This window comes from Shewanella sp. 125m-7 (assembly GCF_052977045.1).
In genome coordinates, this window is sequence record NZ_JBRILQ010000003.1 from 115,343 (window position 1) to 197,727 (window position 82,385).

Genomic DNA, 82,385 nt, shown 5'->3' on the forward strand with positions numbered 1-82,385 from the left:
CGTAACGGCTTACTGCGATGTACAACATGGTGCATACAGATGCAAAGGCAAACAGCTGAATGAAAGAACCAAAAGTATTGGTTAATGCTGCAAAAGCCGACTTACCAGCAGCTTGTACCTGATCTGGATTAAAGATCAGCATCATGACTACGGCAAACACAACAGCCAAACTCACTGAAATCAGTAGTTTGTCGCTTTGAACTCTATCATTTAGAACGGGGGATTGCTGGGTAACAGTTTCGTCTGTTACCGGTGCCGCTGTTATATCCGTCACGACTACATCCTTACAAAGGTGGTAGTGCGATTTACGTCTTAGCGCAAACCACACAGGGGAAATTTTATTCGGGCGGATTTTGAGCGAAGAAGGCGCTGAGTGACAACAATAAAAGCTTATTCAGTCATTACCAAATGTAATACTTAGAGGTTGATCACCTTGTGGCTTTTACTACTGTGATTGCTGAATCATTAACTTAAATGTGGTTATTCTTAATGCCATGTTGATGCTGTGTGGGCGCTGTTGCTAACTTGTTTTGCTTGCTGGTGACTTGTGTGGGGCACATTAGCTATTTGAAGGGAAAAGCCTGAGCAGTGGGTAGTGATTGACTCCCAATACCCATGCACGAGCAGGGGCAATAAGCGCTGTTATTAGCAAATGAGATACCTCCTAAAGTGGATGCTGCATCACATTTCATATAAACCAACCCTATTTGAGAGCTCAATATGGTTATTTGTGGATTGAAAAATACTAAAAAACAATTAAATTGTAGGATTGTCTGACAATCTGCAGCTAATAAGAATGAAAAAAGCCATTCAGCTCGACCCTAGCGACAACGTAGCCACGCTACTTGTTGATGCCGTTAAAGGCGATGAGATAGAAATTATCTCAACTAATAACCAAGTCATTGATGTGGTGACCTGCCTACAAGCCATTACTTTTGGTAATAAGGTAGCATTAACCGATATCGCCGAGCAGCAGCTTATTACTAAAGCTAGCTACCCAGTAGGCGTTGCCATTATGACTATCCCGCGTGGTGAATTAGCCCATGTGCAAAATGTGCGTAGTCAACGACTCGATATTCCTGACAACATCATTGAAGAAATTATTAAACAGATGGGGATTGAGCAAGCATGATGAACACATTTATGGGTTTTGGCCGCAGCGATGGCAGCGTGGGTATTCGTAATCATGTACTGATTATGGCAGTTGATGAATGTTGTGACGGCATCGCGCGCGCGATTGCTGACAGTATTGATAACGGCATTGTGGTCACCAATTACAACACCTGTATGTATGGTGGTAACGAAGAGATGATCAATACCATGATACATACGGGCAATAACCCGAATGTGGCTGGTGTTCTGGTACTCGCGATGGGTTGTGGCAGTATCGATCCTGAAATCGTTGCCGCGCCTATTCGCGCTAGCGGCCGCCCTGCGTTTTCATTAGTGTGCATCAAGCAACAAGGTACACGATCAACCATTACTCAAGGTAAAGCCTTAGCGCAAGAGTTACAGCAAGCGGCTAATGCAACGCCGCGAGTCGAAACGCCGGTTTCTAAGCTAGTGATTGGGGTTAAATGTGGTGGTTCAGATACCAGTTCTGGTATCGCGTCTAACCCAAGTGTTGGCCGCGCGGTTGACACCTTAGTCGATATGGGCGCGACCGCGATTGCCGGTGAGCTTATTGAACTCGTTGGCTGTGAAACCATTTTACGTCAGCGCGCAGTGAGTGTTGAGGTAGCTGACAAACTAGAACGTTTAATCCATGAAGAAGAAGCCCGTTGGCACGTAGACGGCGCAGAAGTGGAAACCATGAGCATTGGTAACAGTGTTGGCGGCCTAACGACACTAGAAGAAAAGTCCTTTGGTGCACTGAGCAAAACCGGTACTCGTCCAATTCAAGACGTACTGCAGATAAATCATCTAGTTCATGAAAAGCCAACTACGCCAGGTTTCTATCTGTCAGAAGCGACTCATTTGTGTGGCAGCGCAGGTATGCATTTTGCGGCACTGGGTGCCCATCTGATTTTATGGACAACCGGCGGCGCAGGTTTTAACAATCCTATCGTGCCAGTGATCCGTGTGAGCGGTAACCAATATTTACTAAATGAAGATATAGATATTGACGCATCTGGTATCATGCGCGCCGAAGAAGCCGTAGAAAGTGTTGCTGAGCGCATCGTGGCCAAAGTCGGCTGTGTTGCCCAAGGTCAGCAGACCAATATTGAAGAGATTGGTTATAGCTATTGCAGCTTGTATCAAAAAGACCAACGCTTAGAAACAGTATTACGTTTTAAGCCAAGCTGCTAAACAGCAGTTTCTTATTACTAGCTGCTAAGCCTTTTCTAAGTACTAGCTGTTAACCATACAATGCCCTTATCCAACAAGGTTGTGCTAAGGGTATTACTATCGCAGGATGTTATGAATACAACTCAAGTTAGTTCAGCAAGTGCCCGCTTACCGCAGTTATCTTGGTTTATGGCATTCAAAGCGGTGGCAGATAAACAAAGCTTTACCGAGGCAAGCCGTGAGCTGTGCTTAACGCAGTCAGCCATTAGCCAACAAGTGGCCAAGCTTGAAGCCGTGCTGCGCACCAAGTTATTTTATCGTGGTGGCAGGCAGATCCAATTAACTGAAGATGGCCAGCGCTTACTGTTGCAAATCACTCAGCCCATCCAAGAGTTAATGGGCGTGGTTGACGGCTTTCATAATAATGCCGAGCATTACACGCTACATATTGAGATGGAGCCGGTGTTTAGTCGCCAGGTTGTCAGCAAATTATTACCTAAGTTTTTAGCTCAGTACCCTACGTTATTGGTCGGCCAGATGCTGACGACTAATCACTTTGACTTTCTACCGCAAACAGAGCTGGCAATAAAGTGGGGCGACGGTGACTGGGAAGGCTTTGACTCGCAGTTTTTATGCAGCCTAGATTATGTGCCTGTTTGCTCACCAGAGTACCTTAAGCGCAATCCTTTGACTGTGCCGGCAGATTTGGCCAATGCCAGCATTATTCACGACCGCGACAACTTCGATTGGAAGTATTGGCTTAATTATTATCCTGTGGCAAAGCTAGAGTTGCAAAAGTGCCATTATGCTAGTGAGAGCCAAGTGGTAATGTCGCTAGCGATGAGTGGCTTAGGCATTGCCGTTTGTGCCTATCAGCAGATCCAAGAACAGCTGGCCGATGGCAGTTTAGTGATGCCGTTTCCAGAGTTAAAGGTACGCCATCAGCGGGCTTATTATATTTTAACCCGTAAGAATAAGTCGTTATCGCCACAAGCTCAGAGTTTTATGCAGTTTGTCCGAGAAGCCGTGTTGAACTAACAGTATCTTGTGTTTGGGCCGCAGCGGGTTATAGTCAGTGGCCTATTTTTTTTCATTACTATCAAAAGCATTAACTATTTGAGCCAGCAGTAAGCGCTATGAAAATCATTAAAGAAAGTTTGGAGTCTCAAGCCACCCGTTATTTGCGCACGCATATATTGGAAGGCCATATCAAGTTAGGCGAAAAGCTGGTGGAAAGCGCATTAGCCAAGCAGCTAGAGTTATCGCGTAGCACAGTGCGGATGGCGCTGAACTCGTTAGTCAATGAAGGCTTAGTCATTCAAAAGCCTTACTCAGGCTGGCAAGTGGTTGAGATTAACCAGCAAGACTTGTGGGAGTTATACCATTTACGGGTTGCGTTAGAAGGCGAGGCCGCGGCCATGGCTGCTAAGTGGGCCAGCAGTGAGGACAAAACGCGCTTAGCGGATTTTTTCCAAGAGTACCAATTGCTGTGCTTACAACACAGTACTGATACCCGCCGCATCAGCGAAATGGACTGGCAACTGCACCAGCTGATCATTGAGATCTGCGGCAGTGAGCGCATGCTCAATCAATACAAGCAGATTTTATATCCACTGCAGGCGTATATTGCCATCACCCACCAAGATTATGACTTGTCCGATAGCGCCTCAAGCCATCAAGCATTGGTACAAGCCATCTGCGCAGGCGACGCCGAAACCGCAGCCGAGCAAGCCAGAGCCAATATTACGCCGATGCCCCGTGCTGGTGATGTGCCCGAAAAAAATTAGTCGGATAAGTTACTGTCATTACTTGTTTAGTGGACAAGGTATAGAGTGGCAATACTTATTAGCTTAGGATAATGGTATAAGAGTTTAAAAAGGCGTAGAAGGCTTAGCATGAAACCGGGTAGAAACGATCCTTGCCCCTGCGGTAGCGGGAAAAAATACAAGCGTTGCTGTATGGACAGTGTTTCAAAACGGCATGCAGAAGTGTTTGATGACATTGCACAAACCGCAGCAATGAACCCGAACCTTACCCTTGATGAACTCAACTTAGTTACGCAGCAGCGCATGCATGAGCGTAATAATCGCTCCGAAACTGATTTTTGTGGCCTTACACCTAACCAAATGTCTAACTGGTTATATGCCCCTTTTAATGAGTTAACTGGGGTAACATTCAGTACACCAGATAACATATTAAGCAGCCCGGTAATACGCTATTTGGAATTGATTCTAGATGAAGCCATACAGAATAACGGTTCATTTAAAGCGACCAGTAAGGGCAACCTACCAACAAAGATAGTCAAGCAAGCCAGTGAGTTGTTGCCTGAGTTTGCAGTCTCTCAACATCAAAAATATACCAGTATCAGTGAATTTGCTGGTAGCAATGAAGACAAATTTAACACCTTGCACTACGCCCGAATTTTGGCGGAAATAGCGGGTATTATTTATCTTCGAAGTGGTCGCTTCCATGTAAAGAAGTCAGCGCAGAAGTTGTATCAATCTCATGGGATTAACGTCTTTTTCTTACCTATGCTCGAAGCCGCAATCTCCAAATATAATTGGGGCTACCTAGATAGTTGGGAGCTAGATATAGATCTACGAACTTTCTGGTTGTTTATGCTTTGGCGTCTGCAAAAGCATGGCAGCATTGACCAGCTGATTGAGGAGGTAGAAACTGCATTTCCAGATATCCTGCTTCAGTTACAATCGGAAGAGCATTTCTCGCCAATAAAGTTACTTAGCATGTTGATTGAATCACGCTTTATTAATCGATTTTTACAATTTTGGGGATTTGTGACGTTTGAGCCTAAGCTAGTTTCTATCAGCGAGTTAACGTCTAGGAAAGTTGATATTCAACCGCTGCTGATACAAACCTTTAAATTCAGTATTAACAACCCATAAAGGTTTATAAGCTTTGGTAAACATCATCATCTACCAACCTTATGTTATGCCTGCGGCATAGATAGGGTCCTAAAAATTAGCTTTGAATCGATTGATGATTTAAGTAGGAAACGCAATAAGTGAAACTAAGGTTTCACTTATTGCGCTTTTATGGTGCTTTAGTTTCACATCTATGTGTTGTTAGAATCCCTTCGATGGAATCAGACTTTAAATACGGCTCTTTACTTTAGCTTTGATGTGAAACTATAATTTCACTAATTAAGGTTAAGTGAAAGGGTATTTTCATTTTGAATAATATAAATGCTCCAGTTAAACGTGGGGCGGTCATCTTCCCCAAAAATCAGAAAATCCTAAATGCACTGGGTGAGAATATCACGCTGGCTATGAAGCGCCGCGGAATAACTCAAGACATGATGCATAAGAGAACAGGGTTATCTAAGCCTACTCTGAGAAGGATAGTGAAAGGTGACTCATCTGTGTCTATTGGCCACTACGTAAATGTTTTGGCTGTTTTAGGCTTGCTGGGTGACCTTGCTAAAGTGGCGCTTGATGATGAACTTGGCAGAAAGCTTCAAGATATAGAGCTATTGAAGAAGAACCGTTAAAGGGGCCACAATTGGAAATCTACGTTTATGCTGATTGGACTGACTTAGGAAAACCTGTGTTAGTCGGTAAGTTGAGATCATCAGAAATCAGAGCTAAAGAGCACTTTAGTTTTAATTACGATGAAGATTGGTTAGCTTCTAAGTACGTAAGACAAATAGATCCAGCTCTACAGTTATATGTCGGTGATCAGCATGCCGAAGATGATAGAAATTTCAAAGTCTTCCTTGATTCATGCCCAGATCGCTGGGGAAGGTTATTGATGCAGCGTAGAGAAGCTGTGATTGCTCGCCAAGAAAAACGTCGAGTACGTAGATTATTTGAAACTGATTATCTACTCGGTGTACATGACTCCTTTCGTATGGGCGCTCTACGTTTTAGTATTTCTGAAGAGGGGCCTTTTCTTGATAATAATGAGGATTTGGCAGCTCCAGCGATAACGTCACTAGCTGAGTTGCAGCAAGCAACACTAGGTATTGAGGATAAACCCGACTTTGATAACCCTGACTACCTAAAATGGTTAAATATGCTTATCTCTCCTCTCCTGGATCTTCACTAGGAGGTGCTCGCCCTAAAGCATCAGTAAGAGAGATAGATAAAACGTTGTGGTTAGCAAAATTCCCCAGCCGTTATGATGATTATGATATTGGACTATGGGAATTTATTGTTTACCAGATGGCGCTTGAAGCTGGTATCAATATGGCTGAATCAAAGGTTGAACTCATAGGGGAACAACATATATTTCTGACTAAAAGGTTTGATCGTGATGAGGCAGGGGGAAGACTCCACTTCACTTCGGCTATGACGCAATTGGAGTATTTTGATGGCCATGATGATGGCGCAAGTTATCTAGAGTTAGCAGAGTTTTTAATTCAGAATGGCTCAAACACACAAGAAGACTTAGAGCAGCTTTGGACACGTATATTGTTCAATGTAATGGTATCCAACAGTGACGACCATTTAAGGAATCACGGCTTTATTCTTGATGTAACAGGATGGCGTCTATCACCTGCGTATGACATCAACCCTACGCCCAATGCTACCGGGTTGCATCTGAATATTGATGATATGAGTAACGCTCTAGATATTGAACTTGTATTTGAAGTGACAGAATACTTTCATGTCTTTAGCTAAGAAAGCTAAAGACATTTATGAAAGAATGATTGCAGTGGTATCAGGATGGGAAGAGTTAGCAAAAAAAGCAGGCATCTCCAAAGGGGAAAGGGACTTACTAAGGGATTGCTTTTTTGCAGCGTAAAAACAAAACAGGCCCATATGACGTTTATGTCATATGGGCCTGTTTGCTAACTAGTCGATGAGAATCCGTTGATTAAACAAAACTCATAAACAAGCCTGCAATGGTTGCTGCCATCAGGTTAGAAAGTACGCCTGCAAGCAGTGCTTTTAAGCCTAAAGAAGCAATCTCAGAGCGGCGCTCTGGCACTAGGCCGCCAATACCGGCAATGGCAATCGCCACTGTACCTAGGTTAGCAAAGCCACATAGTGCAAACGATAGAATCACTTGCGTGCGTTCAGACATAGGCATACCCGTTGCTTCAACAATCGCATCACCGCTTAGGTATGGGGCTAAGTTGATATAAGCAAAGAACTCATTGATCACAATCTTCTGGCCGATGAACGAGCCCGCTAATAGCGCTTCATCCCACGCCACACCCATCAACCAAGCAACAGGGGCAAACAAGTAGCCTAAAATCAGCTGCAAGCTTAGGCCGTCAAAACCAAACCAATTGCCAATGCCACCTAGCATGCCATTCATTAGCGCCACTAAGCTGACAAAAGCAAACAGCATCGCGCCCACAGCCATGGCTAACGACAGGCCATTCATGGTGCCAGTGGTAGCTGCATCAATAATGTTGGCTGGTGGATTTTCTTCAACAATGGTTAGGTCTTGATCGTTTACTTTCTCGGTTTGCGGGATCAATAACTTAGCAAACAGTAAGCCACCCGGCGCCGCCATAAAAGAGGCCGCGAGCAGGTATTCCATCTTAATTCCAAGCTGGGCATAACCGGCTAGCATGGTGCCAGCAATCGAGGCTAAACCACCACACATAACCGCAAACAGCTCGGCACGGCTCATCTTAGGAATGTAAGGCTTAATTAGCAGTGGCGCTTCAGTGACACCTAAGAAGATGTTAGCGCTGGCAGACATAGATTCCGCTTTGCTGGTATTAAGGATTTTTTGCAGTGCACCGCCGACGATTCTAACCACCCATTGCATGATGCCTAGGTAATACAACACCGCCGAAATTGCCGAGAAAAACACGATAATCGGTAAGACTTTAAAGGCGATAACAAAACCACCCGGGCCAAACAGTTCATACATTTTATCGCTTACAAGGCCGCCAAACATAAACGACATGCCTTCGTTGCTGTAACCAATCACGGTCGAAACCGCTTCTGCCATATTAAAAATAACGGCTTGGCCGAAGGATGAATAGATGACAAACGCACCCATAATTAACTGCAGTAAAAATGCCAAACCAACCGTGCGGTAGTTAATGGCTTTACGGTTTTCAGACGCAAGAAAAGCCACTGAAAGTAGGGCAATGATGCCAACAATACTGATTAAAATTTGCATTATTTTATCTATTACTATCTAAGTTGAAGTAAAGGGGAGGCTAATGTTCTCCCCAATGTTTAAAGCAATCTTTAAAGCAATGAAGCGTTAAATTACCGTTTTAAAAGCGAGCGAAAGCGGGCGGGAATAGCATTGTTATTCCCGTCACTCATCTTGCTGATTAGATGCTTTTTTTAAAACTGGCTTTAAAAGGTCTTGATTAATGCTTTGATGACATCAAGCACATACACCTGACAATCAATCGCCGTTTGCGGCTCAAAGTCTTGCTTATGTTGGTCGGTATTAGACAGCACGCGAATACTCACAAAAGGTAGCTTGTAAGCTTCGGCAACTTGCGCAGCCGCTGAGGTTTCCATCTCTTCAACTGAGGTGCCCATGGTCTCGTGGAACCAGTTAATACGGTCAACTTCACGGTTCCATTCGTCACAGCTACCAATTCTACCCAGTACCACTTTGCCTTGGGTGTAGCTGCTTGCTTGCGAAAGGGCTATTTCAACTAGGGCTGGGTCGGCTTTAAAGTGATTGTGCTCAACCACCACGCCGTTTTCACGCAGATACATTGGCATATCGAAGTTCTGCCAAGTGGTTGGGTGTATGCCTTGGCCTTTTTCAACGAACTCAATTTTATAAGCGCCCATATTAAAGCTGGTTTCACCAATCACGATGTCAGAGCGGAACAGCTTTGGATCGTGGCCACCAGAGGTGCCCTGATTGATGATAACTTTTGGCTGGTAGTGCGCAATGCCCAGTGTTGTAGATGCGGCGGCGTTAGCCAAACCAATCTCGGTACGAGATACCACAACTGGGTAGCCATCTAATAGACCTTCCCAGAAAGTCCACGCACCATATGTCTTTTGTTTTACATCGTTTAGAGCGGCAACAAGCGTCTCGACTTCAACGTCCATTGCGCCTTGAACTAAGATAGGATTTAGCATTTTTGAGGGTAACTTTTCATTGTGTGGCTGTTCAGAGTTTACGTGTTCAGAGTTTAACTTTTCAGCTAATAGCTGCTCGCAAGTTGGCATGACAAATAACTTCAAATGGAAAGTGCGCGGATGGTAGCAATGGGATTTAGCCTAAACAACGAAATGAAAAGTAAAATACTTGTTGCCGTTTCGGTGGCCTAAAAACCATACAATTATTGGCTGAGGTAGCTAATTTTTAAGTATTGTTATTACTTGTTTTGTAAGGATATTTCAGGTGGCGCTTGTTTATTGAACGTTAGAGGTGGCTCAATGACTTTAAATTAGAAAACAGTATTTAAAAAAACAGGCTAGTTAGCAAGGAAGAGTTAGGGCGTTGGAGCGGAATTGCAGTTGGATTAGGAACTGGGCTAAGACCAGAAAGTGAGAAAGGATAGGACTTGTTCTGGTTTGAAATTTAGTCAAAATCGAAATCAGAAAGAGGAAAAATTGTGATTATGTAATTGAACTAGTGGTGTCACGCACTAGTTCAATGATTAGCCATTATTGGTTGTCCTGTTTGTCTTTTGACATTTAGCGCTAAATGTTATTGATTTAGCTCATAAAAGTATTCTATTGCCCCTTTTCTATAGTACCCGTCTTCTTCGGACACTAAAGTGAAGCCATATTTATCCAACAACGTTTTTAGAGGTAGGTGCCTTTCTTCTGATACTGAGATACCAATTTTTTTGCCTTGAAGATTTTTTATCGCTTCAGTTAGTAGCAAACTTCCTGCACCTTGTTGACGAAACTCTTCTCTTACATAAAGAGTGCAAATTTTATGCTCTACGTTGGTTTTCTTTAGGAGCGCAACGCCTGCAATTTGAGAGTCGGACATGGCCGCAATAACGATTCGATCGCCAGTTTTAAATTTTCCTCTAAAGCGAAAATTAAACCAAGCATCGAAATCTGGATACAAACTCGATACAGGTTCTAAGATCTTTCGGATGGCCAGAAAGTCTGGTTTTTCCTGAATCTGTATCGTGATGGAGTTAGATTGCACATTGTAATTAACCATCACATTCTCCTTGGTTAGGCAAAAACACTATAGTATCTTTAGCATATTTCCCGTAAATGGGGAAATATTGCTGTGGGTAACAGTGGCCTTTATTAGTAGTTTTAGGTGAACCACGTGATATTTCGTTAGTCTCAGTCTTAATTAATTCTGACCAAATTTTATTTGCAATTATGCCAGATAATACCCCTAAAGTAACCAGAAAAAAGACCATTGCTAAGACTTTCATATCTGTTACGGTTGTTGAGGAAAACTTAGAAAATGCTGAGAAATGATCTATTGCTTTTTCATCCTTTTTATTACCGACCCAGTGATATATGAGCATGTGTTGTTTAGCTGTATTATTTTTTTGATCAAGATACTTATCCCAAATTTCAGATTCAAGCACTCGGCACCTTTTGAACTCAGAATGAGCGGCTTTATATTCAGCGGAAGCTTCTCGAACTAGAAAAAAATGAACCTTGCTTAAACAGCTGTTTCTTTGCATCTGCTCTCTAATTTTTAAAGGGAGTATCCTTGCTTCATTCACCCTGAAATCAATGATTTGCGTTTCTTCAAACTGACTAGTTATAGATGATGCTTTAGGTTTAAATATAGTCGACAAACTATTTTGCCTATGACTAAGTTTTATCCTAAATCTGAAATAGCTTACAGAGGGATTACTTATCTTTGGTTTGCTACGTCTTTTCCCTGTGCTTTTTCGGCGCTGGGTATGCTTTTGGGTAAAAAGTTCAACTGGAAAGGTTAATATGGTTCCTGGTTGCTTAGTATCATTGAATGAACGTATCTCAACTCCAGGTATTCCATCGTCACTACTTTCTTCAATATGAGTGTAAAAATCAAAGTTTTTTCCATCCGGCAGCGTAATGTTTAAAACCCCAGAGCTATCTTCACTTCGTGTTGATAAGATATGGCTATTAAAGATAGCAGCTAACAGAGTTTTATCATCGCACACTAGCGCACCTAAACTAGGATCAAACTCCATTTCATTTGTTTTAAAAGGTAGGAATATTTTTAATGCTTTTACGCTGTTTGTCAGAAGGCTATTGTGACTAGATATATGAATACCGACATCTAAATAGTTTGTATTTATTGACTTTAAAGACCAGTAATTGAAATGGAGTTCAGTGTCTACATCTTGCAGGTCGGTATCATTGTGTCCATTCTTTGTTTCAAACCAAAATGCTAAACTACTGGCCATCCAAATGGTCCCTATATTTAATTTATGATAAGTATTATTTTAAGCATTAAACCTAGTTTTACAAAGCAAATTTTGTTAGGAAACAAAACGATAGAGTTAAGGAAGCAAATTGGGGTAGAATTCGTAAATGGTAGTGAACTTTATTTATATTCATCATCACCTACGCAAGCTATTGTAGGGAAAGCAGTTATTTCTACAATACGCTGTTTAAATATCGATGAAATTATTGCTAATTATCTGACACGAACCTGTGTAAGTGAAGAATATATAAGGAAGTATTATTTTAACAGGACTAAAGGTTATGCTTTGTCTATTGATAAAGTTATACCATTTTTCTCTCCAGTTTCTCTTTCTGAGTTAAGACTTTGTGGGTTTCATCCACCTCAATCCTTCTGTTATGCTCGTGGAGAAGTTCTAGATATGTTAAGGGCGGTGAAGTGATTATTGGAGTTTTTGGTTTATCCGGTGTCGGAAAAACAACTATTTGTTTAGAGGTTCAAAACCGCTCCGTCAATGTGAAACGAATTAGTGCTTCTGAGCTTATTCGTTTTTACGGACGTTCGATTGATTATGAAATGCTTAATGCATCTAATGTTGATGCAAATCAGCAGGTGCTTATAGAGGGGGTCAATAAACTTAAGGTAGACGTGAATAGAAATACTTACTTATTGGAACTACATAATATCATAGAGACGCCATACGGGCTTAGAGATATTGATATTGGTGTTTTTAGAAGTTTGGAGCTTGATTTAGCGATCTTTCTCATGAAGCCTGTAAGTGAGATTGCTAATCAAAGAAGGAAGGATCTTAATCGAGGGCGAGTTGACATATCAGAGGATATCCTGTGTCAAATGCAATCGCGAGCACTCAAGCTATTTGAATCTACATTTTCATTTTTGCAAGTGCCTTTTGAGGTGGTGAAAGAGCATCATCTTCAAAAGCTCAGTGACTTTGCTAATTCTTGAGTCTGAAATTATCTAAGCTCTCTTTTTAAATGAAATTGACAAATCTTCTTAAAGTGGGTTTATCAGTTAGTATCCGTATTTCACTTTTTATAATCAGGTATTGGTAACAGAGAGCCAACTTATTTGCGAACCCTCTGAAACTAGATTTTTGCTTGAGAAAGCTTACTCTACGTTTTGAATTTGAATGTAGCTTAAAATAGTCTAATTAAATAAATACAATATCTTAGGTGCTATGTTGGTATTCGTGTTTTGAGTTTGGTCACCAATATGGTCACCACTTATCATTTGTTAACTCTATTAGATAACGGGTATTTAGCTTAGTCACCTATTGTGAATCGCCCTATTTAACATGTTTCACACTGTAGAGTAGGTTCTTAACTAATATCTGTAACAGCTGGCTTGCTAAACTTGCGCATACCTTGCCATGTGGAGCATTTCATAAGTAGTCTTAAGGCGTTCTTCTGATTCATCTAAGCCTCGATACCAACGTACTTTAATACCTAGGTAATTAGCCCATGCTATGCCTTTTTTTAAATCACGCCAAAGCCTGTTTTTAGCACAAGATTCTATATATTGGTTGACTAAAAGATATTGGTCTTGACCACCGCAGTATTTAGCCTCTTGAAAGGCCTTCGAGTAGTGCGGTAGAGCAAGAGTGTGCTCTTCTCGTCGATAATAATATGTTGCCCATACCCAGTTGACCACCCAACTCAGATAACAGTCTAGGTTTGCTTCATTTACCTGTTTCGTAAACTGTTCAATTTTTTCTACGTTGACGTTAGGAACCTTACGAAGTCTTAGACCTTCAAGTAATAGTTCTAAAAACAAGGGAGGAGCCATGGCGATTGTATTTTCTCGGGCTTCCTCAAGTAAAGGTGATAAGAAAAATGGCTCAACACTTTGTAAAAAGAACTTTATATCAGTTGGCTTGAATCCACTCTTATATTTCTCCCTAAATCTAAGGTCTATAGATTTTGAGCCTTGCCTAAATTGTATTGATTTTTGTTCCCAAAATTCCTGTGTCTTATCGAACCAAATTCTGTTGATAACTAGTGGATCTCGGATCTCGTAGGAATCTATAGCTTTTGACAAACTAGCTTTAAGATTCTGGTGAACTTTGCCTAATCTGCGGTCTTGTCTTTTAAGGTGCTTAGTTATATCAATGATAAACTCTCTTCCAAACTCTCGTTCTAATTCAGCAAATACTGATGTGGAAAATCTCGCAAAAAATAATATTGTTTTAAAACTATGAAAGGTCTCACTATTAACAGTTCTTTTGTATTGGCTAGATGCCGCTTTTTCCATTGCAGATATAGAAGCTGTAAGGTTTTGTAATAAACTTGGCCAGCTAGGTAAGTTCTTTCCTGTTGCCCAACGAGAAGCGTTCTCAAGATTTTGTGATAAGCGGTAATTGTCAGTAAAGCCGAAGTCCGGGAAATGGAAATGTGTTTGATTAGTTTCACAAACGGAATAGATCCAGTTCATAGCTTTGGCTAAAGGAAATTGGATATTTTGTTCTGTAAAATCTGGAAGCCACCAAAAGGCGTCAGAAGGGCTCAAGATATTAGATGCTGGTACATTGTATTTTAGGGTGTTCTTTTGATACGAGAGGATTGTTCGGTCAAGTAGTTTGGTTTTAATCAGCCATTTAGCAGACTCTGATTTTGATAGGAAGGTCCCATCACCTCTCACTAAATCAAGGTACTGAGTTAGTACATCTCCAACTGAGGCCATACATGCACAAGTGATTTTTGAGTTGTTAGTTGCTTCAAATATAAGATCTGCCAATAACTCTAGTAAAGAGGTTAGATTCTTTTCTAATTCACTATCTTCTTTTGCTAAGCGCCGAAGCTGTGTTTGGATTTTCTTCTTTGTTTTTTCATCACCAACAACTGTTGAATCATCATCTTTTTGTGGCAACACTCCAGCATGATCAAATAAAGCTTTGGTGATGTCTCCGATACTGGGTAACTGTGGTTTTGGCATGATCAACAATTCCGTGTTGTTTTGGGAAAGGTAGCTTCAAATAAAGCTACCTTATTCGTAGAAAAATTACTTGCCTTTAGGCTCAGCATTACCTCTACCGCCACCTGATTTATTTCCTGTTGTAGCGGGCCAGTTACCACCTGGGCCAGGATGAGTTGAAGGTCCACGTCCGCCACTTTTTGCTCCGCCGTTTCCTGATTGTCCGTTATTACCTTTTGTCATGATATTTTTTCCTTTAGCTCTAGTTAAATTTGAAGAGCATTAGCGCAAGCCTATGCTCTTCGTTGAGTGCATGGCTAAAGTTACTCTTACTGTAAATTAAAGGCTTCCTGCATTTTGGCGACGGTAATTTTGAGAAGAATTATGTTTCTTATTTACTATAAAGGAGTGTGACCGAATACACTGGAGGGGTGTTATGAAATCGATTTTTCAGAAATATAACACCCCTATTAAATGTAATTATATCAGTAGTTTACGTTTCTAGCTATTCATGTCGTCGTGCTTTTTGAACCCACTTGCAAACTTAAATAATAGCCATAGTGTTTGGTAATCATCCAATGACTAGAAAAAATTCTTCCTGTACCTTTGTTCTTAAGCGTACGTGGTTATGCTCTGTTGTTTTATTCACCATCATTAATGGAAAATTCAAAAGCTATGAATGTACAAATGAGAGTTGCAACTAGAAATGGAAATGTATTTTTTACTGCTATGAACACCTCAGATAGCCTTGTTTACATAGGCGATAGCCCTGCGCATATTTTTGCTTATCTTAATGAGTTTGAACCTGAGTTCATTACAGATGTATATGGTATCAATGCATATCCAGCACAAGTTGACGCACAATTTAGGCCACAAATCACGCAAAAACAAGTGCTAGCAACCTCAAGGATATTGGAATCGATTTTTCGTGATAAGAAGCGGTTTGCTGACTTTCAAGGTTTTTATGATATTGAAGATGACTTAAAAAATGTTGGAGTTGATCGTTCTGACGCGAGTCTCATATTCACATTCTTAAAGGCTAATCGTCAATTTGTACCACTCATTGAAAAAATGGATTCAACTGGTTCACCAATAGAGTGTCGTACTTTTGAATTACCTTCAAATATACGATAGATTCTCCCTGTAGTTTAACAAGGTTGGTTCTAACATTTGTTAGAACCAAATCGCTTAACCATTTCCCCAAATAGTGTAAACTCCAACCAAATAAAGTACTTTAGTTTACTTGGATTTAGATGACCCTCACTACTCTCAAAGACTTAGAAGTAGCCCTTCGGTATACGGCCTAGTAGTTCGCGTCTATGCAGAAACTAAGTGAGTGTCTATTTTAGTAGTAGTTACATCTAGTGGGCTTCGATATTAAGTCTTTAAATAGTGGTAACGTTAATACGAAGGAAGAATAATTTTCGCGATGGAAAACTTATAATATGGCTATTTCTTTGAACTTTGAAATGCTCCGTAACAAGTGGCCAGAGATAGCTGATCTTGGAGCGCTTGCGGAAAAATATGTTTATATTGATCCTGAAACCTCCCTAGTAAAACAGCGCAACATGGTAGAGCTAGTTGTTCGCTGGCTTTATCGCGAAGAGCGTTTGCCTCAAGGTTATCGTCCTAACCTATTTGATTTAATTAAAGGTGATACTTTTGTAAGTGTTATTCCTGCTCCTGTGGTGGAAAAGTTAGATATCCTCCGCCAATTCGGTAATAAAGCTGCACATGGTGAAAAGTGTAATACCAAGCAATCTTTATGGTTATTACAGGAGTGCTGGCTGATCTCTAGCTGGCTGTACGTTCGGTATGAAAATGGCAACCAAGCAGAGTGCGGTATTTTTCAAGCTCCAGAACAGGAGTCGGTAGATCTTTCTGCTGATGCGTTAAAGAAAAAAGCAGATGAATTAGAGAAAGCCCTACGAGAGTTAAAGACTGCAGAAGAACGTGAAATAGCAATTTTACGTGATTTGCAGCAAGAAAAAGAAAAAACTGATGAGTTCAAAGAGCGTCTAGAAGCGGCTCGTAAAAAGAATGACCAAGCTATTAATCTGCTTGATATGAATGAAGATGAGACGCGAAAACGTCTTATCGATACTCGTCTTGTTGACGCCAATTGGAATGTTTCTGAAGACGGTTCTGATACTACTGAAGTTTCGCAAGAAGAAGCTACGTTAGAACAACCAACTAAAACAGGCCAAGGCCGTGCTGATTACGTACTGTGGGATGATAACGGTAAGCCATTAGCTGTTATTGAAGCGAAGAGCACTCAGGTAGATGCTGAAATGGGCCGTAATCAGGCCAGGTTATACGCAGACTGGCTGGAAAAAGAGTACGGACAACGTCCTGTTATTTTTTACACCAATGGTTATGACATTTTTATTTGGGATGACCACCCAAAACAAGGCTATCCTCCACGTCGCTTATTTGGTTTTTATTCCAAAGCAAGTTTGCAGCATTTAATTCAGCAGCGCACGATTAAAAAAGATCTATTAGAAACGGATATAGATACCAATATCGCTGGTGGAGACACTCGCTTGTATCAGCTGGAATCTATTCGACGTACGGCAGAAGCCTTCACTAATAAAAAACGCCATGCATTGATTGTGCTTGCAACAGGTACAGGAAAGACCCGTGTATCTATTGCAATGACTAAGCAGCTACTTGATGCCCGCTGGGTGAAACGAGCGTTGTTTTTGTGTGACCGAAAAGAATTACGTAAGCAGGCTCGTAATGCTTTTAATGAATTTATCAACGACCCTATATGCGTGGTGGGAACGAGTGATAAAAAAACGCAGGAAACGGCGCGCATCTTCATCGCTACATACCCTGGTATGCTTAATATCATGGAGCGCTTTGATGTAGGGTATTTTGATCTGATTGTTGCTGATGAATCACATCGTTCTATCTATAATATTTACGGTGATCTGTTTAAGTATTTCGATTGTTTGCAGGTAGGACTTACAGCTACACCAGTCGAAATGGTCAGTCGTTCTACTTGCCAGCTGTTCGGTTGTGATTACAAGATGCCGACTGCTGAATATCCACTGGAAAAGGCTATTGAGAATGATCACCTTGTTCCATATGAAGTAGTCACTCATACGACTAAATTTCTGCGTGAAGGCATTAAAAAAGATAACCTAACCGATGAGCAGATTGCTCAGTTAGAAGATGACGGTATCGATCCCAATACTTTAGATTTTGATGCTAAGTCTATCGATAAAGCTATTTTCAATAAGCCAACCAATGCAGCTATCATCAGAAATTTGATGGAAAATGGTATCAAGGATAAAGATGGTCAGTTACCTGGTAAGTCTATTGTCTTTGCCCGTAACCACAAGCATGCCATGTTATTACAGCAGGTATTTAATGAACTGTATCCTCAATTTGCTGGCAAATTCTGTCAAGTCATTGATAACTACGATCCTCGTGCCGAGCAGTTGATTGATGATTTTAAAGGTGATGGTAAGAACAATGACCTCACTATCGCTATTTCAGTCGATATGTTAGATACCGGGATTGATGTACCAGAAGTGGTAAACCTTGTATTTGCCAAGCCGCTTAAGTCTAAAGTTAAGTTTTGGCAGATGATTGGTCGCGGCACCCGCCTATGTAAAGATCTCTTCGGGCCGGGAAAAGATAAAGAAAAATTCCGTATTTTCGATCACTGGGGCGTGTTTGATTACTTCGAACAAGAGCCTGAGGAAGTCGATCCTAGAATGAGTAAATCTGTGGCTCAACAACGTTTTGAGTCATGGGTTGAATTGGGGCATCTGGCACAGAAAAAGTTTGCTAAGGATACGTTGGGCAAGGTTGGTATGTTGCTATTGAGTCAGCTAAATGCACTTGATGATAAATCCATTTCAGTTCAGGAAAAGTGGAAGCAGAAAGCGCGTATGAGTGACCCTAAGTTGCTTCGTCAGTTCTCACCTAAAACTCAGCAGGAATTGTTGACAGAAATGGGGCCCTTGATGCAATGGCTGGACGTGCGTGGTCAGGGTGATGCTATTCGATTTGATATGGATATGATTGAGGCGCAGCAGGCGCTTTATGATAATCCTGACAAGGTGCTAAAGATTTTTCATGTGGTAGCAGATCAAGTTAGTCGTTTACCACCTCACCTAGGGCAAGTGCAACAACACGGCGAGCTGATCAATCAGTTGCAAGAACAAAGCTGGTGGCTGGATGCAGGCTTTGAGCAATTCGAGCACGTCCGAATTACGCTGCGTGACATCATGCATCTGGTGGAGAAAGTGCCAATTCCACCAGCACCAGATCCTTTGGTGACGAATATTGCTGAAAATGAGTCTGAGTACAAGATTGAGCAGCGGAAAACTAATATTAAGTCGATAGACTTTAAGCTTTATCGAAAACAGATACAGGGGGCGTTAGAGCCATTATTTTCTACTAACCAGGTGCTGATGAAAATTCGTCGCGGCGAACCTGTTAATGACAGAGAGTTAGATGAGCTAAGTAAGCTAGTCATAGTGCAAAACCCCAATATCGATATCAAGGTGCTAAAAGATTTCTACCCAGAAGCAACAGTTGGACTGGATAAGATTCTGCGTACTTTAGTTGGGATGGACAACGAGGCTGTAGCTAAAAAATTCACCTATTTTGCTGCTGAACACCGCCTCAACAGTACTCAGATGCGTTTCCTGGATTTGCTGCAATCCCATATCCGCACTTTCGGTACCATAGAGATGAAGCAGCTGTTTGAACAGCCATTTACAGCCGTGAACAGCGGAGGGGTAACTGGTGTTTTTCCCGATATGGATCAAGTGATAGCGCTTAAATCTGTTGTGGAGTCTTTCACTGTCAACACGGGAAAGGCGGTACTTTAACGACTGGCTAATACTATTTAAGGTATAATCCTCGCCAATTTTCTGTCTGTTGCTGATTTTAAGTAGAGCAGTGCAGACCTTATTTAAATTCGCTGCCGAGTTGTTTAAAGATAACTTGGCAGCGAAACCTCAAAGAGAGCACATATGATCACTGGTGAACTGAAGAGCAGTATCGATAAACTGTGGGAAGAATTCTGGGTTGGCGGTATTACTAACCCACTAACGGTTATCGAACAGATCACCTTTTTAATGTACTCCCGCATGCTAGATATGCAGGAGAGTAGAGATGAGCAACGTGAAATACTAGCAGGTGTTTCTTTCAAACGCCGTTTTGGGGAATTTGATCAAGAGTTGAGATTTTCTCGTTATTCAAACTTGGGCGCAGATGAAATGCTCTCTGTGGTGCGCGACGGTGTGTTTGACCACTTCCGCAATCTTAATAAAGATGAATCGATTCTGGCGCATTTTATGAAAGATGCGCGCTTAGAAGTGGTTAAAGCCTCTTTATTGGTTAAAGCGGTAGAGATGATTAAAAAGCTGCCAATTGATAGAGGTGACACCAAGGGTGATCTCTATGAATACTTACTGAGTAAGTTGACCACTGCTGGTATTAACGGCCAGTTCCGTACTCCGCGCCATATTATCCGCGCCATGGTCGAGATGATGGAGCCAAATCCTGCACGTAACGAGCGTATCTGCGATCCAGCTTGTGGTACAGCAGGCTTCCTTTCTAATAGCTATGAATATATTGTCGAGCGTTACACCTCCCCGGAAAATATTCATACTGAAATAGTCACTAATGAAAAAGGCCAATTGGAACAGCAGAAAGTGTTTGCTGGTGACATGTTGTCGGAATATCGTGAGCATGTCGATGCGGATATGTTTCATGGTTATGACTTTGATTCCACTATGTTGCGTATTGCTGCAATGAACCTGATTATGCACGGTGTCGAAGAGCCAGATATTCATTATCAGGACACTATGAGCCAAAGCTTCAGTGAGCGTTTTCCGGATGCCAGCAGTGAAGGCTTTCATCTGATATTGGCCAACCCACCGTTTACCGGTACGCTGGATGAAGAGGACATTGATCCGAAAATCCTGGCCAAGGTTAAAACTAAAAAGACTGAACTGCTTTTTGTTACCCGTATTCTACAAATGCTTAAGGTCGGTGGTCGTAGCGCGACAGTAGTACCTCAGGGCGTATTGTTTGGTTCTTCCAAAGCCCATGTAGCACTGCGTACATTGCTAGTGGAAGACAATCAGCTTGAAGCAGTCATTAACTTACCATCAGGCGTATTCAAGCCCTATGCCGGGGTAGCAACGGCGATTTTGATTTTCACCAAAGGTGGCGAGACCAACAATGTTTGGTTCTATGATCTGCAAGACGACGGTTATAGTCTAGATGATAAGCGTAACCCGATAGTTAAGAACGACATCCCGCACTTAGTTTCAAGCTGGCAGCATTACCGCAAGCAAAATAATATGCCAACGGGTAATTTCCTTGGCGATAAACTGCAAACCCAACTGGACAAACAGTTCCCGAACGACGAGCACCTGAAAGATGTCGAAGGCAAGGAACGTGACTACAGCGACCGCAGCCAAAAAGCCTTTACCGTGCCTAAGGCCGATATCAAAGTCAACAAGTATGACCTTTCTATCAACCGCTACAAAGAAGTGGCGTACCAGCCAAAAGTTTATGAGGAACCCAAGGTGATTCTGGGTAAGCTTAAAGCGCTAGAAAACGAAATTTTGGTAGATTTGGATGCATTGGAGGCCATGCTATGACCTGGCCTATGGTGAAGCTAAGGAAGCTAGTTCTTGCTAACTATGGGAAAGCCCTAAAAAAAGAGAATAGGAATGAGGGCGGCGCTATTAATGTGTTTGGCAGTGCTGGCGATGTTGGTTTCCACAACGAAGCATTAATCCCAGGCCAGACCATCGTTGTAGGTCGAAAAGGTTCTGTGGGCAAAATCACCTGGGCTCCTAAAGGTGGGTGGATAATCGATACTGCTTACTATTTAACTATTAAAGATAAGGTTGAGTTAGACTGGCGTTATCTTTTTTACGTGCTTAAAGACTCTAAGCTAGATAGAAAAACTATCACGACTTCTATTCCAGGGCTTAACAGAGAAGATTTCTATGATACGGAAATCCCGCTCCCACCACTCGATGAGCAAAAGCGCATTGCTGCGATTTTAGATAAAGCCGATGCAATACGCCAAAAACGTAAACAAGCCACTCAACTTGCAGACGATTTCTTGCGTAGCGTGTTTTTAGATATGTTTGGTGATCCAGTCAGCAACCCTAAGAGCTGGGCTGTTAAGCCTCTGAAAAATGATATTTATCATGCAAATAATGGGTTATCAAGACGTAGGAAGGAGGAGGTTAACTCTGGCGAAATAGTGTTGCGTCTGCAGGATGTTCATTATGAAGGAATAAGATTCGAGAAGGAACTTAACAGAATTTCATTAGATGAAAAGGAAAAAGAAAAATTTAGGCTAGATGCTGGAGATATATTATTCATACGTGTTAACGGAAACCCAGATTATGTTGGTCGTTCAGCAGTTTTCCAAGGTCACAATGAGGCCATTTATCATAATGATCATTTGATTAGAATTAAACTAACAGAATCATTTGAACCGAATTTTCTCTGTTATGTGTTTAACTCATTAGGTGGTCGAAAGTTGATCTCTAAATATGTAAAGACGTCAGCAGGGCAGCATACTATTAGCCAAGCTGGAATTGAAGTAATCGAGATCTATCGACCGCCTATCGCGCTACAGCATTCTTTTTTGGTATTGATGAATTTAATAAAAAAGAGTTCTGCAAAATCTCAAGGGATTTCTGAGCTGGAGGATAACTTGTTTGAAGTTTTATCTCAAAGAGCCTTTTCCTGTGAATTGTAATGTAAGCAATGAAGGTACAGTCATCTTTGGGCTCATGGCTATAGATGTAATTGTAAGTTTGGAAAATGGCCACAGCACAGATAGGTAACTTTAAAAGGATTGTCCTGCAGACGCTGTGATCGTAGGCACCTATTTAATTTATGCATCTACCTAAGGATAAATATTGATGCGAATAACTAAATTATCACTAACAAATTTTCGTTCATTTCAGAAAAAGCAGACTATCGAGTTCGCGCCTGTGACATTGTTGTTTGGGCCTAACTCGGTAGGTAAAAGCACCGTGTTGATGGCATTGTTCTATGTTCAACATATTTTGCAAAACGGTGATTGCAGTCCTGCAATACTTGGGAATTTGAATGATAAATATATAGGTGGGTTTAAAAACCTAATTAATGGTCGTGACTTGGAGCAGGCTATTACTCTTCGAATTGAGTTTAGCAAACAAGGCCATTTTGGGAGTAACTACAGTGAATTGGGTGAACTATTTGAGGGGTTTGATCTTGGTATCGGGAGTCCGTCAGAAGCTGCTGAAGTAGTTGCAGTTGAGTTTGAAATACGTTGGTCTGAAATTCAACAAACGGCTTATGTGGCTCGATATAGAGTTGCTTTTGATGGTGAGAATATTGCAGAAGTAACCAGTGATGCGGGACTTAAACAGCCATTAATAACATTTATTAATTACCTACACCCACTGTTGCAGCCAGAAGGGGATGATGAGAGGTTAAAGGATGCGATTGAATGTGAAGAGCCACTACATCCAGGGCTTATAAAAAAGCTGTCTGCGGTTTTGAAGATAGATATTCCTGATTATCGTTCCATCAGCAGTGGTGCAGAAGAGACTGTTGAAGTAAACGGTAAGGCCTTGATCTTTTCTGAGGAGGTTTTTGTAAATGAGTTCCATGAACAGTTAAATGATTCACGAGGTGAGAGCTATTCTTATTCATCTGAAGAGGGATACGAGTTTGATGAAATGGAATTGACTGCATATCCGATGTGTCATGTTCCGATTGCCTTCAAGGGAACTTCTGGAGCTCTGCCTATTCTTGAACGTAAGTTATCGCTTTCATTGAATCTTGAAGATACTGATGATACTTCAGGAGGGCTAGCACGTCTGAAGCGATTCGAAGCCAGAGCAACTGAGATATTAAGTGATCTTGTGGTAGCACCGCTTGATGATCTTTTAAAACTTCTCAACCAAAGTTTGTGTATAGGGCCTATTCGTGTCGTGCCAGATGCATTATTTCAGTTCGCCCCTAATTTTAGTCAAAAGCAGTGGTATGACGGCAGTGCAGCTTGGCATTCTTTAGTTCAAGCAGACCAAGCTTTGCTTGAGCTGGTGAATCAATGGATGTTCGATGATAGCAAGCTGAACCTCGGTTATGGTTTAGCTGTCAGGAATGTAGAAAGTCTCACGAAAGTTAGTGTCGTTAATGCACAACAAACAGGTGATCTCGAAAGTAAATATCTGCCCGCACAAGGTTATGAACAACAAGTCAAAGTTGCATTATGGGACGAAAATAACGAGATTGATGTTGCCCCTAATGAGGTTGGAGTTGGTATTTCACAGATAATGCCGCTTGTTGTCGCTGCATTGAGTCGAAAACAAGGGCTCATTGCCTGTGAGCAGCCAGAATTACATGTTCACCCCCGCATTCAAGTCGCAATCGCAGATCTTCTTACCCAAGTGAATAATAACGTGCCTTTTTTAATTGAAACGCACAGTGAGCATTTGATACTGCGTTTATTGCGAAGAGTCCGTCAGACTTCAGAAGGAGAGCTGCCAGAAGGCATGAATCCTGTTTTGCCATCAGATATTTCAATTACTTATCTAGAATCTGCAGATTGTGGAGTTGTTGTTCGAAAAATTGAAATTGACGAGGATGGAGAGTTTACATCTAGGTGGCCAAGAGGATTTTTCTCAGAGAGAAGAGAGGAGTTGATTTAGATGTTAGCAGAACATTTTATTGACCCTGAAATGATGCCTTATTTTTCGTCTTCAAGACGAAATTATCGTGATTTCCTGCGTGAATTTTCAAAGCAATCTCCGAGAGTTGTTGCAGAACTTGAGGCTTATAAACGTTTTAGAAGTAAGGCGTTAAAAGCTCAAAGTACCATGAACTCAGAACTTGAAGGCACACGTTTGATTGAATTATTGGAAATGATCAAAGAAGAGTGTTTGGTTTCAAGGGGATTCACTTATTCATCAGAAAATAGTGTTCTTGAAAACTTTATGCAAGCTCATAGTGAATATGGGGCTGAGTTTTTTATGGTAAGGCAAATGCCTGATGAAATTGTCACTGGGGTAAATTATATTTCTCTTGAAAGTATAGAAGATGGATTTGTGGAGTTACCTAGGCAACTATTAGTAGAAAAAAATACTCCCAATATTTTGAGGGCGATAGATAGATTTTTGAAGCTTTCAAAGAGTATAACTTTTGTTGAACCTCACTTTAGGCTTAGAACGCACATGATGGAACCTATGGTGGCTTATTTATCTGCTCAGGTTACAGATACTGCTGTTACAACTAAAACTGCACAGATTCTTCTCAAGCATACTGATAGTGCCCCTACCGCTCAGGTCATTTTAGATAGGATTGTGCAATCTTTAGGAGGTAATGCACTTCGGTTCAACTCCATTTCTGTAATGATTATTGCTTCGCGTATCGGGGGAGAAATGCTTCATAATCGTTACATGATAAGTGAACTTGGTGCTTTGGATTTTGGTATTGGACTAGATACCCAAGAAGTCGGGGTAGTTGATGATGTATGTTTATTAGATACAGCAAGGTACAAACATAGATATGAACAGTACGTGGATATAAAGGCCTTTGACGTTGTAGATCACGCAAGTACATAAATAAATGGCATTTAGTTAAATCTACTTGTTGAAAAATGTTGTGGTAGCTGTAAGCGTATGAATGTGGCTATATGTAATTGGAATAGATAAAGTCTTAACACACTTGCAGCATAATGGAGTGCATCTAGGTTAGAGCTATTTTTTATGACTGAATAATTTGTAATTTTTATAAATTTCATGCGCGCGCGGTGTTTCACCGCGTTCAGTTTTAGAAATGCTCTAACTTGTCCATTGATTTATAGCCTTTTCTCGCTCTGATTCAGCCTCGGTTACTTTTGCAAATATGGACTCAGGATTAGCCAAAAACATGAAGCAACAGGTGTCAGATCTGTCGGGAGATTTGATGTTGTGTTTAATTCACTGCAAACAGGGCAAATAAAGGCTGGTTGATATAGTAATTGCTACGACCGATTTTTTCTTTGACCAGAAAGCCATGTTCAACCAGTTGTTCCAAGTATTTAGTCGCGGTGATGCGGCTGACACTCAGGTCTTGCATGATAAAGTCAATTTTGGTGTATGGGTGGCTAAAGATGTTGTTTAACAGCTCTTGGCGATAAATATTGGGTAGCTGAGATCGAATGCCATGTTTCACCTGACTCATTTGCAGCTTAATCTGTTCAATCAAGCCAATCGTTTGCTGTGCTGTTTGGGCTATACCCTCAAGGATAAACAGTAACCATGGCTCCCAATTATTATCTTCACGAACGGTTTGCAGGTGACTGTAGTAATCCGCCTTGTTTTGAATGATATAACGGCTGAGGTATAGCACTGGCAGATCGAGCAGCCCTTTTGCTACCAAGTAGAGGATATTGATGATGCGTCCGGTGCGGCCATTACCATCATAGAAAGGATGGATACTCTCAAACTGATGATGGATGAGCGCCATCTTGACTAATGGATCGAGCTCGCAACACTCATCATCATTGATGTAGTTGACTAGGTTCTCCATTAAAGACTGGATCTCATTGGCATCTTGCGGCGGCGTGTAGATAACTTCACCCGTAGCTGCATTTTTTAGTGCTGTGCCTGGTACTTTTCGAAACCCTGCCCGATTTTTTTCAAGCGCGAGTTGTACCTCTAAAATATCGCTTAGACGTAATAAATTTTGATGACGAACATTATTAAAGCTCAATCGTAGTGCCGCAGAATAGTCACGCACCTCTTTTGTAGCGATACTTGTGTGCTCTGATATGAGTTCCGCTTTAAATAACTCGTCGTGGGTGGTGATGATATTCTCCACTGCAGAGCTGTCCTTTGCTTCTTGTAAAGTCAAAGTACTGATCAGAATATTCTCATTAGGAATACTTGCAGCTACGCCTTTCAGTTCTGCGAGGTAGCGATGGGCTATTGCGAGCTTTTTGAGAACAGCTCTAGTCTCAAGTCGTTCTGGATCATGTAGAGGCAAGTTTTCTATTGGGGACATGTTGATCCTGCTTGTAGACTCAGTGTTAGATTTAGCTTTATATCAGCTAATATGTATAGATTATGGCTATTATTATACATATTAAACTAAATATATATAGAAAAGTGCCGATTACTATATATGTCGTCAAAACCTATATAGTAAATGGCTGGTTGCTATATATGTCGATGAAATCAGTAGATGTGCTGCAGAGCGTTACTTACGTGTAGCTCAAACGGGATTAAGGCCATCAATGATGGTGGTTGAATGGGCTTACGCGCTCAAACAATCAACTTAGGAATTATGATGTTTGAGATATTTTTATTAAAGAGCTCTAAAGTTTGGACATTAAATTATATTCAAGCACGCGCGCGCGGTGTTTCACCGCGTTCAGTTTTAGAAATGCTCTAACTTATCCATTGGTTTGCAGCCTCTTCTCGCTCTGATTCTTCCCCGGTTACTTTTGCCAATGTGGGTTCTGGAATAGCCAAAAACATGAAGCAATAGGTATCGGATCTATCGGGAGATTTGATGTTATGTTTTTCTCTCATCTCCTTTTTTGCACATACTACCCACTGACCTAGTTCATTGAGATGGACAGGTAAGCGGGATATCTGGCTTTTGGTGAGTTCAGAACCATCAATCTGCATCCGTCCGGTCTTTATCGCATCACGCATCATGATATGGCTATATGCACGTTGGTTGATGAAGCGGCTTTTCTCCCCATGATTAAAGACTGGTTTACCCCAACGGACCTCTTGAACGTTTAAACCGAGTTCTAAGGCGATTTTGACTGTTGAGAAGCCAACGCCGTCACCATCAATTAAAATGCTGATATTTTGGCTCTCATAGGGTTCTACGTGCCTTTTTATTTCATAGGCGAAGTCTATAGGATCTATATCAGCACGCATTTCGATAATGGAATGGGAGACCACCAGCCGAGTATTTGCAGGTTCTAGCGATACCTTGCAGATATTGATTACTGATTTGTCTCTACCATTTCCGACATCACACGCAGCAACCCAGCCCCATTGGCCGTCAATTAGCGTTGGTGAGCTTCTTGCTGCTCGTTCACAATCCGTTCTGCTAAGCAGGTAACCATCCATATTGTCAGGGAAGTGTCCTAACACCTTTATCTGGTATTCCGGTGAATCTTCCCCGCCATAAGAGATCAGTTTCTCACCGATAAACTCGGGTGTGACAAGGGGGGACTCTTCAGAGTTTAAGGTGATTGCTGCCCAGATCCCGGCTGGGTTATCGGGTGTTTTAGCCAGCCTATGGTGAGTATCGTAAAAGAAGCCTGATGTTCGAGTAGGTTGACTGAGTAAGCACATATTGTTGTTGGCTTCGGTTAGTGCTGAGCTCAATACGTTTAGGGCTTTGTCTGATAAACCACTGGCCTCATCAACGACCACTAAGTAGGTATGACAATGCTCACCAGCTAATGCCTCTTCATTACCCTGGCGAGCAGATTTGGCAATGCAGCTCCATATTCCTTTATAACCAATAGCGTAGAACTCTCGTTCGTTCAAATCGAAGTAGCGCTCTATCCAAGGAATGTTACGGCAGAGAGCTTTGAAGTTGATTTTAAGGTACTTCCAAATAACATTACGTACTTGAGCTGCGTTATTGGCAACCACTACCACTCTGCTTTCTGGGTTTAAGATGATAAAAGCGAGGATGATAATGCTGGTCATATCGCTTTTGCCTGTACCGTGTCCACTAGATACCGACACTCTTGCACCGTGCTTTTGAATTGCCGAGATAATCTGCCTTTGTTGCCAGGTAGGGCTTTTCCCCACTAATACTGAGGCAAAGCTAACCCAGTCTTGTTGGAACATGGCTAAGAGTTCTATATAGCGAGGATCTGCTAGGATCGTTTTTAGCTTTTTCAATTTTCATCCTCGCTAGATTCAGAGTAACTAAAAAGCTGCTGATTAATTCTTTGCTTCTCTTTCGATACTGCTAGCTGACGCAGTTTGATCTGCTCCTCTTCCGCAGCAATAGTGACTTTGTAGTCTTCGAGTTTTTCAAGTATTTGCTCACGAGTCAGGTTGTCATGCTCAGTATCGGTTTGTTGTGCTGACAGTTCATTAGAGAGCATCTGTTGTACGTACTTAGGTAACTCTCCTAGCTGGTGGACCTCAAACTGATATGCCACATCACTAGCTAAACAATTTCCTTTATAGAGTTTATTTAGCCAGCGGTTTCGACTCTTAATGACTTGAGTTGATTCTGTTTGGGCAAACGATGAATCGAGTACTTTGTGGATTTGAGGGACCAGTTTTGCGGTTCTATCTGCGCACGAAAGCACTACACTCAATGCTACAGAGTCTTCCCCTTCAGTAATTAACCTTGTGATTACCTCTTGCCCTAGCAGGGTGATATTAGAAAGTTGCCCTTTTAACACCCCAAGTTCAAAGCCAAGATCATTATCTAAGATTGAGCTGACTAACTCCTTAGGTATCCTGTTAGAGAAACCTCCATGAACGAGAGCTGCGCTGTTGTTACTTTGGAACTGTGAACGCCGGGTTTTGGGGTCAATGATGTAGTCAGTGTTTTGTTTAGCTGTTTTAGTCATTTTAGCCTTTTTCATCTTCCCACCTCCCTAGTTGCTTACTTTCTTTAAGGTTTAAGCGTTCTATGTGATGTTAGTGTTATACCTATGTCATTAGGTGACGCCGTTAAAGCCTGTATCAGTCTTGATTTGAGTTCGAATACTTGAGTTAATCAGGTCATAAATCGATATAGGCAAATCTTCTTCAGAAAACCAGCCATGTTTTTGGCTAGGCTTTTTATAAATTTTTCCCATTAAATCATTGGTTTTTGAAAAGATGTGTCTTTTGTGATTTTTTAAGAACGTAGCTAGTGGGTCTACAAGCAACAGATCATTATGCTTATCTATATTTCCCTTTGGTTTTAGCCTGCTCCAAATGAAGTTTCTTGCGCTTCCGTTGAGCTCTTTAGAGTCTTCTTTGGTTAAGTAGCTAATGCGGTAAACAATTGGGTCAATGGAAGCTTTATTGCCTTTGACCATAGTGCCGTAGGAGTGGGGCACCTTTGCCAATTTACCTCCGCAAAACCGTGTCCAGGACTTTTCAAGTAAGTCTAGGAGTCTGCTGGGATGTTGAATTTTTTGGCCGCTTAGCATGAAAACAACGTGGTAGTGCTGTATCGGTGAGGATACTTGCTCTCTGGTACAAAAGTAGGCCGCTTTGCATTTATACTCTTTTTGCAGCTTTTTCTTTTCGGTTTGTAAATACAAGCCAATATCTTTATTCGAATCCGAGAACTCAGTAGGGTGTAGATCGAATCGAACCACGAACACTTTTGTATAGCGATCTAGCATGGTTTCACATAATTCGAATATCTTCTTTAACGGTCTTTTAAAGTGTCCTTTGATCTTGGGTTTGATGATTGGGTAACAATGATTTTTGTAAACATAAGGAAGGGAGTTGTGTTTTGTGATTAGAAAAGACATGAGCTTTATCTCTACTGGTTTACTACATCTAAGATTTATGTGGCGGTTTATATTATTTAAATACCGCTTTTTTGTTTGAGCTTGTTTATCGCTGATTTAGACAAGTAAATAGGGCACACAACTCGGGGTGTTAGTTGTGCGCTCTATTTGGTTAGCTTGGTAATTTTTTAAGCTCAATGAGCTTTGCAATATCTTTGAATAGCCAGCAATGAGCATTTCCCTTTTTTACAGTGGGGGCCGGGAACTCTCCTGATTTGATCTGGCGACTCAGTATTGAGCTAGATACCTTTTGCTTTAGGAGCGGTAGTAGCTCTCGCTTAGTGATAATTCGACTGTCTTCGATATAAAGCTTTAGGTCGTGATCTGACGACCTACTTGGCATGATGCTCTCCAAGATTGATCACTTTACGAGAGTGGACCCACTCCATAAGCTCCGTAAAAGACCAAGCTATTTCATCCCCACCAGGGATCAACTCCCGACGTTTAGGAAAGAGGCTTTTACGTTCAAGTGTCCAAGCTGTGGATCTTGATATTCCAGTAATGGACTTACGCTCTTGCTCACGGACAAGCCTATCTTCGAATGTAGCGGTAGCAGCTGTTTTACTCATAGTTTACCTCGACTAATTGGATAACTGACCTTTTCAGTTCGAGAGCATCTTCTATGGTTTTTTTGTGAAGAAAAATATCAACCGCTAGCGAAACTATAGTTTCGCTAGCGGTTGGGTAGTTTATTGCGTTGTTTAGGTAGGTTGAGCTTTTGATGAAGATATCTAGCAAGGTTAAATCTAGAATGGTTCTAGATTAAGGTGTAGCGAATATGTTTTTATCTTGTTAATATTTGTTTTAACTGTAAATATTAGTTGAAAGTGACGCTCTGCCTCGTACATTTTATGTTGTCTGGGGAAGGTCTAACTAGAAAGGTATCGGAAATGGAAGTCCTAAGAGAAGAAAAGTTATTTACCTATATCCCCACATGTGAAGAGATTGAAGAGATATTAGAGAGTGCGCCCAATACTAAAATCAATATAGCGAATACAAAAACAGCATGTTTTGCGAGCGAGCTCGATCACTTGATATGCTTTGGTGAACATATTTGTGGTGTAAATATTACGATTGATGTTGGTGATGAAGAGGAATGTGAAGCTTTACGGGCGTTTCCCAACTTACAATACTTACGGTTGAAATTCGCTAGTGATACATTTTCAATCGATGGCTATGGGGCATTTTTAGGTTGGTTAATTAATGCCGATGAGCTTCAGTGCATCTCTCTGGATGCCTTGCCTAATGACGAGTGGGAAGGAATAGATTTATTAGTAAATACTTTCTCTCTAAACAAAAAAATGCCGGTCTCGTTTTTTATAAAAAATCGAAAAAAAGGAAGGCTTAAGCTCAATTATGAGACTAACTTCCACAACATACCTATGTTACAAGTTTTTACTGTGCGTGAAATTGAGTTGAGTAAGCAAGGGCTTCAACGACAAGCTGTTTCAACTGATTGTATTAAGGATATAGAGGCAATAGAGCTATTGTATTCTGGAGAGATTGAGATAGAAGATAATGATTGGCAATTACATGCTAAGAAATTAAATGTTCGCCATAACGAAGAAATAGTGTTTATTTTTGAAGGACGTGATGATGCTGGTCACTTTTCTTGTGAAGGGCGTTGTTATTGGAAAGAGGTAGAGGGGGGCTTTTATTTTGCGGCTAGGGTTCCAATTGTTTACAGAGACTATCCAAATGACAACGAAGATTATTGCAGCATAAAAATTAGTGACATATCGATTAGTAGGGATGGGGAATGCAATTTAAGTGGTGAGTGGTTACAAAACAAATATATTTGGAAGTTTGATGGTGTACTCAGAAAGCGACATAGCTAAGATTCTTGTCAATCGAGAAAAAGCTAGTTATGACGCTATTACTTTATGAGATTAGGGAGTAGATACGAACTATGACAAATTAGTGCTAGTCAAATAATTTGGAATAGTTCGTAAGAATGAATCCTTGAACAGTGTCTTCACATGGTCCTACCTTATTAGTTCTTCCACCAGCTTTAGCTTGTGTCGGGACATGTTCATGGATCTGCCTCTTGATTAATCCCTCTGAAACACTGTGTTTTTTTTGCATTCTTATGAGATGTTTAATGGCTTTCGCAACATAGCCGTATTTTACTGATTGGTGTTCAGGCAATTGGTAAAAGTCTTGAGCTATCGTAATGGTTACTTCGCAAAATTGATTGTTTTTTGCTTTAACTGCATTTGCACCTTTTGTAGTGTCCTTCTTTGATTTTACTCCTCGACTCATTGCCTGCTCAGTTTGTGCTGCTGTGTTGTGTATACCTATTTCATAATTAAGAACGCCGAACGTCATTAGTAAATTATCTAGTTGCTGGTGGCTGTCTGCTGGCAAACTGGCTTTCATTTGGGTCAATTCCCGTGAAAAACGCCCTGCTTTAGCCTGAATGCTCGAAAGAGATTCGAGTTCTTCTGCTTCAGAGATACTCATACCTAGATTCGTTTGAATGTGTTCTAGTGATAATTTTGTGTGGTTACAGACGGCTTCAGGTGTAAGAGGGGCTTGTGGCCGGGCTCTAAGTTCATTGATCATACTTATGGTGAGCTCACCATCTGTTAGATGATTAGCAATATCGTCTATCCAAATCTGACAGTCTAAATTTATGTCGAAGCTCATTTTTCACCTACACTAATGCGAACTGGTTTTGTAAAAGGTGTTACGTTGGACTGGTTGTTGACCATTGGAGCAATCATTGAAGCCAACTTACTTAGTGCTTCAGTCCTTTCCTTCAAGTAGTCATATTGGTCATATACCGCTTCAATGCGTTTACGTTTGTGATTTAAACATCTCTCACCAATATCATTTGGCACACCGATCTCTGCTAATAGACTTCGGCATGTTCGTCTTAAGTCATGAATGACAAAATGTTCAATGCCTGCATTACCTAGGTGGTTTTCATTAGGTTCTTTGTCACTATCTACTTTTTTTCCAAATAGTTTGGCTAAAGCATGGTTGAGCGTGTCACTTGATATGTGCCCTTTAGGTTTATCTGTTTTAGATTTGCTTACCCTTCTAGATGGAAAAACAAAGTCTGAACCGTTTGCTTTAACATGAAGCTCTTTAAACCATGGGACAACCTGCTCTGGTAGAGGTATGGTGATTGCAGCTTTTGTCTTGCTCCTTTCTGTTGGTAAATGCCACTGCAGAATATCGAAATCAAATTCATCCCATTTAGCAGCAATAAGTTCTCCCTTGCGAACACCAAGGCTGACTAATAACGCTATTGCTAAATAGTTATCTCTAGTGAAGGTATGATCATTTTCACGTAAGACTCTAAATGTTGCTTGAAGCTCATTAAATGTAAGTTTTCTGGTCCTGCTAGATTCAACGCCACCAGCATCGCCTACTTTAAAAGCACTGGCTGGATTTGCAGAAATAAGGTCCAGCTTACAAGCATGATCAAAAAGTTGTTTGCAACAGAATAGGGTTTTATTCGACACCGTCTGACGGTTGCTAATTGCGACTTTGCTAATAATTGCTCTAATATCTCGAGCATTCACATCAGAAATTTTCAATCGTCCGATTGTTGGCTTGATCTCTTTGGTGTACATCCGTTTGGGTATTTCAGGATGCTTTAGTCGTTTTGCTATCTGGAGATACCAGTCATCGAATAAGTCATCGACAGTAACGAGCTTTTCATCATTATCTCTTTCACGCTCAGCTAGCGGGTCAATTCCTTGTTTAGCTTTATGGATAAGTATCGCAGCAGTCATTTTTGCATCTGCAAGACTCATTTGAGGGTATGTCCCGCCATCTATAGCCATGCTCCTGCGTTTACCATGTATGGAGTACCTAAGCTCCCAGTAGCCTACGCCGGTTCCTCTAGAGCGAATATACAAGCCATTGCCTATAGCCTTTCTTTCTACAGCCCCACTTTTTAAAAAAGCTTTTATTTGCTTATCATTCATAGTGTTACCACGAAATTGGTGACCAAGAGGGATTTTTGGTCATTTTTTAGTTATTTTGAGGTTTTCGAGCTTTATGGTCACCATTTGGGTCACCACTTATTCAAGACAGTAGCAAACAATGACGGACATGTACAAAGTATTTTAAATATAAAAAAGCCCGTAATTACAAGCGTAATTACGGGCTTTAGGCGGTATTTAGATTGGGCTGCAGAAGAGCTTTAAATCTTACTCTACGTTCTGAATTTGCTCGCGCATCTGCTCGATAAGCACTTTAAGCTCTACCGCTGCGGCTGTTACGTCAGCGCTGATTGACTTAGACGCTAGGGTGTTTGACTCACGGTTGAACTCTTGCATCATAAAGTCTAGACGGCGGCCTTGTGCGCCACCTTGCTTGAGGATGCGGCGTGTTTCTGCAACGTGGGCATCGAGACGATCCATCTCTTCGGCAACATCCATCTTTTGCGCGAGTAGTACCATCTCTTGCTCTAAACGAGCAGGGTCTAGTTCACCAGTGATCTCGGCTAAGCGGTTAGTTAGCTTGTCACGCTGCCACTGCATAACCGTTGGCATGTGGCCACGTACAATAGTGACTTGCTCAACAATTTGGTCAAGACGGGTTTGTAGCATGGTGTTGATAGCATCGCCTTCACGGCCACGCGCTTCGATAAACTGATCGATTGCAGCATCAAATGCGCTTAATAGCTCTTTACCTAAGGCATCCATGTCTTGCTCTGAACCTGACATCACACCCGGCCAGCGCAGTACGTCAACTACGTTTAGCTCGCCTTGGCCGGCTTCGTTTTTCACCCAGTTAGCCGCATTGATGATCTGCTTGGCTAGCTCTTGGTTAAGTTGTAGCGCGCTGTCGTTCTTTTCGTTTAGGTCGTAGCGAAGGTTGACTTCAACTTTACCGCGGTTAAGGCGTTTACGTAGACGATCTCTTAGAACAGGCTCCAAGCTGCGGAAATGTTCTGGTAGGCGCAGGTAAGTTTCTAGGTAGCGCTGGTTAACTGAACGGATTTCCCAAGAGGCGGTGCCCCAATCTGCTTTGTGCTCAATGCGAGCGTAGGCTGTCATGCTTTGGATCATGGATGATTTCCAGTGTTGTTCGTCTAAGTGAGTAGTGATTATATACTCAAATAAATTTAAGATGCAGGCTTTAGTGTTAATTTTACGCGTGCAAAGTCGATGAGATCCGCTATTGCAGCGCATTTTAGTCAGCAGTATGTATTAGCGGAGGCAATGGTGATTGAGCTTAGGTTTTGGCTAACACTTTTATGATTGAGATAGCATAGTGGCAAACATGTCCCTATAATATGCAGCCAAATTACCCCAATGCCCTTATATACAGGAATTCATCATGCGCCCAAGCAACAGAACTCCAGCACAGTCTCGCCCTGTGACTATCACTCGCCAGTTTACTGCTCACGCCGAAGGTTCGGTTTTAGTTGAGTTCGGTGATACTAAAGTACTGTGTACCGCTAGTTTTGAAGAAGGCGTACCGCGTTTCCTTAAAGGTCAAGGCCAAGGTTGGGTAACTGCTGAATATGGCATGTTGCCACGTTCTACTCATAGCCGTATGCAGCGTGAAGCCGCTCGCGGTAAGCAGTCTGGTCGTACGCAAGAAATCCAACGTCTAATTGGTCGCTCATTGCGCGCTGCGGTAGACATGAAGCTTCTAGGCGAAAACACCATCGTTATCGATTGTGATGTGATTCAAGCTGACGGTGGTACTCGTACTGCTGCGATTACTGGTGCATGTGTTGCATTAGTTGACGCACTAAACTGGGCTCGTGGTAAAGGCATCTTAAAGACTAACCCACTTAAGTTCCTGATTGCTGCGGTCAGTGTTGGTATCTATAAAGGCGAGCCAATCTGCGATTTAGAATATATCGAAGACAGCGCTGCTGAAACTGACATGAACGTGGTAATGACTGAGACCGGTAAGATCATCGAGATCCAAGGTACGGCAGAAGGTGAGCCATTTAGCCATGAAGAGCTATTGAGCCTACTTGATTTGGCTAAGCATGGTATTCGCGAAATCGTCGATATCCAGAAAGCTTCGTTAAGCTAATCATCGTTTTGTTATTAGGGCCCTTCGGGGTCCTTTTTGTAAGTGAAATAAAATCAACTAATACGAAATAATACATAGAGTATTACCCCTACATTTTTAAGGAGAGATTGTGAAAGCCTATCAACGTGAGTTTATTGAATTTGCCCTAGAGCGTCAGGTACTTCGATTTGGCGAATTTACGTTAAAGTCAGGCCGCACTAGCCCTTATTTCTTTAACGCTGGCCTGTTTAACACGGGTCGCGATTTAGCACGCTTAGGTCGTTTCTACGCGGCGGCATTGGTTGATTCGGGTATTGAGTACGACTTGCTATTTGGCCCTGCCTACAAAGGTATTCCAATCGCTACAACGACTGCAGTCGCCCTGTGTGATCACCACGATATCGACATGCCTTACTGCTTTAACCGTAAAGAGAAGAAAGAGCACGGCGAAGGTGGCAGCTTGGTGGGTAGCGAGCTTCAAGGCCGCGTAATGTTGGTTGATGACGTGATTACTGCCGGTACGGCTATTCGTGAATCAATGGAGATTATTCAGGCGCATAAGGCATCACTTGCGGGTGTATTAATTGCGCTAGACCGTCAAGAGAAGGGCAAGGGCGAGCTTTCTGCGATTCAAGAAGTTGAGCGCGACTTTGGCTGTGACATCGTTTCAATCATTAAGCTTGAAGACTTGATTAACTACTTGTCAGAAAAATCAGGTATGGAAGCGCAGCTTGCAACAGTCAGTGCTTACCGCGACCAGTATGGGATTTAAAGCTTTTAGGTCCTAGGTCCTAGGATCTAGAACCTAGGTAAAGCGTCTTAACTTTGTAGGTCGGCATTTATGCCGTCAATTGTTTTGATTTTGTAATTAATGCTGATGGGCTAAAGCCCAACCTACTTAAAGAAAGTGCTAGGTTTAACAAACAGGTGCTAGGTGCAAAAAAGGTCCTAGGTCCTAGATAAAGCGCCTTAACTTTGTAGGTCGGCATTTATGCCGTCAATTATTTTGATTTTGTAATTAATGCTGATGGGCTAAAGCCCAACCTACTTAAAGAAGGTGCTAGGTTTAACAAACAGGTGCTAGGAACTCACTCATTTTAGCCTTTGATTAGCTAAGCTAAAGCGAAAAAACGCTGCGTTTATGACGCAGCGTTTTTGTTTTTAGGCTTTAATCTTTTAGGACCTAGGACCTAGGACCTAGAAGCGAAGCGTCCTAGAACCTAGTACCTTCTTTTACCTTAATTACTAAGGAATTCCGCTCTTGTCGCTGGGTTTGACTTAAACTTGCCGCCCAGTGCTGTGGTGGTGGTTGAGCTAGTTGAGTCCATCACGCCGCGAGATTTTACGCAGTAATGCACAGCATCCATCTTAACGGCGACATCTTGAGTGCCTAATAGCGCCTGTAGCGCGACTAATACTTGCTGCGTCAGACGCTCTTGAACCTGTGGTCGCTGGGCAAAGAAACGCACGATACGGTTAATCTTAGACAGGCCAATGATGTTCTCACGCGGCAGGTAAGCCACTCTTGCTAAACCATCGATAGTCACTAAGTGATGCTCACAGGTACTGGTGAGGCTGATATCATTTACTTTGACCATCTCGTCAAAGCCCATCTTATTTTCAATGACGGTGATCTTAGGGAAATTAGCGTAGTCAAGGCCTGAGAAAATTTCATCGACATACATTTTGGCGATACGACGTGGGGTGTCAGTTAAGCTGTCATCGCTCAAGTCTAGTGACATTAAGGTCAAGATTTCACGCATATGATGCTCAATCTTGTCTTTGCGCACTTCTGCGCTGAGCTCGGTTGGTAGCATAGGCGTTTCTAAGCCGCGCTCCAATAATGCAGCCTTTACGATTTGAGCTGATTCACTGAGGATTGCTTCTCTTGATGTCATAAGTTCCTCCACCATAACTAATGAGTGGTGATTTCGTATTCTGTGTACTGGGCCGTCAGTCTTATTGAGACTAAGTTATCTCATAAATAAATGTGGTAACTCATTGCACTGTATTTAGAGAGGACGGGAGAATACCGCTATTTGCTGTAAATATACACCGAAAAACGTATTGGAGATAAGAAAAACCGACTAAATTAGTCGGTTTTATGGATTACGCAGGCTTTATAGATTTTAATTTTCTTTAGCTTTGAAGCAGTTGCTGTTGGATGAAGTTCCACTGCTCATTGAAGTGCTTGGTCGGCTTGAGCTTAAACTCGCTACGAACAAACTGAGCGATTCGGCCTTCGGCAACGGCGAGCAATAAGTTAGCTAATACCGCTTCATCGATGTTAAAGGCTTTGCCTTCGCGTAAGCTTTTTTCTCGTAGAATTTGCTTTAAATGAGTTTCAATTTTTGCGAATAACTGACTAATACGGCTGCGTAAACGCTCATTTTCACCCAGTAGTGCATCACCATTTAACACGCGGGAGATCCCCGGGTTGCGCTCGGCAAATACCAGCAATAACTGCAGCAGTAACTGGCAACGCTTCATGGTGTCTTTTTCTTCATCCATGATCAAATTAATACGCGACAGTAATGACTCTTCGATGAACTCAATGAGCCCTTCAAACATGCGGGCTTTACTTGGAAAATGACGGTAAAGTGCAGCTTCAGATACGCCGACTTCAGCGGCTAACTTAGCTGTGGTGATCCGTTGTCCTGGGTTTGTTTCTAGCATAGTCGCTAAGCATTGTAGGATATGCTCACGACGGTTTATTTTTGGGCTTGCAGCCATTTATCTGTCCTTCACTCGATTACTACTGAGCGAGACGGCAAGGAAACGATGCTCCGTGCTATCCATTTTAATTGATTATGCGATATTCGCTAAATCTGTTATTTGGTTCCTGAGTGGCCAAATCCACCTGCGCCGCGATCAGACTGATTAAACTCATCTACCAGTTTAAATTCAGCCTGTACAACCGGTACAAAGACCAGCTGCGCGAGTCTATCACCAATTTCGATTGTAAAAGGCTCACTACCACGGTTCCAGCAAGAGACCATTAATGGGCCTTGATAGTCTGAATCGATAAGACCTACTAGGTTACCCAAAACGATGCCGTGCTTATGGCCTAGACCTGAACGCGGTAAAATAATTGCCGCTAAACTCGGGTCTGCCACGTGAATGGCAATCCCAGTCGGGATCAATACGGTTTCGCCTGGCTGTATCGTTAGCTGGGTGTCTGTGATAGCGCGCAGATCCATGCCTGCGCTGCCTGGTGTGGCGTATGCTGGTAGTGGAAACTCGGTACCGATCCGTGAGTCTAAAATCTTTAATTCGATTGGTGTTTTCATCAGTTTTTTATTTTGTTCGCTATTAGAGTAAGCAATTGCTTGGCTAACGTGTTTTTATCGACAGCGGGTAAATCTGTGCTTCCGTCGTTCCAAAACACACTGAGTGCGTTGGTGTCACTATTAAAACCAATGGCACTATTAGAGACGTCATTAGCGGCGATCATGTCGAGCTTTTTACGGGTCAACTTGCCGCGAGCATACTGCTCTACATCGTTGGTTTCAGCCGCAAATCCGACAGTGAATGGTCGATTCGTATGGCTAGCAACGCTGGCTAAGATATCAGGATTTCGCACTAGCGCAAGTTGCATCTGCTCTGCCGATTTTTTTATTTTATTCTCGGCGACTTCTGCGATTCGGTAATCGGCAACAGCGGCGCAGCCAATAAATATTTGATGCTGTTCAACCTGTGGCATTACCGCATCTAGCATATCTTGAGCAGACTCGACATCAATGCGCGTCACACCTGCGGGCGTGGCTAAATTGACGGGGCCTGCAACCAGAGTTACCTCTGCGCCCATCTCTGCCGCTGCCTTGGCGAGCGCAAAGCCCATCTTGCCAGAGCTATGGTTGGAGATATAGCGAACCGGATCGATTGCCTCACGAGTTGGGCCTGCAGTGAGCAGGAGTGACATGCCTTGTAAGAGTTTTGGACCAAAGAAATCGACCGCCTTGTCGGCAATAGATACAGGCTCAAGCATTCTGCCTGGACCGACTTCGCCACAAGCTTGCGAGCCTGAGTCTGGGCCCCAAATATGTAAACCTCGTGCAGCAACTTGCTTCAAGTTAGCTTGGGTTGCGCTGTTGCGATACATCTGCTGGTTCATTGCAGGGCAAAGAACAACCGGTGCTTCGGTCGCTAAGCAGGTGGTGGTAATTAACTCATCTGCCATACCTGCGTTAATGCGTGCAATTAGGTTGGCTGTTGCTGGGGCTATAATCACTAAATCGGCCCAGCGAGCTAATTCGATATGGCCCATGGATGCTTCGGCTGTTGGATCAAGTAAGTCGGTCGCAACCGGGTAACCTGACAGCGCCTGCAAAGTTAGCGGAGTGATAAACTCCTGCGCACTTTGACTCATAACAACACGGACGTCAGCGCCGCGTTCTTTTAACTTACGTACTAGGTCGGCTGACTTGTACGCGGCAATGCCGCCACCAATTCCCAGCAGCACCTTTTTGTTATTGAGACCCATAGTTAACTCTTTCCATAATCACTCTGGCGATAAATGTTTCATCACGCTGCAAATGTTGCGGCCTAAGATATCACAAACCGTAAAATGGTGATGAACAACTTCCAAAAATCTAGACCATACTCATACATAAAAACAACAAGGAGGTTGTAATGGCGATTAAAGATTGGCCCGATGGCGAAGCACCGCGAGAAAAATTATTAAATTGTGGGGTAAAGCAGTTATCAGATGCTGAATTATTGGCGGTGCTTCTTAGAGTGGGTTTAAAAGGCTTAAGTGCTGTTGAGCTTGCCAGAAACATGATTAATGAGTTTGGAGGCCTTAGAAGCTTGCTTAGTGCGTCACAAGCACAGGTTTGTCGTTTAGATGGTATTGGGCCGGTAAAATTTGCGCAAATGCAGGCCGCAGTGGAATTAGGCGCACGAATTTCGCAAGAAAAGCTAAAAAGAGGAAAAATTTTGTCTGATCCTGATTTAACTCGGGACTATTTAATGAGACAATTGTCTGATCGTGCCTACGAGGTGTTCGCTATTTTATTATTAGATAGCCAACATAGAGTGATTCAATTCGTTGAATTGTTTCGAGGTACAATCAATTCAGCATCAGTTTATCCGCGTGAAGTGGTGAGTTTGGTGCTTGAAAAAAAGGCTGCGGCTGTGATCGTGTGTCACAATCATCCTTCTGGAATTGCAGAACCAAGTACAGCCGATAGACGAATTACTGAGCGATTGAAACAAGCCTTACAAACTATTGATGTTTCCTTACTGGATCACATGGTTGTGGGCGATCGAGAGATAGTTTCTTTCGCTGAAAGGGGATGGATGGATTAATCTATTCCTTGATCTTTGATTTTAGATCCTGTATAAAATGCGCCCTCTGTTGTGTGCCTCAGGCGACGGCCGTGTTCGAGGTGCATTAATGCTCGAGCGTTAAATATTGTTTTGGAGAGATTGACATGTCAAGAGTATGCCAAGTAACTGGCAAGCGACCAATGGTTGGTAACAACCGTTCGCACGCGAAGAACGCAACGCGTCGTCGTTTTTTACCTAACCTACAGAACCACCGTTTCTGGTTAGAAAACGAAAAGCGTTTCGTACAGCTACGTATATCTACTAAAGGTATGCGTATCATCGATAAGAAAGGTATTGAAGTTGTTATTGCTGAACTTCGTGCCCGCGGCGAGAAGGTGTAATAAACCATGGCTAAAGCTAAAGGTAATCGTGAGAAGATCAAGCTAGTTTCTAGCGCTAACACTGGTCACTTCTACACGACTGAAAAAAACAAGCGTAACATGCCTGAAAAAATGGAAATCAAGAAATTTGATCCAGTTGTTCGTCAGCACGTTATGTACAAAGAAGCTAAAATCAAGTAATTACTTGTTTTAAGCATCTTGGAAAAGCCTCTATTTTTAGAGGCTTTTTTTTGTCTTAAATTTACGAAACGCGCTATGTTTAACCGCTCTTTTTTAACGCCATAAGTCAAACCCTTCTCATAAGCTATTGGCTATCGTAAATACTTACCGCGCTTTGATTTCCTGCAGAATGCACACATTAATTATGCTGATGGGTATTGTTTGCGTAATCATTCATTAAAGTTCTGCTTAACCTTCTTGTGGCATGCTATAAAACTCATCTAGAAGATAGCTCAGTTACACTGTTGATTTTGTAATGCTAAGTTCGTTAACTGCTGATAAATTAAGTTTATTATGGCGCTTCGGCCCCAGGGTCAAGATCCATTAACGGCATGTTGCGGATGGCATGCTCTGCTATTTCTGCTTATAAAAATACTTTCGCAACGTGAGGGTAAATGCTTTTTAATTGAATTTAAATGCATTAGTATCTTTGGGGTGGCTGAAGTTAATCTCTGAAGATTGGTTTTCAGATAAATCTCTATTCATTCGAAAGGTGATCTTAGCGTGCGTACCACTGAACTTGTTGATGGATTTCGTCATTCTGCTTCCTATGTGAATGCCCATAGGGGCAAAACCTTTGTTGTGATGCTGGGTGGTGAAGCCTTAGCTCAGAAACAGTTTCGCGCGATCATCAACGATATCGCGCTGCTGCATAGTTTAGGGATCAAGATTGTCTTGGTTCATGGTGCTAGGCCTCAAATTGATGAAGCCCTCGCGCAACACAGTCTGCCTGCCGAATATTACAATGGCGTGAGAGTCACAGAAGAAGATGCTCTTAAGGTGATTAAGCAGGTTGTTGGTGGCTTACATCTTGATATTACCGCTCGTTTATCAATGAGCTTAAGTAACACACCTATGCAAGGTGCGCAGATCAATGTTGTTAGTGGCAACTTTGTGATTGCACAGCCGCTAGGAGTTGAAGATGGCGTTGATTATTGCCTCAGCGGTAAAGTGCGCCGAATCGACAGTCAAGGCCTGAAACGGCAGCTAGATAGCGGCTGTATTGTATTACTTGGCCCTGTCGCTGCGTCAGTGACAGGCGAAAGCTTTAACCTGACTGCCGAAGAAGTTGCCACTCAGATAGCGATTAAACTCAAAGCTGACAAGATGATAGGTTTTAGTTCGCAAAAGGGTATTTTGGACGACACAGAGCAGGTCATTGCCGAATTGATGCCGACCGATGCACAAAATATCTTGAATGAACTGCCAGAGGCGACACCGCTATGTGTGGGCACAAAGGCCTTTTTACAGGCAAGTATCGATGCTTGTCGTAATGGCGTGAGTCGGTGTCACTTTGTTAGTTATCTCGATGACGGAGCCTTGCTACAAGAGCTTTTCTCCCGCGATGGCATTGGCACACAGATTGTGACAGAAAGCGCTGAGCGCTTGCGTAGAGCAACAATTAGCGATATCGGTGGCGTGCTCGACCTCATTCGTCCATTGGAGCAAAAAGGGATCTTAGTTAGGCGCTCTCGTGAACAGCTCGAAATGGAGATTGAGCAATTTATGCTAATTGAGCGCGATAGCTTGGTGATAGGTTGCGCCGCGTTTTATCCCTTCGAGGAAGATAATGCGGGCGAGTTTGCTTGTTTAGTGGTGCATCCTGACTACCGTGATGCCGATAGAGGCAGTGTGTTACTGCAAAATATTATTGGTCAGGCAAGAGTGAGAGGCTATTCGCGTTTGTTTGCCTTAACCACCCGCAGTATCCATTGGTTCTTAGAGCATGGCTTTAATATCGTTGAAGTTGATGAGTTACCAGAAAAGAAAAAGCAGCTGTATAACTACCAACGTAAATCGAAGATTTTAGCGCTAGACTTATGCTGATTGGTATTGAGAGTCATATGGAAGAAAGGCTGAGATGTTGACGAGAGTATTGGCTGCTAAAAATCTGGTTATCATGGTTAATTAGGCGCGGTCATGCCTCAAGTTTATGCACTGGCACCACTCACGTCAGCGAAAGCCGGCTTTAAAATTTGAGCCTGTCACAATGGTGTCGTAATGCCTATACCCAAGCCACCTGAAGATGCAGGGTTCAGTGGGAATTTAATGCGCTTTAAGCAAGGCGTTGATTGCAGTTAATGGTTGTTCCCTTAGCAAGATCAATAACGCAGCAGAAAGTGCATTAAAACCCATCAAAGAAGGCTTTGCGCAAGCCCACTTCGTTGTTGCACTAGCTTAAAAGGGAGTTACCATTCCTACGCTAATACGCCTAGAATTGAACTCGCGCAAGGCCTCTGAAATGAGCATGTTCAAGTCGTTTGGGTATAGTTATCAATTAGGTTGGTGTAGATTGTCCTATAAATAAAAAGCCTTTGTAGTCATGAGAGAAGAGCAAAATCTGGTGATGATCCCAAGGTTGCGTGGATACCGGATCATATTGAGTTTACAAGAGCCGGATAAGCTGCTGAGTCAATAACGATAAAAAAAGCGAACCACAAGGTTCGCTTTTTTATTGCCATCAATGGCTAGTTATACCAAGTGTTTTTTAGGCTTACGCTTATAAAACATGTCTGTAGTAAATAGAATCAATGCAGCCCAAATGAACGCGAAAGTAATGCCTTTTTCGGCATCAAACGGTTCATTGAATAAGCTGATGGCTAACACAAACATAATACTTGGGCCTATGTACTGGAAAAAACCCAGCATTGAAAACGGGATCCTAACGGCTGCAGAGGCAAAGCACAGCAAAGGAATCGTGGTCACGATACCAGCAGCTACGAGCAGTAGATTCAAATGCCAATCGTTAGTGAGCAGACGAGTTAATGAATCGCCCATATTGGTAAATAGAAAAATTAACGCTATTGGCATTAAAATAGCGGTTTCTACCAGTAAGCCGGTCTTAGCGTCGACGTTCACTTTTTTACGCAGTAAACCGTAGAAAGCAAATGAACATGCTAGGCCCAGTGAAACGAGTGGAATTGAGCCAAATGAGACCAGCTGGATGGTCACGCCTGTAGCGGCGAGTGCAACCGCTGCCCATTGTAATTTACGTAAGCGCTCACCCAGAAATATCATCGCTAGGCTGACATTCACCAGTGGGTTGATGAAATAACCTAAGCTGGCATCGAGCATATGATCGTTATTGACCGCCCAAATAAACAGTAACCAGTTACCAGCAATCAACAGCGAGGTGACGCAAAGTACCGCGAGTTGTTTTGGCTGTTTTAGTAAATGGCGCAGACGAGCAAAGCCACCAAAAAATGTGACGAGAATAGTAACAAAGAAAAATGACCAAATGACTCGATGCAGCAAGATCTCAGTTGCAGGAACATCACCGAGTAATTTGAAATAAATCGGGGCAAATCCCCAAAGGGTATAGGCGCAAATGGCGTACAGTATGCCTTTACGGTATTCAGCTTCTTGCATTGAAATATACTAAATAGGAAAGTAGCCGCAGATTGTAGTCTTGCTAAGCAATAGACTCAAGCGGGTGGGCGGCTTTATTGAAGTGGCTTGCTGTTGTTATAAAGTGACACAGAGGAAACTTTTACTGCCACTTCAGTGTTAAAAATACCCGCTGCTAACTCTCCGATAATAACTTCTCCCATGTTAGCCAACCATGTAAGTGCCTGTACCAAAAGCAATATGGTCACCTTTTTCGTTGTGCAGCTCCATTCGTGAGACTGACACTCTATTCCCTGCGCGGATCACAGTGCCTGTTCCGGTAAAGATTTCACCACGGCCTGGACGAAGATAGTCAACTCGTAGATCAATCGTCCCTAGCGTTTTAATGCGATGCTCTAACTCCTCTATGCTCCAGTCATCACGGCTGGCGACTAAGCCTGAAAATGCGGTGAGCCCGCCAACCACATCGAGTACGGTTGCGGTCACTCCGCCATGCAAAATTTGTTGATGAATATTGCCAATCAGCTCAGGTTTCATGGTCACCTGAATTTCGACCCCGTCCATATCGTAGCGTTTGATATCCATACCGAGTAAGTTATGAAACGGTACATGCTTGTCGAAAATCTCAGCCACTCTGCGTAGCGTTTCTTGTTGAATAAGCTGACTCATCTTGCTTCCTTTTGCCGATTAGCGATCTCATTAGAGTATTTAACCTATCGTTAATAGTTACTGCGACGCAAGCTCAAATTTTATGCAGTAGCGAGAATCGAGAGAGACAATGTCGCTCGCCTCAATTAGAATAGTCGACCCTATTTTTAATACAGGTTTACTATGGATCCGGTTGCGCTCGATAATTCGGTCGATCAATTATCTTCCACCCTTCAGTCGGTATTTGGTTACCGTACTTTTAGAGAGGGGCAGCGAGAGGTTATTGAACAGATCTGCGCGGGACAAGATTGCTTAGTTATCATGCCTACTGGCGGTGGTAAAAGCCTGTGTTATCAATTGCCAGCATTAATCATGCCTGGTCTGACAGTTGTGGTCTCCCCGCTGATCTCCTTAATGAAAGATCAGGTCGATAGCCTGATTCAAACAGGCGTGTCTGCAGCCTACTTAAACTCATCTCAACCAAGAGAAGAGAGCCTACAAGTTTTGCAAAAGATGCGTTATGGCGAGTTAAAGCTGTTGTATGTATCGCCTGAGCGGTTACTGCAGGCGAGTTTTATCGATAGATTGCATGAGCTTAATGTGTCGTTGTTTGCTATCGATGAAGCGCACTGTATCTCGCAGTGGGGTCATGATTTTAGACCCGAATATGCTGCATTAGGCAGGTTACGCCAACAATTTCCGCAAGTGCCTATTATGGCGCTAACCGCAACGGCCGACAAAGCGACTCGCGCAGATATTTGCCAGCGCTTGACCATTACGCCCCATTCGTTATTGACCAGTTTTGATAGGCCCAATATTCGTTATACCGTGGCTGAGAAGCTTAACGCGGCGAACCAGTTGCGTCAGTTTGTTGATGCGCAAAATGGTACCAGTGGCATAGTGTATTGCAGTAGTCGTCGCCGAGTCGATGAGGTCGCCGACCGATTACGTCTGCAAGGGCATCAAGCCGAGGCGTACCATGCGGGTAAAACTCAAGAAGAGCGTTCAGATGTTCAAGACCGATTTTTAAAAGACCAGCTCGATATTGTGGTGGCGACTGTGGCATTTGGCATGGGGATCAATAAGTCTAACGTCCGCTATGTCGTGCATTACGATATTCCAAAGAGTGTTGAGTCTTATTATCAAGAAACGGGCCGTGCGGGTCGTGATGGTTTAGATTCTGAAGCCTTAATGTTATTTGATCCTGCCGATATCGGCCGAGTACGTCATTTAATCGAACAATCTGAGCCGGGCCCACAGCAGCAAGTGGAGTTTCATAAACTCAATACTATGGCGGCTTTTGCTGAAGCGCAGACCTGTCGACGCCAAGTATTACTGCATTACTTCGATGAGCCCGCACTGCAAGCGTGTGGTAACTGCGACATTTGTCTCGATCCGCCGAAGAAATATAATGGTATTCAAGATGCACAGAAAGTCTTGTCTTGCATCTATCGCATTGGCCAGCGCTTTGGTATTAATCATCTGATTGAGGTGCTGCGCGGGTCAAAGTCGGCGAGCGTGATTGAGCGTGGTCATGACAAGCTATCCACTTGGGGGATTGGCAAAGAGAAGAGCCATGAACATTGGCTCAGTGTGATCAGGCAGTTGATCCACTTAGGGCTAGCGAATCAAGATATCACCCGCGGCTCTTCAGTGACCCTAAACCCTTCTGCGCGCGCAGTATTAAAGGGAGAGGTTGAGTTATTACTTGCTGAACCGCGTATTGTGATTCAAACCACTAAGCGCCGTAGCAATAACTCGCGCGCGCCACTTAATTACGACCGCAAACTATTTGCAAGGCTTAAGCTATTGCGACGAACGTTGGCGGAAGAGTTAGATGTGCCGCCGTACCTAGTGTTTAACGATGCGACGTTAGCTGAAATGGCAGCCATATTGCCGACAAGCCCAGGTGAAATGCTGGCGGTGAATGGTGTCGGTGAGCGTAAACTTGAACGCTTTGGTGGCGAATTTTTAGATGAAATAGCGGACTATCTTGCTGAAGGCTAACCCTATCGTGATTAAAGATTAGCTTGCGGGCGTGACAAAGAGTGATGGCTCAGAGTCACTGTCACCGTATTTTACTGATTGGCATTACAGCTAAACGTGTTTAGAGGCCTTGCTGACAGGCTTTAATCGTCGTAATTGGCTGATATTAGCGCGTTTTATCATAGATTGTAAATTATCAAATTGCTGCATACTAGCAAGGCCGATATTGACCTTGCTATCGTTTTGCCATACCGCCACTACCTCCGAAAGCTGCTCGATGACATTAATAGCCGCAGCCTCTGAAGTATGAGGCAGCATCACTACCAATTGCTGCTCCGATTGTAAAAATAACAGATCTTGATCTCTCAACTTGCTCCTTAGTTGTTCGATCATAATCGGCACGTCGCTAGCTAAAATATTACTCGGATCTAGCACTAATAATGACAGCTTATAATTGGCATGCTTACTGACGCTCAGCATATCTTCTAGTTTCTGATTACCTGTGGCGTTAGGTCTTATAGGGGGAGGTTCTTTAGTGATTGATGGCGCTTTTGCTGTCTGTCTGTGATACCAGCCAATAAAGATAATCAAGCTGACAAGAATAACAATAATCGGCAAAAACTGACTCGGAATGAGTTGGCTAGAGATGACTTGGGCGCTGGTGCTCTGCAGGTTTTCAGAGGCTTGTTGTTGGCGGCTTAAATCTGACTTTAAATGGGATAACCAAATATTTTGGATAAATAGCGTTTCATTTTCAGCAGCCTGAAATTGCTTTAACTGGTAATCATAGGCTAAAGCAAAATTTTGTTTCTCTGCAAAATATGTCGCTAGCACCGTATAGCAGTATTTAAGGTCCGTATATAGGTCTTTTTGTTTAGCGATGGCTATCGCTTCATTCATCTGCTCTAAACCTAGGTTTTCTTGACCTTGGGCTAAGTTGACTTGGGCTAGTAAATGTAAGGCGCTAATGGTTGCGCTCGCGTTTGACTCTTTCTTAAGCGTGTTAATGCTTAAATGAAGCAGTTGCTCTGCACTGGTATATTTACCGCTGTTAAAGTCAATAAAGGCTATTTGCATATAGGCCTTGGCTAACTCAAAAGGGCTACCAAGCTCAGCGAGTTTAGTTCGCGCTTCCTGAACATAATGGTCCCTTAGCTTAACCTGATTATTCGCTTGGGCTAAGTTGGCGGCACTAATAGAGACGTTAAGTGCCATTTTCCCTGCAGAATGCTTATCTTGCAGTGCCTTATTGAGAAATTTTGTCGCTTCTTCCTCTTCATTCTCTGCCATCAGCAATTTAGCCATAGCTGCATTTAAGTATGCGATGGGGGTAAGAAGCCAGGGTTCATTTTGTTGGCTAACCTGAGGGTATAGATCTAGCGCGAGACGTAAGTCTTCGATGGCGGTGTCGTTATGCTGTACCTTGGCGTCGAGTTGACTTCTAATCCACAAACCATTTATTAGTGCTTGAGCTTGTTCTAGGCGGCGTGACATGGTGATCGAAGAGTGGATTAGCGGCAGCGCTTGTTGGTAATTACCATAGTTAACATAGGCTTGTGCCATACAGTTCAGAAAGTAAGGCCGAACTTCATCGAGCTTCAAGCGTTTGGCTTTTGCTTCATTAAATCGAGCTAAGTTTATCGCGGCAGCATTTTCACCTAGCTGTAAGTAGGTTTCGCATTTAAATGCGCTCATACGTAACTGCAACACTTTAGGGTCTAAATAGGCGTGAAGGTTTTTTTCAATATCGTGGATAGTCTCGAGTGCTTGGTTGGGATATTGGAAGACGGCAGTGTTAAGTTGGTCAAGGTGCTCTAAAGTCGATGAATACGCAGGCGAACACCACAGCAGAAAGCTGAGGACGATAATACGAAAATCCATTTTAAAACGCTCCAGAGGTAATCCTTATCCACTTTTATTTCGAACTAAGTCGGCATTATAACTAATTTAAATAAAATATGCATAAAAAAGCTGTTGGCGCGACAATATTGCGATAGGTTAAGCATATGTATTGCCTGGTGATGAAAAAAGTCAAAAGTGAGGTGTTTTACGCCATAAAATATCTTTTTAGTGGCTTTAGTGAGCGATATGTCGCTTGAAAATAACTGAAGTAAGCGAGTTTATGGTTGACACTGATGCTGATGCGAGTTAAAAATTAACCGTCCCAGCTAGGGTGTTGGGAATGGTTATCCATCTGCGATGAATAAATAGTCGCAGCGAATGAAAGGTTAGGCTGGATGAAAAATGATGAAATATAACGATACGCAACTAAGACTCCTTATTCTCATTCTCGCAGACTCTGCGCGGAGGACTTAGTGTTATACGCTTGAAAACAAGCCAGCATTATTAAACCCCGCCAAAATGCGGGGTTTTTTGTATTTAAAGTCATCGGTATTAAACGCCAAATAGCAACGAGAACGCATAACTGAACATTGATGTTCAATGGAGAAGATAGATGTCTAACCGAGTTATCATATTTGACACCACCTTACGTGATGGTGAACAAGCATTAGCAGCTAGCTTAACGGTTAAGGAAAAACTTCAAATTGCACTCGCGCTAGAGCGTTTAGGTGTAGACGTTATGGAAGTGGGTTTTCCAGTGTCTTCTCCAGGCGATTTTGAGTCGGTACAAACCATAGCGAGAACCATTAAGAATAGCCGGGTGTGTGCATTGTCACGTGCATTAGAGAAAGATATTGATGCCGCAGCCCAAGCGTTATCAGTAGCGGACCAGTTCCGTATTCACACCTTTATTTCAACCTCGACGATTCATGTTGAGAGTAAATTAAAGCGTTCGTTTGATCAGGTACTTGAAATGGCTGTTGGTGCGGTTAAATATGCGCGCCGATTTACCGATGATGTTGAGTTTTCTTGTGAAGATGCAGGGCGTACGCCTATCGACAACTTATGCCGCATGGTGGAGGAGGCGATTAAGGCTGGCGCACGTACTATCAATATTCCCGATACCGTAGGTTATACGGTGCCGAGCGAATTTGGCGGCATTATTCAAACGCTATTTAACCGTGTCCCCAATATTGATCAAGCGGTGATCTCAGTGCATTGCCATGACGACTTAGGCTTGTCGGTGGCTAATTCTATTACCGCTGTGCAGCACGGTGCTCGACAAATTGAATGTACCGTAAATGGCATTGGTGAACGTGCGGGTAACTGTTCATTAGAAGAGATCGCCATGATCTTGTCGACTCGTAAAGGCGAGTTAGGTTTAGAGACGGGCATAAATGCCAAAGAGATCCACCGTACCTCAAGCTTAGTGAGTCAACTTTGTAATATGCCGGTTCAAGCCAACAAGGCGATAGTGGGCGCCAATGCGTTTACTCACTCATCAGGCATTCATCAAGACGGCATGTTAAAGGCGCAAAATACCTATGAGATTATGACACCCGAGAGCATTGGGCTGAACCGTAGCAACTTAAATATGACATCGCGTTCTGGGCGTCATGTTATCAAGCACCGCATGAGTGAGCTTGGCTATGGTGAACAAGATTACGACATGGATGTACTGTATGAAGACTTCTTGGCGTTAGCAGACAAAAAAGGCCAAGTATTTGATTATGATTTAGAAGCATTAGCCTTTATGGAGGCCCAAGCCGAAGCCGATGACCACTTTAGGTTACAACAGTTGGTTGTGCATTCAGACTCAACCGAAGGCAGCGCCACTGCAACGGTAAAAGTGGCTGTTAATGGTGAATTAATTACCGAAGCCGCCACTGGCAATGGTCCTGTTGATGCAGCATATAAGGCGGTTGCTCGTGCCAGTGGTTGTGAAATCAATATTACTAGCTACCAGTTAAGTGCAAAGGGCGAAGGCCAAAATGCTCTTGGCCAGGTAGATATTACTGCTAAATACCGTGAACAGAATTTTCATGGCGTCGGGCTTGCGACTGATGTCGTCGAAGCCTCGGCAAAAGCCTTGATTCATGTGATGAATTTGACATGGCGCGCGGACAAAGTCGCCGATTGCAAACAACGGATCCAACAAACCAAACAAGCACTCGGTGGGGTGTAACCTCGCTGTTTTAATGTTGCCAAATTTGTAGATTAAAAGAATAGATTTAAGAATACATTACAGGAGTTAGCTGAAGTATGAGTTATCAGATTGCAGTACTGGCGGGAGATGGTATTGGGCCAGAAGTGATGGCTGAGGCGCGCAAAGTGCTAAAGGCGACAGAAGAGCGTTTTGCACTATCGATTGAATATACTGAATATGATGTTGGCGGCGCGGCGATCGATAATCACGGTTGCCCGCTACCTGAAGCCACACTAAAAGGTTGTGAAGCGGCGGACGCAATTTTGTTTGGCTCAGTGGGCGGCCCAAAGTGGGAGCACCTTGCTCCTAATGATCAGCCAGAACGCGGCGCATTATTACCACTACGTGGCCACTTCGAGCTTTTTTGCAATATGCGTCCGGCAAAGCTGCACGCGGGCCTTGAGCATATGTCACCGCTACGCAGCGATATCTCTTCTCGTGGTTTTGACGTGCTTTGTGTGCGAGAGCTAACCAGTGGTATTTACTTTGGTAAGCCAAAAGGGCGCCAAGGTGAAGGTGAGAATGAAGAAGCGTTCGATACCATGCGTTATAGTCGCAAAGAGATCCGCCGCATTGCGAAAATCGCCTTTGAAACTGCCCAAGGTCGCCGCAAGAAAGTCACCTCTGTAGACAAAGCCAACGTGCTAGCTTGCTCGGTTTTATGGCGTGAAGTGGTTGAAGAGGTCGCTAAAGATTTTCCAGATGTTGAGCTTGAACATATCTATATCGACAATGCGACCATGCAGTTGCTACGCCGTCCTGATGAGTTTGATGTCATGCTGTGTTCTAACCTTTTTGGTGACATCATCTCTGATGAAATCGCCATGTTAACGGGTTCAATGGGCTTACTCTCTTCGATTAGTATGAATAGTTCTGGTTTTGGACTATACGAGCCCGCGGGTGGCAGTGCGCCAGATATTGCCGGCCAAGGGATTGCTAACCCAGTAGCGCAAATTCTGTCTGCGGCATTATTACTGCGCCATAGCCTTAAGCAAGAGCAAGCGGCGACAACGATTGAAAATGCTGTCGGTAAAGCCTTAAGTGATGGCTACCTAACCGGTGAATTGTTATCAAGTGATGAGCACCACAAGGCAAAATCAACCCGTGAAATGGGTGATTACATTGCTAAGTTGATCAGAGAAGGGGTGTAACCATGGCTAAGACTTTGTATGAAAAGGTATGGGATGACCATATTGTGTTTGCGGCCGAAGGTGAGGCGCCAATCATCTATGTAGATAGGCATTTAGTGCATGAAGTGACATCACCTCAAGCATTTAGTGGTCTTGAGGTGGCTGGGCGTCGTATGCGCGCGCCAGAAAAAACCTTTGCCACCATGGACCACAACACTTCAACAACCAGTGCGAGCCTGGATGCACTAAGCCCTATGGCACGTATCCAAGTTGAAACGCTCGAGCGTAACTGTAAAGAGTTTGGTGTTCGCCTCTATGATATCCACCATAAAAACCAAGGCATAGTGCATGTGATGGGGCCTGAACTTGGCATCACCCTGCCAGGTACTGTGATTGTATGTGGCGACTCACATACTGCAACCCATGGTGCTTTTGGGGCGCTAGCGTTTGGTATTGGTACCTCAGAAGTTGAACATGTCATGGCAACGCAAACTTTGCGTCAGCTTAAAGCCAAGACGATGAAGATTGAAGTGCGTGGTCATGTTGCTGATGGCATTACGGCTAAAGATATCGTGCTAGCCATTATTGGTAAAATTGGCATGGATGGCGGTACCGGCTACGTGGTGGAGTTTTGCGGTGAGGCGATTGAAGCGCTCACAATGGAAGGCCGAATGACAGTATGTAATATGGCCATCGAGATGGGGGCGAAGGCGGGCATGATCGCACCAGACGCCACCACCGCTGAGTACTTAGAAGGCCGCGAGTTTGCACCAAAAGGTGAAAGCTGGAATCAAGCCATTGCTGCTTGGAGCGAACTGAAAACCGATGCCGATGCAGTATTTGATGCCAGCGTGGTGATTGAAGCGAAAGATATTGCGCCACAATTAACCTGGGGGACCAACCCTGGCCAAGTGGTTGCGATTGATCAACAGGTTCCCAATCCGGCTGAAGAAACAAACTCCACGGTTAAAACCAGTATTGAAAAAGCGCTGCAATATGTAGATTTGCGTGCGGGCACCTTAATGACAGACGTCAGCATAAACAAGGTGTTCATTGGCTCATGTACTAACTCACGTATTGAAGATCTGCGCGCTGCAGCCGTTCACGCTAAAGGCCGTAAAGTGGCATCGGGTGTAAAAGCCATTGTGGTGCCGGGCTCGGGTCTAGTAAAAGAGCAAGCCGAGGCAGAAGGGTTAGATCGCATCTTCTTGGATGCGGGCTTTGAGTGGCGCTTGCCGGGTTGTTCTATGTGCTTAGCAATGAACGACGATAAGTTGGAAGCGGGCGATCGCTGCGCATCAACGAGTAATCGTAACTTTGAAGGTCGACAAGGACGCGGCAGTCGTACTCACTTAGTGAGTCCTGCTATGGCGGCCGCTGCCGCTGTTGCAGGGCATTTTGTTGATATTCGTAAACCATACTAGGAGCACAGCATGCAACCATTTATCTCACATACAGGGCTTGCGGTTATCTTAGATAGTGCAAACGTTGATACCGACCAGATCATCCCTAAGCAATTTTTGTCAAAAGTGACCCGAGATGGCTTTGGTGTTCACTTATTTCATGATTGGCGTTATCTAGATGATGCTGGCGATAAACCTAATCCAGCTTTTAATCTGAATAAGCCTCGTTATGCGGGAGCGTCAATTTTGCTTTCGCAGGAAAACTTTGGCTGTGGCTCAAGTCGAGAGCATGCGCCATGGGCATTGGCTGATTTTGGCTTTAAGGTGATTATTGCACCGAGTTTTGCCGATATCTTTTATGGCAACTCGATTAATAATGGCTTGTTGCCAGTAAAGCTAGCGGATACTGAGGTTAAGCAATTATTGGCTGAGGTTGAAGCTGAAGAAGGAGCGGAGATTAGTGTTGATCTGCAAGCTTTGACTGTGACCAGTCCGTCAGGCGCGTTATTTCATTTTGAAATTGCTCAGTCGGCTAGGCATAACCTATTAAACGGATTAGATGCAATTGGCCTGACATTGTCACATGTCGATACGATTGCTAATTATGAAGCTAACATTCCCTCTTGGAGAGGCTAGCGGTATTAAAAGTAGGTCTAAAAATTAGCGTACATATGTACCGTTAATGGGTTTTTGTAAGGCCATTTAGATTTATTCCTAAATGGCCTTGTTTAATTTAGTCTTTATTTAATTAGTTTAGTTATTGTTTTTGCTTTACTTTAACGTTTTCGCCCTTCAACTTAACTCCTACTCGATAAAATAGGCAGTTATTTACACTGCTTTTTAGCTAGATTTGCAGGGTACATGTGTACTAGGCTTTTTATGTTTGTATCTGTATGATTTAATTTGTATTTACATGATTTCCTTTGTCATTTCCAATGCTGTTCAGCGACGCGAAATGCCTTTAGTGACACCCTTGCTATGTTTTAAAGTGTGACCTCTTCTATGTTTACTCTGCCATTTGTTATTTTTGCCAGTGTTTTATGCTGTTTTTTATAAAGTACTTGAAAAGATATTCTGCAGTTGTAAAATCGCCGCCATTAAAAAGTGGAGTTAAGACTCTACTTCTTGTTAACATAATTAGAGATGACAAATGAATAAGCGTTTAATAACTCTTGCTGTGAGTACAGCACTTTTGGGGACAGTTACACAGGTTCAAGCTGCTGGCTTTCAATTAGCTGAATACTCTGCAACTGGGTTAGGTCGTGCGTACGCTGGTGAAGCAGCGATGGCCGATAACGCTGCGGCGCAATTCCGTAACCCTGCAATGCTGACTTATCTTGAAGGCACGCAAATGACTACTGGCGCCATTTTAGTGATGCCGGATATCAATGTTGACGGTGAAGTGACATCAAATGGGGTTACTACTCCGTCATCAGCAAAAGATATTGCAGGTGACGCTGTCGTGCCTAACTTCTACGTATCGCATCAGTTAAATGAACAATGGTTTCTCGGTTTGGCCGTTGGCAGTAACTTCGGCATGGCGACTGAGCTAGATGATGACTTTCTTGCGACTCAGTTTGGCAATGAAGCCTCGATTATGGCAATCGAAATTAACCCGAACGTTGCTTACCGCATAAACGAGCAATTCAGTGTTGGTGCGGGTGTGCGCTTAGTATTAGGCGAAGGTAGCTTCGGTGCTCAAGCGCCAACTGGCACTTTTGTTCCTGCAGGTACCACGCTAAAGTACATGGAAGGCGATGATATCTCTTGGGGTTGGCAGTTAGGCGGTGCATGGCAGATTAACGCCGATAACCGTATCGGTTTTAACTACCGCTCTGAAGTAGAGCAAAACCTTGAAGGAGACGCTAAAGGTTTCGGTTTTGATGTTGCAATGCTAATGCAAGGTAAAGCACCTTCTAGCCAGTATGATGGTTCAATGGAGCTCGCACTTCCAGCCACAGCAGAAATTGCTAGCTTCCATCAGTTGACTGAGAAACTTGCTATCCACGCAAGTGTTAACTGGACTGATTGGAGTTCGTTTGAAAAGCTAGAAGCCATGATCCCAGAGATCTCCGCTGATCCTATTCTAGTTAAACAAGAAAACTGGGAAGACAACTACCGCTTTGCCGTTGGTGCAACTTACCAGTTGTCACAAAAATCAACGCTAAGAACAGGTGTTGCTTACGACCAAGCTGCAGTGTCTGACGCTAACCGTACTACTACAATCCCTGAAGTTGACCGTTTATGGTTAAGCGTGGGTTATGGTTACCAGTATAGCGACAACCTAGATTTCGATTTTGGTGCGACATACATCTTTGCCGATGAGTCACCAATTCATGAACATGAAGCTGACTCTGCTATGTTTGGCGGCACGTTCGAAGGTCAAGTTAGCGGCAACATCATTCTTGTTGGTGTTCAAGCGACTTACCGTTTCTAAACCCGTAACAACTACGCGGAGGTTGCCTTAGCTAAAGCTAAGCTGCTTCAGCCCTAATCGTTACTGTTAAAGCCTCGCATTGCGGGGCTTTTTTGTACAGGAAGTACTTATCCTTGAATGCCATGGATGGCATAGGAGAGGATTTGTACAGGAAGTACTTATCCTTGAATGGCTTGAATGGCTTGAATGGCTTGAATGGCTTGAATGGCTTGAATGCCATGGATGGCATAGGAGGGGATTTGTACAGGAGGTACTTATCCTTGAATGCCATGGATGGCATAGGAGAGGATTTGTTGTTGCTGGTTTTGACTCAAGTGCAGCCGAGTTGGATTGCTTGGTCGGTTTCGTGGTAAAAAAGATAAAACGCCTTAATTAATGCCCACGGGGCAGTTGTTAGTCGTAGGCTGGTTTGATCTCATTCACTTTATGCATAAAAAAAGAGGTTCACCATGAAACCCCAAACTTGGTTATTGGCTGTCGGCTCTGCGTTGATGAGTTTATCATCTACTGTTAGTGCTGCTCTGCCACAACAAGATGTAAGCCAACCGCCTAAATCTGTACTCGTCGTAAAACAATTTATCCAGGGCTTTAATAACCATAGTGTTGAACAGCTGTTACAGCACACTACGCCAAATGTGCACTGGTTTAATTTATCAGGCTCTAAAATAGATATTGAAACCTCTAGCCAGCATGAACTCGGCGCTGCGATGACGGATTACTTTGCCAGCCTTACAGACGCCAAAGCAACCCTAAGACAAATTGTTGTTTCAGCGAATTATGTCAGTACGGTTGAAGAAGTTGTTTGGAGTCATGATGGCGAGCAAAGTAGTCAGTGCAGCCTAGGCGTTTATCAGTTATCGGGCGATAAAATTAATGCCGTATGGTATTACCCTGCCCATGCTTGTGACGAAACTATCTGGAAAGAAGTGAATACGCCTGACATTCTCCAGCCAGAGATTATGCAACCAGAGATAGGCTTGTTAAAAGAAACACGCAAATAAGGAAAGTATTAGTGTCCAAGAAATACATCATCGCACTGGATCAAGGCACAACAAGTTCGCGTGCCATAGTGTTCGATCATAATACTCATATGGTCGCAAGCTGTCAGCGAGAGTTTAGCCAACTGTATCCTAAACCGGGCTGGGTTGAGCATGACGCAATGGAGATCTGGGCGTCACAAAGTTCGACACTCATTGAAGTATTGGCTCGGGCAGATATTCACAGTGAAGATGTCGCGGCTATCGGTATTGCCAATCAGCGTGAAACGACGGTGATATGGGATAAAGCCACTGGCAAGCCTGTTTACAATGCAATTGTGTGGCAATGCCGCCGTAGTAAAGATATCTGTGATGAGCTCAAAGCACAGGGACTTGAGGACTATGTCAAGCAAACGACGGGCTTGCTACTCGACCCCTATTTCTCCGCCACAAAAATTAAGTGGATTCTGGATAACGTTGATGGAGTCAGAGAGCGCGCTGAAAAAGGTGAGTTGTTGTTTGGTACCATTGATACTTGGTTAGTTTGGAAACTGACCGAGGGCAAAGCCCACGTTACCGATCCGACCAATGCATCGCGCACCATGTTATTTAATATTCACACTCAAGAATGGGATGTGACTCTGCTTCAAGCGCTCAATATTCCCCGCTCAATCTTACCTGAAGTAAAGCCTTCATCAGCCATTTATGGTCACACTCGAATCGCAGGCGAAGGCAGTAACATTGCCATTGCCGGTATGGCAGGCGATCAACAAGCTGCACTCTTCGGTCAACTTTGTATCGAAGAGGGCATGGCAAAGAATACCTACGGTACTGGGTGTTTCTTATTGATGAACACTGGCCTTGAAGCGGTTCAGTCACAGCATGGGTTATTAACCACCATCGGCATTGGTGCTAACGGCGAAGTCAACTACGCATTAGAAGGCTCTGTATTTATGGGGGGCGCAACGGTGCAGTGGCTTAGAGATGAGCTAGGGCTTATTCGTGATGCGCAAGATACTGAGTACTTTGCCTCTAAAGTTGAAGATACCCATGGAGTATATTTAATTCCTGCATTTGTCGGTTTGGGGGCTCCTTACTGGGATCCTGATGCTAGAGGCGCACTGGTGGGGCTCACTCGTGGTGCCAATCGCAACCATATTATTCGGGCTGCACTTGAAGCGATAGCTTATCAGAGCCGTGATCTGCTCGACGCCATGGCGAAAGACAGTAATGTTGAGCTTAAGCAGATCAAAGTCGATGGTGGCGCAGTCGCTAATGATTTTCTAATGCAGTTTCAAGCTGATATTACTAACGTTGAAGTGCAGCGACCAGACTTGACTGAAACGACTGCGATGGGCGCGGCGTTCTTGGCTGGGCTAGCGGTTGGGTTTTGGAACTCGACCGATGAGTTAAAGCTTAAGGCCGGAGTTGAGCGTAGCTTTACGCCGCAGATAACGGCACAAAAACGGGAAAACTTATATAAGGGATGGCAAAACGCAGTCGCGAGAACGCGTTAACCCTTATACATTGATATCAATTTTAGTGTGGGTTGAATCAGGACGTTCTTCCCCGCTGCTTGATTGTAACTCAGATGATAGCTCAGATTGCTGCTCTGAATGGTTCGCTTCAGTTTCAATTTCAGCATCGCGTCGATCTGTTGTTGGCCCTGTTCTTCTTTCTAGATCGGGCTTGAGTTGGTTAGCGATTTGTTGATTTTTACGTCTATCCTCCGATCCTGAACGCCGTTCTAAATGCGGAGGCAATTGTGACTGTGGGGCTTCATGGCTATCAGGTGTTATCGCTGCAGTTGCATCGAGGCGCTTTACTTTTTTACTTGAATGCAGCTTTGCAATAACGGGTTTGGCAAGCATGGCATACATACTATCTAGGCTTATCATCTCCCTCTCCTTAATTTTTGGTCCCTTTACCCTTATATCGGTCATTGCTGGTTAAAATTTAGTCGCAATTTGTTTTTTTTATATTTTAGAGATCTGACTTTGGTTAATTATGTTTAACCATGTTTAATTTTTGGACTTTGCGCTGACCGCCCAATGAGTGATAAAAGTGGAAATTAGGCGAGAGGGATTATTATCTAAGCTAACTTATTGGCAAAAATATCCACAGATAGGTTTACTCAGTGATGAGTCTTCCCCGTCTTCTGCCTGTTTTTCCTACTTTTTAGGAACAGAGTGATATAAATTTCCCACATAAATCCCTTTCAACGGCTTTCAATAAAAATGAATCAAAATTAGCTGCTAACCCGCTTGGTTGCTGGATTTTAAATAAGCGGCTTTCCTTGACAAGCCTTGCGTTCTATCCCTAAACTTAGCTGTTGTGGGGAAATGTGGATATTTGTGGATAATTTATAGAATAACAGGGACGACAATAAGGTGTTTTCTGGGGCAAGCGCTATAAACCTTGATACCAAAGGGCGGATCGCAATACCAAAGCGATACCGTGAGCCGCTGCACGCCTGCCATAATAGTCAACTTGTGATCACTGTAGATATTCAATCCTCGTGTTTATTGCTGTATCCCATTCAAGAGTGGGAAAAAATTGCAGCGAAACTCGCATTACTTTCCGACACACAGCCTACCGAAAGAGCAATTAAACGCATGTTGCTCGGATACGCCCATGAATGTGAATTAGATGGTAATGGTCGCATGCTGTTACCAACGCCTTTGCGTCAATATGCCAACTTAGATAAGCGGGTGATGTTAGTCGGCCAGCTCAACAAGTTTGAGCTTTGGGACGAGGCGGCGTGGCAACAACAGATTGAGCAGAGTCGGGAAGCGATTCTTAATGAAGATTTGGCTGCAAACGAACGTTTAGCAGATTTTTCACTTTAGTCAGTGATAATTAAAAGCAGAAGAAAACCATGACACAAGAATTTGAACACCTATCAGTACTGTTAACGGAAACGGTTGCAGGCTTAAACATAAAACCTGATGGCATCTATATTGATGGCACATTCGGTCGTGGTGGTCATTCTAGAAAAGTGCTTGCAGAGCTAGGACCAAATGGAAGGTTGATTGCTATCGACCGAGATCCACAGGCGATTGCCGCTGCAGAGCAGTTTAAGGATGATAGCCGCTTTCAAATTGTGCATGGTGGTTTTGGCCAGTTGGCTGACTATGTCGAAGACTTAGGTTTAAAAGGCAAAATTGATGGCGTCTTGCTGGATTTTGGCGTGTCATCGCCTCAGCTAGATGATGCCGAGCGCGGCTTTAGTTTCTTAAGAGACGGCCCATTAGATATGCGTATGGATAACTCTCAAGGCCAAACTGCTGCGCAGTGGATCGCTCGTGCTGAAATTGAAGATATGGCTTGGGTGTTCAAAACCTATGGTGAAGAGAAAAATGCTCGCCATATTGCGCGCTGTATCGTCGCTGATCGTGAGAAAGCGCCTTTTTTACGCACCAAAGAACTGGCGGATTTAATTGCTCGTATCACTAAGAACAAAGAGCGTAACAAGCATCCTGCGACTCGTGTATTCCAAGCTATCCGTATCTATATCAATAGCGAGCTGGAGCAAATAGACCAAGCACTAGAAGGCGCGTTAACCGTATTGGCGCCAGAAGGACGCTTATCGGTGATCAGTTTTCATTCGCTAGAAGACCGCATGGTGAAACGCTTTATTCGTCGTAATAGCCAAGGTGAAAGTGTGCCTCATGGCCTACCTATCACTGAAGAAGAGCTTAATAAATCACGCAAGCTAAAGGGGATTGGCAAAGCGATTAAACCGTCAGCTGAAGAGGTTGAGCGTAATGCTAGAGCGCGTAGTTCGGTGTTACGTATTGCCCAGCGTTTACCTTACGAAGCCTAAGTGAGCTTGAGGTTAGCGTGAGTAAATCGCAATTGAACTTAACTCGAATCGTGTTGCTAGATCTTTGGCATCACAAGTGGGTAATGATCTTAGCCTTACTCGTGATGCTCAATGCGATTGCGGTGGTGTACACCAGCCATGAAGGGCGAAAGTACATCAGCCAGTGGGATCAGTTGCTACAAGAAAGAGATCGACTGGATATTGAGTGGCGTAACTTGCTCCTGGAGGAGCAATCACGGTCTGAGCATAGCCGAATAACCCGGATAGCGACCAAAGAACTTAATATGAATCGTCCGCTACCAAAAGAAGAGGTTGTCGTAAGAGTCCCATGAGCAAACAGGCTAAACGTAAACAAAAACCACAGTTGATCCAATGGCGTTTATACGTTGTTGTGGCTTTTGTCTGCCTGATGTTCACCAGTCTAGTTGGGCGCGCCGCTTATATTCAAATCATTGAGCCAGAAAAGCTGCGCCATGAAAGTGACATGCGCACCCTGCGTACCACCAGTCGTGAAGTGCAGCGTGGCCTGATCACCGATCGCAATGGTGAGATGTTAGCCGTCAGTGTGCCGGTTAAAGCGGTCTATGCCGACCCTAAAGTGGTTCATGATAAAAATGGTTTTGCCGATATGCGCCGCTGGCAAGCATTAGCTGACGTATTGCATGAGCCAAAAGAAGATATTCTAAAGCGTGTTCAGTCGAACCCTCGTAAACGCTTTACCTACCTTAAACGTCAAGTCACCCCTGCGGTTGCCGACTATATCAGACAGCTAAAATTGCCGGGTGTTTACCTTAAATCTGAGTCGCGCCGTTATTACCCAACCGGTGAGATTGCCGCGCAGTTAGTCGGTATCACCAATATCGATGACAAAGGTATTGAGGGAATAGAGAATACCTACAACGATTGGCTAACGGGCACGCCGAGCAAGCAGAAAGTGAGAAAGTCTCGTGATGGCCACGTGGTTGAGCGTCTTGATATGGTACAAGAGGGCGAGAGCCCAAATGATTTGGTGTTAAGTATTGATCAACGCATTCAGCAGCTTGCTTATCGAGAACTGAAAAAAGCCACGGAAATAAACCAAGCGACATCAGGTTCAATCGTGGTGTTAGATGTGCATACCGGCGAAGTATTGGCGATGGTAAATACGCCGTCATATAACCCCAACTCTCGCGAGAACCTACAAAGCTATCGGATGCGTAATCGTGCATTGACCGATTCTTACGAGCCCGGTTCAACGATTAAGCCGTTTGTGGTCGCCGCAGCACTTGAGGCGGGCACCATTAAAGCGAATGACATTATTAAGACCAATCCTGGCCGCATGCGTATCGGCGGTAAAATCGTTCGTGATGGTCGCAACTATGGCGATCTGTCCTTGAGTGGCATTTTGGTCCATTCAAGTAACGTCGGTATGACCAAGATTGCGTTATCTATGCCAGTGCAAGAATTGCTGGGCGCATATCAAACTATGGGGCTGGGTAACTATTCAGGTATTAATTTAGAAGGCGAAAGTGCAGGACTGATTCATGACCGTCGTCGATGGTCTGAGTTTGAGCGGGCAACCTTATCTTTTGGCTATGGCTTGATGGCTACGCCACTGCAGCTTGCCAGAATGTATTCAATTTTAGGTAACAAGGGCGTTCTTTATCCGGTTTCGATTTTAAAGCTTAAGCAAGAGCCTGAAGGTACGCAGGTGTTGTCACCTGAAGTGGCACAAAGCGTATTGGAAATGCTCGTGGGCGTTACCGAAAAAGGTGGCACCGCGCGAAAAGCGCACATTGAAGGTTACCCTGTTGCGGGTAAGACAGGTACCGCGCGTAAGGCGGTTGCTGGTGGTTATGGTGAGGACTACGTAGCGCTGTTTGCTGGCGTGGCACCTGTGCATAATCCAAAGCTTGCCATTGCCGTTGTGGTTAACGAGCCTAAAGGTGACCGTTATTACGGTGGTGATATCGCTGCGCCAGTTTTTGCAGCAGTGATGTCTGGCGCCTTACAAATGCTAAATGTTGAGCCTATTTCAAGCCGTGAAAAAGTCCGCTTAGCTGCAAATTCTAGGAGTGTAGAATGATGCTAATACGTGATTTATTGGCGCCATGGTTTCATTATTCGGGAGCGGAAAGCTTTCAAGAGTTAATCTTGGACAGCCGTGCTGTGCAACATGGCGATCTATTTGTTGCCATTCCTGGCTATCAAGCCGATGGTCGAAAATATATCGCTGCCGCCTTTGAGCGCGGGGCGAGTGCAGTACTAGTGCATACAGATTTACCCGATGAGCACGGTAAGATTATTAATGACATGGGATTACAGATCTCATTTTTTCAGCTCAATAGACAGATTTCGGCCTTAGCTGCGCAAGCTTATCGGTTAACACCATCACGCCCACAAATTATTGGTGTGACAGGCACTAACGGTAAAACCTCAGTGACTCAGTTAGTTGCGCAGCTGCAATCATTGCAAGGTAAGCACACTGCGGTGATGGGAACCTTAGGTAATGGTTTGTGGGGCGAACTTGTCGATAGCGGCAATACCACCGCCGATCCGATCACCCTTTTTAAACAGTTACAAAGCTTTGAGCAACGCGGCGCAGATATCTGTGCCATGGAAGTGTCGAGCCACGGTTTAGTACAAGGTAGAGTCGAAGCGGTTCCCTTTGATGTGGCTGTTTTTACCAATTTGAGCCGCGATCACCTCGATTACCATCACACGATGGATGCCTATGGCGCAGCTAAACAGCGCTTATTTCAGTTTGCTAGCTTGCGCGCAGGCTTAATCAATTGCGATGACGAACTCGGTCGACAATGGCTAACAGAATTAGCGTCAGACAAGTTAGTCGGTTTTAGTGTTAAAGGGGATACTAGGGCGGCAATTTATAGCAAAGACTGCCTATTCCATGATGGCGGTGTGTCGTGCACCTTGGTGTGGCCAACGGGGGAGGCCAAACTTAACTCACCGTTACTCGGTGATTTCAACCTTTCGAACTTATTGGCGGCGCTCGGCGCACTTTACCTACTGGGTGAAGATATGCATGCGCTGGTGGCACTGACTGAGAAGCTAGAACCCGTTGCGGGTCGCATGGAGCGCTTCACCACTAAAGATGAAGTGACGCTGGTTGTGGATTATGCCCATACACCAGATGCGATTGAGCAAGCACTTAAAGCACTTAGAGTACATTGCCGCGGTAAACTATGGTGTTTGTTTGGCTGTGGTGGTGACAGAGATAAAGGTAAACGCCCAATGATGGCCGCCAGTGCCGAGCAATTTTCCGACCGGGTGATGGTGACGAGTGATAACTCTCGCAGTGAAGACCCCAATCAGATTGTTGCCGATATTTTGGCGGGATTACAGCGCCCTGAACATGCCTTAACACAAGTAGATCGCCAAGCGGCTATCAAAGACATTGTGGCTCAAGCGAGCTCTGGTGACATGGTATTGCTAGCGGGTAAAGGCCATGAAACCTACCAAGAGATTAATGGTGAGAGATTGAATTACGATGAAAGAGCGTTCACCAGAGCGATTGCTGAAGGTGAAGCATGATTAGCGCTTCTTTAGCTGAGCTCGCGAGCCGCTTAAATGGCCAGCTGGTAGGTAGTGACTTGCAGATTGATAGCGTTTCAAGTGACAGTCGAGCGGTAAACAGCCAGACCCTGTTTGTGGCACTGAAAGGCGAGCATTTTGATGGCCACGTTTTTGCGCAAGCGGCAGTCGACGCTGGTGCTAATGCATTGTTGGTTGAGCGCGAGTTGCCAATAAGTGCCAGCCAAATTATTGTCAGTAACAGCCAGAAAGCAATGGGTGAAATAGGCGCATATGTGCGTGAACAAATTGCACCTATTTGTGTTGCGTTAACCGGTTCAAACGGTAAAACCAGCGTAAAAGAGATGATTGCGACGATTTTGACGCAAAAACACCAAGTGCTTTACACCGCGGGTAATTTCAATAATGAGATTGGTGTGCCATTAACCCTGTTGAGATTACAAGCGGGTGATGAGTTTGGTGTGTTCGAACTTGGAGCAAACCACGCTGGTGAGATTGATTATACCTCTAGCTTAGTGAAACCCAGCGTTGCAATGGTGAATAACGTTGCTTCAGCACATCTTGAAGGTTTTGGTTCTTTAGAGGGCGTGGCTAAGGCCAAATCTGAGATCTTTAATCATATTAGCACTGGTGGCACCGCGGTGATTAATGCCGATGATGCATTTGCTGATGTCATGCTTCAGGCGTCTAGCCATGTTAAGCAGTTATGTTTTGGCGTTAAAAATGAAACGTCGAGAGATCTTGATGTTTTTGCAACAGATTTGATGGCTGACGCCTATGGACGTTATGCCTTTAGCCTTTGCTACTGTGCTGAAGTACATAGAGTTGAATTGCCGCTAGCGGGGCGCCATCAGGTGTCAAATGCATTGGCTGCTACAAGCATGTGCCTTGCACTGGATCTGTCTTTAGCTGAGATCTGCCAAGGGCTTAGCCAGCTAAAACCCGTCAAAGGACGTATGCTGCCAAGTCAACTTGGACGAGTGGCTGTGATTGATGACAGTTACAATGCAAATCCGGCCTCGGTTGGCGCTGCAATTGACTGGCTTCAAGAAATTAAAGGAAATCGCTGTTTAGTACTGGGCGATTTGGGCGAATTAGGCGACAATGCCGCCCTTTTGCATCGTGAGCTTGGGGAATTAGCCAAGGCAAAAGGCGTAAATGCGCTGTTTTGTGTTGGTACGCTAAGCGAAGGTGCGAGTCATGCTTTTGGTTCCAAACACTATCACGATATTGATGACTTAGTAGCAGGGTTAATTCAGTACATAAATGAATTACCAACTGAGATCACTGTGCTGGTGAAAGGCTCTCGCAGTGCGAGAATGGAACGTGTAGTAGAAGCTTTAACAATGGCCTATGGTCGCGGGGAGTTTGTTTAATGCTGGTTTACCTGGCTGAGTATTTAACCCAGTTTTACAGTGGGTTTAACGTATTTTCTTATGTCACCTTTCGAGCAATCTTAGGCTTGATGACGGCAATGGTATTTAGTCTTTGGTGGGGACCGAAGATGATTGCACGCTTGCAGTTAATGCAAATCGGTCAAGTGGTACGTAACGATGGTCCTGAGTCGCACTTTAGCAAGCGCGGCACACCAACGATGGGCGGACTATTGATCCTTGCTGGCGTGTTTATCAGTGTCTTGCTTTGGGGCGATCTTGGTAGCCGCTATGTTTGGGTGGTGCTGTTTGTTTTAGGTAGTTTTGGTCTGATCGGCTTTATTGATGATTATCGTAAAGTGGTTCGTAAAGACACTAAAGGTTTGATTGCTCGCTGGAAATACTTTTGGCAATCAGTGGCTGCATTGACCATAGCTGTATACCTGTATGCATCTGCGGCAAGCCCAGGTGAAACTCAACTTGTAGTCCCTTTCTTTAAAGATATTATGCCGCAGCTTGGTGGTTTCTTTATCGTATTGGTTTACTTCACTATTGTAGGTTCAAGTAACGCGGTTAACCTAACCGATGGCCTCGATGGTTTAGCGATTATGCCTACCGTGATGGTAGCAGCTGCTTTTGCTTTGATTGCTTACCTTTCAGGTCATGTTCAATTTGCTAACTATTTGCACCTTCCTTACTTACCCGGAGCAGGTGAGTTAGTCATTGTTTGTACCGCAATTGTTGGTGCGGGTCTTGGCTTCTTATGGTTTAACACCTATCCAGCACAAGTATTTATGGGTGATGTTGGCTCTTTAGCGCTAGGTGCAGCCTTGGGCGCGATTGCAGTATTGGTACGTCAAGAGATCTTACTGGTGATTATGGGTGGCGTCTTTGTGATGGAAACCGTTTCTGTGATCCTACAGGTTGGCTCTTATAAGCTGCGTGGTCAACGCATCTTCCGTATGGCACCGATTCATCATCATTATGAGTTGAAAGGTTGGCCAGAGCCGCGAGTTATTGTACGTTTTTGGATTATCTCTTTGTTCTTGGTGCTATTAGGTTTAGCAACATTGAAACTTAGATAATTGATGTTAAATAGATTTAGCTAGATTAAATAGGTCTGATATGGCGCAGCAATATTCACACATCGTTTTAGGTTTAGGTGCAACAGGCTTGTCTGTTGTACGTTACCTGTGTGCGCAAGGTATTGTCCCTTTGGTAATGGACAGCCGATCTCAACCTCCTGGAGCTGATGTTCTGGCTGCTGAGTTTCCTCAAGTCGAGCTAGTCGCTGGTGGATTTGATTGTCGCTATTTAGTACAGGCACAGCAGATCGTCATCAGTCCCGGCATAGCATGCGAAACTCCTGAGGTTCGCGTTGCATTTGATATGGGAATTGAGGTGATTGGTGATGTAGAACTTTTCGCGAGAGAAGTGGCAAATACATCAGCCAAGGTTATTGGTATTACTGGCTCAAATGGTAAAACTACGGTGACGACCTTAGTGGGCGAAATGGCCAAAGCGAGTGCTTGCTCATATGCCGTTGGCGGCAATATAGGCGTGCCTGCGCTGGATCTATTACTCGAACCTAAAGATTTATACATTCTAGAGTTATCAAGTTTTCAACTTGAAACCACTCATAGTTTGCATTGTACGGCGGCAACTTGCCTTAACATTAGTGAAGACCATATGGATCGTTATAGCGATCTAGAGTCATATCGCCAGGCAAAACTGAAGCTATACGACCAAACCAAGATGGTGCTGTTTAATCGCGAAGATGCCGCAACGATCCCCAATCACCCTGCCAACCAAAACAGCTTTGGTTTAGATGCGCCAGAAGTGGATGCGTGGGGAGTAGCAGGCGGCATGATAGTGCAGGGTAGTAGCCAAATTATGGCTGTTAGCGATGTGGCACTAATCGGTAGCCATAACCTCGCTAATATTATTGCTGCTATGGCATTAGCGACTGCAGCAGGTATTAAGCGAGAGTTTCAGATTGAGGTTGCTAAGCGATTCTCTGGTATGGTGCATCGTTGTGAAACGGTAGCCGAGCTTGCGGGCGTCACCTACATCAATGACTCAAAGGCGACCAATGTGGGTGCTACTGTCGCGGCAATTGATGGCCTGAGCGATCATCTAGGTGAGCTTATTCTTATAGCAGGTGGAGATAGTAAAGGCGCTGATTTAACCAGTCTTGAGCCTGTGTTAGCCAAAGTCAGTAAGTTAATCACCTTAGGTAAAGACGGTGATAAAATTGCAGCTTTAAAGCCTGAGTCGATAAAGGTCGCCACAATGGCGGAGGCTGTTGCTGTTGGGCATAAACTGGCAACAGCAGGCGATATCGTCATCTTGTCGCCCGCATGTGCAAGCTTGGATATGTACCCTAACTATATGGCACGCGGAGAAGAGTTTCGCAGTTTGGTAGCAGCGCTTCATGGCGAGTAGCGACAAGCCGTTCAGCTTATTTAGCAATCGCTTTAAGTGGTCGCTGCCGAATTTGTTTAATGAGACACCAGCACCTGGAATGCAGTTGTATGACAGAGCCTTGTTATTTGCGGTGTTGTCGCTGATAAGCTTCGGCTTTGTGATGGTGATGTCGGCCTCTATGCCAGAGGCACAAACGTTAACGGGTAACCCGTTTCATTTTGTGTGGCGTCACGGTGCTTACCTTATCGGGTGCGTGATTATTGCCGCAGTGATGTTGCAAATAGAGATGCGCCACTGGCAACACTTTAGTCCGTTGCTGCTAGTCATCGTTGGTGTCATGCTGGTAGCGGTGCTGTTTGTTGGCACGACCGTTAATGGAGCTACGCGCTGGTTATCGATAGGACCCATTCGTATTCAGGTCGCCGAGATAGCTAAGTTTGCTTTTGCAATTTATATGGCGGGGTATTTAGTACGGCGCCATCAAGAAGTGAGAGAAAATGCTTTTGGTTTTATTAAGCCAATTTTAGTTTTCGGGGTGTACGCATTTTTGATATTGATGCAGCCAGATTTGGGTACCGTAGTCGTATTATTTGTGGGTACGGTAGGTTTACTTTTTTTGGCCGGAGCGAGATTACTCGACTTTTTTATTCTGATTTTAACCGGGGTTCTGGGCTTTATTGCATTGGTATTATTAGAGCCATATCGTATGCGTCGAGTGACATCGTTTTTAGACCCATGGCAAGATCCGTTTGGGAGTGGCTATCAGCTAACTCAGTCATTAATGGCGTACGGGCGGGGTGACTGGTTTGGGCAGGGATTAGGCAACAGTATTCAAAAACTAGAGTACCTGCCAGAGGCGCATACCGATTTTATCTTTGCTGTTATTGGTGAAGAACTTGGCTTTATCGGCATTATCGCCGTATTAGCCGTGCTGCTATTTGTGGCACTGCGGGCGATTAAGCTGGGCAGCATGTGTTTAGCCTTAGAAAGAGCGTTCGAAGGTTACCTCGCCTATGGCATAGGGATCTGGATCTGCTTTCAAACGGTGGTAAACGTGGGTGCTAGTATCGGCATGTTGCCAACGAAAGGATTAACCCTGCCATTTATTAGTTATGGTGGTAGTAGTTTATGGGTAATGACTGCGGCGGTAATGCTGCTTATCCGCATAGATTATGAAAGAAGATTAAGTGTTATTCAGGCCGTAGAAGGCCGGACAAGTAAACAATGAGTGAATTAATGACTAACCAAGCTGAAGAAAAACGCATTTTAATCATGGCTGGTGGTACTGGCGGCCATGTATTTCCTGCGCTAGCAGTTGCTAAGTATTTAAGTCAGCAGGGCTGGAAAGTACGTTGGTTAGGTACCGCTGAGCGAATGGAAGCGAGATTGGTTCCGCAATATGGCTTTGATATCGATTTTATCGACATCAAAGGGGTGCGTGGCAATGGCTTGATTCGAAAACTTGCTGCGCCATTTAAAATTCTGCGCTCAGTTATCCAGGCTCGAGCGGTTATCAAAAGCTTTAAGCCAGATGTGATTATGGGCATGGGCGGTTTTGCCAGTGGTCCGGGTGGCGTTGCTGCCAAGCTTTGCGGTATCCCTCTCGTTTTGCATGAACAGAATGCGATTCCGGGAATGACCAATCGCTTGCTGTCACGAATCGCATCAGAGGTGCTTTGTGCATTTGACGGCACCTTTACCGATGTTAAGGCTGAAACCGTGGGTAACCCAATTCGTAAAGAGTTGATAGCCTTAGGTGAAAAGCGTAAACAAGCCTGTGAGGATGATTCGTTAAAGGTATTAGTTGTTGGCGGTAGTTTAGGCGCAAAGATTTTTAATGATCTCATGCCAAGTGTTTTAGAAGGGGTGAGTAAAACCCACTCTATGACGGTGTGGCATCAGGTTGGTCGAGATAACTTGGCGACGGTTAAAGCTGAGTATCAGCGATTGGGCCAAGATGGTAGCGTTAGTGTCGCCGAGTTTATTGATGATATGGAAGCTGCATATCGCTGGGCTGATGTGGTGGTTTGTCGTTCAGGTGCGTTAACCGTATCAGAATTAGCGGCAGTAGGCTTACCGAGTTTACTGGTGCCTTATCCGCATGCCGTGGATGACCACCAAACTAAGAACGCCAAAGTATTAGTTAACGCAGGGGCGGCATTTTTGTTGCCACAGCCAATAGTCGATACCAGCAAATTGATGACTAAATTGTCGATGCTGGCATCAGATAAACAAGAATTATGCAATATGGGCCAGCGAGCTCGAGACGTAGCGATTTTAGATGCAACTCAAAGAGTGGCTAACGTCTGTATTCGCCTGGCTGAGAAGGGTTGAGATGAGTAACAAAGCAGAGAAGTATTCGCAGCTAAGATCCATGATCCCTGAAATGCGCAGGGTTAAGCACATCTATTTTGTTGGAATAGGTGGTGCCGGTATGGGTGGTATTGCGGAAGTGCTTGTTAATGAAGGGTATAAGCTAAGTGGTTCTGATATCGCTGAAAGTCCGGTAACTGAGCGATTAGCGCAACTTGGTGCGACTATCTATATTGGTCACGATGCAAGCCAGGTTAAAGGTGTAGACGTCGTCGTCGTTTCTACAGCGATTAGTGCTGATAATCCAGAGCTGGTTGCGGCAAAAGAGTTGCGGATCCCTGTGGTGCGCCGTGCAGAAATGCTAGCCGAGCTGATGCGTTATCGCCATGGCGTTGCGGTTGCGGGTACTCACGGTAAGACCACAACGACGAGCTTAATCGCCAGTGTCTATGCTCAGGCTGAACGAGATCCGACATTTGTCATTGGTGGTTTGCTTAATAGCGCCGGGACTAACGCACGCTTAGGTCACAGTCGCTACCTGATTGCTGAAGCGGATGAAAGCGATGCAAGCTTCTTGCATCTGCAGCCGATGGTGAGTGTTGTCACCAACATCGAAGCTGATCACATGGACACCTATGAAGGCGACCTAGAAAAGCTTAAAACCACTTTCGTTGATTTCCTGCATAACTTGCCTTTTTACGGTGTTGCCGTTGTCTGCATTGACGACCCCATTGTACGTGAACTTATTCCACGCATTGGCCGCCGTATCGTCACTTACGGTTTTAGTGAAGATGCAGATGTACAGGCATTAGATTTTAAACAAACGGGCTATAGCTGTGAGTTCACTGTGCGCCGCGCTGGGCTTGAAGACTTACAATTGTCAGTTAACTTGCCTGGTGAGCATAACGTATTGAATGCGCTAGCCGCTATTGCTGTGGCGAGCGAAGATGAAATTGAAGATGAGGCGATCATAGCAGCCTTGGCTGAGTTCCAAGGTATTGGTCGTCGCTTCCAGCAAATTGGTGAGTTCAGTACAGCTAAGGGTGAAATCAAGTTGGTTGATGACTATGGTCATCACCCAAGCGAAGTCGCTGCAACGATTAAGGCTGCAAGACTGGGCTGGCCTGAGCGTCGCCTAGTTATGATCTATCAGCCACATCGTTATAGTCGTACCCGCGACTTGTATGAAGACTTTGTCGAAGCCTTATCGCAAGTTGATTGCCTATTGATGCTGGATGTCTACGCCGCAGGTGAAGCCCCCATTCCGGGAGCTGATAGTCGTGCATTGTGCCGTTCTATTCGTGTTCGTGGTCAAGTTGAACCTATTTTTGTGGCCAGTAGTGAGCAGCTTGAAACTGTCTTGCCGGAGATCTTGCAAGATGGCGACCTATTGTTGACTCAAGGCGCAGGTAATATTGGTGTGTTATCGCGTCGTTTGGCTGATGTTAACCTTGGCTTCGATGTTAGCGCGACCAATGAAAAAAATGTGTAATTTAGAGTTATATAGCTTAAGTTACCCATCAAATTTTGACGCTTGGGATAAGGGCTATATAATGGCCGGTTTTCTGCGTTTACGGTTGCAAAAGGAAGCCTAAAGGTGTCTTGGGGCGAGAAAGGTCAACGTATTCGAGTTTTGCTGTCGCAAGCCGATTGGTATTTGTGTTTTGGTTTGGCGTTCTTACTGTGCGTATTGATAGGTTTATCGATGGCAGTGATGAAACTCAATACCGTGCTAAATGATGCTGATGCGTTACCGATTGAAGCAGTTGCGATTAAAGGGGAGCGGTTATACACCGACGATGAAGAGATCCAAATTGCATTACAAGATTTAATGCAGCGGAGCTTTTTTTCAGCAGACGTGGCTCAAGTGCAGGAAGCGTTAGAAGCGTTACCTTGGGTTTACCAAGCCTCGGTGAGGCGCGAGTGGCCAGCCAAGTTAAAAGTCTATTTGGTTGAACAAAAGCCAGTCGCACATTGGAATGGTGATGCCTGGCTCAATATTTACGGCGAAGTGTTTGATGCGCCAGTGAAAGAAGGTATACCTAATTTACCTTTATTGACGGGGCCTGAGGAACAAGGTAAGTCGGTGCTAACGACGTATCAACAGCTCGGTGAATTATTAAGAATTAATGGCTTTAACTTACAAAGTTTAAGCTTAAGCCCAAGGCATGCTTGGCACGCTGAGCTCAATAACGGCATTAAGCTGGAGCTGGGTCGAGAAGACAAGATGGCAAGGATACAAAGATTTATCCACGTCTACCCAAAACTTGCTAAGCAAGAAAAACGGGTAGCTATTGTGGATTTGCGCTACGACACAGGTTTAGCCGTAGGTTGGGATGATGCACAAAAAGAGAGCCGTTAAGTAATGACCAAGAATCTAGATAGAAATCTGATCGTGGGATTGGACATAGGGACATCAAAAGTCGCTGTGATCATTGGTGAAGTATTGCCTGACGGTGAGATCAGTATTGTCGGCCTTGGAAACCATCCTTCAAGAGGTATGGACAAGGGCGGTGTAAACGATCTCGACTCTATCGTCCGCAGCGTGCAAAGAGCACTGGATCAAGCTGAGTTAATGGCTGATTGCCAAGTCTCTTCAGTTTATCTAAGTATCTCTGGCAAACATATTGAATGTCAGAACGAAAACGGTATGGTGTCGATCAACGACGAAGAAGTGACTCAAGAAGATGTCGACAATGTGATTCATACGGCCCGCTCAGTTAAAATTCCAACAGAGCGACGTATCTTGCATGTATTGCCGCAAGAATATGCTATCGATATTCAAGACGGCATTAAGAGTCCGATTGGTATGTCTGGCATGCGTATGGAAGCCAAGGTTCATATTGTGACTTGCGCCAATGACATGGCTAAGAACATCACCAAGAGTGTTGAGCGCTGTGGTCTTAAAGTTGATGACTTAGTATTTTCGGCGATAGCATCAGCAGATTCGGTGCTAACGGATGATGAGAAAGATTTAGGTGTCTGCTTAGTCGATATCGGCGGTGGTACTACAGATATTGCTGTTTACACCAATGGCGCATTACGCCACTGCGCCGTTGTGCCAGTAGCGGGTAATCAAGTGACAAACGATATCGCTAAGATATTTCGTACGCCTTTGTCGCATGCTGAACAGATAAAAGTACAGCACGCCAGCGCTCGCAGTGCGATGGTGAGCCGTGAAGATAGCATTGAAGTTCCATCGGTAGGCGGCCGTCCATCACGCAGCATGTCGCGTCATACGCTAGCTGAAGTGGTAGAGCCGAGATACCAAGAATTATTTGAATTGATCCTCAAACAGCTGCAAGACAGTGGTTTAGAAGATCAAGTTGCAGCGGGCATTGTGATTACCGGCGGTACTTCGTCTATCGAAGGTGCGGTCGATATCGCTGAGGCAACATTTGGTATGCCAGTAAGAATGGCACAACCATTACCCGTTAAAGGTTTACATGAATATGTGGACCAGCCTATTTACTCTACTGGAGTCGGGCTGCTTCACTATGGCGCGCGCAGAGTCATCGAGCGTCAGTTCGAACGTCCTGAGCGACAAGGGGTCACCAGTCTTTGGAATCGGGTCCAGAGTTGGTTTAAAGGCGAGTTTTAGTTAATAACGCAGGCAGAACGGAGAGAAAACCATGTTTGAGATCATGGATAGTCATACAGACGAGGCGGTGATTAAGGTCATCGGTGTCGGTGGTGGTGGCGGTAACGCTATCGAGCATATGGTAAAGCACAACATCGAAGGTGTTGAGTTTGTTGCAACAAATACTGACGCGCAAGCATTGCGTAAGTCATCGGCAACAACAACGATTCAACTAGGTCGTGACGTCACTAAAGGTTTAGGCGCTGGCGCAAATCCTGAAATTGGGCGTTTGGCCGCAGAAGAAGATCGCGAAAGTATCCGTGCTGCAATCAAAGGATCTGACATGATCTTTATCGCTGCGGGTATGGGTGGTGGTACAGGTACTGGTGCTGCACCAGTGGTTGCCGAGATTGCGCGTGAAGAAGGTATTCTTACCGTTGCAGTAGTAACCAAGCCTTTCCCATTCGAAGGCAAGAAGCGTATGACTTACGCGGACCAAGGTATTGAGCAGCTTGCTAAGCATGTTGACTCGTTGATTACCATTCCAAACGAAAAGTTACTTAAAGTGCTAGGTCGTGGTACGTCTTTATTAGATGCATTCGCTGCAGCTAACAACGTTCTACTTGGCGCGGTTCAAGGTATTGCCGAGCTTATTACTCGCCCTGGTCTAATCAACGTCGATTTCGCCGACGTAAAAACGGTTATGTCTGAAATGGGTAATGCCATGATGGGTACTGGTGTCGCAAGTGGTGAAGATCGTGCTGAAGAAGCGGCAGAAGCAGCTGTTGCAAGCCCGTTACTTGAAGATATCGATCTTGCTGGCGCGCGTGGTGTACTAGTGAACATTACTGCTGGCATGGATATGAGCATCGAAGAGTTCGAAACTGTGGGTAACCACGTTAAGGCTTATGCTTCTGATAATGCGACAGTGGTAGTGGGTGCGGTAATCGATCCAGAAATGTCTGATGAGCTACGTGTAACGGTTGTTGCTACGGGTATCGGTGCTGAGAAAAAGCCAGATATTCAGCTTGTTTCAAAGCCAGTTCTGCGTCCAGAACCAATCGTTGCGACAGAAACGCGTATTGAAAATATTGCTGTTGAAGAAACAATTGCACCGACGATGGCACATGGAAATACTGCAGCTGCGCAAGCACAAGTTGCAACGCCAGTGGCCGAGAAAAAGAGCGATCTTGATTACTTAGATATTCCAGCTTTTTTGCGTAAGCAAGCTGATTAACTTAAGTGTTAATAAATAGTTAACAAATATAAGTCAATACTAAAGTGTTGTCCTAAAGCTGAGTGAATTTTGGTTAATTTGCAAAGATATGCTAAGATATCCGACCAGCATAGCCTACGCACGACTGAAAAGTGTATAGCTGATGCTTTTTATGTTGAGATGATAAAACGGGTAAGTACATGATTTTTCAAAGAACTGTGAAAGAAATGGTTAAAACAACTGGAGTCGGGTTGCATTCCGGCAACAAGGTTACGTTGATCATTAAACCCGCACCAGTTAACACCGGCATTAAGCTAGTTCGTACTGATTTGTCACCAGCAGTGGAGATCGCTGCTGTTGCTGAGCAAGTTCGCGAAACGACTATGTGTACTGCATTGGTTAATGACGATGGTGTTCGTATCTCAACAATTGAGCATCTATTTGCAGCGCTAGCCGGATTAGGCATTGATAACGCCGTTATCGAAGTTGACGCGCCTGAAATCCCAATTATGGATGGTAGTGCGAGTCCTTTTGTATTCCTACTGCAATCAGTCGGCATTCAAGAGCAAAATGCAGCTAAGAAGTACATCAAAATCACTAAGCCTATTCGTGTTGAAGACGGTGATAAATGGGCAGAGTTGAAACCCTTTAAAGGTTTCAGAGTTGATTTTGCAATTGACTTTAATCACCCCGAGATCGCGCGTAGTCAGCAGCATATGGTTATGGATTTTTCATCGTCTGCTTTTATTAAAGATATCAGCCGTGCCAGAACCTTTGGCTTTATGCGTGATATTGAATACCTAAGAGCCAATAATCTTGCGCTAGGCGGCAGTATGGAAAATGCTGTTGTTCTTGACGAATATCGCGTCCTCAACCCCGATGGCCTGCGTTATGAGGACGAGTTTGTTAAGCACAAGATTCTTGATGCCTTTGGTGATTTATATGTGGCAGGACACGCCATTGTTGGTGAGTTCTGCGCATATAAAACAGGTCACGCACTTAACAATCAGTTAGTGCGTGCCATGCTTGCACAGCAAGACGCATGGGAAATAGTGAGCTTTGAAAAAGAAGCTGATGCACCCGTTAGCTTCTCGGTACCTGCGGGTGCCGTATTCGCTTAATCGCGAATTAAGATTGCCTTGAACGGCTGGCTAATGCAGCCAGCCGTTTTAGTTTTACCGCCAATGTCCCCTCAGTATGTTCAGCTAATGCTTCAATATGAGCGGCGGCAGTTTCACTTATCAGGTTGTGAGCTACTTTAGGTTTTGTTGCATACATTAACAAGCTTGGGTTGACTTTAACCTCGATTGCGGTAAGCATGGGTAGCGTTTCGGCTTGCAGTAATTGTAGTATTTTGGGTTTTTGGAAGTTAATTCTTGCCGCCCAAGCAGCCGTGGTTGTTTCAATCACCAAGATCCCTTGGCGTAAATTGGCAACCTTTAGTTGCTCTGTCACTGGACCAGTTAGCACTTGTTTCACGTAGCGATCTAAGTGCAATAATAGTTCTGCTTTCTCAGCTAGATTTGGCATAGTGCCTTGCTGATGCAGTAACTGACTGAGATCCTGAGGGGGCTTTTTCATATGATAATAAAATGGCTTAATTAGGCTATGAGTGTAACAGTTTTTATTCAAGGTCGAAATGGTGCCACACGCTGGCAACCAGGAAAGCGTTGGTTGCTATTGCCAATACTGCTCATCGCAGCAGGTACGGGTCTTTATCAGCACCATGCTAAGCAACTTACACAGCAACAAGCTAATGTCGACGGCGAGCGTATGGCTCGCGAACAACAAAAAGATGAGTTAATTGCCCTGAAGAGCGCAACTGAAACTCAACTTTCGATGTTGGTGGCTCATGTTGCTCGTATGCAAGCTAAACTCACGCGCTTAGAAGCACTGGGTCAGCAAGTTGCTCTTAACAATCAATTAGAAGATCAATTTGATTTCTCTTCAGAAGTCGGTGTTGGTGGTATCAGTGAGATAGGTACTAACATCGAGCTCGACCTACTTATCGCAGATATGGATGAGTTGGTATCTCGAATAGATAATAATAATGTTCAGCTATCACTACTTGAAACGGTAGCATCTAATCTCCATATAGATGAAGAACGTTATATATCTGGGCGACCAATCCACAAAGGTTGGTTATCCTCGCCCTATGGTTTACGTAATGATCCTTTTAACGGCAAAAGAACGATACATAAAGGTATCGACTTTGCAGGGAAAGAGGGCGTCGATGTAATCGCTACAGCAGGTGGTGTCGTTACATGGGCGGACAAGATGTTTGGTTATGGTGAGTTAGTCGAAATTGATCATGGAAATGGTCTGAGCACTCGTTATGGTCACAATAAAGCTTTGTCAGTAAATGTGGGCGATGTGGTCGCTAAAGGCGATAAAATCGCTGTGATGGGAAGTACAGGGCGCTCAACTGGGCCTCATGTGCACTATGAAGTGTTGCGTGGTGGACAGCAGATCGATCCGCAAAAGTATGTCTACCGCAAGGCAGGTTAATCATAAAATAGGCTTTCAGGCTCTCAAAGGGACTTGGCCAACAACATAGAAGTGGTTCAGATGTTTGGTAAATTACTGACAAAAGTATTTGGTAGTCGCAACGATCGTACACTTAAAGCATTTGGTAAAGTCGTTAATAAAGTTAATGCGCTTGAAGCAGAGTACGAAAAACTATCGGATGAAGAATTAAAAGCAAAAACCCTCCACTTTCGCGAGCGTTTAGACGGCGGTGAATCATTAGATGATGTACTGCCAGAAGCTTTCGCTACGGTTCGTGAAGCTTCGAAGCGTGTATTTGATATGCGTCACTTCGATGTTCAGCTTATTGGTGGCATGATTTTGGATAGTAACCGTATTGCAGAAATGCGTACTGGTGAAGGTAAAACATTAACCGCTACCCTGCCAGCCTACCTTAATGGCCTAACCGGCAAAGGCGTTCACGTCATTACTGTGAACGACTATCTTGCAGGCCGTGACGCTGAAAATAACCGCCCACTTTTTGAGTTCCTTGGTTTAACGGTTGGCATTAATGTCGCCGGTCTTGGTCAGGTCGAAAAGAAAGCTGCCTATGACGCCGACATTACTTACGGTACTAACAACGAATTTGGTTTCGATTACCTACGCGACAATATGGCGTTTTCGCCAAACGAACGCGTACAACGTCCGCTTCACTACGCTCTAATCGATGAAGTCGATTCGATTCTTATCGATGAAGCGCGCACGCCGTTAATTATTTCAGGTGCGGCTGAAGATAGCTCAGAGCTATACATTAAGATTAATACCCTTATCCCAAATCTTATCGCTCAAGATAAAGAAGACACTGAAGATGAGATTGGTGAAGGTGATTACTCTGTAGATGAGAAATCAAAGCAAGTGCACATGACCGAACGTGGTCAAGAGAAGGTCGAAGTCTTATTGACTGAACGCGGCATGCTAGCAGAAGGTGATTCACTGTATTCTGCTGCTAATATCTCTTTATTGCATCATGTGAATGCAGCACTACGTGCACACACCTTATTTGAAAAAGACGTCGACTATATTGTTCAAGATAACGAAGTGGTTATTGTTGATGAACATACTGGCCGTACTATGCCTGGTCGTCGTTGGTCTGAAGGTCTGCATCAAGCAGTAGAAGCTAAAGAGGGGGTTCATATTCAAAATGAAAACCAGACATTAGCCTCAATCACTTTCCAGAACTTCTTCCGTCAGTACGAAAAACTTGCTGGTATGACAGGTACTGCTGACACTGAAGCATTCGAATTCCAACACATCTACGGACTTGATACCGTAGTTGTACCGACTAACCGTCCAATGGTACGTCAAGATAATCCTGATTTGGTTTATCTAACAGCCGATGAAAAGTATGCCGCGATCGTTAAAGATATCGTTGGCTGCCGTGAGCGTGGACAGCCAGTATTGGTGGGTACGGTTTCGATTGAGCAATCAGAGTTACTACACAGTTTATTGAACAAGCAAAAGATCCCTCATGAGATCTTGAACGCTAAGTTCCACGAACGTGAAGCTGACATTGTTGCTCAAGCTGGTCGTATCGGTGCGGTAACCGTAGCAACTAACATGGCCGGTCGTGGTACCGATATCGTGTTAGGCGGTAACTGGAACATGGAAATTGAAGCGCTCGCTAACCCGACTAATGAACAGAAAGCTAAGATCAAGGCTGACTGGCAAATTCGTCATGACGAAGTGGTTGTTGCTGGTGGTTTACATATTTTAGGCACAGAGCGTCACGAATCTCGCCGTATTGATAACCAGTTACGTGGTCGCTCTGGTCGTCAAGGTGATGCCGGTTCATCTCGTTTCTATCTATCTATGGAAGATAGCTTAATGCGTATCTTTGCTTCTGACCGTGTATCTTCAATGATGAAGAAGCTAGGCATGGAAGAAGGTGAAGCGATTGAGCATCCATGGGTTTCTCGCGCTATCGAAAACGCACAACGTAAAGTTGAAGCGCGTAACTTTGATATTCGTAAGCAATTACTTGAATTTGATGATGTTGCCAATGATCAGCGTCAAGTGGTTTATGCGCAGCGTAACGAGTTGATGGATGCAGAAACCATTCAAGACACTATTACTAACATTCAAGAAGATGTCGTTAATGGTTTAGTTGATCAATATATCCCACGTCAGTCTGTAGAAGAGCTTTGGGATGTTGAAGGTCTAGAGAAACGTCTACAGCAAGAATATGCAATGAGTCTTCCTATCCAAGAATGGTTAGATACAGAAGACGACCTGCATGAAGAAACATTGCGTGAGCGTATTGTCGAAACCTGGGTTAATGCATATAAAGCAAAAGAAGAGATGGTAGGCGAACAGGTTCTACGTCAATTCGAAAAAGCCGTTATGCTACAAACGCTAGATGGTTTGTGGAAGGAGCACCTTTCTGCAATGGATCATTTGCGTCAAGGTATTCACTTGCGTGGTTATGCACAAAAGAATCCAAAGCAAGAATATAAGCGTGAATCGTTTGAGTTGTTCCAGCAAATGCTTGAATCACTAAAGCACGATGTGATTAGCATCCTGTCTAAAGTACAAGTACAGGCACAATCAGATGTTGAAGAGATGGAAGAGCGTCGTCGCCAAGAAGATGCCAAGATCCGTCGTGATTATCAACATGCAGAAGCTGAAGCTATAGTGGGCGCAGAAGAAAGTGCTGCATTAGCGGCAACTCAACCTACTGTTCGCGATGGCGAGAAAGTTGGTCGCAATGATCCTTGCCCGTGTGGTTCAGGTAAGAAGTATAAGCAGTGTCACGGTAAGTTAAGTTAATAACGCTGTCGTATTGCTAAAAGGGTGACTCATTGAGTCACCCTTTTTTATTTCTGCTCTAAGTATTTTTAAGAAGGAGGAGGCGATAGTGCTAATACCAAGTGGCTAGCACTGGCATCAGCAAGTTAGCGGCTGTAATGCCACCGATTAGTATCAAACTTGCATTTGAATGACGGCATAACCAATCTTTCGCGAACTGACGAGCTATTAGAAGTGGAAATTTAATCACTAAAGGTTGCAGTCGCTATATAAGCTAAATTCACTTAGGTATCTCCTTGGATGTAAAAACAGCACTTTAGGCCTGTTTTGTGGATAACTCTGAGGGTAACTAGTGACTAAGTTGTGGCTAAATAAAAACATTAAAAAAAGACGTTTATTTTAGGAAAAAGCGCTTGCGCTCAGATCAAATCTCCCTATAATGCGACCTCACTGACACGGCACAGCAGGCCACCTACCCAGCGTTAAGCTAGATAGAGCGGGACTTGCAGCAGCGTTAGAGAGTTAAAACTCTTAGGAGATTTGATTCAGGTGACAATCGCTTTAGAAGCTTTATTGGATGTGACTTGTATAAAGAATCATCGCTTGAAAAACTTCTTAAAATAAGCGCTTGACGCCGCCACTGGAGAGTGTAGAATACGCCTCCTCAGCCAAACGACCTAAGCGTCTAAGGCGCCATTTGAAAGGCTTCTGCCTTAATAGAATTGGCACGCTCTTTAACAATATGGCAAGCAAATCTGTGTGGGCACTCACAGAGATTAAGTTATTCGAAATTGTCTCTCACGAGACAATCAAAAATTGACTTAATGAATGAGTGTTCATAGCAATATGAAAAAAGTTTGGTTTCACTTTTCCGAAGTGGAAGCAAATCACAGAATTCGTTGAGCCGCTGATTTAGCCTTACTTGTAAGGTGGATGACGCAAAAAACTT

73 protein-coding genes (1 of these 73 cut by a window edge) are annotated in these 82,385 nt (G+C 43.8%); 48 read left to right on the forward strand and 25 right to left on the reverse strand.

The annotated features are described in order from the left end of the window. Window positions 1-274 carry the 5' portion of a BCCT family transporter gene (locus tag ACVBIL_RS02255; RefSeq protein ID WP_447165363.1) on the reverse strand. It extends 1,319 nt beyond the left edge of the window, so the window shows 274 of its 1,593 coding nt (coding positions 1-274); the start codon lies at window positions 272-274; the stop codon falls past the left edge of the window. A gap of 522 nt (window positions 275-796) precedes the next feature. Here ACVBIL_RS02255 and ACVBIL_RS02260 point away from each other — a divergent pair. The 8 genes from ACVBIL_RS02260 (at window position 797) to ACVBIL_RS02295 (ending at window position 6,929) form a co-directional block, all read left to right on the forward strand. Further along, on the forward strand, window positions 797-1,132 hold the full coding sequence (locus ACVBIL_RS02260) for a carbohydrate kinase (protein WP_447165364.1): 336 nt from the start codon (window positions 797-799) through the stop codon (window positions 1,130-1,132). Continuing rightward, entirely contained in the window at window positions 1,129-2,310 is a 1,182-nt protein-coding gene (locus ACVBIL_RS02265) for a UxaA family hydrolase (protein ID WP_447165365.1), read from the forward strand. Before ACVBIL_RS02260 ends, ACVBIL_RS02265 begins: the two co-directional genes overlap by 4 nt. Window positions 2,311-2,421: 111 nt before the next feature. Then, window positions 2,422-3,327 carry a LysR family transcriptional regulator gene (locus ACVBIL_RS02270; RefSeq protein ID WP_447165366.1) on the forward strand — a complete coding sequence of 302 codons (906 nt, stop codon included), beginning with the start codon at window positions 2,422-2,424 and terminating at the stop codon, window positions 3,325-3,327. Window positions 3,328-3,425: 98 nt separating this feature from the next. Beyond that, the gene (locus ACVBIL_RS02275; protein ID WP_447165367.1) at window positions 3,426-4,076 is read left to right on the forward strand and encodes a GntR family transcriptional regulator; all 651 of its coding nucleotides are present in this window, start codon (window positions 3,426-3,428) and stop codon (window positions 4,074-4,076) included. Between the two features lie 108 nt (window positions 4,077-4,184). Next, window positions 4,185-5,192 carry a YecA family protein gene (locus ACVBIL_RS02280; protein ID WP_447165368.1) on the forward strand — a complete coding sequence of 336 codons (1,008 nt, stop codon included), beginning with the start codon at window positions 4,185-4,187 and terminating at the stop codon, window positions 5,190-5,192. A gap of 287 nt (window positions 5,193-5,479) precedes the next feature. Beyond that, window positions 5,480-5,797, forward strand: a complete 318-nt coding sequence (locus ACVBIL_RS02285; protein ID WP_447165369.1) for a helix-turn-helix domain-containing protein — start codon at window positions 5,480-5,482, stop codon at window positions 5,795-5,797. Window positions 5,798-5,808: 11 nt separating this feature from the next. Beyond that, window positions 5,809-6,354, forward strand: coding sequence for a HipA N-terminal domain-containing protein (locus ACVBIL_RS02290; protein ID WP_447165370.1), 546 nt, complete (start codon window positions 5,809-5,811; stop codon window positions 6,352-6,354). Next, window positions 6,312-6,929 carry a type II toxin-antitoxin system HipA family toxin gene (locus ACVBIL_RS02295; RefSeq protein WP_447165371.1) on the forward strand — a complete coding sequence of 206 codons (618 nt, stop codon included), beginning with the start codon at window positions 6,312-6,314 and terminating at the stop codon, window positions 6,927-6,929. Before ACVBIL_RS02290 ends, ACVBIL_RS02295 begins: the two co-directional genes overlap by 43 nt. Window positions 6,930-7,125: 196 nt before the next feature. On the opposite strand, the gene ACVBIL_RS02300 is transcribed toward ACVBIL_RS02295, so the two are convergent. The 4 genes from ACVBIL_RS02300 to ACVBIL_RS02315 all read right to left on the reverse strand — a co-directional run bounded on the left by ACVBIL_RS02300 (window position 7,126) and on the right by ACVBIL_RS02315 (window position 11,572). After that, a complete protein-coding gene (locus ACVBIL_RS02300) occupies window positions 7,126-8,394 on the reverse strand; it encodes a NupC/NupG family nucleoside CNT transporter (protein ID WP_447165372.1) in 1,269 nt (422 codons plus the stop codon). Between the two features lie 185 nt (window positions 8,395-8,579). Then, window positions 8,580-9,419, reverse strand: a complete 840-nt coding sequence (locus ACVBIL_RS02305; protein ID WP_447165373.1) for a 5'-methylthioadenosine/S-adenosylhomocysteine nucleosidase — start codon at window positions 9,417-9,419, stop codon at window positions 8,580-8,582. A 484-nt stretch (window positions 9,420-9,903) separates the two neighbouring features. Further along, window positions 9,904-10,374, reverse strand: a complete 471-nt coding sequence (locus tag ACVBIL_RS02310; RefSeq protein ID WP_447165374.1) for a GNAT family N-acetyltransferase — start codon at window positions 10,372-10,374, stop codon at window positions 9,904-9,906. Then, the gene (locus ACVBIL_RS02315) at window positions 10,367-11,572 is read right to left on the reverse strand and encodes a hypothetical protein (RefSeq protein ID WP_447165375.1); all 1,206 of its coding nucleotides are present in this window, start codon (window positions 11,570-11,572) and stop codon (window positions 10,367-10,369) included. The genes ACVBIL_RS02310 and ACVBIL_RS02315 overlap by 8 nt, the downstream gene beginning before the upstream one ends. 24 nt (window positions 11,573-11,596) lie before the next feature. On the opposite strand from ACVBIL_RS02315, the gene ACVBIL_RS02320 reads away from it, so the two are divergent. Continuing rightward, window positions 11,597-12,013, forward strand: coding sequence for a hypothetical protein (locus ACVBIL_RS02320; RefSeq protein ID WP_447165376.1), 417 nt, complete (start codon window positions 11,597-11,599; stop codon window positions 12,011-12,013). Beyond that, a complete protein-coding gene (locus ACVBIL_RS02325) occupies window positions 12,010-12,537 on the forward strand; it encodes an ATP-binding protein (RefSeq protein ID WP_447165377.1) in 528 nt (175 codons plus the stop codon). The genes ACVBIL_RS02320 and ACVBIL_RS02325 overlap by 4 nt, the downstream gene beginning before the upstream one ends. A gap of 402 nt (window positions 12,538-12,939) precedes the next feature. On the opposite strand, the gene ACVBIL_RS02330 is transcribed toward ACVBIL_RS02325, so the two are convergent. Both ACVBIL_RS02330 and ACVBIL_RS02335 read right to left on the reverse strand, forming a co-directional pair. Beyond that, window positions 12,940-14,523, reverse strand: a complete 1,584-nt coding sequence (locus ACVBIL_RS02330) for a hypothetical protein (RefSeq protein WP_447165378.1) — start codon at window positions 14,521-14,523, stop codon at window positions 12,940-12,942. A gap of 66 nt (window positions 14,524-14,589) precedes the next feature. Next, the gene (locus ACVBIL_RS02335) at window positions 14,590-14,745 is read right to left on the reverse strand and encodes a hypothetical protein (RefSeq protein WP_447165379.1); all 156 of its coding nucleotides are present in this window, start codon (window positions 14,743-14,745) and stop codon (window positions 14,590-14,592) included. Window positions 14,746-15,159: 414 nt separating this feature from the next. Here ACVBIL_RS02335 and ACVBIL_RS02340 point away from each other — a divergent pair, with 414 nt between their 5' ends. The 6 genes from ACVBIL_RS02340 (at window position 15,160) to ACVBIL_RS02365 (ending at window position 25,115) form a co-directional block, all read left to right on the forward strand. After that, the gene (locus ACVBIL_RS02340) at window positions 15,160-15,636 is read left to right on the forward strand and encodes a hypothetical protein (RefSeq protein WP_447165380.1); all 477 of its coding nucleotides are present in this window, start codon (window positions 15,160-15,162) and stop codon (window positions 15,634-15,636) included. A gap of 311 nt (window positions 15,637-15,947) precedes the next feature. Further along, complete coding sequence (locus ACVBIL_RS02345) at window positions 15,948-19,352, forward strand: DEAD/DEAH box helicase family protein (protein ID WP_447165381.1); 3,405 nt, start codon at window positions 15,948-15,950, stop codon at window positions 19,350-19,352. Window positions 19,353-19,496: 144 nt separating this feature from the next. Then, the gene (locus ACVBIL_RS02350; RefSeq protein WP_447165382.1) at window positions 19,497-21,137 is read left to right on the forward strand and encodes a type I restriction-modification system subunit M; all 1,641 of its coding nucleotides are present in this window, start codon (window positions 19,497-19,499) and stop codon (window positions 21,135-21,137) included. Then, window positions 21,134-22,258 carry a restriction endonuclease subunit S gene (locus ACVBIL_RS02355; protein WP_447165383.1) on the forward strand — a complete coding sequence of 375 codons (1,125 nt, stop codon included), beginning with the start codon at window positions 21,134-21,136 and terminating at the stop codon, window positions 22,256-22,258. Before ACVBIL_RS02350 ends, ACVBIL_RS02355 begins: the two co-directional genes overlap by 4 nt. A 166-nt stretch (window positions 22,259-22,424) precedes the next feature. Next, entirely contained in the window at window positions 22,425-24,203 is a 1,779-nt protein-coding gene (locus ACVBIL_RS02360; protein WP_447165384.1) for an AAA family ATPase, read from the forward strand. Further along, the gene (locus tag ACVBIL_RS02365) at window positions 24,204-25,115 is read left to right on the forward strand and encodes a hypothetical protein (protein WP_447165385.1); all 912 of its coding nucleotides are present in this window, start codon (window positions 24,204-24,206) and stop codon (window positions 25,113-25,115) included. Between the two features lie 352 nt (window positions 25,116-25,467). Here ACVBIL_RS02365 and ACVBIL_RS02370 read toward each other — a convergent pair whose 3' ends face one another. From ACVBIL_RS02370 to ACVBIL_RS02395, 6 genes are all read right to left on the reverse strand, one after another. Further along, window positions 25,468-26,538, reverse strand: a complete 1,071-nt coding sequence (locus ACVBIL_RS02370; protein WP_447165386.1) for a Fic family protein — start codon at window positions 26,536-26,538, stop codon at window positions 25,468-25,470. Between the two features lie 386 nt (window positions 26,539-26,924). After that, entirely contained in the window at window positions 26,925-28,412 is a 1,488-nt protein-coding gene (locus ACVBIL_RS02375; protein WP_447165387.1) for a protein PacB, read from the reverse strand. After that, entirely contained in the window at window positions 28,409-29,113 is a 705-nt protein-coding gene (locus ACVBIL_RS02380) for a hypothetical protein (protein WP_447165388.1), read from the reverse strand. The genes ACVBIL_RS02375 and ACVBIL_RS02380 overlap by 4 nt, the downstream gene beginning before the upstream one ends. Window positions 29,114-29,188: 75 nt before the next feature. Beyond that, window positions 29,189-29,998 carry a YagK/YfjJ domain-containing protein gene (locus ACVBIL_RS02385; protein ID WP_447165389.1) on the reverse strand — a complete coding sequence of 270 codons (810 nt, stop codon included), beginning with the start codon at window positions 29,996-29,998 and terminating at the stop codon, window positions 29,189-29,191. Window positions 29,999-30,149: 151 nt separating this feature from the next. Beyond that, on the reverse strand, window positions 30,150-30,380 hold the full coding sequence (locus ACVBIL_RS02390; protein ID WP_447165390.1) for a hypothetical protein: 231 nt from the start codon (window positions 30,378-30,380) through the stop codon (window positions 30,150-30,152). Continuing rightward, on the reverse strand, window positions 30,370-30,606 hold the full coding sequence (locus ACVBIL_RS02395) for an AlpA family phage regulatory protein (RefSeq protein WP_447165391.1): 237 nt from the start codon (window positions 30,604-30,606) through the stop codon (window positions 30,370-30,372). The genes ACVBIL_RS02390 and ACVBIL_RS02395 overlap by 11 nt, the downstream gene beginning before the upstream one ends. 321 nt (window positions 30,607-30,927) lie before the next feature. Here ACVBIL_RS02395 and ACVBIL_RS02400 point away from each other — a divergent pair, with 321 nt between their 5' ends. Further along, the gene (locus ACVBIL_RS02400) at window positions 30,928-31,875 is read left to right on the forward strand and encodes a hypothetical protein (RefSeq protein WP_447165392.1); all 948 of its coding nucleotides are present in this window, start codon (window positions 30,928-30,930) and stop codon (window positions 31,873-31,875) included. 85 nt (window positions 31,876-31,960) lie between these two features. Here ACVBIL_RS02400 and ACVBIL_RS02405 read toward each other — a convergent pair whose 3' ends face one another. The 3 genes from ACVBIL_RS02405 to ACVBIL_RS02415 form a co-directional block, all read right to left on the reverse strand. Further along, window positions 31,961-32,686, reverse strand: coding sequence for a hypothetical protein (locus ACVBIL_RS02405; RefSeq protein ID WP_447165393.1), 726 nt, complete (start codon window positions 32,684-32,686; stop codon window positions 31,961-31,963). After that, on the reverse strand, window positions 32,683-33,978 hold the full coding sequence (locus ACVBIL_RS02410; protein WP_447165394.1) for a tyrosine-type recombinase/integrase: 1,296 nt from the start codon (window positions 33,976-33,978) through the stop codon (window positions 32,683-32,685). Before ACVBIL_RS02410 ends, ACVBIL_RS02405 begins: the two co-directional genes overlap by 4 nt. A 225-nt stretch (window positions 33,979-34,203) precedes the next feature. Then, window positions 34,204-35,067 carry a YicC/YloC family endoribonuclease gene (locus ACVBIL_RS02415; protein ID WP_447165395.1) on the reverse strand — a complete coding sequence of 288 codons (864 nt, stop codon included), beginning with the start codon at window positions 35,065-35,067 and terminating at the stop codon, window positions 34,204-34,206. A 271-nt stretch (window positions 35,068-35,338) separates the two neighbouring features. On the opposite strand from ACVBIL_RS02415, the gene rph reads away from it, so the two are divergent. Then, a complete protein-coding gene (rph, locus tag ACVBIL_RS02420) occupies window positions 35,339-36,052 on the forward strand; it encodes a ribonuclease PH (RefSeq protein WP_012157036.1) in 714 nt (237 codons plus the stop codon). A 109-nt stretch (window positions 36,053-36,161) separates the two neighbouring features. Continuing rightward, window positions 36,162-36,803 (forward strand): orotate phosphoribosyltransferase, encoded by a 642-nt coding sequence (gene pyrE / locus ACVBIL_RS02425; protein WP_447165396.1) that lies wholly within the window; start codon window positions 36,162-36,164, stop codon window positions 36,801-36,803. A gap of 466 nt (window positions 36,804-37,269) precedes the next feature. Here the strand turns inward: pyrE and folE are convergent, their stop codons facing one another. The 4 genes from folE to coaBC form a co-directional block, all read right to left on the reverse strand. After that, complete coding sequence (gene folE, locus ACVBIL_RS02430; RefSeq protein WP_447165397.1) at window positions 37,270-37,929, reverse strand: GTP cyclohydrolase I FolE; 660 nt, start codon at window positions 37,927-37,929, stop codon at window positions 37,270-37,272. Window positions 37,930-38,170: 241 nt separating this feature from the next. Beyond that, on the reverse strand, window positions 38,171-38,764 hold the full coding sequence (gene slmA / locus ACVBIL_RS02435; protein WP_447165398.1) for a nucleoid occlusion factor SlmA: 594 nt from the start codon (window positions 38,762-38,764) through the stop codon (window positions 38,171-38,173). A gap of 98 nt (window positions 38,765-38,862) precedes the next feature. Beyond that, complete coding sequence (gene dut, locus ACVBIL_RS02440) at window positions 38,863-39,321, reverse strand: dUTP diphosphatase (RefSeq protein ID WP_447165399.1); 459 nt, start codon at window positions 39,319-39,321, stop codon at window positions 38,863-38,865. Then, window positions 39,321-40,514, reverse strand: a complete 1,194-nt coding sequence (coaBC, locus tag ACVBIL_RS02445) for a bifunctional phosphopantothenoylcysteine decarboxylase/phosphopantothenate--cysteine ligase CoaBC (RefSeq protein ID WP_447165400.1) — start codon at window positions 40,512-40,514, stop codon at window positions 39,321-39,323. Before coaBC ends, dut begins: the two co-directional genes overlap by 1 nt. Window positions 40,515-40,663: 149 nt before the next feature. On the opposite strand from coaBC, the gene radC reads away from it, so the two are divergent. The 4 genes from radC (at window position 40,664) to argA (ending at window position 43,749) form a co-directional block, all read left to right on the forward strand. Then, on the forward strand, window positions 40,664-41,341 hold the full coding sequence (radC, locus tag ACVBIL_RS02450) for a RadC family protein (RefSeq protein WP_447165401.1): 678 nt from the start codon (window positions 40,664-40,666) through the stop codon (window positions 41,339-41,341). A gap of 125 nt (window positions 41,342-41,466) precedes the next feature. Next, the gene (gene rpmB / locus ACVBIL_RS02455; protein WP_012275559.1) at window positions 41,467-41,703 is read left to right on the forward strand and encodes a 50S ribosomal protein L28; all 237 of its coding nucleotides are present in this window, start codon (window positions 41,467-41,469) and stop codon (window positions 41,701-41,703) included. A 6-nt stretch (window positions 41,704-41,709) separates the two neighbouring features. Next, the gene (gene rpmG / locus ACVBIL_RS02460) at window positions 41,710-41,883 is read left to right on the forward strand and encodes a 50S ribosomal protein L33 (RefSeq protein WP_012275560.1); all 174 of its coding nucleotides are present in this window, start codon (window positions 41,710-41,712) and stop codon (window positions 41,881-41,883) included. 543 nt (window positions 41,884-42,426) lie between these two features. Continuing rightward, window positions 42,427-43,749, forward strand: a complete 1,323-nt coding sequence (gene argA, locus ACVBIL_RS02465; protein ID WP_447165402.1) for an amino-acid N-acetyltransferase — start codon at window positions 42,427-42,429, stop codon at window positions 43,747-43,749. 645 nt (window positions 43,750-44,394) lie between these two features. Here the strand turns inward: argA and rarD are convergent. Beyond that, window positions 44,395-45,291 (reverse strand): EamA family transporter RarD, encoded by an 897-nt coding sequence (rarD, locus tag ACVBIL_RS02470; RefSeq protein WP_447165403.1) that lies wholly within the window; start codon window positions 45,289-45,291, stop codon window positions 44,395-44,397. Between the two features lie 183 nt (window positions 45,292-45,474). Continuing rightward, window positions 45,475-45,939 (reverse strand): thioesterase family protein, encoded by a 465-nt coding sequence (locus tag ACVBIL_RS02475; RefSeq protein ID WP_447165404.1) that lies wholly within the window; start codon window positions 45,937-45,939, stop codon window positions 45,475-45,477. Between the two features lie 162 nt (window positions 45,940-46,101). On the opposite strand from ACVBIL_RS02475, the gene recQ reads away from it, so the two are divergent. Beyond that, the gene (recQ, locus tag ACVBIL_RS02480) at window positions 46,102-47,925 is read left to right on the forward strand and encodes a DNA helicase RecQ (protein ID WP_447165405.1); all 1,824 of its coding nucleotides are present in this window, start codon (window positions 46,102-46,104) and stop codon (window positions 47,923-47,925) included. A 90-nt stretch (window positions 47,926-48,015) separates the two neighbouring features. Here the strand turns inward: recQ and ACVBIL_RS02485 are convergent, their stop codons facing one another. After that, a complete protein-coding gene (locus tag ACVBIL_RS02485) occupies window positions 48,016-49,785 on the reverse strand; it encodes a histidine kinase (protein ID WP_447165406.1) in 1,770 nt (589 codons plus the stop codon). Window positions 49,786-50,359: 574 nt separating this feature from the next. On the opposite strand from ACVBIL_RS02485, the gene leuA reads away from it, so the two are divergent. The 7 genes from leuA (at window position 50,360) to glpK (ending at window position 59,416) form a co-directional block, all read left to right on the forward strand. Then, window positions 50,360-51,931, forward strand: coding sequence for a 2-isopropylmalate synthase (gene leuA, locus ACVBIL_RS02490; protein ID WP_447165407.1), 1,572 nt, complete (start codon window positions 50,360-50,362; stop codon window positions 51,929-51,931). A 77-nt stretch (window positions 51,932-52,008) separates the two neighbouring features. Beyond that, entirely contained in the window at window positions 52,009-53,103 is a 1,095-nt protein-coding gene (gene leuB / locus ACVBIL_RS02495) for a 3-isopropylmalate dehydrogenase (RefSeq protein ID WP_447165408.1), read from the forward strand. Between the two features lie 2 nt (window positions 53,104-53,105). Further along, window positions 53,106-54,506, forward strand: coding sequence for a 3-isopropylmalate dehydratase large subunit (leuC, locus tag ACVBIL_RS02500; RefSeq protein ID WP_447165409.1), 1,401 nt, complete (start codon window positions 53,106-53,108; stop codon window positions 54,504-54,506). 9 nt (window positions 54,507-54,515) lie between these two features. After that, window positions 54,516-55,121, forward strand: a complete 606-nt coding sequence (gene leuD / locus ACVBIL_RS02505; protein WP_447165410.1) for a 3-isopropylmalate dehydratase small subunit — start codon at window positions 54,516-54,518, stop codon at window positions 55,119-55,121. 514 nt (window positions 55,122-55,635) lie between these two features. Beyond that, window positions 55,636-56,922 carry an outer membrane protein transport protein gene (locus ACVBIL_RS02510; protein ID WP_447165411.1) on the forward strand — a complete coding sequence of 429 codons (1,287 nt, stop codon included), beginning with the start codon at window positions 55,636-55,638 and terminating at the stop codon, window positions 56,920-56,922. Window positions 56,923-57,371: 449 nt separating this feature from the next. Continuing rightward, complete coding sequence (locus ACVBIL_RS02515; protein WP_447165412.1) at window positions 57,372-57,923, forward strand: nuclear transport factor 2 family protein; 552 nt, start codon at window positions 57,372-57,374, stop codon at window positions 57,921-57,923. An 11-nt stretch (window positions 57,924-57,934) separates the two neighbouring features. Further along, a complete protein-coding gene (glpK, locus tag ACVBIL_RS02520; RefSeq protein WP_447165413.1) occupies window positions 57,935-59,416 on the forward strand; it encodes a glycerol kinase GlpK in 1,482 nt (493 codons plus the stop codon). A 3-nt stretch (window positions 59,417-59,419) separates the two neighbouring features. Here the strand turns inward: glpK and ACVBIL_RS02525 are convergent, their stop codons facing one another. Beyond that, on the reverse strand, window positions 59,420-59,797 hold the full coding sequence (locus tag ACVBIL_RS02525; protein ID WP_447165414.1) for a hypothetical protein: 378 nt from the start codon (window positions 59,795-59,797) through the stop codon (window positions 59,420-59,422). Between the two features lie 492 nt (window positions 59,798-60,289). On the opposite strand from ACVBIL_RS02525, the gene mraZ reads away from it, so the two are divergent. The 15 genes from mraZ (at window position 60,290) to lpxC (ending at window position 77,286) form a co-directional block, all read left to right on the forward strand. Then, a complete protein-coding gene (mraZ, locus tag ACVBIL_RS02530) occupies window positions 60,290-60,748 on the forward strand; it encodes a division/cell wall cluster transcriptional repressor MraZ (protein WP_447165415.1) in 459 nt (152 codons plus the stop codon). 29 nt (window positions 60,749-60,777) lie between these two features. Next, a complete protein-coding gene (rsmH, locus tag ACVBIL_RS02535; protein ID WP_447165416.1) occupies window positions 60,778-61,725 on the forward strand; it encodes a 16S rRNA (cytosine(1402)-N(4))-methyltransferase RsmH in 948 nt (315 codons plus the stop codon). Window positions 61,726-61,742: 17 nt separating this feature from the next. Beyond that, the gene (ftsL, locus tag ACVBIL_RS02540; protein WP_447165417.1) at window positions 61,743-62,057 is read left to right on the forward strand and encodes a cell division protein FtsL; all 315 of its coding nucleotides are present in this window, start codon (window positions 61,743-61,745) and stop codon (window positions 62,055-62,057) included. Continuing rightward, window positions 62,054-63,790 carry a peptidoglycan D,D-transpeptidase FtsI family protein gene (locus ACVBIL_RS02545; RefSeq protein ID WP_447165418.1) on the forward strand — a complete coding sequence of 579 codons (1,737 nt, stop codon included), beginning with the start codon at window positions 62,054-62,056 and terminating at the stop codon, window positions 63,788-63,790. Before ftsL ends, ACVBIL_RS02545 begins: the two co-directional genes overlap by 4 nt. Further along, the gene (gene murE, locus ACVBIL_RS02550; protein WP_447165419.1) at window positions 63,787-65,256 is read left to right on the forward strand and encodes a UDP-N-acetylmuramoyl-L-alanyl-D-glutamate--2,6-diaminopimelate ligase; all 1,470 of its coding nucleotides are present in this window, start codon (window positions 63,787-63,789) and stop codon (window positions 65,254-65,256) included. Before ACVBIL_RS02545 ends, murE begins: the two co-directional genes overlap by 4 nt. Continuing rightward, a complete protein-coding gene (locus tag ACVBIL_RS02555) occupies window positions 65,253-66,632 on the forward strand; it encodes a UDP-N-acetylmuramoyl-tripeptide--D-alanyl-D-alanine ligase (RefSeq protein WP_447165420.1) in 1,380 nt (459 codons plus the stop codon). Before murE ends, ACVBIL_RS02555 begins: the two co-directional genes overlap by 4 nt. Continuing rightward, entirely contained in the window at window positions 66,632-67,714 is a 1,083-nt protein-coding gene (gene mraY, locus ACVBIL_RS02560; RefSeq protein WP_447165421.1) for a phospho-N-acetylmuramoyl-pentapeptide-transferase, read from the forward strand. The genes ACVBIL_RS02555 and mraY overlap by 1 nt, the downstream gene beginning before the upstream one ends. A gap of 40 nt (window positions 67,715-67,754) precedes the next feature. Then, the gene (murD, locus tag ACVBIL_RS02565; RefSeq protein WP_447165422.1) at window positions 67,755-69,074 is read left to right on the forward strand and encodes a UDP-N-acetylmuramoyl-L-alanine--D-glutamate ligase; all 1,320 of its coding nucleotides are present in this window, start codon (window positions 67,755-67,757) and stop codon (window positions 69,072-69,074) included. Next, on the forward strand, window positions 69,064-70,284 hold the full coding sequence (ftsW, locus tag ACVBIL_RS02570; protein WP_447165423.1) for a cell division protein FtsW: 1,221 nt from the start codon (window positions 69,064-69,066) through the stop codon (window positions 70,282-70,284). Before murD ends, ftsW begins: the two co-directional genes overlap by 11 nt. An 8-nt stretch (window positions 70,285-70,292) precedes the next feature. Next, on the forward strand, window positions 70,293-71,390 hold the full coding sequence (gene murG, locus ACVBIL_RS02575) for an undecaprenyldiphospho-muramoylpentapeptide beta-N-acetylglucosaminyltransferase (protein ID WP_447165424.1): 1,098 nt from the start codon (window positions 70,293-70,295) through the stop codon (window positions 71,388-71,390). Between the two features lies 1 nt (window position 71,391). Then, window positions 71,392-72,861, forward strand: coding sequence for a UDP-N-acetylmuramate--L-alanine ligase (murC, locus tag ACVBIL_RS02580; protein WP_447165425.1), 1,470 nt, complete (start codon window positions 71,392-71,394; stop codon window positions 72,859-72,861). A gap of 105 nt (window positions 72,862-72,966) precedes the next feature. Further along, the gene (locus ACVBIL_RS02585; RefSeq protein WP_447165426.1) at window positions 72,967-73,731 is read left to right on the forward strand and encodes a cell division protein FtsQ/DivIB; all 765 of its coding nucleotides are present in this window, start codon (window positions 72,967-72,969) and stop codon (window positions 73,729-73,731) included. A 3-nt stretch (window positions 73,732-73,734) separates the two neighbouring features. Then, a complete protein-coding gene (ftsA, locus tag ACVBIL_RS02590) occupies window positions 73,735-74,970 on the forward strand; it encodes a cell division protein FtsA (protein WP_447165427.1) in 1,236 nt (411 codons plus the stop codon). Window positions 74,971-75,001: 31 nt separating this feature from the next. Then, window positions 75,002-76,186: a cell division protein FtsZ gene (gene ftsZ, locus ACVBIL_RS02595; protein WP_447165428.1), complete on the forward strand. Its 1,185-nt coding sequence runs from the start codon at window positions 75,002-75,004 to the stop codon at window positions 76,184-76,186. Between the two features lie 179 nt (window positions 76,187-76,365). Beyond that, on the forward strand, window positions 76,366-77,286 hold the full coding sequence (gene lpxC, locus ACVBIL_RS02600; protein WP_447165429.1) for a UDP-3-O-acyl-N-acetylglucosamine deacetylase: 921 nt from the start codon (window positions 76,366-76,368) through the stop codon (window positions 77,284-77,286). Between the two features lie 7 nt (window positions 77,287-77,293). Here lpxC and ACVBIL_RS02605 read toward each other — a convergent pair whose 3' ends face one another. Then, window positions 77,294-77,746, reverse strand: coding sequence for a DUF721 domain-containing protein (locus ACVBIL_RS02605; RefSeq protein ID WP_447165430.1), 453 nt, complete (start codon window positions 77,744-77,746; stop codon window positions 77,294-77,296). Window positions 77,747-77,773: 27 nt separating this feature from the next. On the opposite strand from ACVBIL_RS02605, the gene ACVBIL_RS02610 reads away from it, so the two are divergent. Beyond that, a complete protein-coding gene (locus ACVBIL_RS02610; protein ID WP_447165431.1) occupies window positions 77,774-78,673 on the forward strand; it encodes a peptidoglycan DD-metalloendopeptidase family protein in 900 nt (299 codons plus the stop codon). A 60-nt stretch (window positions 78,674-78,733) separates the two neighbouring features. Then, window positions 78,734-81,457: a preprotein translocase subunit SecA gene (gene secA / locus ACVBIL_RS02615; protein ID WP_447165432.1), complete on the forward strand. Its 2,724-nt coding sequence runs from the start codon at window positions 78,734-78,736 to the stop codon at window positions 81,455-81,457. The last annotated feature ends 928 nt before the right edge of the window (window positions 81,458-82,385 follow it).

Coding starts and splice junctions, on each gene's coding strand:
- ACVBIL_RS02260 (WP_447165364.1), top strand. CDS start 797: ATGAAAAAAGCCATTCAGCTCGACCCTAGCGACAACGTAGCCACGCTA.
- ACVBIL_RS02265 (WP_447165365.1), top strand. CDS start 1,129: ATGATGAACACATTTATGGGTTTTGGCCGCAGCGATGGCAGCGTGGGT.
- ACVBIL_RS02270 (WP_447165366.1), top strand. CDS start 2,422: ATGAATACAACTCAAGTTAGTTCAGCAAGTGCCCGCTTACCGCAGTTA.
- ACVBIL_RS02275 (WP_447165367.1), top strand. CDS start 3,426: ATGAAAATCATTAAAGAAAGTTTGGAGTCTCAAGCCACCCGTTATTTG.
- ACVBIL_RS02280 (WP_447165368.1), top strand. CDS start 4,185: ATGAAACCGGGTAGAAACGATCCTTGCCCCTGCGGTAGCGGGAAAAAA.
- ACVBIL_RS02295 (WP_447165371.1), top strand. CDS start 6,312: ATGGTTAAATATGCTTATCTCTCCTCTCCTGGATCTTCACTAGGAGGT.
- ACVBIL_RS02300 (WP_447165372.1), bottom strand. CDS start 8,394: ATGCAAATTTTAATCAGTATTGTTGGCATCATTGCCCTACTTTCAGTG.
- ACVBIL_RS02305 (WP_447165373.1), bottom strand. CDS start 9,419: ATGCCAACTTGCGAGCAGCTATTAGCTGAAAAGTTAAACTCTGAACAC.
- ACVBIL_RS02310 (WP_447165374.1), bottom strand. CDS start 10,374: ATGGTTAATTACAATGTGCAATCTAACTCCATCACGATACAGATTCAG.
- ACVBIL_RS02315 (WP_447165375.1), bottom strand. CDS start 11,572: ATGGCCAGTAGTTTAGCATTTTGGTTTGAAACAAAGAATGGACACAAT.
- ACVBIL_RS02320 (WP_447165376.1), top strand. CDS start 11,597: ATGATAAGTATTATTTTAAGCATTAAACCTAGTTTTACAAAGCAAATT.
- ACVBIL_RS02330 (WP_447165378.1), bottom strand. CDS start 14,523: ATGCCAAAACCACAGTTACCCAGTATCGGAGACATCACCAAAGCTTTA.
- ACVBIL_RS02335 (WP_447165379.1), bottom strand. CDS start 14,745: ATGACAAAAGGTAATAACGGACAATCAGGAAACGGCGGAGCAAAAAGT.
- ACVBIL_RS02340 (WP_447165380.1), top strand. CDS start 15,160: ATGGAAAATTCAAAAGCTATGAATGTACAAATGAGAGTTGCAACTAGA.
- ACVBIL_RS02345 (WP_447165381.1), top strand. CDS start 15,948: ATGGCTATTTCTTTGAACTTTGAAATGCTCCGTAACAAGTGGCCAGAG.
- ACVBIL_RS02350 (WP_447165382.1), top strand. CDS start 19,497: ATGATCACTGGTGAACTGAAGAGCAGTATCGATAAACTGTGGGAAGAA.
- ACVBIL_RS02355 (WP_447165383.1), top strand. CDS start 21,134: ATGACCTGGCCTATGGTGAAGCTAAGGAAGCTAGTTCTTGCTAACTAT.
- ACVBIL_RS02360 (WP_447165384.1), top strand. CDS start 22,425: ATGCGAATAACTAAATTATCACTAACAAATTTTCGTTCATTTCAGAAA.
- ACVBIL_RS02365 (WP_447165385.1), top strand. CDS start 24,204: ATGTTAGCAGAACATTTTATTGACCCTGAAATGATGCCTTATTTTTCG.
- ACVBIL_RS02370 (WP_447165386.1), bottom strand. CDS start 26,538: ATGTCCCCAATAGAAAACTTGCCTCTACATGATCCAGAACGACTTGAG.
- ACVBIL_RS02380 (WP_447165388.1), bottom strand. CDS start 29,113: ATGAAAAAGGCTAAAATGACTAAAACAGCTAAACAAAACACTGACTAC.
- ACVBIL_RS02385 (WP_447165389.1), bottom strand. CDS start 29,998: ATGTCTTTTCTAATCACAAAACACAACTCCCTTCCTTATGTTTACAAA.
- ACVBIL_RS02390 (WP_447165390.1), bottom strand. CDS start 30,380: ATGCCAAGTAGGTCGTCAGATCACGACCTAAAGCTTTATATCGAAGAC.
- ACVBIL_RS02395 (WP_447165391.1), bottom strand. CDS start 30,606: ATGAGTAAAACAGCTGCTACCGCTACATTCGAAGATAGGCTTGTCCGT.
- ACVBIL_RS02400 (WP_447165392.1), top strand. CDS start 30,928: ATGGAAGTCCTAAGAGAAGAAAAGTTATTTACCTATATCCCCACATGT.
- ACVBIL_RS02405 (WP_447165393.1), bottom strand. CDS start 32,686: ATGAGCTTCGACATAAATTTAGACTGTCAGATTTGGATAGACGATATT.
- ACVBIL_RS02410 (WP_447165394.1), bottom strand. CDS start 33,978: ATGAATGATAAGCAAATAAAAGCTTTTTTAAAAAGTGGGGCTGTAGAA.
- ACVBIL_RS02415 (WP_447165395.1), bottom strand. CDS start 35,067: ATGATCCAAAGCATGACAGCCTACGCTCGCATTGAGCACAAAGCAGAT.
- rph (WP_012157036.1), top strand. CDS start 35,339: ATGCGCCCAAGCAACAGAACTCCAGCACAGTCTCGCCCTGTGACTATC.
- folE (WP_447165397.1), bottom strand. CDS start 37,929: ATGACATCAAGAGAAGCAATCCTCAGTGAATCAGCTCAAATCGTAAAG.
- slmA (WP_447165398.1), bottom strand. CDS start 38,764: ATGGCTGCAAGCCCAAAAATAAACCGTCGTGAGCATATCCTACAATGC.
- dut (WP_447165399.1), bottom strand. CDS start 39,321: ATGAAAACACCAATCGAATTAAAGATTTTAGACTCACGGATCGGTACC.
- coaBC (WP_447165400.1), bottom strand. CDS start 40,514: ATGGGTCTCAATAACAAAAAGGTGCTGCTGGGAATTGGTGGCGGCATT.
- radC (WP_447165401.1), top strand. CDS start 40,664: ATGGCGATTAAAGATTGGCCCGATGGCGAAGCACCGCGAGAAAAATTA.
- rpmB (WP_012275559.1), top strand. CDS start 41,467: ATGTCAAGAGTATGCCAAGTAACTGGCAAGCGACCAATGGTTGGTAAC.
- rpmG (WP_012275560.1), top strand. CDS start 41,710: ATGGCTAAAGCTAAAGGTAATCGTGAGAAGATCAAGCTAGTTTCTAGC.
- rarD (WP_447165403.1), bottom strand. CDS start 45,291: ATGCAAGAAGCTGAATACCGTAAAGGCATACTGTACGCCATTTGCGCC.
- ACVBIL_RS02475 (WP_447165404.1), bottom strand. CDS start 45,939: ATGAGTCAGCTTATTCAACAAGAAACGCTACGCAGAGTGGCTGAGATT.
- recQ (WP_447165405.1), top strand. CDS start 46,102: ATGGATCCGGTTGCGCTCGATAATTCGGTCGATCAATTATCTTCCACC.
- ACVBIL_RS02485 (WP_447165406.1), bottom strand. CDS start 49,785: ATGGATTTTCGTATTATCGTCCTCAGCTTTCTGCTGTGGTGTTCGCCT.
- leuA (WP_447165407.1), top strand. CDS start 50,360: ATGTCTAACCGAGTTATCATATTTGACACCACCTTACGTGATGGTGAA.
- leuB (WP_447165408.1), top strand. CDS start 52,009: ATGAGTTATCAGATTGCAGTACTGGCGGGAGATGGTATTGGGCCAGAA.
- leuC (WP_447165409.1), top strand. CDS start 53,106: ATGGCTAAGACTTTGTATGAAAAGGTATGGGATGACCATATTGTGTTT.
- leuD (WP_447165410.1), top strand. CDS start 54,516: ATGCAACCATTTATCTCACATACAGGGCTTGCGGTTATCTTAGATAGT.
- ACVBIL_RS02510 (WP_447165411.1), top strand. CDS start 55,636: ATGAATAAGCGTTTAATAACTCTTGCTGTGAGTACAGCACTTTTGGGG.
- ACVBIL_RS02515 (WP_447165412.1), top strand. CDS start 57,372: ATGAAACCCCAAACTTGGTTATTGGCTGTCGGCTCTGCGTTGATGAGT.
- ACVBIL_RS02525 (WP_447165414.1), bottom strand. CDS start 59,797: ATGATAAGCCTAGATAGTATGTATGCCATGCTTGCCAAACCCGTTATT.
- rsmH (WP_447165416.1), top strand. CDS start 60,778: ATGACACAAGAATTTGAACACCTATCAGTACTGTTAACGGAAACGGTT.
- ACVBIL_RS02545 (WP_447165418.1), top strand. CDS start 62,054: ATGAGCAAACAGGCTAAACGTAAACAAAAACCACAGTTGATCCAATGG.
- murE (WP_447165419.1), top strand. CDS start 63,787: ATGATGCTAATACGTGATTTATTGGCGCCATGGTTTCATTATTCGGGA.
- ACVBIL_RS02555 (WP_447165420.1), top strand. CDS start 65,253: ATGATTAGCGCTTCTTTAGCTGAGCTCGCGAGCCGCTTAAATGGCCAG.
- mraY (WP_447165421.1), top strand. CDS start 66,632: ATGCTGGTTTACCTGGCTGAGTATTTAACCCAGTTTTACAGTGGGTTT.
- murD (WP_447165422.1), top strand. CDS start 67,755: ATGGCGCAGCAATATTCACACATCGTTTTAGGTTTAGGTGCAACAGGC.
- ftsW (WP_447165423.1), top strand. CDS start 69,064: ATGGCGAGTAGCGACAAGCCGTTCAGCTTATTTAGCAATCGCTTTAAG.
- murG (WP_447165424.1), top strand. CDS start 70,293: ATGACTAACCAAGCTGAAGAAAAACGCATTTTAATCATGGCTGGTGGT.
- murC (WP_447165425.1), top strand. CDS start 71,392: ATGAGTAACAAAGCAGAGAAGTATTCGCAGCTAAGATCCATGATCCCT.
- ftsA (WP_447165427.1), top strand. CDS start 73,735: ATGACCAAGAATCTAGATAGAAATCTGATCGTGGGATTGGACATAGGG.
- ftsZ (WP_447165428.1), top strand. CDS start 75,002: ATGTTTGAGATCATGGATAGTCATACAGACGAGGCGGTGATTAAGGTC.
- lpxC (WP_447165429.1), top strand. CDS start 76,366: ATGATTTTTCAAAGAACTGTGAAAGAAATGGTTAAAACAACTGGAGTC.
- ACVBIL_RS02605 (WP_447165430.1), bottom strand. CDS start 77,746: ATGAAAAAGCCCCCTCAGGATCTCAGTCAGTTACTGCATCAGCAAGGC.
- ACVBIL_RS02610 (WP_447165431.1), top strand. CDS start 77,774: ATGAGTGTAACAGTTTTTATTCAAGGTCGAAATGGTGCCACACGCTGG.
- secA (WP_447165432.1), top strand. CDS start 78,734: ATGTTTGGTAAATTACTGACAAAAGTATTTGGTAGTCGCAACGATCGT.